The organism is Streptomyces sp. AA1529 (assembly GCF_000280905.1).
Taxonomy (GTDB): domain Bacteria; phylum Actinomycetota; class Actinomycetes; order Streptomycetales; family Streptomycetaceae; genus Streptomyces.
In genome coordinates this window covers 1-107732 of record NZ_ALAP01000074.1, presented here as the reverse complement: position 1 = coordinate 107732, position 107732 = coordinate 1, and the positions used below count along the sequence as shown (strand labels likewise).

General features: G+C 71.3%; 145 protein-coding genes, 1 pseudogene and 2 riboswitches (1 of these 148 running past the window's edge). Of the genes and pseudogenes, 118 read left to right on the top strand and 28 right to left on the bottom strand.

Annotated elements, in window-relative coordinates; translation table 11 throughout:
- The 8 genes from A949_RS0121475 to A949_RS0121440 all read left to right on the top strand — a co-directional run.
- A protein-coding gene (locus A949_RS0121475) for a DUF881 domain-containing protein (RefSeq protein WP_078534838.1) crosses the window boundary here: on the top strand, positions 1-180 show its end. The gene continues 720 nt to the left of window position 1, outside the view; 180 of the gene's 900 nt are visible here — the last part of the coding sequence; its start codon lies beyond the left edge, outside the window; the stop codon is at positions 178-180.
- A complete protein-coding gene (locus A949_RS0121470) occupies positions 177-509 on the top strand; it encodes a small basic family protein (RefSeq protein ID WP_019358093.1) in 333 nt (110 codons plus the stop codon). Before A949_RS0121475 ends, A949_RS0121470 begins: the two co-directional genes overlap by 4 nt.
- 5 nt (positions 510-514) lie before the next feature.
- The gene (locus tag A949_RS0121465) at positions 515-1405 is read left to right on the top strand and encodes a DUF881 domain-containing protein (protein ID WP_019358092.1); all 891 of its coding nucleotides are present in this window, start codon (positions 515-517) and stop codon (positions 1403-1405) included.
- A 123-nt stretch (positions 1406-1528) separates the two neighbouring features.
- A complete protein-coding gene (locus A949_RS39775; protein ID WP_078534836.1) occupies positions 1529-2359 on the top strand; it encodes an FHA domain-containing protein in 831 nt (276 codons plus the stop codon).
- A gap of 18 nt (positions 2360-2377) precedes the next feature.
- Positions 2378-3139: a transcriptional regulator FtsR gene (gene ftsR / locus A949_RS0121455; RefSeq protein ID WP_019358090.1), complete on the top strand. Its 762-nt coding sequence runs from the start codon at positions 2378-2380 to the stop codon at positions 3137-3139.
- A 74-nt stretch (positions 3140-3213) separates the two neighbouring features.
- Positions 3214-3687, top strand: coding sequence for a bifunctional nuclease family protein (locus tag A949_RS0121450; RefSeq protein WP_026004895.1), 474 nt, complete (start codon positions 3214-3216; stop codon positions 3685-3687).
- Between the two features lie 253 nt (positions 3688-3940).
- Positions 3941-4585, top strand: a complete 645-nt coding sequence (locus A949_RS0121445; protein WP_019358088.1) for a MerR family transcriptional regulator — start codon at positions 3941-3943, stop codon at positions 4583-4585.
- 80 nt (positions 4586-4665) lie between these two features.
- Positions 4666-6204, top strand: coding sequence for a DNA polymerase IV (locus A949_RS0121440; protein ID WP_019358087.1), 1539 nt, complete (start codon positions 4666-4668; stop codon positions 6202-6204).
- Here the strand turns inward: A949_RS0121440 and A949_RS0121435 are convergent.
- Positions 6120-6497: a PRC-barrel domain-containing protein gene (locus tag A949_RS0121435; protein ID WP_019358086.1), complete on the bottom strand. Its 378-nt coding sequence runs from the start codon at positions 6495-6497 to the stop codon at positions 6120-6122. The two genes, A949_RS0121440 and A949_RS0121435, sit on opposite strands and share 85 nt — an antisense overlap.
- A gap of 135 nt (positions 6498-6632) precedes the next feature.
- Positions 6633-6730: riboswitch (glycine riboswitch) on the top strand.
- A 184-nt stretch (positions 6731-6914) separates the two neighbouring features.
- On the opposite strand from A949_RS0121435, the gene gcvP reads away from it, so the two are divergent.
- Complete coding sequence (gcvP, locus tag A949_RS0121430) at positions 6915-9821, top strand: aminomethyl-transferring glycine dehydrogenase (RefSeq protein ID WP_019358085.1); 2907 nt, start codon at positions 6915-6917, stop codon at positions 9819-9821.
- Positions 9822-10022: 201 nt separating this feature from the next.
- Here the strand turns inward: gcvP and A949_RS0121425 are convergent, their stop codons facing one another.
- Entirely contained in the window at positions 10023-10229 is a 207-nt protein-coding gene (locus A949_RS0121425; RefSeq protein ID WP_026004894.1) for a DUF5999 family protein, read from the bottom strand.
- Positions 10230-10525: 296 nt separating this feature from the next.
- Positions 10526-11206 (bottom strand): hypothetical protein, encoded by a 681-nt coding sequence (locus tag A949_RS0121420; protein ID WP_019358083.1) that lies wholly within the window; start codon positions 11204-11206, stop codon positions 10526-10528.
- A 500-nt stretch (positions 11207-11706) separates the two neighbouring features.
- On the opposite strand from A949_RS0121420, the gene A949_RS0121415 reads away from it, so the two are divergent.
- Positions 11707-13203: a glutamate--cysteine ligase gene (locus A949_RS0121415; protein ID WP_019358082.1), complete on the top strand. Its 1497-nt coding sequence runs from the start codon at positions 11707-11709 to the stop codon at positions 13201-13203.
- A gap of 389 nt (positions 13204-13592) precedes the next feature.
- A complete protein-coding gene (locus A949_RS0121410) occupies positions 13593-14396 on the top strand; it encodes a CPBP family intramembrane glutamic endopeptidase (RefSeq protein ID WP_019358081.1) in 804 nt (267 codons plus the stop codon).
- Positions 14397-14433: 37 nt separating this feature from the next.
- Here the strand turns inward: A949_RS0121410 and A949_RS0121405 are convergent, their stop codons facing one another.
- Both A949_RS0121405 and A949_RS0121400 read right to left on the bottom strand, forming a co-directional pair.
- Positions 14434-15276 carry a PhzF family phenazine biosynthesis protein gene (locus A949_RS0121405; RefSeq protein ID WP_019358080.1) on the bottom strand — a complete coding sequence of 281 codons (843 nt, stop codon included), beginning with the start codon at positions 15274-15276 and terminating at the stop codon, positions 14434-14436.
- Positions 15277-15432: 156 nt separating this feature from the next.
- Positions 15433-16296 (bottom strand): endo alpha-1,4 polygalactosaminidase, encoded by an 864-nt coding sequence (locus A949_RS0121400; protein ID WP_019358079.1) that lies wholly within the window; start codon positions 16294-16296, stop codon positions 15433-15435.
- Between the two features lie 201 nt (positions 16297-16497).
- On the opposite strand from A949_RS0121400, the gene A949_RS0121395 reads away from it, so the two are divergent.
- The 3 genes from A949_RS0121395 (at position 16498) to A949_RS0121380 (ending at position 19069) form a co-directional block, all read left to right on the top strand.
- On the top strand, positions 16498-17151 hold the full coding sequence (locus A949_RS0121395; RefSeq protein WP_019358078.1) for a PadR family transcriptional regulator: 654 nt from the start codon (positions 16498-16500) through the stop codon (positions 17149-17151).
- A 164-nt stretch (positions 17152-17315) separates the two neighbouring features.
- Positions 17316-17852, top strand: a complete 537-nt coding sequence (locus tag A949_RS0121385; protein ID WP_019358077.1) for a Clp protease N-terminal domain-containing protein — start codon at positions 17316-17318, stop codon at positions 17850-17852.
- Between the two features lie 200 nt (positions 17853-18052).
- Positions 18053-19069, top strand: a complete 1017-nt coding sequence (locus tag A949_RS0121380; RefSeq protein ID WP_019358076.1) for an EamA family transporter — start codon at positions 18053-18055, stop codon at positions 19067-19069.
- On the opposite strand, the gene A949_RS0121375 is transcribed toward A949_RS0121380, so the two are convergent.
- Positions 19056-19778: a pyridoxamine 5'-phosphate oxidase family protein gene (locus A949_RS0121375; protein ID WP_019358075.1), complete on the bottom strand. Its 723-nt coding sequence runs from the start codon at positions 19776-19778 to the stop codon at positions 19056-19058. The genes A949_RS0121380 and A949_RS0121375 overlap by 14 nt on opposite strands.
- A gap of 54 nt (positions 19779-19832) precedes the next feature.
- Between A949_RS0121375 and A949_RS0121370 the strand changes: the two genes are divergently transcribed.
- The gene (locus A949_RS0121370; RefSeq protein ID WP_078565491.1) at positions 19833-21164 is read left to right on the top strand and encodes an aminotransferase class I/II-fold pyridoxal phosphate-dependent enzyme; all 1332 of its coding nucleotides are present in this window, start codon (positions 19833-19835) and stop codon (positions 21162-21164) included.
- Positions 21165-21282: 118 nt separating this feature from the next.
- Here A949_RS0121370 and A949_RS0121365 read toward each other — a convergent pair whose 3' ends face one another.
- From A949_RS0121365 to A949_RS34155, 3 genes are all read right to left on the bottom strand, one after another.
- On the bottom strand, positions 21283-21621 hold the full coding sequence (locus tag A949_RS0121365; protein WP_019358073.1) for an SCO4225 family membrane protein: 339 nt from the start codon (positions 21619-21621) through the stop codon (positions 21283-21285).
- 162 nt (positions 21622-21783) lie between these two features.
- Positions 21784-24108 carry a 5-methyltetrahydropteroyltriglutamate--homocysteine S-methyltransferase gene (gene metE, locus A949_RS0121360; protein WP_019358072.1) on the bottom strand — a complete coding sequence of 775 codons (2325 nt, stop codon included), beginning with the start codon at positions 24106-24108 and terminating at the stop codon, positions 21784-21786.
- A 159-nt stretch (positions 24109-24267) separates the two neighbouring features.
- Positions 24268-24488: riboswitch (cobalamin riboswitch) on the bottom strand.
- 139 nt (positions 24489-24627) lie between these two features.
- Positions 24628-26031 (bottom strand): MFS transporter, encoded by a 1404-nt coding sequence (locus A949_RS34155; protein ID WP_019358071.1) that lies wholly within the window; start codon positions 26029-26031, stop codon positions 24628-24630.
- A gap of 196 nt (positions 26032-26227) precedes the next feature.
- Here A949_RS34155 and A949_RS0121350 point away from each other — a divergent pair, with 196 nt between their 5' ends.
- The 10 genes from A949_RS0121350 to A949_RS34150 all read left to right on the top strand — a co-directional run bounded on the left by A949_RS0121350 (position 26228) and on the right by A949_RS34150 (position 34569).
- Entirely contained in the window at positions 26228-27142 is a 915-nt protein-coding gene (locus A949_RS0121350) for a LysR family transcriptional regulator (protein ID WP_019358070.1), read from the top strand.
- Positions 27143-27500: 358 nt separating this feature from the next.
- Complete coding sequence (locus A949_RS0121345; protein ID WP_019358069.1) at positions 27501-27758, top strand: DUF5133 domain-containing protein; 258 nt, start codon at positions 27501-27503, stop codon at positions 27756-27758.
- 191 nt (positions 27759-27949) lie between these two features.
- On the top strand, positions 27950-28276 hold the full coding sequence (locus A949_RS0121340; RefSeq protein ID WP_019358068.1) for a hypothetical protein: 327 nt from the start codon (positions 27950-27952) through the stop codon (positions 28274-28276).
- Between the two features lie 86 nt (positions 28277-28362).
- Entirely contained in the window at positions 28363-29181 is an 819-nt protein-coding gene (locus A949_RS0121335; RefSeq protein ID WP_019358067.1) for a HipA family kinase, read from the top strand.
- 5 nt (positions 29182-29186) lie between these two features.
- Positions 29187-29591: a DUF3037 domain-containing protein gene (locus A949_RS0121330; protein WP_026004890.1), complete on the top strand. Its 405-nt coding sequence runs from the start codon at positions 29187-29189 to the stop codon at positions 29589-29591.
- Between the two features lie 135 nt (positions 29592-29726).
- The gene (gene fabG, locus A949_RS0121325) at positions 29727-30488 is read left to right on the top strand and encodes a 3-oxoacyl-ACP reductase FabG (RefSeq protein ID WP_019358065.1); all 762 of its coding nucleotides are present in this window, start codon (positions 29727-29729) and stop codon (positions 30486-30488) included.
- A gap of 22 nt (positions 30489-30510) precedes the next feature.
- The gene (locus tag A949_RS0121320) at positions 30511-31284 is read left to right on the top strand and encodes an SDR family oxidoreductase (protein ID WP_019358064.1); all 774 of its coding nucleotides are present in this window, start codon (positions 30511-30513) and stop codon (positions 31282-31284) included.
- 245 nt (positions 31285-31529) lie between these two features.
- Complete coding sequence (locus tag A949_RS0121315; RefSeq protein WP_019358063.1) at positions 31530-33116, top strand: ABC transporter substrate-binding protein; 1587 nt, start codon at positions 31530-31532, stop codon at positions 33114-33116.
- Between the two features lie 140 nt (positions 33117-33256).
- A complete protein-coding gene (locus A949_RS0121310; protein ID WP_019358062.1) occupies positions 33257-33925 on the top strand; it encodes a uracil-DNA glycosylase in 669 nt (222 codons plus the stop codon).
- 92 nt (positions 33926-34017) lie between these two features.
- Positions 34018-34569, top strand: coding sequence for a hypothetical protein (locus A949_RS34150; RefSeq protein ID WP_019358061.1), 552 nt, complete (start codon positions 34018-34020; stop codon positions 34567-34569).
- Between the two features lie 115 nt (positions 34570-34684).
- Here the strand turns inward: A949_RS34150 and A949_RS0121300 are convergent, their stop codons facing one another.
- From A949_RS0121300 to A949_RS34145, 3 genes are all read right to left on the bottom strand, one after another.
- Positions 34685-35212 carry a hypothetical protein gene (locus A949_RS0121300; RefSeq protein ID WP_019358060.1) on the bottom strand — a complete coding sequence of 176 codons (528 nt, stop codon included), beginning with the start codon at positions 35210-35212 and terminating at the stop codon, positions 34685-34687.
- Between the two features lie 72 nt (positions 35213-35284).
- Positions 35285-35890 (bottom strand): DinB family protein, encoded by a 606-nt coding sequence (locus A949_RS0121295; RefSeq protein WP_019358059.1) that lies wholly within the window; start codon positions 35888-35890, stop codon positions 35285-35287.
- Between the two features lie 91 nt (positions 35891-35981).
- Complete coding sequence (locus A949_RS34145) at positions 35982-36257, bottom strand: hypothetical protein (protein ID WP_019358058.1); 276 nt, start codon at positions 36255-36257, stop codon at positions 35982-35984.
- 416 nt (positions 36258-36673) lie between these two features.
- On the opposite strand from A949_RS34145, the gene A949_RS38570 reads away from it, so the two are divergent.
- On the top strand, positions 36674-37579 hold the full coding sequence (locus tag A949_RS38570; RefSeq protein WP_019358057.1) for a Gfo/Idh/MocA family protein: 906 nt from the start codon (positions 36674-36676) through the stop codon (positions 37577-37579).
- On the opposite strand, the gene lnt is transcribed toward A949_RS38570, so the two are convergent.
- The 4 genes from lnt to A949_RS0121265 form a co-directional block, all read right to left on the bottom strand.
- Positions 37551-39083: an apolipoprotein N-acyltransferase gene (lnt, locus tag A949_RS0121280; RefSeq protein WP_019358056.1), complete on the bottom strand. Its 1533-nt coding sequence runs from the start codon at positions 39081-39083 to the stop codon at positions 37551-37553. The two genes, A949_RS38570 and lnt, sit on opposite strands and share 29 nt — an antisense overlap.
- 96 nt (positions 39084-39179) lie before the next feature.
- Positions 39180-40247 (bottom strand): DMT family transporter, encoded by a 1068-nt coding sequence (locus tag A949_RS34140; RefSeq protein ID WP_019358055.1) that lies wholly within the window; start codon positions 40245-40247, stop codon positions 39180-39182.
- Positions 40248-40592: 345 nt separating this feature from the next.
- Complete coding sequence (locus A949_RS0121270) at positions 40593-40865, bottom strand: hypothetical protein (protein ID WP_019358054.1); 273 nt, start codon at positions 40863-40865, stop codon at positions 40593-40595.
- Positions 40866-41005: 140 nt separating this feature from the next.
- The gene (locus A949_RS0121265) at positions 41006-41245 is read right to left on the bottom strand and encodes a chaplin (RefSeq protein WP_019358053.1); all 240 of its coding nucleotides are present in this window, start codon (positions 41243-41245) and stop codon (positions 41006-41008) included.
- 149 nt (positions 41246-41394) lie between these two features.
- Between A949_RS0121265 and A949_RS0121260 the strand changes: the two genes are divergently transcribed.
- Positions 41395-41655, top strand: coding sequence for a DUF6011 domain-containing protein (locus tag A949_RS0121260; RefSeq protein ID WP_019358052.1), 261 nt, complete (start codon positions 41395-41397; stop codon positions 41653-41655).
- An 84-nt stretch (positions 41656-41739) separates the two neighbouring features.
- Positions 41740-42060, top strand: a complete 321-nt coding sequence (locus tag A949_RS34135; protein ID WP_051019577.1) for a DUF6343 family protein — start codon at positions 41740-41742, stop codon at positions 42058-42060.
- 90 nt (positions 42061-42150) lie between these two features.
- Here the strand turns inward: A949_RS34135 and A949_RS36710 are convergent.
- From A949_RS36710 to A949_RS0121235, 3 genes and pseudogenes are all read right to left on the bottom strand, one after another.
- Positions 42151-42291: pseudogene (locus tag A949_RS36710) on the bottom strand (undecaprenyl-diphosphatase); the annotation flags it as partial.
- A complete protein-coding gene (locus tag A949_RS0121245) occupies positions 42288-43661 on the bottom strand; it encodes an integrase (RefSeq protein WP_051019576.1) in 1374 nt (457 codons plus the stop codon). The pseudogene A949_RS36710 and the gene A949_RS0121245, both read right to left, overlap by 4 nt.
- A gap of 414 nt (positions 43662-44075) precedes the next feature.
- On the bottom strand, positions 44076-44495 hold the full coding sequence (locus A949_RS0121235) for a helix-turn-helix domain-containing protein (RefSeq protein WP_019358047.1): 420 nt from the start codon (positions 44493-44495) through the stop codon (positions 44076-44078).
- Positions 44496-44650: 155 nt separating this feature from the next.
- On the opposite strand from A949_RS0121235, the gene A949_RS0121230 reads away from it, so the two are divergent.
- The 34 genes from A949_RS0121230 to A949_RS0121055 all read left to right on the top strand — a co-directional run bounded on the left by A949_RS0121230 (position 44651) and on the right by A949_RS0121055 (position 62561).
- Positions 44651-44902, top strand: a complete 252-nt coding sequence (locus A949_RS0121230; protein WP_026004885.1) for a helix-turn-helix domain-containing protein — start codon at positions 44651-44653, stop codon at positions 44900-44902.
- Between the two features lie 2 nt (positions 44903-44904).
- Positions 44905-45225, top strand: coding sequence for a hypothetical protein (locus A949_RS0121225; protein ID WP_037707124.1), 321 nt, complete (start codon positions 44905-44907; stop codon positions 45223-45225).
- Positions 45226-45318: 93 nt separating this feature from the next.
- Entirely contained in the window at positions 45319-45684 is a 366-nt protein-coding gene (locus tag A949_RS0121220) for a hypothetical protein (protein WP_158687618.1), read from the top strand.
- A complete protein-coding gene (locus tag A949_RS0121215) occupies positions 45681-46766 on the top strand; it encodes a hypothetical protein (protein ID WP_019358043.1) in 1086 nt (361 codons plus the stop codon). The genes A949_RS0121220 and A949_RS0121215 overlap by 4 nt, the downstream gene beginning before the upstream one ends.
- Positions 46763-47047: a hypothetical protein gene (locus A949_RS0121210; protein ID WP_019358042.1), complete on the top strand. Its 285-nt coding sequence runs from the start codon at positions 46763-46765 to the stop codon at positions 47045-47047. Before A949_RS0121215 ends, A949_RS0121210 begins: the two co-directional genes overlap by 4 nt.
- Positions 47044-47259: a hypothetical protein gene (locus A949_RS0121205; RefSeq protein ID WP_019358041.1), complete on the top strand. Its 216-nt coding sequence runs from the start codon at positions 47044-47046 to the stop codon at positions 47257-47259. The genes A949_RS0121210 and A949_RS0121205 overlap by 4 nt, the downstream gene beginning before the upstream one ends.
- Positions 47259-47555 carry a hypothetical protein gene (locus tag A949_RS0121200; protein WP_019358040.1) on the top strand — a complete coding sequence of 99 codons (297 nt, stop codon included), beginning with the start codon at positions 47259-47261 and terminating at the stop codon, positions 47553-47555. The genes A949_RS0121205 and A949_RS0121200 overlap by 1 nt, the downstream gene beginning before the upstream one ends.
- Positions 47552-48307, top strand: a complete 756-nt coding sequence (locus A949_RS0121195; protein ID WP_019358039.1) for a 3'-5' exonuclease — start codon at positions 47552-47554, stop codon at positions 48305-48307. The genes A949_RS0121200 and A949_RS0121195 overlap by 4 nt, the downstream gene beginning before the upstream one ends.
- Complete coding sequence (locus tag A949_RS34130; protein WP_019358038.1) at positions 48304-48732, top strand: hypothetical protein; 429 nt, start codon at positions 48304-48306, stop codon at positions 48730-48732. Before A949_RS0121195 ends, A949_RS34130 begins: the two co-directional genes overlap by 4 nt.
- On the top strand, positions 48729-48947 hold the full coding sequence (locus A949_RS0121180) for a hypothetical protein (RefSeq protein ID WP_019358037.1): 219 nt from the start codon (positions 48729-48731) through the stop codon (positions 48945-48947). Before A949_RS34130 ends, A949_RS0121180 begins: the two co-directional genes overlap by 4 nt.
- Entirely contained in the window at positions 48944-49222 is a 279-nt protein-coding gene (locus A949_RS0121175) for a phiSA1p31-related protein (RefSeq protein WP_019358036.1), read from the top strand. The genes A949_RS0121180 and A949_RS0121175 overlap by 4 nt, the downstream gene beginning before the upstream one ends.
- Positions 49219-49446: a hypothetical protein gene (locus A949_RS0121170; protein ID WP_019358035.1), complete on the top strand. Its 228-nt coding sequence runs from the start codon at positions 49219-49221 to the stop codon at positions 49444-49446. Before A949_RS0121175 ends, A949_RS0121170 begins: the two co-directional genes overlap by 4 nt.
- A 2-nt stretch (positions 49447-49448) precedes the next feature.
- On the top strand, positions 49449-50186 hold the full coding sequence (locus tag A949_RS0121165) for a hypothetical protein (RefSeq protein WP_019358034.1): 738 nt from the start codon (positions 49449-49451) through the stop codon (positions 50184-50186).
- Positions 50186-50350, top strand: a complete 165-nt coding sequence (locus tag A949_RS38240) for a hypothetical protein (protein ID WP_019358033.1) — start codon at positions 50186-50188, stop codon at positions 50348-50350. Before A949_RS0121165 ends, A949_RS38240 begins: the two co-directional genes overlap by 1 nt.
- 111 nt (positions 50351-50461) lie before the next feature.
- Positions 50462-51400: a YqaJ viral recombinase family nuclease gene (locus A949_RS0121155; protein ID WP_019358032.1), complete on the top strand. Its 939-nt coding sequence runs from the start codon at positions 50462-50464 to the stop codon at positions 51398-51400.
- Positions 51397-52230, top strand: a complete 834-nt coding sequence (locus tag A949_RS0121150; protein WP_019358031.1) for a recombinase RecT — start codon at positions 51397-51399, stop codon at positions 52228-52230. Before A949_RS0121155 ends, A949_RS0121150 begins: the two co-directional genes overlap by 4 nt.
- 61 nt (positions 52231-52291) lie before the next feature.
- Complete coding sequence (locus A949_RS0121145) at positions 52292-52687, top strand: hypothetical protein (protein ID WP_019358030.1); 396 nt, start codon at positions 52292-52294, stop codon at positions 52685-52687.
- 71 nt (positions 52688-52758) lie between these two features.
- Positions 52759-53040, top strand: coding sequence for a hypothetical protein (locus tag A949_RS0121140; protein ID WP_019358029.1), 282 nt, complete (start codon positions 52759-52761; stop codon positions 53038-53040).
- Positions 53037-53408, top strand: a complete 372-nt coding sequence (locus A949_RS0121135) for a hypothetical protein (RefSeq protein WP_019358028.1) — start codon at positions 53037-53039, stop codon at positions 53406-53408. Before A949_RS0121140 ends, A949_RS0121135 begins: the two co-directional genes overlap by 4 nt.
- 70 nt (positions 53409-53478) lie before the next feature.
- Positions 53479-54330 carry a hypothetical protein gene (locus A949_RS35675; RefSeq protein WP_019358027.1) on the top strand — a complete coding sequence of 284 codons (852 nt, stop codon included), beginning with the start codon at positions 53479-53481 and terminating at the stop codon, positions 54328-54330.
- Complete coding sequence (locus A949_RS0121125; protein ID WP_019358026.1) at positions 54327-54590, top strand: WhiB family transcriptional regulator; 264 nt, start codon at positions 54327-54329, stop codon at positions 54588-54590. Before A949_RS35675 ends, A949_RS0121125 begins: the two co-directional genes overlap by 4 nt.
- A gap of 487 nt (positions 54591-55077) precedes the next feature.
- Complete coding sequence (locus A949_RS38235) at positions 55078-55503, top strand: hypothetical protein (protein WP_158687617.1); 426 nt, start codon at positions 55078-55080, stop codon at positions 55501-55503.
- Entirely contained in the window at positions 55503-56213 is a 711-nt protein-coding gene (locus tag A949_RS0121110) for an ATP-binding protein (RefSeq protein WP_019358023.1), read from the top strand. Before A949_RS38235 ends, A949_RS0121110 begins: the two co-directional genes overlap by 1 nt.
- Positions 56210-57571 carry a replicative DNA helicase gene (locus A949_RS0121105; RefSeq protein WP_019358022.1) on the top strand — a complete coding sequence of 454 codons (1362 nt, stop codon included), beginning with the start codon at positions 56210-56212 and terminating at the stop codon, positions 57569-57571. Before A949_RS0121110 ends, A949_RS0121105 begins: the two co-directional genes overlap by 4 nt.
- Before the next feature lie 199 nt (positions 57572-57770).
- Positions 57771-58364 carry a helix-turn-helix transcriptional regulator gene (locus A949_RS0121100; protein ID WP_019358021.1) on the top strand — a complete coding sequence of 198 codons (594 nt, stop codon included), beginning with the start codon at positions 57771-57773 and terminating at the stop codon, positions 58362-58364.
- Positions 58361-58732: an FDXHR family putative zinc-binding protein gene (locus A949_RS34120; RefSeq protein ID WP_019358020.1), complete on the top strand. Its 372-nt coding sequence runs from the start codon at positions 58361-58363 to the stop codon at positions 58730-58732. Before A949_RS0121100 ends, A949_RS34120 begins: the two co-directional genes overlap by 4 nt.
- The gene (locus A949_RS0121090) at positions 58729-59100 is read left to right on the top strand and encodes a hypothetical protein (protein WP_158687616.1); all 372 of its coding nucleotides are present in this window, start codon (positions 58729-58731) and stop codon (positions 59098-59100) included. The genes A949_RS34120 and A949_RS0121090 overlap by 4 nt, the downstream gene beginning before the upstream one ends.
- A complete protein-coding gene (locus tag A949_RS35670) occupies positions 59097-59849 on the top strand; it encodes a transcriptional regulator (protein WP_019358018.1) in 753 nt (250 codons plus the stop codon). Before A949_RS0121090 ends, A949_RS35670 begins: the two co-directional genes overlap by 4 nt.
- Positions 59846-60619, top strand: coding sequence for a hypothetical protein (locus A949_RS0121080; protein WP_019358017.1), 774 nt, complete (start codon positions 59846-59848; stop codon positions 60617-60619). The genes A949_RS35670 and A949_RS0121080 overlap by 4 nt, the downstream gene beginning before the upstream one ends.
- Entirely contained in the window at positions 60616-60942 is a 327-nt protein-coding gene (locus A949_RS0121075; protein ID WP_019358016.1) for a hypothetical protein, read from the top strand. The genes A949_RS0121080 and A949_RS0121075 overlap by 4 nt, the downstream gene beginning before the upstream one ends.
- Positions 60939-61136, top strand: a complete 198-nt coding sequence (locus tag A949_RS37290; protein WP_019358015.1) for a hypothetical protein — start codon at positions 60939-60941, stop codon at positions 61134-61136. The genes A949_RS0121075 and A949_RS37290 overlap by 4 nt, the downstream gene beginning before the upstream one ends.
- Positions 61133-61543 (top strand): hypothetical protein, encoded by a 411-nt coding sequence (locus A949_RS0121065; protein WP_019358014.1) that lies wholly within the window; start codon positions 61133-61135, stop codon positions 61541-61543. The genes A949_RS37290 and A949_RS0121065 overlap by 4 nt, the downstream gene beginning before the upstream one ends.
- 203 nt (positions 61544-61746) lie before the next feature.
- Positions 61747-62370 (top strand): hypothetical protein, encoded by a 624-nt coding sequence (locus tag A949_RS0121060; RefSeq protein WP_019358013.1) that lies wholly within the window; start codon positions 61747-61749, stop codon positions 62368-62370.
- Positions 62367-62561, top strand: a complete 195-nt coding sequence (locus A949_RS0121055) for a hypothetical protein (RefSeq protein WP_019358012.1) — start codon at positions 62367-62369, stop codon at positions 62559-62561. The genes A949_RS0121060 and A949_RS0121055 overlap by 4 nt, the downstream gene beginning before the upstream one ends.
- A 69-nt stretch (positions 62562-62630) precedes the next feature.
- On the opposite strand, the gene A949_RS0121050 is transcribed toward A949_RS0121055, so the two are convergent.
- A complete protein-coding gene (locus A949_RS0121050) occupies positions 62631-62927 on the bottom strand; it encodes a hypothetical protein (RefSeq protein ID WP_019358011.1) in 297 nt (98 codons plus the stop codon).
- Between the two features lie 316 nt (positions 62928-63243).
- Between A949_RS0121050 and A949_RS0121045 the strand changes: the two genes are divergently transcribed.
- The 48 genes from A949_RS0121045 (at position 63244) to A949_RS0120805 (ending at position 98562) form a co-directional block, all read left to right on the top strand.
- Positions 63244-63993 carry a GntR family transcriptional regulator gene (locus tag A949_RS0121045; RefSeq protein ID WP_019358010.1) on the top strand — a complete coding sequence of 250 codons (750 nt, stop codon included), beginning with the start codon at positions 63244-63246 and terminating at the stop codon, positions 63991-63993.
- A gap of 151 nt (positions 63994-64144) precedes the next feature.
- Positions 64145-64372, top strand: a complete 228-nt coding sequence (locus tag A949_RS0121040; protein ID WP_019358009.1) for an excisionase family DNA-binding protein — start codon at positions 64145-64147, stop codon at positions 64370-64372.
- Positions 64373-64558: 186 nt separating this feature from the next.
- Positions 64559-64792 (top strand): hypothetical protein, encoded by a 234-nt coding sequence (locus A949_RS0121035; protein ID WP_158687615.1) that lies wholly within the window; start codon positions 64559-64561, stop codon positions 64790-64792.
- Entirely contained in the window at positions 64789-65034 is a 246-nt protein-coding gene (locus tag A949_RS0121030; protein WP_026004883.1) for a hypothetical protein, read from the top strand. Before A949_RS0121035 ends, A949_RS0121030 begins: the two co-directional genes overlap by 4 nt.
- A complete protein-coding gene (locus tag A949_RS0121025; protein WP_019358006.1) occupies positions 65034-65486 on the top strand; it encodes a Pycsar system effector family protein in 453 nt (150 codons plus the stop codon). Before A949_RS0121030 ends, A949_RS0121025 begins: the two co-directional genes overlap by 1 nt.
- Before the next feature lie 96 nt (positions 65487-65582).
- A complete protein-coding gene (locus tag A949_RS38230) occupies positions 65583-65747 on the top strand; it encodes a hypothetical protein (RefSeq protein WP_019358005.1) in 165 nt (54 codons plus the stop codon).
- A 92-nt stretch (positions 65748-65839) separates the two neighbouring features.
- Positions 65840-66058, top strand: a complete 219-nt coding sequence (locus A949_RS0121015; protein WP_019358004.1) for a hypothetical protein — start codon at positions 65840-65842, stop codon at positions 66056-66058.
- 18 nt (positions 66059-66076) lie between these two features.
- Entirely contained in the window at positions 66077-67369 is a 1293-nt protein-coding gene (locus A949_RS0121010; RefSeq protein ID WP_019358003.1) for an MFS transporter, read from the top strand.
- Between the two features lie 14 nt (positions 67370-67383).
- Positions 67384-69453, top strand: coding sequence for a hypothetical protein (locus A949_RS0121005; protein WP_019358002.1), 2070 nt, complete (start codon positions 67384-67386; stop codon positions 69451-69453).
- A 219-nt stretch (positions 69454-69672) separates the two neighbouring features.
- Entirely contained in the window at positions 69673-70233 is a 561-nt protein-coding gene (locus A949_RS35665) for a DUF6919 domain-containing protein (protein ID WP_158687614.1), read from the top strand.
- Positions 70230-70709: a DUF6197 family protein gene (locus tag A949_RS34105; protein WP_019358000.1), complete on the top strand. Its 480-nt coding sequence runs from the start codon at positions 70230-70232 to the stop codon at positions 70707-70709. Before A949_RS35665 ends, A949_RS34105 begins: the two co-directional genes overlap by 4 nt.
- A 34-nt stretch (positions 70710-70743) precedes the next feature.
- Positions 70744-70989, top strand: coding sequence for a hypothetical protein (locus A949_RS0120990; RefSeq protein ID WP_019357999.1), 246 nt, complete (start codon positions 70744-70746; stop codon positions 70987-70989).
- The gene (locus A949_RS0120985; protein ID WP_019357998.1) at positions 70986-71414 is read left to right on the top strand and encodes an NUDIX hydrolase; all 429 of its coding nucleotides are present in this window, start codon (positions 70986-70988) and stop codon (positions 71412-71414) included. The genes A949_RS0120990 and A949_RS0120985 overlap by 4 nt, the downstream gene beginning before the upstream one ends.
- Before the next feature lie 12 nt (positions 71415-71426).
- Complete coding sequence (locus A949_RS0120980) at positions 71427-71738, top strand: DUF7739 domain-containing protein (protein WP_019357997.1); 312 nt, start codon at positions 71427-71429, stop codon at positions 71736-71738.
- A gap of 22 nt (positions 71739-71760) precedes the next feature.
- Positions 71761-72150 carry a hypothetical protein gene (locus A949_RS0120975; RefSeq protein ID WP_019357996.1) on the top strand — a complete coding sequence of 130 codons (390 nt, stop codon included), beginning with the start codon at positions 71761-71763 and terminating at the stop codon, positions 72148-72150.
- 75 nt (positions 72151-72225) lie between these two features.
- Positions 72226-72480: a hypothetical protein gene (locus A949_RS0120970; RefSeq protein ID WP_019357995.1), complete on the top strand. Its 255-nt coding sequence runs from the start codon at positions 72226-72228 to the stop codon at positions 72478-72480.
- Positions 72481-72533: 53 nt separating this feature from the next.
- Positions 72534-72815, top strand: a complete 282-nt coding sequence (locus tag A949_RS35660; RefSeq protein WP_019357994.1) for a hypothetical protein — start codon at positions 72534-72536, stop codon at positions 72813-72815.
- Positions 72816-72981: 166 nt separating this feature from the next.
- Positions 72982-73557, top strand: a complete 576-nt coding sequence (locus A949_RS0120960; RefSeq protein WP_019357993.1) for a hypothetical protein — start codon at positions 72982-72984, stop codon at positions 73555-73557.
- Positions 73558-73719: 162 nt separating this feature from the next.
- Positions 73720-73944 (top strand): helix-turn-helix domain-containing protein, encoded by a 225-nt coding sequence (locus tag A949_RS0120955; protein ID WP_106428865.1) that lies wholly within the window; start codon positions 73720-73722, stop codon positions 73942-73944.
- A gap of 287 nt (positions 73945-74231) precedes the next feature.
- Positions 74232-74423, top strand: coding sequence for a hypothetical protein (locus A949_RS0120950; protein ID WP_019357991.1), 192 nt, complete (start codon positions 74232-74234; stop codon positions 74421-74423).
- A complete protein-coding gene (locus A949_RS34095) occupies positions 74423-74674 on the top strand; it encodes a hypothetical protein (protein ID WP_019357990.1) in 252 nt (83 codons plus the stop codon). The genes A949_RS0120950 and A949_RS34095 overlap by 1 nt, the downstream gene beginning before the upstream one ends.
- On the top strand, positions 74661-75203 hold the full coding sequence (locus tag A949_RS0120940) for a class I SAM-dependent methyltransferase (RefSeq protein ID WP_019357989.1): 543 nt from the start codon (positions 74661-74663) through the stop codon (positions 75201-75203). The genes A949_RS34095 and A949_RS0120940 overlap by 14 nt, the downstream gene beginning before the upstream one ends.
- Positions 75196-75438 (top strand): hypothetical protein, encoded by a 243-nt coding sequence (locus tag A949_RS0120935; RefSeq protein WP_019357988.1) that lies wholly within the window; start codon positions 75196-75198, stop codon positions 75436-75438. The genes A949_RS0120940 and A949_RS0120935 overlap by 8 nt, the downstream gene beginning before the upstream one ends.
- A complete protein-coding gene (locus tag A949_RS36705; protein WP_026004881.1) occupies positions 75435-75728 on the top strand; it encodes an HNH endonuclease in 294 nt (97 codons plus the stop codon). Before A949_RS0120935 ends, A949_RS36705 begins: the two co-directional genes overlap by 4 nt.
- Positions 75729-75732: 4 nt before the next feature.
- Complete coding sequence (locus tag A949_RS0120925; protein WP_019357987.1) at positions 75733-75924, top strand: hypothetical protein; 192 nt, start codon at positions 75733-75735, stop codon at positions 75922-75924.
- 600 nt (positions 75925-76524) lie between these two features.
- Positions 76525-77064 (top strand): phage terminase small subunit, encoded by a 540-nt coding sequence (locus A949_RS0120915; protein WP_019357985.1) that lies wholly within the window; start codon positions 76525-76527, stop codon positions 77062-77064.
- Positions 77065-77231: 167 nt separating this feature from the next.
- Positions 77232-79034: a hypothetical protein gene (locus A949_RS0120910; protein WP_019357984.1), complete on the top strand. Its 1803-nt coding sequence runs from the start codon at positions 77232-77234 to the stop codon at positions 79032-79034.
- Positions 79035-79047: 13 nt separating this feature from the next.
- Positions 79048-80502, top strand: a complete 1455-nt coding sequence (locus A949_RS0120905) for a phage portal protein (protein ID WP_019357983.1) — start codon at positions 79048-79050, stop codon at positions 80500-80502.
- On the top strand, positions 80480-81247 hold the full coding sequence (locus tag A949_RS0120900; protein WP_026004878.1) for a VG15 protein: 768 nt from the start codon (positions 80480-80482) through the stop codon (positions 81245-81247). Before A949_RS0120905 ends, A949_RS0120900 begins: the two co-directional genes overlap by 23 nt.
- Before the next feature lie 60 nt (positions 81248-81307).
- Positions 81308-81916, top strand: a complete 609-nt coding sequence (locus A949_RS0120895) for a hypothetical protein (RefSeq protein WP_019357981.1) — start codon at positions 81308-81310, stop codon at positions 81914-81916.
- Between the two features lie 15 nt (positions 81917-81931).
- Entirely contained in the window at positions 81932-82894 is a 963-nt protein-coding gene (locus tag A949_RS0120890; protein ID WP_019357980.1) for a phage major capsid protein, read from the top strand.
- A 2-nt stretch (positions 82895-82896) separates the two neighbouring features.
- Complete coding sequence (locus tag A949_RS0120885; RefSeq protein ID WP_019357979.1) at positions 82897-83886, top strand: glycosyltransferase family 4 protein; 990 nt, start codon at positions 82897-82899, stop codon at positions 83884-83886.
- A 12-nt stretch (positions 83887-83898) separates the two neighbouring features.
- A complete protein-coding gene (locus A949_RS0120880) occupies positions 83899-84315 on the top strand; it encodes a hypothetical protein (RefSeq protein ID WP_019357978.1) in 417 nt (138 codons plus the stop codon).
- 110 nt (positions 84316-84425) lie between these two features.
- Positions 84426-84677: a hypothetical protein gene (locus A949_RS0120875; protein ID WP_237735874.1), complete on the top strand. Its 252-nt coding sequence runs from the start codon at positions 84426-84428 to the stop codon at positions 84675-84677.
- Positions 84678-84686: 9 nt separating this feature from the next.
- Complete coding sequence (locus tag A949_RS0120870; RefSeq protein ID WP_019357976.1) at positions 84687-85016, top strand: HK97 gp10 family phage protein; 330 nt, start codon at positions 84687-84689, stop codon at positions 85014-85016.
- Entirely contained in the window at positions 85016-85417 is a 402-nt protein-coding gene (locus A949_RS0120865) for a hypothetical protein (RefSeq protein WP_019357975.1), read from the top strand. Before A949_RS0120870 ends, A949_RS0120865 begins: the two co-directional genes overlap by 1 nt.
- 57 nt (positions 85418-85474) lie before the next feature.
- Positions 85475-86080, top strand: coding sequence for a phage tail tube protein (locus A949_RS0120860; protein WP_237735873.1), 606 nt, complete (start codon positions 85475-85477; stop codon positions 86078-86080).
- A gap of 93 nt (positions 86081-86173) precedes the next feature.
- On the top strand, positions 86174-86533 hold the full coding sequence (locus tag A949_RS0120855) for a hypothetical protein (protein WP_019357973.1): 360 nt from the start codon (positions 86174-86176) through the stop codon (positions 86531-86533).
- Positions 86534-86643: 110 nt separating this feature from the next.
- Positions 86644-86940 (top strand): hypothetical protein, encoded by a 297-nt coding sequence (locus A949_RS0120850; protein ID WP_019357972.1) that lies wholly within the window; start codon positions 86644-86646, stop codon positions 86938-86940.
- A 25-nt stretch (positions 86941-86965) separates the two neighbouring features.
- Positions 86966-91939: a hypothetical protein gene (locus A949_RS0120845; RefSeq protein WP_019357971.1), complete on the top strand. Its 4974-nt coding sequence runs from the start codon at positions 86966-86968 to the stop codon at positions 91937-91939.
- Between the two features lies 1 nt (position 91940).
- Positions 91941-94181, top strand: coding sequence for a hypothetical protein (locus tag A949_RS0120840; RefSeq protein WP_019357970.1), 2241 nt, complete (start codon positions 91941-91943; stop codon positions 94179-94181).
- 1 nt (position 94182) lies between these two features.
- Positions 94183-95280 carry a DUF5047 domain-containing protein gene (locus tag A949_RS0120835; RefSeq protein ID WP_019357969.1) on the top strand — a complete coding sequence of 366 codons (1098 nt, stop codon included), beginning with the start codon at positions 94183-94185 and terminating at the stop codon, positions 95278-95280.
- Positions 95277-95876, top strand: a complete 600-nt coding sequence (locus tag A949_RS34085; RefSeq protein ID WP_019357968.1) for a hypothetical protein — start codon at positions 95277-95279, stop codon at positions 95874-95876. The genes A949_RS0120835 and A949_RS34085 overlap by 4 nt, the downstream gene beginning before the upstream one ends.
- A gap of 8 nt (positions 95877-95884) precedes the next feature.
- Entirely contained in the window at positions 95885-96496 is a 612-nt protein-coding gene (locus A949_RS0120825; RefSeq protein ID WP_019357967.1) for a hypothetical protein, read from the top strand.
- 83 nt (positions 96497-96579) lie between these two features.
- On the top strand, positions 96580-97455 hold the full coding sequence (locus A949_RS34080; RefSeq protein ID WP_019357966.1) for a hypothetical protein: 876 nt from the start codon (positions 96580-96582) through the stop codon (positions 97453-97455).
- 53 nt (positions 97456-97508) lie between these two features.
- Entirely contained in the window at positions 97509-97760 is a 252-nt protein-coding gene (locus A949_RS0120815; RefSeq protein ID WP_019357965.1) for a hypothetical protein, read from the top strand.
- Positions 97760-98203 carry a hypothetical protein gene (locus tag A949_RS0120810; protein ID WP_019357964.1) on the top strand — a complete coding sequence of 148 codons (444 nt, stop codon included), beginning with the start codon at positions 97760-97762 and terminating at the stop codon, positions 98201-98203. The genes A949_RS0120815 and A949_RS0120810 overlap by 1 nt, the downstream gene beginning before the upstream one ends.
- Positions 98200-98562, top strand: coding sequence for a hypothetical protein (locus A949_RS0120805; protein ID WP_019357963.1), 363 nt, complete (start codon positions 98200-98202; stop codon positions 98560-98562). The genes A949_RS0120810 and A949_RS0120805 overlap by 4 nt, the downstream gene beginning before the upstream one ends.
- Before the next feature lie 281 nt (positions 98563-98843).
- On the opposite strand, the gene A949_RS0120800 is transcribed toward A949_RS0120805, so the two are convergent.
- Positions 98844-99065, bottom strand: a complete 222-nt coding sequence (locus tag A949_RS0120800) for a hypothetical protein (RefSeq protein WP_019357962.1) — start codon at positions 99063-99065, stop codon at positions 98844-98846.
- Positions 99066-99067: 2 nt separating this feature from the next.
- Positions 99068-99463, bottom strand: a complete 396-nt coding sequence (locus A949_RS0120795) for a hypothetical protein (RefSeq protein WP_019357961.1) — start codon at positions 99461-99463, stop codon at positions 99068-99070.
- A 287-nt stretch (positions 99464-99750) separates the two neighbouring features.
- On the opposite strand from A949_RS0120795, the gene A949_RS0120790 reads away from it, so the two are divergent.
- The 4 genes from A949_RS0120790 (at position 99751) to A949_RS0120775 (ending at position 101782) form a co-directional block, all read left to right on the top strand.
- Positions 99751-100038, top strand: a complete 288-nt coding sequence (locus tag A949_RS0120790) for a hypothetical protein (RefSeq protein WP_158687613.1) — start codon at positions 99751-99753, stop codon at positions 100036-100038.
- Positions 100035-101183: a tyrosine-type recombinase/integrase gene (locus A949_RS0120785; RefSeq protein ID WP_019357959.1), complete on the top strand. Its 1149-nt coding sequence runs from the start codon at positions 100035-100037 to the stop codon at positions 101181-101183. The genes A949_RS0120790 and A949_RS0120785 overlap by 4 nt, the downstream gene beginning before the upstream one ends.
- Before the next feature lie 66 nt (positions 101184-101249).
- Positions 101250-101474: a hypothetical protein gene (locus A949_RS36695; protein WP_078565489.1), complete on the top strand. Its 225-nt coding sequence runs from the start codon at positions 101250-101252 to the stop codon at positions 101472-101474.
- Between the two features lie 44 nt (positions 101475-101518).
- A complete protein-coding gene (locus tag A949_RS0120775; protein WP_019357957.1) occupies positions 101519-101782 on the top strand; it encodes a hypothetical protein in 264 nt (87 codons plus the stop codon).
- Between the two features lie 59 nt (positions 101783-101841).
- On the opposite strand, the gene A949_RS0120770 is transcribed toward A949_RS0120775, so the two are convergent.
- Positions 101842-102054 (bottom strand): hypothetical protein, encoded by a 213-nt coding sequence (locus A949_RS0120770; protein ID WP_026004876.1) that lies wholly within the window; start codon positions 102052-102054, stop codon positions 101842-101844.
- Positions 102055-102214: 160 nt separating this feature from the next.
- On the opposite strand from A949_RS0120770, the gene A949_RS0120765 reads away from it, so the two are divergent.
- Together A949_RS0120765 and A949_RS35655 are read left to right on the top strand one after the other, a co-directional pair.
- Positions 102215-102439: a hypothetical protein gene (locus tag A949_RS0120765; protein WP_019357955.1), complete on the top strand. Its 225-nt coding sequence runs from the start codon at positions 102215-102217 to the stop codon at positions 102437-102439.
- Positions 102436-102873, top strand: a complete 438-nt coding sequence (locus tag A949_RS35655; RefSeq protein ID WP_019357954.1) for a DUF6221 family protein — start codon at positions 102436-102438, stop codon at positions 102871-102873. Before A949_RS0120765 ends, A949_RS35655 begins: the two co-directional genes overlap by 4 nt.
- Here A949_RS35655 and A949_RS0120755 read toward each other — a convergent pair.
- From A949_RS0120755 to A949_RS0120735, 5 genes are all read right to left on the bottom strand, one after another.
- On the bottom strand, positions 102870-103115 hold the full coding sequence (locus A949_RS0120755) for a hypothetical protein (protein ID WP_037707115.1): 246 nt from the start codon (positions 103113-103115) through the stop codon (positions 102870-102872). The two genes, A949_RS35655 and A949_RS0120755, sit on opposite strands and share 4 nt — an antisense overlap.
- A gap of 20 nt (positions 103116-103135) precedes the next feature.
- Positions 103136-103312: a hypothetical protein gene (locus A949_RS38565; protein ID WP_192817159.1), complete on the bottom strand. Its 177-nt coding sequence runs from the start codon at positions 103310-103312 to the stop codon at positions 103136-103138.
- A gap of 9 nt (positions 103313-103321) precedes the next feature.
- Positions 103322-103603 carry a winged helix-turn-helix domain-containing protein gene (locus tag A949_RS0120745; RefSeq protein ID WP_026004875.1) on the bottom strand — a complete coding sequence of 94 codons (282 nt, stop codon included), beginning with the start codon at positions 103601-103603 and terminating at the stop codon, positions 103322-103324.
- Between the two features lie 418 nt (positions 103604-104021).
- Positions 104022-104894: an undecaprenyl-diphosphate phosphatase gene (locus tag A949_RS0120740; RefSeq protein ID WP_019357950.1), complete on the bottom strand. Its 873-nt coding sequence runs from the start codon at positions 104892-104894 to the stop codon at positions 104022-104024.
- 33 nt (positions 104895-104927) lie between these two features.
- Positions 104928-105716, bottom strand: a complete 789-nt coding sequence (locus tag A949_RS0120735) for a TVP38/TMEM64 family protein (RefSeq protein ID WP_019357949.1) — start codon at positions 105714-105716, stop codon at positions 104928-104930.
- A 400-nt stretch (positions 105717-106116) separates the two neighbouring features.
- Between A949_RS0120735 and A949_RS0120730 the strand changes: the two genes are divergently transcribed.
- The gene (locus A949_RS0120730) at positions 106117-106851 is read left to right on the top strand and encodes a GTP-binding protein (protein ID WP_019357948.1); all 735 of its coding nucleotides are present in this window, start codon (positions 106117-106119) and stop codon (positions 106849-106851) included.
- Between the two features lie 28 nt (positions 106852-106879).
- Positions 106880-107732: spermidine synthase (locus A949_RS0120725; RefSeq protein WP_019357947.1), on the top strand; the 853-nt coding region annotated here is incomplete at its 3' end.

The window sequence follows — 107732 nt, the reverse complement described above, 5'->3', positions numbered from 1 at the left end:
AAGCAGCTGTCCCGGACCTTCCAGGACAGCGTCGACGGCCAGTACCTCTACGTCCTGCACAAGGACTACGGTGCCAGGACCAGCATTTCCGTCCAGGACGAGGTGCGGCTGCCGGCCGCGCCGAGTCTGATTCTGAGAACCGCGAAACCTGTGCGGACAGGGAAGGGCAGCACATCGTGATCGCCGTACTGGGCCTCGTCGTGGGAGTCGTGGCCGGACTCGTCGTCCGGCCCGTGGTGCCGCTGGCGGTCGAACCGTATCTGCCCATCGCCGTCGTCGCCGCGCTCGATGCGGTCTTCGGCGGGCTGCGCGCCATGCTGGACGGCATCTTCGACGACAAGGTCTTCGTGGTCTCATTCCTCTCGAACGTGGTGGTGGCCGCGTTGATCGTCTTCCTCGGGGACAAGCTCGGGGTCGGCGCGCAGCTCTCCACCGGTGTGGTTGTCGTCCTGGGTATCCGGATCTTCTCCAACGCGGCCGCCATCCGTCGGCACGTGTTCCGGGCGTGAGGCCGATGAGCGACGAGAACCGGCCCGAGGGCGGCCTCCCTCCGAAGCGCGAGCTTCCCCCCGAGCGTGCCGTGCCTCCCGGGCAGGAGCCGCCTCGCCAGGAGACCTCCGGTCAGGAGCCGCCCGCCGCGGGAGCGGCGACGGCCGCTGAAAAGGGGGACGGCGGCGGCACGAAGCTGACGGGTCGGCAACGCCTCGCCCAGGCCGTGTGGCCCCCGCGGGTGACGCGTGCCCAATTGATCGTCGCGCTGCTGCTGTTCGTCCTCGGTCTCGGCCTGGCCATCCAGGTCCGCTCGACCAGTGAGAACAGCGCGCTGCGCGGTGCGCGCCGGGAGGACCTCGTCCGCATCCTCGACGAGCTCGACAACCGCACCAAGCGGCTGGAGGAGGAGAAGCGGAAGCTGGACGGGCAGCGTACGGAGCTGGAGACCTCCTCGGACCAGGCCGAGGAGGCGCGGAAGCAGACCCGCGAGAAGGAAGCCCAACTCGGGGTGCTGGCCGGCACCGTGGCGGCCCAGGGGCCCGGTATCCAGATGAAGATCAGCGACCGTACGGGTGCCGCGGACGCGGATACGCTGCTGGACGCGGTCCAGGAGCTGAGGGCCGCCGGCGCCGAGGCCATGGAGATCAACGGGGTGCGCGTGGTGGCCAGCACGCATTTCACCGACAGCGGCGGCAAAGTCAGTGTGGACGGGCATAAGATCGAGCAGCCTTACCGTTTCGAGGTCATCGGCAAGCCCGCCGACCTGGAACCGGCGTTGAACATCCCCGGAGGGGTCGTGCAGACGCTGAAGAACAAGCAGGCCACGGTGGAGGTGACCCGCTCGGGGAAGATCACCGTGGACGCCTTGCGGCAGGTGAAGCGGCCTGACTACGCTCGGTCGTCATCGCAGTGAGATGGTGATAGGAGTTTCGGGGGGTCGGCGGGCAAGTTGAGCACCGCGTGGTGGAAACTGTCTGCGGGTCACGGACGTTGTTCGGGCGTCGAGTGTGACAAATGAGAGCATCGAGGGTCTGTCCTGCCCCACGGGCGGGTCTGTTTCGTGCGAGGGGAATCGCCCGTGAGTTTTTTTGCGAAGTTGTTCGGCAAGGGTCGCCGGGGCGGTGACTCGGGTACCGCACGGCACCGTGCCCCCCAGGGGCCGGACGCGGGGATGCCGGAGGACGGCACCGAGCGTCCGCTGTTCCGGGACGAGGTGGCCGGGGCCGGTGGAGGTAATTCGGGTGGTCACGGCCCGGTTTCTGTTGACCCCGGTACTCAGGCCCGCATAGGTTCCCAGGCACCGCCTACCTCGGAATCGGGTGGAGGTCCTGCCTTGCCGGTCTGTAACAGGTGTGGTGCCCGCGTCGCCGAAGCGAGCCGGTTCTGCTCCAACTGCGGTGCTCCGCTGCGTGGCGGAGCGCCGGCGGAGGGTGCGTCGGAGACGACGTCGACGATCTCCATCTCCGGGCTGGAGGCGTACGACTCGGAGTCCACCGGCCAGCACGCCTCCCCGGTGCTGCCGCCCGAGGCGCAGTCCGCCGTGGACGCGCTGCCCGTGGGCTCGGCCCTGCTGATCGTGCGGCGGGGTCCGAACTCGGGCAGCAGGTTCCTGCTCGACGGGGACCTGACGACCGCCGGCCGCCATCCGGAGAGCGACATCTTCCTGGACGACGTGACCGTCTCGCGGCGGCACGTGGAGTTCCGGCGCGGCTCCGACGGCGTCTTCACCGTCGCCGACGTCGGCAGCCTGAACGGCACCTATGTCAACCGGGAGCGGATGGAGACGGCCGTGCCGCTCGGAAACGGGGACGAGGTCCAGATCGGAAAGTACCGGCTGGTCTTCTACGCGAGCCAGCACACCGTCTGATTCCCGGCAGGGAGGCTCATGCAGCACAAGCCGTCCGGCGGTGCCCGTCCGGGCACCGCCACCGGCCCCCGGAGCGGTCCGATGAGCATCGGCGCCGTGCTGAAGGAGCTCCGCGCTGAGTTTCCCGAGCTCACCGTGGCCGGGATCCGGTTTCTGGAGGCGGAGGGGCTGGTGGAGCCGGCCCGCTCGCCGTCGGGTGGCCGCCGGTTCCGGGAGGCGGATGTGGCGCGGCTGGGCCGGGTGCTGCGGCTGCAGCGCGACCACTGCCTGTCGCTGCGCGCGATCAAGGAGCACCTGGGGGCGCCCGGGCGGGACTCCGCCGCTCCCGCACCGTCGGTGGCCGCTCCGCGCGGCGCCGAGGCCGGGAGGGCGTCCGAGCCCGGCCCGGCACCCGTGGCCTCCGCTGTCCGTACCGGGCGCCGGGAACTGCTCGGGTCCGCGGGCGTGCGGGAGGAGGAGCTGGCCGAGTGGGAGGAGTACGGCCTGCTCGGACCGGCCGCGGACGGCACCTATCGGCTTGCCGATGTGGCCGTGGCCCGACTGGTGGCCCGGCTCGGACGGCACGGGGTGGAGGCGCGGCACCTGCGGTCCGTCAAGGCGGCCGCCGACCGGCAGCTCGCCCTGGCCGAGCAGCGCGTCGCGCCGCTGCGGCGCCATCCGGACCAGCGGACCAGGTCGGGAGCCGAGAGCACGGCCGAGGAACTGGCCGATCTCTCCGTGCGGCTCTACGGGGCCTTCATGGCCTCCGGAACGCACCCGGACCGCACGCGGTGTGACTGAATCAGCACACGGATGCCGGTGCCGGACGGCTGCCCGACTACCCAAACAGGCGCGGCACGGCCTAGGGTTGCTGTGTGAATGAGCTCGACGTAGTGGGTGTCCGGGTGGAAATGCCCACCAACCAACCGATCGTGCTCCTGCGAGAAGTGGGAGGCGACCGCTACCTCCCCATCTGGATCGGTCCTGGGGAGGCGACCGCGATCGCCTTCGCGCAGCAGGGCATGACCCCCGCACGCCCACTCACCCATGACCTGTTCAAGGACGTCCTGGAAGCAGTGGGTCAGGAGCTGACCGCGGTCCGCATCGTGGATCTGCGGGAAGGCGTGTTCTACGCGGAGCTGGTCTTCGCCAGTGGAGTGGAGGTCAGTGCCCGTCCGTCCGACGCCATAGCGCTCGCCCTGCGCACCGGAACGCCGATCTACGGCAGCGACGGTGTGCTGGACGACGCGGGGATCGCGATCCCGGACGAGCAGGAGGACGAGGTGGAGAAGTTCCGCGAGTTCCTCGACCAGATCTCCCCGGAGGACTTCGGCACCAGCAGCCAGTGACGTTCCGCCGACGATAAGCCGCGGTCGGCGCTTCCGGCCGGTGGCGGGGGAGAGGTGCGCGCCGTGCCGCGCCGGTGGGACTCACCGGGCATCCGGCCAGTCCTGCCCCGCCTTCGGGCACGCGAAACCACTCTCCCGGGCACTATCACTCGCCGTGCCGAGTGTGGCGATCATTGACGCACTCGGAGTGACTGCCTACCTTCATGTGGGCAGGTTCCGGGGGTGACCCGGGATGTGAAGGACGGAGGTCGGCGTGACAAGCACCGGCGGCGAAGGTACGGCGGCTGGCGACTCGTCCCTACTCGGCGGCCCGATTCCGGCCTCCGGCCAGGAGGCGCCCCCGGGGCGGCCGGGCCCCGCTCCCTCCCCGGCAGGTGCCGTCGGCCCGGTCGGTGACGCTCCCCCGGAGCAGGTCGGCTACCGCGGTCCCACCGCCTGCTCGGCGGCCGGGATCACCTACCGGCAACTCGACTACTGGGCCCGGACCGGACTGGTCGAGCCCAGCATCCGCCCCGCCTACGGCTCGGGCAGCCAGCGGCTCTACAGCTTCCGGGACATCGTCGTCCTCAAGATCGTCAAACGGCTGCTGGACACCGGTGTCTCGCTGCAGAACATCCGCGCGGCCGTCCGGCACCTGCGTTCCGGAGGCCGTACCGATCTGGCGCGAATGACGCTGATGAGTGACGGGGCCACGGTCTACGAGTGCTCCTCGCCCGACGAGGTGGTCGATCTTCTGCAGGGCGGCCAGGGCGTCTTCGGGATCGCTGTCGGCGTCGTCTGGAAGGACGTCGAGGGCGCGCTCTCCCGGCTGCACGGGGAGCGTGTCGACACCGGTGAGACGCTCGTGCGGGACCACCCCGAGGACGAGCTCGCCCGGCGCCGCAACCGCGCCGGCTAGCGCGCCCGCGCCCGGGCGGCGCGGCCGCCGGGCACGCCGCGGCCGGGGAGTGTCAGTGGCGTACGGCAGCATCGGGGGGTGTGAGGACCCAGCCGACCATCCTGCATCTGGACATGGATGCCTTCTTCGCCGCGGTGGAGCAGGCATCCAAGCCCAGCCTGCGCGGGAAGCCGGTCGTGGTCGGCGGTCTCGGGCCCCGCGGGGTGGTCTCCACCGCGTCCTACGAGGCCCGGCGCTTCGGGGTGCACTCCGCGATGCCCACGGCGCAGGCGCGGCGGCTGGCGCCGAACGCGGCGTATCTGGGCGCCAGGTTCGGGCTCTACCGCGCCGTCAGCGACGTGGTGATGGAATTGCTGCACGGCCTCTCGCCCCTGGTGGAGCCGCTGAGCCTCGACGAGGCGTTCGTGGACCTGGAGGCCGGTCAGGCCCTGGAAGGGACACAGGGCGGCGCTGAAGGGGCGCGGGAGGTCGGTGAGCGGCTGCGGCGGGACATCGCGACGGCGACGGGGCTGACCGGCTCGGTGGGGCTCGCGGGGTCCAAGATGCTCGCGAAGATCGCCTCGGAGCAGGCGAAGCCCGACGGCCTGGTGCTCATCCCGGTCGGCACCGAGCGCGGGATGCTGGCTCCGCTGTCCGTGCGGACCCTGCCCGGGGTCGGGCCGGCCACCGCGGAGGTGCTGCGCAGGGCGGGGATCGGCACCGTGGGCGAGATCGCGGAGGCCGGCGAGGACGAACTGCTGCGGCTGCTCGGAAGGGCGCACGGCATCTCGGTCCACGCGATGGCGCACGGGGTCGACGACCGTCCGGTGGTGGCCGAGCGGGACGCCAAATCGGTCTCCGTGGAGGACACCTACGACGTCGACCTCACCGACCGCACCCGGGTCCGGCTGGAGGTGGAGCGGCTGGCCGGGCGCTGTGTGACGCGCCTGCGCGCGGCGGGGCGGTCCGGGCGCACGGTCGTCATCAAGGTGCGCAGCTACGACTTCTCCACCCTCACCAGATCCGAGACGCTCCGCGGCCCCACCGACGACGCCGGCGTCGTGCGCGAGGCGGCGCTGCGGCTGCTGGACGGGGTGGACACCACGGCCGGTGTGCGGCTGCTCGGCGTGGGTGTCAGCGGGCTGGCCGACTTCACCCAGGAGGACTTGTTCGCGCAGGCCCAGGCCGCTCAGGGGCGCGCGGCCGCCCATGAGACCGGTACGGAGCCCGGGGCGGACGGTCCGGGTCCGGGGCAGCCGGGGCCGGATGCCGGGGAGCGGCCAGGGGCGGGCCAGGCGGCCGGAGAGGCGGCCGCCGTCGAGGAGCCGGGCGCGGCGGTGCCCGCCGACCGGCGCTGGATCCCCGGCCGGGATGTGCGCCATGCCGTCCACGGGCGGGGCTGGGTGCAGGGCAGCGGTGTCGGGAAGGTCACCGTCCGGTTCGAGGAGCCGGACTCGGCACCGGGCCGGGTGCGCACCTTCTCGGTCGACGATCCGCAACTGGAGAGCGCCGAACCGGTCATGCTGGGTGCGGGTGTCGCGGGCCCCGCTACGGATCAGTCCCCGGCGCCGGCTATCCGCCCGAAATCCCGGTCCGCGGGCGGCGGCGCCTCGCCGCCGACGGGCACGTCGAGCCCGTAGTGGCGGTAGAGCTCCAGTTCCTGCTGCGGGGAGAGGTGGCGGCCGACGCCGAAGTCGGGGGCGCTCTTGATCAGAGCCCGCTCGAACGGGACCCGCAGTCCCCTCTCGTCCAGGTCGGAGGGCTCCAGCGGGACGAAGGCGTCCCGGCTGAAGAGGCCCGTGCGCAGTGCGGCCCACTCCGGGTCGCCCGTGGCGTCGTCGAGGTACACCTCGTCCACGGTGCCGATCTTGGCTCCTGCACGGTCGAACGCCTTGCGGCCGATCAGGCTTCGCGGATCTGTTCCGGTCTGCACGGGGCTCCTCCACCAGGGTCGCGACGCGCTGTTTCTGCGCGTACTCACCACGAAACGGCACTTTTCGACTATTGGCCACTCGGGCGCACGCCGGGTTACCACGCAAGGGGGCGCTGATACTCTCGAGGTGGCTGTCGACCCCGTGCGGGAGAGTCCTCCGGTGCAGTTTCCGGAGGCGCCGAAGGAGCAACTCCTCCCCGGAATCTCTCAGGCTCACGTACCGTGCGGACGAGGTCACTCTGGAAAGCAGGGCGGGCCCGGACCAGCACACCGAAGCCCTCCCTCACCGACGGTGTAAGCCGAGCGTCCGGCACGTGGCTCGGTGAAACTCTCAGGTCAGATGACAGAGGGGGAGGCCGTCCGGGCACCCGTGAAAGGTGCCCCTCGCAGGTCGCACAGACCAGGAGGCCCCCGCAGATGACTTCCCCTCGCACCCCGCTCTCGGCGCTGGAGAGCGGCATCCCCTTCGAGAGTCGCCACATCGGACCCGACGCCGGTGCCCAGGCCAAGATGCTCGCCCAGGTCGGCTACGGATCGCTCGACGAGCTGACCGGCGCGGCCGTGCCCGAGGTGATCCGCAGCACCGAGCGGCTGAAGCTCCCCGACGCGCGGAGCGAGGCCGACGTGCTGGCCGAGCTGCACACCCTCGCGCGGCGCAACCAGGTCCTGCACTCCATGATCGGCCTGGGCTACTACGGCACCTTCACCCCGCCGGTGATCCTGCGCAACGTCATGGAGAACCCCGCCTGGTACACGGCCTACACCCCCTACCAGCCGGAGATCTCGCAGGGCCGGCTGGAGGCGCTGCTCAACTTCCAGACGGTCGTCTCCGACCTGACCGGGCTGCCCACCGCGGGCTCCTCGCTGCTGGACGAGCCCACGGCCGCCGCCGAGGCGATGGCCCTCTCGCGCCGGGTCGGCAAGGCCGGAAAGCGGGGCGGCGGCGTGTTCCTGGTCGATGCCGACTGCCTGCCGCAGACCGTGGCGGTGCTGCGTACCCGCGCCGAGCCGACCGGTGTGGAGATCGTGGTCGCCGACCTGGACGAGGGCATCCCCGAGGAGCTCACCGGGCGGGGGATCTTCGGGGTGCTGCTCCAGTACCCGGGCGCCTCCGGAGCGATACGCGACCAGCGCCGCACCGTCGAGCAGGCGCACGCACTCGGCGCGGTGGTCACCGTCGCCGCCGACCTGCTGGCGCTGACGCTGCTGACCTCCCCCGGCGAGCTGGGCGCGGACATCGCCGTCGGCTCCAGCCAGCGGTTCGGAGTGCCGATGGGCTTCGGCGGGCCGCACGCGGGCTACATGTCCGTCCGCGAGCAGTTCGCCCGCAGCCTGCCCGGGCGGCTGGTCGGGGTCTCCAAGGACGTGGACGGAGCGCAGGCCTACCGCCTCGCCCTGCAGACCCGTGAACAGCACATCCGGCGGGAGAAGGCCACCAGCAACATCTGCACCGCGCAGGTGCTGCTGGCGGTGATGGCGGGAATGTACGCCGCGTACCACGGTCCGGACGGGCTGGCGGCGATCGCCCGCCGCACCCACCGGTACGCGGCGCTGCTCGCGGCCGGGCTGCGGGACGGCGGGGTCGAGATCGTCCACGACAGCTTCTTCGACACCGTCACCGCGCGCGTCCCGGGCCAGGCGGCCCGGGTCACCGAGCGGGCCCGCGAGGCGGGGGTCAACCTGCGCCTGGTGGACGCCGACCACGTCGGCGTGGCCTGCGACGAGACCACGGGCCGGGAGCAGCTCGCCACCGTGTGGCAGGCGTTCGGTGTCGCGGCCGCGCAGGCCGACCTCGACGAGCTGGACGCGGTCACCGGCGACGCGTTGCCGGCCGGGCTGCTGCGCACCGACGAGTACCTGACCCATCCGGCCTTCCACGAGCACCGCTCCGAGACCGCCATGCTGCGCTACCTGCGCCGGCTGGCCGACCGGGACTACGCGCTGGACCGCGGCATGATCCCGCTGGGCTCCTGCACGATGAAGCTCAACGCCACCACGGAGATGGAGCCGGTCACCTGGCCGGAGTTCGGCGCACTGCACCCCTTCGCGCCCGCCGAGCAGGCCGAGGGGTATCTGACGCTGATCCGCGAGCTGGAGGAGCGGCTGGCCGAGGTCACCGGCTACGACAAGGTCTCCCTCCAGCCCAACGCGGGCTCGCAGGGCGAACTGGCCGGGCTGCTGGCGGTCCGCGCCTACCACCGTGCCAACGGCGAGCCCGGGCGCACCGTCTGCCTCATTCCCTCCTCGGCGCACGGCACCAACGCGGCCAGCGCGGTGATGGCGGGGATGACGGTCGTGGTCGTCAAGACCAGCGACAACGGCGACGTGGACGTGGCCGACCTGCACGCCAAGATCGAGCAGCACGGCGACGAGCTGGCCGTTCTGATGGTCACCTACCCGTCCACGCACGGCGTGTTCGAGGAGCACATCACCGAGGTCTGCGCAGCCGTGCACGACGCGGGCGGTCAGGTGTACGTGGACGGCGCCAACCTGAACGCGCTGCTGGGGCTGGCGAAGCCGGGGCGCTTCGGCGCCGACGTCTCGCACCTGAACCTGCACAAGACGTTCTGCATCCCGCACGGCGGGGGCGGCCCCGGCGTCGGCCCGATCGGGGTGCGCGCGCACCTGGCCCCGTACCTGCCCAATCACCCGCTGCAGCCCGCCGCGGGGCCCGCGACGGGGATCGGCCCGGTCTCCGGGGCGCCGTGGGGATCGGCCGGCATCCTGCCCATCTCCTGGGCGTACGTCCGGCTGATGGGGGCCGAGGGGCTGCGCAGGGCCACCCAGGTGGCGGTGCTGAGCGCCAACTACATCGCCAAGCGGCTGGAGCCGCACTATCCGGTGCTCTACGCGGGCCCGCACGGACTGGTGGCGCACGAGTGCATCATCGACGTGCGTCCGCTGACCAAGCAGACCGGTGTCAGCATCGACGATGTCGCCAAGCGGCTGATCGACTACGGGTTCCACGCGCCGACGATGTCCTTCCCCGTCGCCGGGACGCTGATGATCGAGCCGACGGAGAGCGAGGACCTCAACGAGGTCGACCGGTTCTGCGAGGCGATGATCGCCATTCGTGCGGAGATCGAGAAGGTCGGTACGGGGGAGTGGGACGCGGAGGACAACCCGCTGCGCAACGCCCCGCACACGGCCGCGATGCTGGGCCGCGAGTGGCAGCAGGGGTATGGCCGCGAGGAGGCGGTCTTCCCCGCCGGTGTGCACGCGGGTGACAAGTACTGGCCGCCGGTGCGCCGGATCGACGGCGCGTACGGCGACCGCAACCTGGTCTGCTCCTGCCCGCCGATCGCGGAGTACGACGCCGGGTAGCGATGGTTGGCCGCGGGCGCGGCCTCCTGGGCCGGGGGCGTGCGCCGGCCTGGTTCGCGGAACGACGGATTCAGGGCCGGTACGGCGGATGCCGTGCCGGCCCTGCGTCGTGCGGTGTTGTGGGAATCGCGGTGCGCTGTGCGGCCGTCGGCGGCGCGCCGTGACGTCCGGTGCGGCCCTGTGGGACGTGCCGGCCGGGTGTCAGGCGGCGGTGGTGACGTGGCGCGTGCCGAGCGGCTTGTGCGGAGCGATGATCCGGCCGTCCGGCAGCAGCTCTCCCGTGTCCTCGAAGAGGAGCACTCCGTTGCAGAGCAGGCTCCAGCCCTGCTCCGGGTGGTGGACCACGGCTTGCGCGGCCTCCCTGTCGGCTGAGTCCGCTGTCGGGCACGGTGGCTGGTGCTGGCACATTGTCGGTGTCGTCTTCCGTCGTGTTGTGGCGTCTGTCCTGCGGTTCCTGTTGTGCATGACCGATCCCCCGTCACCCCGTACGTGCGTACGTTCCGGTCCGTCTCCCAGTGTTCCGCTGCCGACGCGGATTCGCAGGGATTTCGCGTCAGCTCGTACCCAACCGCACAGACGCGTCACCCGGGTAGGCGGTTGCGCCCAACTGCACCGTCATTTCGGGGGGTTCGGGCTCCCGCGAAGACTAGCCCATTCGGAGGGGCGCCCAGCGGCACCGGCGGTTCCCGCAGGCGGACGCCGTCTCACGCGGGCGTACGCAGCAGCGGTGCCGTGCCGGGGTCGGCTCCGCGCGCGGGAGCCGCTGCCGACCCGAGTCTGCGGGTCAGCGCGGGCAGCAGCGTGTCCACGCGGTGCGCGGTGTGCGGGGCGATACCCGGCGGCGCCGGAGCCAGGGGGATCAGCAGATCGGCCGGGTCGGGGACGCCGTCGTGCGGGTCGCCGCCGATGTCGGCGTGCAGCCACAGGGTCAGCATGTAGAGCTCCGGCACCGACAGCAGGCGCGGCTGGTAGGGCGTCGGCAGTACCTCGGCCTGGCGCAGCGCGCGGACCGTCGAGAGGACGTAGGGGCCCTGCCGGAACTGGCCGAAGGTCCAGCCGTCCGCGGTCGGCACGGCTTCGGCGGTGCCGACGAACGCGGAGCCGTGGCCGCTCTCGCCGTCGGTGCCTCCGTCGGCCAGCAGGAAACGCCAGCCGGTCAGCCGGGTGCGCGGGGCCACCGCTGCCGATGCGTCGGCCCGTCCGGTGCCGTCCGGCGCGACGCGCACCATCTCGTAGGCGGGAAGGGGGAGTTCGGGGCGCAGCGGGCCCTGCGCCGTGCGCAGGGCGAGCGGGGCCCGGGAGCCCCGTACCGCGCTCGGGGAGCCGAGGGCGGTCAGGACACTGCGCAGGGCGGGGGCGGGGGCCGAGAGTGCGTGCAGCGGCATGGCGGGTCGCCTCTCTTGGGAGACACATGGTGCTGGCAGGAGCGCGACGGCGGTGTCGGCGCGGAGATGGCCGCAGGCGCGGCTGGGAGGGGTCGACCGGGGCGGCCGGGATCGCCAAGTCTCTGCCTCGTTCGCGCAGTTTATACGAGATGTGTTCGAGTGGTGTTTCCGCTAACGTGTCCTGCTGTTTCCCGTAAGACTGCAACAGGACGCATCGGCGGACTTTTCACCTGCGCCGACCCCGGCGCTGCGCGGTTGACCTCGGATTCCGGGCAAAACGCGGTCGGCCTGATGTCGTCGGTGATTATGACGAGAGCTGTGCCGCGGGTGCTGGACACCGCCGTATGCCGAGGGAATGTGCCGCCGGGCCTCGGTCAGCGTAGCGGCAGTTCCCCGCCGCGTCAGCCCTGCCAGGCGTTATCCGCGGCGCGGCAGGGCATCATCGGTGCACGCTCGGCCGGGACCTCCGGCAGCGTCCACCAGCAGGGAGGAAGCCTCCGATGGGAGAGAAGGTCGTCGCCGACAGGTTCGACCTGTCCGATCGACGGCGGTACCGGGAGAAGCTGCACACGTGCCTGCGGGGACTGTGGCAGCTACTGGAGGAGAAGCGGTTCGACCGCCCCAGGAATCTCATGGGGCTGGAGATCGAACTCAATCTCGCGGATGTCCAGGGGCAGCCCCTCATGGTGAATGCCGAGGTACTCCAGCGGATCGCGAGCTCGGATTTCCAGACAGAACTGGGGCAGTTCAATCTCGAAGTGAACATCGTGCCGCATGCGCTCTCCGGAAGAGTTCTCGATCAGCTCGCCGAGGAACTCCGCACCGGGCTGGCATACGCGGACCGGCAGGCCCGGGAAGTGGATGCCCGGATCGTCATGATCGGCACCCTGCCGACCCTCACGGCGCGCGACCTGACGCTGGCCAACCTCACCGAGGACGACCGCTACCGGCTGCTGAACGACCAGATCATGGCCGCGCGCGGCGAGGAGGTGGCGCTCGACATCGAGGGGGTCGAGCATCTGGTGAGCACCTCGGAGTCGATAGCGCCGGAGTCCGCCTGCACCTCCGTGCAACTCCACCTCCAGGTGACGCCCGGACGGTTCGCGGACGTGTGGAACGCGGCGCAGGCCGTCAGCGCCGCCCAGGTCGCCATGGGGGCGAACTCGCCCTTCCTGTTCGGGCACGAACTGCTGCGCGAGTCCCGGGTGCCGCTCTTCGTCCAGGCGACGGACACCCGCCCGCCCGAACTGATCTCCCAGGGCGTCCGCCCGCGCACCTGGTTCGGGGAGCGCTGGATCTCCTCCGCGTACGACCTGTTCGAGGAGAACCTGCGCTACTTCCCCGCCCTGCTGCCCATCTGCGACGAGGAGGACCCCACAGGCGTGCTCGCATCCGGCGGGGTGCCGGCCCTGTCCGAGCTGACGCTGCACAACGGGACGATCTACCGCTGGAACCGGCCCGTCTACGGAGTCGTGGACGGCGCCCCGCACCTGCGGGTGGAGAACCGGGTGCTGCCCGCCGGACCGACGGTGACCGATGTGCTGGCCAACACCGCGTTCTACTACGGGCTGGTGCGCGCGCTGGCCGACGAGCCACGACCGGTCTGGAACCGGTTGCCGTTCGAGTACGCCGAGCGGAACTTCGACGCGGCGTGCCGGTACGGAATCGAGGCCGAGCTGTGGTGGCCGCGCTCGGGCCGGGGCACCGGACTGCGCCGGCAGCCCGCCGTCCGGCTGGTGCGCGAGGAGTTGCTGCCCCTGGCCGCCGCGGGGCTCGACGCGTGGGGCGTGGAGCCGGCCGACCGCGACCGCTGCCTCTCGGTCATCGAGGAGCGCTGCCGGCTGCGCGTCAACGGGGCGTCCTGGCAGGCGGCCGCCTACCACCGCGCACTGGAGTCCGGCCTGGACCGGGAGAAGGCGCTGGCCGCGATGGCCCGCGGCTACTGCGACCGGGCCGCGTCCGGAGCGGCCGTGCACACCTGGGACAACGGGCCGTAGCCCGGCTGCCGCGCCCGGCACCCCGCCCCACCGGGCCCGCGCCGCACCCGGCGCGGGCCCGGCCGTGTCGTCGGTACCGGTGCGCCGGGACCCCGCAGGCCGACCCCGCCACCGCCGTCGGGCAAGCTGTGACGTGGCAGCGCACCGGAGTACGCCCGGCAGGTGCCCTGCGGCAACGGCGGAGGGGTGGCACCGCCCCCGGGGGCCCGTCCCTCCGGCCGCTGCGCGTGTCGCTCCACCGCTGCCGTGCCCCGGCGCGGCCCGCCGGACGGTGCGACGCGGCCCGACGGCCGACGGTGCGGTCGCGGCGCGCCGGGGCGGTGGCGGAGCCGCCGGTGGTGCGACAGGAGGGACAAGGATGGATCCGGCGTCGGCAACGGGAGGTTCGCGTGCGCGCACAGGTGCCTGAGGAACCGCGGCCCGCCCCCGCGGGCGGGCTGCCGCGGCAGGTGCTGGGCACCGAACTGCTGCTCGTCCTGGCGCTCTCCCTGGGAGCCAGCGCCGTCTCTTCGCTGATCAGCTTCGTCGGCGCGCTGACGCGGCCGGGCGGGCTGGCCGACCAGGCCGCCCGGCTCAACTCCTCGCAGGCGCCCGGACGGCCCTGGCTCGACCTGGCCTGGCAGCTCTTCGGGATCGCCACCGCGCTGGTGCCGGTCGCCCTGGTCGCCCACCTCCTGGCGCGGGAGGGCGCCGGCGGGCTGCGGGTGCTCGGCCTCGACCGCCGCAGGCCCCTCTTCGACCTGAGCCGGGGCGCCGCCCTGGCCGCGGGCATCGGCGGCTGCGGGATCGGGCTCTACCTGCTGGCCCAGGCCGGGGGGTTCAACCTCACCGTGGAGCCGGAGTCGCTGCCGGACGTGTGGTGGAAGTATCCGGTGCTGGTCGCCTCCGCGGTGCAGAACTCGGTGCTGGAAGAGGTCGTCGTCGTCGGATACCTGCTGCGCCGGCTCGACCAGCTCGGCTGGTCGCCGCTCGCCGCGCTCGGCACGAGCGCGGTGCTGCGCGGCTCCTACCACCTCTACCAGGGCATCGGAGGATTCTTCGGCAACCTGGCGATGGGCGTCGTCTTCGCCTTCCTCTACCGGCGGTGGGGCCGCGTGGGGCCGCTGGTGGCGGCCCACGCGCTGATCGACATCGTGGCCTTCGTCGGCTACGCGCTGCTCGCGGGGCGGGTGGACTGGCTGCCCACGCCCTGAAGCCGCGCTCGGCGGGCCGCGCGACGCCGCCGGCCGGTCACTGCAGTCCGGTGAGCAGCTCCGCGTCCAGCACGGTGACCGCCCGCCCGGTCAGCAGGGTGCGCTCGCCGCGCAGCGTGGTGCGCACTTCGCCGGTGCGCCGCGAGACCTGAAGGCCGGTCAGGGCGGCGCGGCCGAGCCGCTGCGACCACAGCGGGGCGAGCGCGGTGTGCGCGCTGCCGGTGACGGGGTCCTCCGGGATGCCGTGCACGGGCGCGAAGACCCGTGAGACGAAGTCGTGTTCCCGCGCCCCGGTCCCGGAGCCGTTCGGTGCCGCCGCTGCCGTCACCACCACGGTCGGGGCGGGGAGCGCGGCGACCGCTGCCGGGTCGGGTGCCAGGTCGCGCACCGTGCGCTCGTCGGCGAACTCCAGGACCAGCTTCTGCAGCGGACCGGTGTCCCAGGCGGCCAGGGGTTCGGCGCCGAAGACCTCCCGGGCGCTCTCCGGGACCGGGACGGGGACCGGAGCGGCGGTCGGAAAGTCCAGGGTGAGGCTGCCGTCCGCGTCGCGGGAGGCGCCCAGGACGCCGCTGCGGGTCCGGAAGCGCACCCGCCCGTCCTCGTCCAGCAGGCCGTCGCCGCCCAGCACATGGGCGGCGGCGAGGGTGGCGTGGCCGCACATGTCGACCTCGGTCGTCGGTGTGAACCAGCGCAGCGCCCAGTCGGCGTCTGCGGTGTCGGTCAGCGGGTGCAGATAGGCGGTCTCGGACAGGTTCAGTTCGGCGGCGAGGGCCTGGAGGCGGGAGTCGTCCGGGAAAGCGGCCGCCTCCAGGAGTACGACGGCGGCGGGATTCCCGGTGAAGGGGCGGTCGGCGAAGGCGTCGACGGTGCGCAGTCTCATGCCCGCGGACGGTACGGGGCGGAGGCGGGCGGATGCAGGGCCAATGCGCGGCGGGTGGACCGGGAGCGCCGGTGCGGACCGCGGAAGGCGGCCGACCGGGCGGCGCGGTGCGGGGCGTGCGGCTCCGGGCCCGGGACCGCCGGGAACACCTGCGGATCAGCACCGCTCGTAGCGGTGCCCGTCCTCGCCCGCGGGGCGGACGTCCAGGTCCCGCCGTACGACCGACAGCCGCTCGCCCCAGGCGCGGCAGGCCGCTGCCAGCCCTTCGGCGGTGTACTCGACGTCCAGCACCCGGTCGTCGTACGCCTCCGCGTAGCGGCCGCACTCGCCGTACTGCCCGCACTCCTCCGTCACCGCGAAGTCGAAGCCCATCGCGGTGCGCCGCGGCAGCAGTTCCTGTGCGTTCTTCTGCCCGGCCGCCAGTCCGCTCCGGTGCGCACGCCGGGTCAGGAGCGCGGCGAACGCCACGTTGTCGGCCCGGCTGAGCCGGTCGCCGGAGCGCTCGTAGGAGTCGAGGTTGTCCACCTCGACCGCCTGGAATCCCTTTTCGGCGCAGCCGTCGATCCAGCCTCCGACGAGGTTCGCGAGTTCGTCGCGGTGCGCGGCGGTGGAGGTGTCCAGCAGTGCTTCGTTCCAGTCGGTGTCCAGCACCGGTTTGCCGCTCGCGGTCCGCAGCACCAGGTCGGGATGGTGTCGCTGCCACCAGTCCAGCGCATCGGGTTGGGCCTGGAAGCCGTTGACGTAGCAGACGTTGTAGTGCCCCGGTGCGGGGTCGTGCGCACGGTCCCGGGAGAGCACGCGCACGCCGTCGGGCGGCGGGTAGGCGCCCCCGATCTGGTAGTCGAAGCCCGCGTGCGCGGGCGGCGGCGCCGGGTGTGCGGCGGTGGCACTGCGGCCGGGGTCCGGGGCGCCGTCGTCGCCTTGGCCCGCTCCGCAGCCGCTCAGAGCGGCCCACAGCAGCAGGGCGGTGGCGAGCGCCGGGATCCGGACGCGACTCGCCGGGGCGGCGGTGGTGTGCATGCGGGGGGACTCCTGACCGGACGCGGGAAGCGCCTGCCGCCCCCTTGCGCCCAGCTTACGGAGTGTGCCCGGGGGCGCGGGCCGCCGGTCCGCCCGCACGGCGCGGAGTCTGCCTGCAGTGAAAAGCTTGTCATGCGATCGGTTCCGATATATCGTCGAAGTATCGCGAAAGATCGAAGATGTGATGTGGAGGAATCGACGATGTATCCCTACGAAATGCAGCAGGACGAGACTCCCCGTCGGTACGGACCCGGGCCCGGCCGCGGCACCGAGGGGCCCGGTGCCGGGCCCTGCGGTCCGCACGGGCGCGGGCGCGGACGCGGGCCGGGGCACGGGCGGGCCGCCTTCGGCCCGTTCGGGCCGCCCTTCGGCGGTGGGCCCTTCGGTGGCCGCGGCCGTGGCGGCCCCCGGGGCCGGGCACGGCGCGGTGACGTCCGGGCCTCGATCCTGGCGCTGCTCAAGGACCGTCCGATGCACGGCTACGAGATGATCCGGGAGATCGCCGAACGCAGCGGCGGCGGCTGGAAGCCCAGCCCCGGTTCCGTCTACCCGACGCTGCAGCTGCTGGAGGACGAGGGGCTGATCGCCAGTGAGAGCGAGGGTGGCAAGAAGCTCTTCGCGCTCACCGAGGCGGGCACCGCCGAGGCGGAGAGTGGCGCCGAGGCCCCCTGGGAGGAAGCGGGGCGCGGCGCCGACTGGGAGGCCCTGCAGGAGGTGCGCACCGCGGCCGGAGGGCTCGCGGCCGCCTTCCAGCAGGTGTGGGCGACCGGGACGGAGGGGCAGCGGCAGAAGGCGCTCCGCGTGGTCAACGATGCGAGGAAGAGCCTGTATCTGATCCTGGCCGAGGAGGACTGAACCCCGGCCCGCGGCCCGCGGCGCCTCCGGACCCCCGAGGGGGACCGGGGGTGCCGTCTCCTTCCCAGGGAGGAGGTGGCGGCAGCCGTGCACACCCGCAGGCGGACGGGCATATGCCACGGCACGCTGACGATCCGCGCGGGTGCGTGTGATGTGGTGGTTCGGTGCACAGTCCTACACCGCCCAGCGCCTCGGCCGAAGCGGGGATCGACACCCTGGTCGACCCGCCGGTCGGTGACGCGCTGGCTGAAGTGATCGCCACGGCCCGCCGGCGTGCGGCGCGGGACGGGGACCGGCAGATCGACACGGCGCACCTGCTGCACAGTCTGCTGGAGTCCGACAGCGGCACCTGGGAACTGCTGGACGGCGGCGGCGCACAGCTCGGCAGGCTGCTCGGCTATCTCGTCCAGCGCAGCATCGGCTACGGCCTGCGCTGGCAGAGCGCCGTGGAGGACTCCGGGGCCGTGCCGGCCGTCTCCGACCAGCCCGGCGGGGTGCCCGGCTGGTCGCCCAGCGCGCAGGCCGCGCTCGAACTCGCCGCGCGCCGTGCCCGGCGGCTCGGGAACCCGCGGACCGAGGCCGTCGACCTGTTCGCGGGCGTGGTGGCCGACCCGGAGTGCCGGGGTGCGGAGGTGCTGCGGCGCGCGGGTGTCGACCTCGTGCGGCTCGTCGACCGGACCGGCGTCGCCGCGGACGTCTGAGTCGCCTGCTGCCTGCTGCCTGCTGCCTGCTGCCTGCTGCCTGCTGCCCGCCGCCTGCTGCCCGCCGTCTGCCGCCCGTCGGTTCCGGTCCGCCCGCCGGCGCCGGGCCTGCGGACCGCTCGGCGAGGTGTCCTGCCCGGCCGGGCCTTGTCAGGGGCATCCGGGGTGACACTCCTGTCGGAGCTTGAGATGATGCGCCGATGCGCACCCACTCCTCCACGGCCGCTCCCCGGGCCCCCGCCTCGGGCCTCGCCCTGGCCCTGGCCTCCGCCTTCGCGTTCGGCAGCTCGGGGGTCGCGGCGAAACCGCTCATCGAAGCCGGGATGGAACCGCTTCACGTCACCTGGCTGCGGGCGGCCGGTGGTGCGCTCGTGCTGCTGCCGCTGGCCTGGCGGCACCGGGCACTGGTGCGCGAACGTCCCTGGCTGCTGCTGGGGTTCGGGCTGCTCGCCGTCGCGGGTGTGCAGGCGTGTTACTTCACCGCGCTCTCCCGCATCCCGGTCGGTGTCGCACTGCTGATCGAGTACCTGGCCCCGGCGCTGGTGCTGCTGTGGGTGCGGTTCGTGCAGCGCCGCGCGGTGACCCGGGCCGCCGCCGTCGGCATGGTGCTGGCCGTCGGCGGACTGAGCTGCGTCGTCGAGGTGTGGGCGGGGCTGCGGCTGGACGGGCTCGGCCTGCTGCTCGCCCTGGGTGCCGCCTGCTGCCAGGTGGGCTACTTCGTGCTCTCGGACCACGGCAGCACCGCCGAGGGCGACGCCGCCGCCCGGCCGCCCGCCGACCCGGCGGGTGTCATCGCCTACGGACTGCTGATCGGCGCCCTGGCGTTGACCGCCGTCGCCCGGCCCTGGCACACCGACTGGAGTGTGCTGGCGGACAGCGCTCCGCTGCACGGCACCGCGGTGCACGGACTGGCGCTGCTGGCCTGGATCGTGCTGGTGGCCACCGCCACCGCCTATCTGACCGGGGTGGTCTCGGTGCGGCGGCTCTCGCCACCCGTGGCCGGCGTGGTCGCCTGCCTGGAGGCGGTCGTCGCGACGGTGCTCGCCTGGGTGCTGCTCGGGGAGCATCTGAGTGCCGTGCAGTTGGCCGGGGGTGCCCTCGTGCTGCTGGGTGCCCTCGTCGCCCAGCGCTCCACCCCCGAGCCGCGGGCCGCCGCACCACCGGTCGCCGGGTCCGGCGGCCCCGCGGACGCGGCGCTGGACGTCAGCGTGCGGTGAGGTAGCCGGGGACGGGGATGTCCGGAGCCAGGTCGTCGGCCGGTATCGGAGCGCCGTGGACGGGGGAGACGGGCACCACGCCGCTCCAGTGCGGCAGGGCGAGGTCCTCGGGCTCGTCGCCCGGGCCGCCGCTGCGGGACTTGACCGACACCTCGGCCAGGTCCACGCGGACGACGGCGGTCGCGGCGAGTTCCTTGGCGTTGGCGCGGCGCGAGTCCGCCGCCCGGCCGGGGACGGCGCTCTCCACGATCGCGTCCAGCGCCAGCAGCCGCTCCTCGTGGTCGGTCACCGGATACGCGAGCCCGTGCGCCACCACGGAGCGGTAGTTCACCGAGTGGTGGAAGGCGGCCCTGGCCAGCACCAGTCCGTCCAGGTGCGTGACGGTCACGCACACCGGTACCCCCGCGTCCGCCTGTCCGGCCTCCCGCAGCGGGCGGGACCCCGTGGAGCCGTGCACGTACAGCCGTTCCCCCACGCGTGCGTACAGCGTGGGCAGCACGACGGGTGCGCCGTCGCGGACGAAGCCGAGGTGGCACAGGCAGCCCGCGTCCAGGACGGCGTGCACCGTCTCCCGGTCGTAGCTCATCCGCTCGCGGGCCCGGGTGCCGGTGGTGCGCGGGGTCGGGGGATACGTCCTGGGGCCGGCCTCCGGGTCGGTCTTCGGCTCCGCTGTCGGTTCGGCTGTCGGTTCGGACGGTGAGCCGGTCACGGCATTCTCCTCGCTCTTCTCATTCCCCTATTGCACTAGTGCATAATAGAGTTTGTGCTAGGAGACTATCGGATCACGGGCCGGGGCGCAGCAGAGATCGCGGACAGCGTGGAGCGCGGCGTCGGCCGCGGCGCACTCGCGCCCGGCGACCCGCTGCCGCCCCTGCGGGAACTGGCCACCGCGCTCGGCGTGAACCCCAACACCGTGGCCGCCGCCTACCGCACCCTGCGCGACCGCGGCGTCATCGAGACCGCAGGGCGGCGCGGCAGCCGGGTACGGCAGCGCCCCGCCACCGCACCCCGGGAGTCCGTTCGGGTCGAGCCGCCGCCCGGCGGCGTCGACCTCTCCACCGGCAACCCCGACCCCGCGCTGCTTCCCCCGCTCACCGCTGCCTTCACCGCTTCCGCCGACCGCGCGGCGCGCGCTCCCGTGCTCTACGGAGCTCCCGACACCGACCCCGGATTCGCCTCCCTGGCCCGGGCGGCGCTGGACGCCGACGGTGTGCCCGCAGGGCCGCTTGCCGTCACCTCCGGATCCCTGGACGCCATCGAACGCGTACTGACGGCACATCTGCGCCCCGGTGACGCGGTCGCCGTCGAGGACCCGGGCTGGGGCAGCCTGCTCGACCTCGTGCCCGCACTGGGGCTGCGCCCGGTACCCGTCCCCGTCGACGACTCCGGGCCGCTCCCCGCCGACCTGGACCGCGCCCTGCAACAGGGCGCGCGGGCGGTGCTGGTCACCGACCGCGCCCAGAACCCGACGGGCGCCGCCGTCCCGGCCGCACGCGCCGCCGAACTGCGCGCCGTACTGGCCGCCCGCCCCGAAACACTGCTCATCGAGGACGACCACGGCCACGGCATCGTCGACCTGCCGTTGCATCCGCTCGCGGGCACCACGCATCGCTGGGCCCTGGTGCGTTCCACCGCCAAGGCATACGGCCCCGATCTGCGGCTCGCGGTGCTCACCGGCGACCCGCTCACCGTCGACCGGGTCCGCGGCCGCCAGCGGCTCGGCCCCGGCTGGGTCAGCCAACTGCTCCAGCGGGCCGTCGCACACCTGTGGGAGACCGGGGCGACCCGCCCCGAGCAGGTGGCCGGCTCCTACGGCGCGCGGCGCACCGCGCTCATCGGCGCGCTCGCCGCCCGGGGCGTCGCCGCGCACGGACGCAGCGGCATGAACGTGTGGGTGCCGGTGCCGGACGAAACCGGTCCGGTGGCCCGGCTGCTCCAGGCGGGCTGGGCGGCGGCGCCGGGCGCCCGGTTCCGGCTCGCGTCGCCGCCCGGGCTGCGGCTGACCGTCTCACCGCTGTCCCCGGCCGACGTCGAACGCGTCGCCGCCGATGTCGCCGCCGCGCTGCGCCCGGCCGGTGGAGGGCGCTTCGACTGACGCGGCGCACCCGCCGGCGCGCCGGGAGAGCCGAGCACCCCGGCCCGCCCGGCCGCGGACGGTCCCGGGCCGTGCCGGGGCCGGCCGGGTGCCGGGTCGCGGACCGGCACCGCCCCGGTCAGGTCCGGGGGTCGGAACGCGGCGCGGAACCGGACCGTCCCGTCAGAGCGCGTACCCACCAGCCGATGAGCACGGCGTTCACCAGGGCGCACCCCAGCAGGAGCGGGACGAACCCCCACGGTCCGTCGGGCAGCGGGAGCGCCAGGACGACCAGGCTGAGCGGCAGGGTCGCGAACGTGGGGACCACCCCGGCCATGGACTCGCCGCTCTCGTCCCATGCCGTGACCGCGACGGCCCACCCGATCAGGCCCACGCACAGCGCGAGGTAGAGGAGCGCCGGCACGCTGGTGAGAGCCCGGCGGACGGTGCGGAGGACGGAGCGCTGCTCGGCGGTCATGGGGGGAACTCCTCGTCGGTGGTGCGCGCCGGTGCCCTGCGGAGCCGCTCTTCGCCGCGGCCCCGGGACCATCCTGCCCCGCTTCGCGCCGCGCCGGGACAGGTACGGGCCCGCGGGCCGGAGCGGCGGCGCAACCCGGCCGCTCCGGCCCGCGGACCGGGATCAGGACGTACTGTCCGGCAGCTCCGCACGGATGGTTCGTGCGGCGGTGACCAGGTTCTCCAGGGAGGCCCTGGTCTCCGGCCAGCCGCGGGTCTTGAGGCCGCAGTCGGGGTTGACCCACAGCCGCTCGGGCGGGATGGCTTCGAGGCCCTTGCGGAGCAGGGCCGTGGCCTCTTCGGCACCGGGCACCCGGGGGGAGTGGATGTCGTAGACGCCGGGGCCGGCTTCGCGGGGGTAGCCGTGTCCGGCCAGTTCGTGGGCGACCTGCATGTGGGAGCGGGCGGCCTCCAGGCTGATGACGTCGGCGTCCAGATCGTCGATCGCCTGCACGATGTCGCCGAACTCGGCGTAGCACATGTGGGTATGGATCTGGGTGTCGGGCCGTACTCCGGCGGTGGTGAGGCGGAACGCCTCGGTCGCCCAGGCCAGGTAGGCCTCGCGGTCGGCGGCGCGCAGCGGGAGGGTCTCGCGCAGTGCGGGTTCGTCGACCTGGATGACCGAGGTGCCGGCGGCCTCCAGGTCGCCCACTTCGTCGCGCAGCGCGAGGGCGACCTGGCGTGCCGTGTCCCCGAGGGGCTGGTCGTCGCGGACGAAGGACCAGGCGAGCATGGTGACCGGGCCGGTGAGCATGCCCTTGACGGGGCGTTCGGTCAGTGACCGGGCGTACCGGGCCCAGCGCACCGTCATCGGCTCGGGGCGGGAGAGGTCGCCGGCCAGGATCGGAGGGCGGACGTAGCGGGTGCCGTAGGACTGCACCCAGCCGTGCCGGGTGGCCAGGTAGCCGGTGAGCTGTTCGGCGAAGTACTGCACCATGTCGTTGCGTTCGGGTTCGCCGTGCACCAGCACGTCGATGCCGGCCTTTTCCTGGAAGGCCAGGACGTCGCGGATCTCGGTCCTGATCCGCTCCTCGTAGGCGTCCGGGTCGATGCGCCCGGCGCGCAGATCGGCGCGGGCGGTGCGCAGTTCGGTCGTCTGGGGGAAGGAGCCGATGGTGGTGGTCGGCAGCAGCGGCAGGCGCAGCTGCGCGCGCTGCGCCGAGGTGCGCTCGGCGTAGGACGGGGAGCGGTGGGTCTCGGCCTCCGTGACGGCCGCGGCCCGGGCCCGCACCGCCGGGTCGTGGGTGAGTGCGGAGCCGGTGCGGGAGGCCAGGGCGGCGCGGTTGGCGGCCAGTTCGGCGCCGATGGCGTCGGTGCCCTGCGCCAGGCCCTTGGCGAGGGTGGCGATCTCGGCCGTCTTCTGCCGGGCGAAGCTGAGCCAGCGCAGCACCTCTGGGTCGATGTCGCCCTCGGCCTGCGCGTCCAGCGGCACGTGCAGCAGCGAGCAGGAGGCCGACACGTCCACCCGGCCGGCGAGACCGAGGAGGGTGCCCAGGGTGGTCAGGGACTTCTCCAGGTCGTCGATCCAGATGTTGCGGCCGTTGACGACGCCGGCCACCAGCCGCTTGCCGGGCAGGCCGCCGACGGCGGCCAGCGCGTCGAGGTTGGCCGCGGCCGCCCCGGTGAAGTCCACGGCGAGGCCGTCGACCGGTGCCTTGGCCAGTACGGGCAGGGCGTCGCCGAGCCGGTCGAAGTAGGAGGCGACCAGCAGTTTCGGCCGGTCCGTGAGTCCGCCGAGCGCGCGGTGTGCCCGCTCGGCGGCGGCCAGCTCCTGCGGGGTACGGTCCTGGACCAGCGCGGGCTCGTCCAGCTGGACCCATGCGGCGCCCGCGGCGCGGAGGTCGGCGAGGAGTTCGGCATAGACCGGCAGGAGCCGCTCCAGCAGGCTCAGCGGCTCGAAGTCCGCGGCGACACCCGGGGCGGGCTTGGCCAGCAGCAGGTAGGTGACCGGACCGACCAGCACGGGCCGGGCCGCCAGCCCCAGCGCCAGGGCTTCCTTCAGCTCGGTGACCTGCTTGGTGGCGTCGGCCGCGAATACGGTGTCCGGACCGAGTTCGGGGACCAGGTAGTGGTAGTTGGTGTCGAACCACTTGGTCATCTCCAGCGGTGCCACGTCCTGGGTGCCGCGGGCCATCGCGAAGTAGCCGGCCAGCGTGTCCGCCGCCACGGCGGCGCGATGCCGTTCGGGGACCGCGCCGACCATGACGCTGGAGTCCAGCATGTGGTCGTAGTACGAGAAGTCGCCGGTGGGCACTTCGTGGATGCCGGTCTCGGCGAGCTGCCGCCAGTTGGCCGCGCGCAGGTCCTTCGCGGTCTGCTGGAGGCCGGCGGCGGTGACGCGGCCCTTCCAGTAGCCCTCGACGGCCTTCTTCAGCTCCCGGTTCGGGCCCTGGCGGGGGTAGCCGTGGACGGTGGCCCCTGCTGCCGCGGCTGCGGACGTGGCTGTCACGGAGATCTCCTTCGCGAGATGTCTCGTCGGGATCCCGGCGAGCACGAGGAGCGAAGGTGACGGAACACCGGTGCGGAGGCGGAAGTGCGGCCTGCGTCCGTCCACCGGATATGTACGCCGACCCGCCCTCGAGGTCACCGGAATGTCCGCACACACATGGGCGCGTGCGGGCAACGGGCAGGTCTTCGGACTCGCGGGCACGCCTGCCGGTCTCCCGGCGGGGCTCCTACTGGCCGTCGCTTCCCGGACCGTCGGGGTCCAGTGCGTGTGACGGCGGTCGTTCCCGCTCACCGCTGCGGGGCAGTCCCGGACTTCCACCGGGTTCCCTCTTACGACATCCCGCCTGGCGGGCGGGACGAACCAGCTGCACCGCCAGCCTAGGCACAGATCCCCCCGCCTGGGTAGTGCGCCCCGCGAGCCCTCGGCGCTTCCGCGTCCGGTCCAGGGCACCGGCACTCCGGATGTGGTCGTGCCCTCCCGACGCCGTTACCGGCCCGGCCCGTGTCGCCCTCGTGCGGTTCAGCGGTTCCGCCGCGTCCCGGAGGGGTGTTCCTGCGCGGGCGGCCGATGCGGGCCAGGAGGGACCGGCGGTCGGCCCGGGGGACGGACGGCCGCCGGGCCGACGGAGGAACGGGACGACGGGCGTGAGCGGCGGCCTCGGTGCCGGGCCGGTGCAGACGTCCCCGTCCCACGCGCCGGACGGCCGCCCGGGAAGACCCGGCGAGGGACGTGCGCGGCGGGGTGCGTCGCCTGCCCGTCCCGTCGCACCGGGACGGGCAGGCGGCAGGTGGCGAACAGCGCGACCGCACCGAGGGCGGCACCGGCCCAACTCAGCACGGTCACCGCCGCGGTGAGCGGCATGTGTGTGGACATCAGCCCCACGGCGACGGCCGGGGTCCCGGACCCCGTGTAGAAGAGGAGGTACAGCGCGGCCGCGATCCCGGCACGCTGTCCGGGAGGTGTCCGCGCGTCCACCGCGCGGGCGGCCCCGCTGACGGCCAGCCCGTGTCCGGACCCGGCGAGCAGCGCCGAGACGAGCGTCGCGGGGAGCGACGCGGCACCGCCGGCGGCGAGGAGCAGCAGGCTCGCGATCAGTGCGGCGAGACCGACGAGCCGTGCCGAGCGTGCCGAGCCGCGCGCGCCGGCGCACTGCGTCAGCACCGAGCACACCAGGACTGCCGCCACCACACCTCCCGCCAGGGCCGGGCCCGCTCCGCGCGATGTACGCGCGAGCAGTGCCGGGAGGAGCGCGAGGTAGATGCCGACGACGGCCCAGGCGAGGAACCCGGCCAGCCCCGCGACGACGAACAACGGCCGGAGCGCGGAGGGCAGCTGCGGACGGGCCGGGCGCCACCGTCGGCGGGCTCCCTCGCAGGCCCCCGGCTCGGGCTCGGGTACGTTCCGGCGCATCAGGTGCCAGACCCAGGCCAGCAGCACCAGGTGCAGCAGGTAGGGGGTGACCAGGGGGGCCGGCGCGTACTGGGCGAGTACCCCCGAGACGGCCGGGCCCGCGGCGGTGCCTGCCGCGAAGGCCAGTCCGGCCAGCAGAGGCCCGCCGACCCGGGCCGCGGGGTGTCGGTGCCGGGTCATGAGGGCCTGGGCGGCGCCGGTCGCGGCCCCCAGCGCCAGCGCCTGGCTCACGCGTCCGGCGAAGAGCCAGGCGGGGCCGGGGGCGAGGAGGAAGCATCCGGAGCCGACGGCGGCCAGCAGCACGCTCGACCGCAGCACGGGCCGGGGGCCCACGACATCGGCGGCCGGGCCGCACAGCAGCAGCGTCGGTCCACTCACCAGCGCGAACGTTGCGAAGAGCAGCGTCATGACCAGGTCGTCGTAGCCGAAGAGGCGCTGGTAGTGCGGGTAGAGCGGGCCGGGCAGATAGGCGCCCGCGGTCAGCACCGCCACCAGGAGCCCGGTGGTCCGCACCGTTCGCCGGTCATCTCTGCCCTCCGGCAGCCGTCGCCCTCGGAGGGACCGTGCGGCGGGCGGGGAGCCGGGGTCCGGATCCGGGCGGGCGCTCCTGCCCCGGGAAAGAAGCTGATCAGTCACGCGAGCCAGTGTGCAGGCCGGGAAACACAAGGGGAATCAAACGAATTCGCGCCCGATCGTGCAAACTCTTCGCATGATTGATTCCCGGCTCCGGATCCTGCAGATGGTCGCCGAGCACGGCACGGTGACCGCCGCCGCCCAGGCCCTGCATTACACGCCCTCAGCGGTCTCGTACCAGCTGCGTCAGCTCGCCGCTGCGGTGGGCACGGAGCTCGTGGTGCAGCAGGGCCGCGGCATCCGTCTGACGAACACCGCCCGCGTCCTGCTGCGCCACGCGGAGCGCCTGCAGGAGCAGTGGGAACTCGCCCGCGCCGAACTGGCCGCAGTCGGTACCGAGCCCACCGGCCCGGTCACACTGTGCGGCTTCTCCACCGCCGCCAGCAGTCTGCTGCCGCCCGCCGCCGCCGGACTGCGCGATGCCCACCCGCACATGAGGGTGCGCATCGTCGAGGCGGAACCGGACCGCTGTTTCGACCTGTTGCTCGCGGAAGAGGCCGATCTGGCCTTGCTCGTCGTCACGGCGGACTCGCCGCCCATGACGGACCAGCGCTTCGACCAGTGGCCGCTGCTGGAGGATCCGCTGGACCTGGTCGTCCCCCACGACCACCCCCTGACGCAGCGCCGGAGGGTCACGCTGGCCGATGCCGCCAGGGAGCAGTGGATCGTGGGCAGCCCGGGTACGACCTACCACCAGCTCGTGCTCGCGGCCTGTATGAGTGCGGGCTTCACACCCGACATCGCCCACTACGCGGACGAGTGGGACACCGGAACGGCGTTGGTCGCGCACGGGTTCGGCGTGATCCTGGTGCCGCGCCTGGCGCGGCTGCGCGAGGATTCGCCCGTCGCCCGGATCCAACTGCGCGGGGAACCGGCCCCGGCGCGCCGCATCATGGCCGTCACCCGCCTCGGTGCCCGGGGGAACCCCGTCCTCGCACAGGCCGTCGAGACCATCACGGCGGTCGCCGCCGAACTCCTCCCGCAGTACTGAGCAGGCCGGGCACGGGACGAGCCGGGGGAAGGGGCGTTCCTCTTCCGGCCACAGAACAGCGGGGCCGGCGGCGCCCCGACTCCTCCCACCGCTGCGCCCGGTCCCGTGCGGCGAGGCGGTGCGGAGCCGAGTGCCTGCTCCGTTCGTCCCGCGGACGCCCCGCACCGGGCGTCGCCACCGCGGCGCGGAACTACTGGTGTGGCAGCGGGGACTCGGGGTACCCGGGGCCGCCGAACGCCTGCCGCAACGGCACGGCAACGGCCATGGCGCGTGCGTCCGGCCACCGCGGACTCCGTGGACGCGGATTCCGGACCCGGTGCCCGGGCCCGGCCCGCCCGCAACCCGAAAGGAATTCCCAGTGCTGCACCCGGCGGAGAAGACGCTCCGACTCCTCCTCGCCCGCTACGCCGACGCCCGCGCACAGCACGAGACCGCTCCCACTCCGGCGACCCGCGAAGCGGTGGAGGACCTGGCGTACACCCTGTGCGTGACCACGGACACCCGGTCCCTCACCGAGGCCCTCTCCGCAGCCGACCGCATGCTGGAGCGCCACGTCACGCAGCGGAAGCACGGCACCCGGCGGGGGCGCGCACACGGGGCCACGGCCGCGGTCTGAATCCGGGAATCCGGTCACGCCGGCCGGGCGTGGCCGCGGCTGCGCCACCGTCCCGCCACGGGCCCGCGGCAGCCGGGCACGGCGCGGGACGCGGCCCCGGAAGCGCGCGACGCCGCCCCGTGCTGCGGGACGCCGGATCTGTCGGGAGACTCGGAAGAGGAACCGTCTCCCGCCCGGAGGTAGCGCAACCCATGTCAGCTTCCCAGGACAAGCCCCTGCCCCTGCCGGACTTCGACCAGCTTCCCGCGGGCGCGGTCGAGCACCGCATCCGGCCGCTGTCCGGCGAGGACGTGCAGCGGCTTCTCGATCACGAGCGGGCCCACGCGAACCGGACACAGGTCGTGCACTTCCTCACCGCGCGGCTCGACGAACTGGCAGCCGGGGCCGAGCCCACCGGAGGAGATCCGCAGGGCGAGCGTCCCGAGCGGTCCGACGGGGCCTCCGGGCGCTCACCGGCCGCACCGGACACCGCAGCCGAGCCCACGGAACCCCTCCGGCACGGGCGGCACCGCTTCTGACCGGCGCGAGGCGGCCCCGGGCCGGCGGTACGCCCCGGCGGCCCGCTGCCGGTCTCAAGGCCGGCACGGCCGTATAGCCTGGCGAAATGCTCCCCGAAGTCACAGCCACGCGCTACGTCACGCCCCTGAGAGAGGGCGGATCGCTCCCCGGGCTCGTCGAGGCCGATGATCTGGGCACCTATGTCATGAAGTTCGTCGGCGCCGGTCAGGGCCGCAAGACGCTGGTGGCCGAAGTGCTGTGCGGCCGGCTCGCGCTGCGGCTCGGGCTGCGGGTGCCCGACCTGGTGCGGGCGTGGCTGGACCCGGTGATCGGACTGTCCGAACCCGACGAGGAGGTGCAGGCGCTGCTCAAGGGGAGCGGCGGCCTCAACCTGGGGATGGACTTCCTGCCCGGCTCGCTGGGCTTCGATCCGCTGGCCTACCAGGTGAGTTCCGAGGAAGCCGGACGGGTGGTGTGGTTCGACGCGCTGGTGGGCAATGTCGACCGCTCCTGGCGCAACCCCAACATGCTGGTGTGGCACGGTGATCTGTGGCTGATCGACCATGGCGCGACGCTGGTCTTCCACCACAACTGGCCCACCGCGCGGGCGGCCGCCGAGCGCCCCTACGACGCCTCCGACCACGCGCTGGCGCCCTTCGCCCCGCGTACCGAGGAGGCCGCGGCCGAACTGGCCCCCCGCGTCACCGAGGAACTGCTCTCCGAGTGCGCAGCCGAGATCCCCGACGAGTGGCTCGCGGACGAGCCGGGCTTCGCCGACCCGGACGCGGTGCGCGCCGCGTACACCGAGGTCCTGGCCTCCCGCGCCCGTACGATCCAGGAGCGGATCACGCTCGGTGAGCCGAGCAAGGACGGACCCTCGCAAGCGCCTGGGTGGCTCACCGGGAAGGGTGGCGGTGCCGAGTGAAGCGGATGTCTGCGGAGCCGGCCGCGCGCGGCGATCTCGATGTGTTCGAGTACGCGCTGCTGCGTGTCGTTCCCCACATCGAGCGCGGTGAGCTGATCAACGCGGGGGTGCTGGTCTACTGCCGCGCGCGCTCCTACCTGGGCGCCCGCACCCATCTGGACGAGGACCGGCTGTTCGCCCTCGACCCGTGTGCCGATGTCCGCGGGGTCCGTGCGGCGCTGCACGCCGTGGAGTGCGTGTGCGGCGGCGGTGCCCGGGCCGGGCAGGCGGCCGGGGACGACGCGGGGCGGCGCTTCCGCTGGCTGGTGGCACCGCGCAGCACGGTCGTCCAGCCCGGTCCGGTGCACACGGGGCTGACGGCCGACCCGGAAGCCGAGAGCGAGCGTCTGCTGGATCTGCTGGTGCGCTGAGCCGGGTACGGGGGCTGCATCCGGGTGCCGCTCCCGCACCGGGCGCCGTTGACAGGGCCTGGCGTGCCTCATAGCGTCACGACTGCCAGAGGTACTAAGCGGTTGCTCACCCATTCCGGCCGAGGAGACACCAGCATGTCCAGCACCGAGCAGCGAGTCGCGATCGTGACGGGCGCCGCCCGAGGGATCGGCGCGGCCACGGCCGTCCGCCTCGCGGAGGAGGGCCACGCCGTCGCCGTCCTCGACCTCGACGAGGCCGCCTGCGCCGCGACCGTCGAGCAGATCACCCGGCAGGGCGGCAAGGCGCTCGCCGTCGGCTGCGACGTCTCGGACTCCGGACAGGTCGAGGCCGCGGTCACCCGCGTCACCGAGGAGCTCGGGGCGCCCGTGGTCCTGGTGAACAACGCCGGGGTGCTGCGCGACAACCTGCTGTTCAAGATGAGCGACAACGACTGGGACACGGTCTTGAACGTGCATCTGCGCGGCGCCTTCCTGATGTCCCGCGCCTGCCAGAAGTCCATGGTGGACGCCGGATTCGGGCGCATCGTCAACCTCTCCTCGTCCTCCGCGCTGGGCAACCGCGGCCAGGTCAACTACGCCGCTGCCAAGGCCGGTATGCAGGGCTTCACCAAGACCCTCGCCAAGGAACTGGGCAAGTTCGGCATCACGGCCAACGCGGTGGCCCCCGGATTCATCGCGACCGACATGACCGCCGCCACCGCCGAGCGCGTGGGCATGGGCTTCGAGGACTTCAAGACCGCCGCGGCCGGCCAGATCCCGGTCCAGCGCGTGGGGGAGCCGGCCGACATCGCCAACGCGGTGGCCTTCTTCGTCGACGAGAAGGCCGGCTTCGTCTCCGGCCAGGTGCTGTACGTCGCCGGCGGACCCCTCAACTGACGGCCGGCGAGGAGTGGATCGCATGACGGAGCAGAACACGGGCGGGCAGCCCGAAAGCGGGAAGGTCGCCCTGGTCACGGGTGGCAGCCGGGGCATCGGCTACGGAGTCGCCGAGGCGCTCGTGGCACGCGGCGACCGGGTGTGCATCACCGGGCGGAACGCGGACGCGCTCGAGGAGGCGGTCGAGCGGCTCGGCCCCGACCGGGCCATGGGAATCGCGGGCAAGGCGCACGATCCGGAACACCAGGCGGCGGCCGTCGACGGTGTGATGGAGGCGTACGGGCGCGTCGACCACCTGGTCAACAACGCGGGCACCAATCCGGTGTTCGGGCCGATGGCCGAGCTGGACCCGGGCGTGGCACGCAAGGTGTTCGAGACCAACGTGATCTCGGCGCTCGGCTTCGCGCAGCGCACCTGGGCCGCATGGCAGCGGGAGCACGGCGGCACGATCGTCAATGTCGCCTCGATCGCGGGCCTCTCGGCCTCGCCGTTCATCGGCGCGTACGGGATGAGCAAGGCCGCCATGATCAACCTGACCCAGCAGCTCGCGCACGAGTTCGCGCCGGGGGTCCGGGTCAACGCGGTGGCGCCGGCCGTGGTCAAGACGAAGTTCGCCGCCACGCTCTACGAGGGGCGTGAGGAGGAGGCGGCCGCCCGCTATCCGATGGGCAGGCTCGGCGCCCCCTCGGACGTGGCAGGCGCCGCGGCGTTCCTCACCTCCGCGGAGGCGGGCTGGATCACCGGGCAGACGCTGACCGTGGACGGCGGTCTCTTCCTCAACGCGGGTGTCGAATAGCACAATAGGCGCGCCCGTGCGGACGTCGGACAGGTGCAGCGGTTTCGCGCACCAAGCGGCCTATGGCTCTTATGTCCGGGTGTCGGACTCCAAGTCCCGGCACCCGGACAGCTCGTTCTGCTCCGTGACGGCTGTGGCTGGGGTAATGTCCAAACCCTTTCCCGTAGTCGGGTGACGTCGGAGCGTGGACGCACCCCGTGGGCACCGCACCAGAGGTAAGGCACCGCCGACTGAGGAGCGCGCACGTGTTCGACCGGAATGGGCTGCTGAAAGTCGCAGCGACCATACTCTCCCTCGTACTCCTGGCAGGGTGCAGCGCCCTCTCCGGGGGCGACGGGGGCGAGGAGCACAAGATCGTGGTCGGCACCACAAGCGCCCCCAGTTCGTTGGACCCGGCTGCTGCCTGGGACGGCTCCTGGGAGCTGTACCGCAATGTCTTCCAGACCCTGATGACCATCCCGAACACCGGGACCTCGCCGGAACCCGAGGCCGCGCAGGACTGCGGGTTCACCGACTCGGCCAGCCGGATCTACCGCTGCGAGCTGCGCAAAGGGCTGAAGTTCTCCAGCGGCCGCAAGCTGGACGCCCAGGCGGTGAAGCACACCTTCGACCGCATCACCTCGATCGAGTCGCCGAAGGGTCCGGCCGCGCTGCTGGCCAATCTGGAGCAGGTCGAGATGAAGAGCAGCCGGGTGGTGGTCTTCCGGCTCAGGAAGTCCGACGCGACCTTCCCCTTCATCCTCTCCACCCCCGCCACCTCCCTCGTCGACCCCGACGACTACCCCCGCGCGAGCCTGCGGCCGGGCAACGAGGTGACGGGCTCGGGGCCCTACGAGCTCAAGAGCTACGAGTCCGGAAAGCGGGCCGTGCTCGTCCGCAACGACGATTACAAGGGCACCGCCAAGATCCGGAACGACGCGGTCACCATCCGCTACTACAAGCGGTCCACCAAGATGGTCGGCGACCTCAGGCACGGCCGAATAGACCTGACCTACCGCGGTCTGACGCCCGATCAGGTGCTGCAGTTCCAGGAGGCCGCCACCACGGGCGACACCTCCTTCGACCTGAGCGAGATCACCGGCTCCGAGGTGCATTTCCTGGTCTTCAACCCGAAGGACGAGCAGGCCGCCAAGCCCGCGGTACGCCGCGCCGTCGCCCAGCTGGTCGACCGCAAGAAGCTGGTGCGCGAGGTCTACGACCGGACCGCGAACCCGCTCTACTCGATGGTCCCGACGGGCATCACCGGGCACACCAACGCCTATCTCGACCGCTACGGGGAGCCCGACCGCGGCAAGGCGCGCGCCATACTCCGGGACGCGGGCATCACCGACAAGGTGCGGCTCACCCTCTGGTACGCCGAGGACCGGTACGGCGACTCGACCAGCCGGGAGTTCGCCGAACTCAAGGAGCAGCTGGAGGACTCCGGTCTGTTCGACATCACGCTGCGGTCGCGCTCCTGGGAGAACTTCCAGGACGGATACCTCAAGGGGCAGTACCCGGTCTTCGGCCGCGGCTGGTCCGCCGACTTCCCGGACGCGGACAACTACATCACCCCCTTCGTGGGAGAGAAGAACGCGATGGGCACCCCCTACGAGAACCGGAAGCTGACCGAGGAGCTGCTGCCGTACTCCCGTCGGCAGAGCGACCGCGGCGCGGCCGGCCAGTCGTTCGCCAAGGTGCAGCGGGAGATGGCCGAGGACGTGCGGCTGCTGCCGCTGTGGCAGGGCAAGGTCTACATCGCCGCCGAGAAGGATGTCGCGGGGGTCGAGTGGGCCATCGACGCCTCGGTCATCATGCGCGTCTGGGAGCTGTACAAGAAGTCGAGCTGGTAGCCGCGAGGGTGCCGCCCGGGCCCGTCCCGCGGCGTTCCGGGGCCGTCCTGCGCTGTCAGTGCGAGACGGTACCTTCGGTGCGGTCAGTGAGCACGACGGAAGTGCACCACCCGCAGCGGAGGTAACAGCGCGTGAAGGAAATGCTGCCCCGGTCCTGGCAGGGCGTCCTCGGCGAGGAGACCGAGAAGCCCTACTTCAAGGAGCTGGCGGAGTTCGTCGAGGGGGAGCGGGAGCGGGGACCGGTCTACCCGCCCCGCGAGGAGGTGTTCGCCGCCCTCGACGCGACCCCGTACGAGCAGGTGAAGGTGCTCGTCCTCGGCCAGGATCCGTACCACGGCGCGGGCCAGGGGCACGGTCTGTGCTTCTCGGTCCGTCCGGGCGTCCGCACCCCGCCCTCGCTGCGCAACATCTACAAGGAGATGCAGGACGAGCTGGGCCACCCCGTGCCCGACAACGGCTATCTGATGCCGTGGGCCGAGCAGGGCGTGCTGCTGCTCAACGCGGTGCTGACCGTGCGTGAGGGCGAGGCCAACTCGCACAAGGGCAAGGGCTGGGAGAAGTTCACCGACGCGGTCATCCGCGCCGTCGCGGACCGGCCCGACCCGGCGGTGTTCGTGCTGTGGGGCAACTACGCGAAGAAGAAGCTGCCGCTCATCGACACCGAGCGGCACGCGGTGGTGCAGGGCGCCCACCCCTCACCGCTGTCGGCGAAGCGCTTCTTCGGATCCCGGCCCTTCACCCGGATCGACGAGGCCGTCGCGGCCCACGGCCACACGCCCGTCAACTGGCGCATCCCCGGTCTGAGCTGAGCCACGCGGGGCTCAGCCCGGGGTGAGCGCCATCGCCGGAGGCGGCCGTTAGCGTCGTGTCCTCAGCACTCGGCGAACGGGAGGAGCCCCTCGTGGCGGAGCCCCAGCAGGACGTGCCCCAGGGCGCGGACCACGCGACGATGGTCAGGATCGGCCAGGCGGTCATGCTGCACCGCGGTGGCGACCGGGAGGAGGCCCGGAACCGCTTCGCCGCGCTGTGGACGGAAACCGACATGGACGCCGACCTGTTCCACCGGTGCACGATCGCGCACTACATGGCCGACACCCAGGACGACCCCGTCGACGAGCTCGCCTGGGACCTGCGCGCCCTCGCGGCGGCCGACGCGCTGGAGCAGGACGGTGCCGGTCGGGCCGAGCACCGGTCGGCGGTCCGCTCGCTGTATCCCTCCCTGTACCTCGACCTGGCCGCCGATCACGTCAAGCTGGGCGACGAGGAGGCGGCCCGGAGCGAGCTGGAGCAGGCCCGGCGCAGGCTGGAGGCGCTCCCGGCGGACGCGTACCGGCAGGGCCTCCTGGCCGCCGTCGAACGCCTGGAGAAGCGGATCGCCGACGGCGCCGCCTCACCGGGCGGGCGCCCGGGCGACGCCGACGGCCCGGACACCGGCACGGACCCGCAGCCATAGCGCGCCTGCGGCGGCGGCCTCCCCGGCGGGGCGCCGCCTGCCCCCTTCCTCCGGGCGGGCCTCCGCGAGGCCGGGGGCGACCCCCGGTACGGGGAGTGGCGTGCGGGGGCCGGGGTCACCTCCCGTACTGGGAGCGGCAGATGCGTGCCTGCGCGCTGTCCGCGTCCCAGCGGCCGTAGGACTCGCCCAGCTCGCAGACGGCACTGTCCGGACGCGCCGGGTGGTTGCCGCGCCGGTGCCGCCCGCGTGCCCCGGAGCCGTCGTGGCCGTGGCCCGTCCCGCCACCGATGACCGGTGCCGGGTCCCGGCCCGGGGCGCCGGGCCGCTGCCGGGGATGTGCCGGAGGCCGGCCCGGGGTCCCTGCCGTGCCCGTCGGATGCGCGTCCTCGCGGCCGGGTGTGCCGCTTCGCGGGGGCTGCGCGCCGGGGGAGGGGGCCGGGCCGGGACCCCGGCGCGGCAGCTGGGACAGCGCCTCCTTCGCCGGGGGCCGCACCAGGCGGCGGGTCGGTACGGCCCCGCCGCGGGGCGGATGGGAGTGCTGGGCTGCGGGCTTACCGCCGGGCTCACCGGGGCCGCCCTGGACGGTGACGCACCCGGTGGTGGTCGAGAGCGCCACTCCCAGGAGGGCCATGGCTTTCGTCATTCGTGACACTCCGGCAACTCTTCCCACCCGGGTCGCCGTGCGGAAGCCCCCTCAGGAGTGATCGGGGAGCGTTCAGAAGCCGGTTCTGCCGTCGATGCGCTCCCGCAGCAGATCGGCGTGGCCGTTGTGCCGCGCGTACTCGCCGATCACGTGCAGATGGATCCACCGCAGGGAGTTGGTCCAGGCTGGCCGCCACGGGCTGGTTCCCGTGTCGTCGAGGGAGCGCGCGGCCGCGGACCTGCGGGCCCGGTCGACCTCCTGCCGCCAGACGGCCAGTGTCCGCGCCCCGCTCTCGGCGTCCGCCACCGAGAAGTCGCCGTCCGGTGCGTCCTTCGAGGAGTAGAGCGGTTCGGAGTCGGCCTCACCGAACACGGTCCGGAACCAATGCCGCTCCACCTTGGTCAGATGTCGGACCAGCCCCAGCAGCGTCAGCCCGGAGGGCGGGGCGGAGGCGGTCCTGAGCTGCTCGTCGCCGAGCCCGGCGCACTTGGCGGCGAGCGTGGCGCGCTGGAAGTCCAGCCACTGTTCGAGCAGTTGCCGCTCGGCTCCGTCGCCCTGCGGCAGCGGGAGCCCGCTCACCGCGCCGACCGGCGGTCCCTGGGGCTGCCCGGCACCGGCCGCCCGCTCCTGGGGCGCGGTCCGCAGTCCGGGGGCCGGCTGGTCCTCGTGTGTGGTCATGCGGTCATCCTGGTCGCCACCGGTGCGGGTGCGGTTCCGCCGCGCCGGTGACCGCGTGCGGTGTCAGCCGTGCGGTGTCAGCCGTGCGGTGTCAGCCGTGCGGTGCCGGCATCCCGGTGAGGATCTCCCGCACGCTCTCCCGCAGCTCTTCCTCGGTGGGGACGGTGCTGCTGAAGGTGCCCGCCGTGCAGCTGAAGAGGATCCCGTCGCACCAGGCCGGCAGGGAGAGGGCGTGCCGCTCGGGGGTTGGGGAGCCGGCCGCGGCGAGCAGCGCGCGCAGCGGCCCGGCGAAGTCGCTCAGCCCGGTCCTGTCGTGGTGCGCCCGCAGCTCCGGGCGGCGGTACGCGGGCTGCACCGCCTGGCGCATTCCCACCGAGCGCCCCGCAGAAGATGCCGAGCCGCACGAGGTCTGGGGGAGGGGCCGGACATGGGGTACGTAGCCGCTTCCGGACGGCAGGGTCTACAACCAGGCGCCGGAGGACGCCGCCGTCCTGGCCCGGTTCGCCGACCCGGCGGGCGACCCCGCCCGAGGCGCCGGCCCGCTTCACCCGGCACCGGCTGCCCCGCACGGCCGAGATTTGCGCCGTTCGGCGCGCGCGAGTCGGGCGACGACCCTGACCGGCGCCGTGAGCTGTCTGCTGCGCGACGCGGCACCCGTCACCCTCGACCACCTCGCCCCCGCCGCCGCGCTCCGCGCCTTCGCGGGGATCGCCGACCGGCGCCCACCGCCTCGCACGTATGCTGCCCAGTCACAGTCAGCAGCGCAGTAGCGAGGGAGAACCCGTGCGGATCGGCGTGATCGGACTCGGCGACATCGCCACAAAGGCGTACCTGCCGGTACTCATGGCCCAGCCGGGCCTGGAGCCGCATCTGGTCACCCGCACCCCGGCCACCCTGGCCGCCGTCGGGGACGCCTACCGGGTCCCGGCCGCACACCGCCACACCGGCCTGGACGGCCTGCTCGCCGCCCGGCCGGACGCCGCCTTCGTGCACGCCGCCACCAGCGCACACCCGGAGCTGGTCCGGCGGCTGCTGGAGGCCGGCGTGCCCACCTTCGTCGACAAGCCCCTCGCCTACGAGCTCGCCACCTCCCGCGCCCTGGTGGAGCTGGCCGAACGCCGCGGCACCGGCCTCGCGGTCGGCTTCAACCGGCGGCACGCCCCCGGGTACGCGCAGTGCCTGGAGCACCCGCGGGAGCTGATCCTCCTGCAGAAGCACCGGACGGGCCTGCCCGAGGACCCCCGCCACACGGTGCTCGACGACTTCGTCCACGTCGTCGACACCCTCCGCTTCCTGGTCCCCGGCGAACCGGACCGCATCGACGTGCGGGCCCGGGTCCGCGACGGGCTGCTGCACCACGTCGTGCTCCAGCTGGCGGGCGACGGCTTCGCCGCGCTCGGCGCCATGAACCGGCTCTCCGGCTCGGCCCAGGAGGTCCTGGAGGTGTCCGGTCAGGACGCCAAGCGCGAGGTCCGCGACCTGGCGGAGATCGTCGACCACAAGGGCCGGCCCAGCGTCCGCCGCCGCGGCGACTGGGTGCCCGTCGCCCGGCAGCGCGGCATCGAGCAGTGCGTGCTCGCCTTCCTCGGGGCCGTGCGGGACGGCAGGACCCCCGATGCGCGGGACGCGCTGCGCACCCACGAGCTGTGCGAACGCGTCGTCAACGACGCACTGGAGCAGTCGCGCTGAGCTGTGAGCGGCCCCGCGCCCCGCGCGCGCGTGCCGCGCGCGCTCCCTCCACCATGCCGTAGGCCGCCAGCGCGGTCGGCGCCAGTCGCAGCGTCCAGTCGCCGAAGCGGACATAGAGCGTCGTCCCCGAGGCCAACGGCACCTCGGTGAGCCGCGCCGCGCTGGTGCCGGTGCCCATCGGAGCCCCCAACCGCTCGCCTCCGGGGCCGTACAGCGCGCTCACCCCGGTGAGCGTCGCGTGCACCACGGGGCGCCCCGACTCGGCCGCCCGCAGCGCCCCCAGCGACGCGTGCTGCTGCGGCGCCCAACTGTGCTGGAAGGACGAGGTCGAGGACTGCGCCACCACCATCCGGGCGTGCTCGGCGGCCAGCTGCCTGCTCATGTCGGGGAAGGCCGTCTCGAAGCAGATCAGCGGGCCGAACCGCAGCCCGTGCGCCCGCATCACCACCGGTTCCTCGCCGCGCCTGCGGTCCTCGCCCGCCGCACGGCCCACCGACGTCGCCCAGCCGAGCACCGACCGGGCCGGAACGTACTCGCCGAAGGGCACCAGCCGCATCTTGTCGTAGCGCTGCCCGGTGAGCCCTTGTTCGTCCACCAGCACCGAACTCTTGTAGATGCCCGGGCGGTCGCTGCGCCGCGCGTCGACGTTCACCAGCAGCGGAGCCCCCGTCAGCCGGGAGAGCGCGGACAGTCTGCGCACCAGCCCGGGACGGGCGGAGAGGTCGTAGCCGACGCTGCTCTCCCCCCACACGATCAGGTCCGGATCGCGGCCGGCCAGTCGGCGGGTCAGCTCCTCGCCGCGCGCGAACCGCTCCTGCCGCGACTGCGTCTCCCCGATCTGCACGACGGCGATCCGGGTGCGGCCCGCCGGTTCGGGCCGCGGCGCCCACGCCCAGGCGGCCCCGCCGGCGGCCGCCACGGACATCAGGACGACCAGGGCGGCCGTCCGGGCACGCGGCAGCGCCGTCAGCGCGACCAGCGCGGTGTTCACGGCCACCACCAGGAAACTCACCAGCCACACGCCGCCCACGGAGGCCAGTCGCAGGGCGGGCCGCACCTCCCACTGGCTCGCGCCCAGCAGCCCCCACGGCCCGCCCAGGTACTCCCAGGACCTGACCAGTTCGGCCAGCAGCCAGCCCGACGGAACCAGCACCACGGCCGCCGCCAGCCGGCCGGCGCCGGGAGCGCCGCCCAGCAACCGGTGCACCAGCCAGCCCCAGGGCAGCCACAACAGCCCCAGCAGCGCGGCCAGCAGGACGATGAACACATGCAGGCTCGGCATCAGCCAGTGGTGCATCGCCAGCATGAACCCCGTGCCGCCCGACCATCCGGCGAGCGCGGCGGCGCGGCCCGACGGAGCGGCGCGCAACAGCAGCAGCCACGGCACCAGCGCCACGTACGCGATCCACCACAGCGCGGGCGCGGGGAACGCCAGCACCGGCAGCGCGCCCGCCACCGGCGGCAGCACCCGACGGGCCCAGCGGGACGCCGGCCACGGCGGCATGGGCGCCCTCCTTCGTCCGGTGATCAGATCACCCAGTGTGCGGGAGGGTGCGCGCGGTGGCGAGGGGCGTGCCGGGGCGGGCGCGGCGCGGCCGGTTCACCGTGCGGACAGGGACACCGCGCGGCCACCGGCCGGATGCGCCGGCGACGTACGGGGACCGGGCACCACGCTGAGCACCTCCGCCTCGGACGTCCGCAGCGCCGCGGACTCCGCTGCCGGACCGCGATCAGGCCCGTCGGCGCGATCCGGCGCCCCGGCCGCTCCCGGCCGGGCCGCGCGGCGGGACTGCCCCGGCTCCTCCGTGCGTGCCTGCCGCGCGCTGTCGGACGTCAGGACGACCAGCCCCCAGGTGGTCAGCGCGCCCGCGGCCAGCGCCAGCACCGTGCCCGTCGCGCCGTACCGGAAGCTCTCCTCCAGCAGCAGTATCCCGGCCGCCGCGGCGACCACCGGGTTGGCCACGGTGGCGGTCGCCAGCGGCGTCGCCAGTCCGCCGTCCCGGTAGGACGCCTGGGAACTCGCCAGCCCGGTGGCTGCCAGCACCACCGTCAGACCCGCGAGCGCCACGGAGACGGCGAGCGGGGCCGAGGCCCAGCCCTCGGCGAGCGACTTGACGAAGACCGAAGCGGCGCCGTACGCCACCCCGGCGGCCAGCGCCAGCGCCGTGCTCCGCAGGGCGCCGAGACGGCCGCCGGGGCGGCCGTGCACCGTACGCCGTACCGCCGCCGCCGCGCCCGCCAGCAACGCGACGAGGCCCAGGACGCAGCCCGCGAGGAGGAACTGGCCGCCGCGGTCGAGGGAACCCACGCCGGTGTCCCCGGTCAGCAGCAGGATGCCGGCCAGACCGGCCGAGACCAGCACGATGCCCCGCCATGCGGAGGGCGTCACCGGCCGCCGTCCCAGGAGCGCCGCCAGCGGCGCGGCGAGTACGAGCGTGAGCACGCCGAGCGGCTGCACGACGGTCAGCGGCCCCTGGGCGAGTGCCGCCACGTGCAGCAGGGCTCCCGCCCCCTGCAGGGCCGCTGCGGTCCACCACATCCCGGACCGCAGCAGCCTCCACCGGCTCGGCTCGGTCGAGCTGGCGATCTTCTCCTGCACGATCGCGGCCAGTGCGTAGCTCACCGCGGATACCAGCGAGAGCAGCACCGCCATGGTCAGCGCGCTCATATCCGCTCCGTGCAGCACCGGTCGGGCATCGCGTTCATGCCCTCCACGGTTCCGTATTCCTGACGGCCTGTCGTCACCTGCCGGCACCGTCTTGATGTACCACCAGGGGAGTACGGCACGGCCCCGTCTCCCCCTGTCAGGTGATGTCTCCCGGCGGACGCCGGTGCGCCGGAGGCGGTCCGTCCGGATTCGGGCGGCGCCCGTCGGGGGCCGCCCCGCCCCGCGGTGCACGGGCGGGTGCGGGCGGCCGGGCCGTTCGTGGCACCGGAGGGCCGCCCGCACCGCGGCGGTGCGCCCGGGGCGTCGCCGGCGCGGTGCCGTCGGCCGGGCGCGGAGGGCCGCCCGTCAGGGCTCCGCGGGGAACGGCCCCTCGCCCGAGACCTCGACCGGACCGAACCCGCTGCCGAGCACGGTCACCCGGCACACCCGGCCGTCCGCCAGCCGCAGCCTGGCCGTGTCGCCCTCCAGTTCGGTCCACAGCCGCTGGTCGCCCTCGGGCCTCATGGTGCCGGACCACTTGGTGCCGGGGCCGGTGGTCTCCGTGAACAGCGCTACGTCGACCGGCACCTCGGCGGCTCCGGTCAGCAAGGTCGCGGGACCACGGTAGAAGTTGTCCATGCCGCAAGTGTGGCAGTCCGGTTCCCCGACGGCACAACCGCTCGGCGGGCGGATCGCTCCCCGCGAACCGACGGAACCCCGCCTCCGCGGTGCGGGGGCGGGGTCCGTCGGCCGACGTGCTGATGCTGCGCTGGTGTGACCTAGAAGTGGTTCTTGCAGTAGTTCTGCGCCGCCGGACTCAGCAGCGGGACCAGGAGCGGGTTGCCGCAGACGTTGGCACCCACCTTCACGGGTACCTGGACATTGTCGCCGGAGAGGATGCCGGGCGACTTGCCGGTCACTCCCACCACCGGGTCGTCGCCGGCGACGGCGGTTCCGGTGGAGCCGAGCAGTGCGGTGGCGCTGAGGGCGCCGACCACGAGGGCCGTACGGATACGCATGTGCTCTCCCGTGCGAGGTGGCTGTTGTCTCCACGCCCACCGTGGGCGTGCACGCCGCCCCCCGCACTTCGGCCTGCTCCGCCCGGGTGGTGCGTTGGTACGGTGCGAGCCGGCGGGGAACCGCCGGACGAAGCGGAAGGGGGCCGCGGATGGCCGCGGAGGAGGAGCCGCACGGCGGGCCGCACGACGGCGGAGGAGAGCACGGCGAACGCGCCGAGGCGGTGGCGCTCCCCGGCACCCGCCCGGTCGGTGGACGACGGGTGCTGTGCCGGATGTGCGGGCAGCCGCTGCGCGACCGCGCCTCCCGGCTCTGGGGCCTGGGACCCGACTGCCGGCACAAGCTGTCCCTGCGTACCGCCCCCGAACCGCCCCGGAACGAGGTCGACCAGGACGTGCTGCCGGGGCTGTGACCGGCGGCTCCTGGCGCGTCTGCACCGGGATTCCGCGGCGCGACGGGAATCATGGGGGAGCACACCGGCGAAAGGCAGCTCCCCGTGTCCCAGCCACCGCATCCCGGGCCCGACCGGAACGACGACCGCCGCTCCCGGCGCTCCCGCTCCGGCACGGAACCGGTGACCGCGCGCAGCGATCTGTGGCTGCGCACCCTGCTCTCGTCCGTCGGAGTGCCGTTCTTCGCCGCGGCTGCCGCGCTGTTCGCCTGGTGGGCCGCGGCCTCGGACAGCCACAGCACCCCCAGCGACCGGGTGCTGACCGTGCTGGCGGCGCTGTGCGCCGCGTTGGCGCTGATCGCGGCTGTCGATCTGCTGGTGCTTCGGCGCAGGCGGGCCCAGGAGCGGCAGCGGCGCCGCCGCTGAGCCGACGGGCGTTCGGGGAGTCGACGAGCTGTCCGGTTCACTGCTGGGCGTCCGGGGTGCGAGCTGCGGGCGTCGGGTGTCGTCGGGTGCTCAGCCCACCGACTCGCCCGCGTGCGGGCTGAGGACACCCGCCGCCATCAGGGCGAAGAGGGCCGCTCCGAGCAGGATCCGGTAGATGACGAACGGCATGAAGCTGCGGGTGGAGATGAAGCGCATGAACCAGGTCATCAACCCAGGTCTTCAGATGCTTTGACCTGCATCTTCAGCCACTCCATGAGCGGCGGTGGGAGAGGAATGGGAGACGACTCCCACAGGCGTTCACCCTCCCGGGCGACGAACCGCATCCACCTGGCCTGCAGCGTCTCCATGATGGCCCGCTCCATGCCCGTTGTCACGTTCGCGTACAGGCCCTCCACGCCGGCCACCTCGTGGCCCATGCGCGTCTCCGTCGCGATCCGGCTGTGCCCGTCCTCGTCCAGCCACTCCTTGTGCCCGTGCCGCAGCAGGTACAGGCGCTTCCCCGCATAGCCCGTGGCCGGAAGCTCCGGCACCGGACGCCGGGAGCCGGCCGTCTGCTGCTGACCCAGCCGCACACGCTCGTACTTCTCGCGGCTCTCCCTGCCGTCCGCGATGGGCCGCCAGTAGTGGTAGGTGAAGTTCGCGTTGGCGAGCGACCCGCCACCGATACCGCGGAACACGGTCGGCGCCTCGTGCGAGGAGGCGAGCATCTCCAGCAGCTCCGCGAGGAACGCCGGCACCACCAGGTCCCGATGCGACTCGTACTTCGGCGGGAACAGCTTGATGGGCCCGGTGCCGTTCTCCCGCTGGTACTGCCACTCGACGCGCAGCGCCGGCATGGGCTCGTCCCCGCGGTAGCGCTGCAGCGACTCCTCGCGCCGCTCCCGGTCCGGGTCCGACGCCGGCCAGGCCGGGTGGCAGAACTCGCGGCGCAGGGCGTACAGCTCCCCGGGGCGCATCCCGGTGAACGGCATCGTGTACATGAAGACGTACCCGTCGAGGCCCCAGAAGGCCAGCGCGTTGAGTGCGAGACGGTGCACGTCCTCGATGCGCATCTCGCGCTTCTTCTCGCGCGGCTTCTTCTTGTACTTCCCGCGGCGGCTCTTGCGCTTCACGGGGGAGGCGGCCCGCAGCCCGTCGTCGACCGCGTCGTCCATCATCATCGAGAAGACGAGCAGGATCTCACCCGCATACCGGGTCCCGACGTTCGGCCGGGCCTTGAGTTCCTTCTCCCACAGCCGGTACTGGCTGGGTTTGATGTCGCCCACGGGGACGTCGCCCCAGCGGGGCTCGATGTACAGGCGGATGAACGATCGGACGTTGTGCAGGCGCAGGTGGCCGACGTCGAGGGTGTCGGGCCAGGTGCGGCAGTAGTCCCGCATGAGGATGGAGCCGTCGCGTCGGCTGATGTACCGGTCGTTGCGGACGTCGGCTTCCCGGTCGAGGCCGTAGTCGTATGCCTCGTCCTCGCCCCAGTCGGTGGACGACAGCGAGTCGTAGATCTTCTTGCCGGTGTCGGGGTCGACGCGGCCGGTGTCCCACCGCACTCGAACGCTGCGTCCTCGCCGCTCGATGTACGGCATCGCATGCTCCTCCGGTACGGCGGTGCGCGGCGGGCACCCCCTGTCCGCCGCGCGTTCCCGCTCGACGGTGCGCTAGGCCAGGTGGGCTACGGGGCATCCCTGGCAGAGCGCACAGTCACCTCCTTGACGCTTGACCAGGTCGCGCACGACGGCTCTGGCGTGAGCGTCGTGCGCGACTCGGGGCGTCGTTGCGCACACGATTGTGTCATCGATCTTCCCTCGGAACCCGTAGAACTCGTCGCCGAGGTCGAGCGTGACTGGCTCGTGGTGCAGCATGAGCTTCCCCCTTCCGGAGAAGTTGGAACCTCCCAAGTAGCGCCAATAGTCCCATGTTCAACAGCACTTGTTGGTGCGTCTGGTGCTGGTGTGACTGGTGGTTATGTAACAACTTGGCTCGCGGAAAGGGTTGTACGGCTAGCGCAGCTTTCCTTGCCGTTCGAGTTCCTCGAGGACCTGCTGCTTGAGCTTCCGGATCTCGGGGGCGGGGAGGTCGGTCGTGGCGACCGCCGCGTCTTGTACTGCCCGGCCGACCGCGTCTTTGAGGTCGTCGGGTTGCACGGGGGAGATGACGGAGCCGTCGGGGCCCGGCTCGATGGTCGTGGGGCTGCCGCCGCGCAGGATCTCCTGGCAGGAGCCGGCGGCCCAGCCGAGCGCTGGTTCGATCTTTCCGTAGGTGTTGTCGCGGACGGACTGTCCGGCTTCGACCTGGTTGTAGGTGTTGATGTTGAGGTCGGCGTCGCGGGCGACGTCGACCTTCGTCTTTCCCAGCTGCGTGCGGCGTAGGCGTACCTGCTCTGCCAGCCGCTGGCGGTGTTCCTTGGGTGTGGAGGGCATGCCCCGCATCTTCTCAGGAACGCACAGGAACCGCCAGGAACGCCTGTGATCGGCTGATTCCGGACCGTAGTGACTCTGTGAGAAGCAGTGAGAAACGATGAAGTTACTCGCTAGTTCTACTAGAAACCATTAGAAGAAGCGGCTACCTTCTCTTCATGGAACAACCCCCAGCCACCTTCGAGGTGAACGGGGCGGCAGTCCGCACCGAGCGAATGCGCCACGGGCTCGACCAGGCACAAGCGGCACATGCAGCAGGCATAACCGCCAGCTACCTGAGCCGCCTGGAGACCGGCACGCGCACCCGCATGAGGCCGGACACCTACGCCGCGCTCCGCACAGCCCTACGCGCCACCGACGACCAGCTCCTCGCACCACTCGACGAGGAGCCCACCGAAGAGAAGAGGTGACCATGTCTCCCCGCCCGACCCCCACGCCCCGCGGCCTTGAGACCTACTACAACGTCAAGCAGGCCACGGTCCGCCTCGGACTCGCCACCGCGGACGAGTCCGACTGGAGCGGCCAGAAGTGGCTTCGTGACGGAGCCAACCGGCCGGCCGACGGCAGCAAGGGCGACCCGTTCCCCTGCACCCGCATGGCCGGGCGGCTCCTGTTCTCCGAGTCGCAGCTCGTCCAGATCGCCGAGATGCACGCGAACGCTCCCGAGCGCCGCGGGCGGGGCCGCAAGACGCGCAAGCCGACCGCCAAGCAGCCGGCCACCGTCGCCGCCTGAGTGCGGCAAACGGCCCCAACCGCCGGGCTTCCACACACCGGCAGCAGGGGCCTACGCACCAACCCACACCACACCTTATGAAAGGGGAGGCACGTGTCTCCAGTATTCCGCACCACCCCCCGTGCCCCGGACATCGTCGCGCAGACACCGGTGATCACCGGAACCAAGCGGCTGACCGTGTCGACGATCCGCATCGCCCGCGACAACTACGAGACGGTCGTCTTCGACGACCACAGCGACAAGCGGCACGACGGCTGGTTCATCGGCGGCTTCGCCATCAACAAGTCCTCGAAGCGCGCCGAGAACCGCGACGACGCGATGGAGACCCACCGCGAGGCCCTGTACGCGAGCCGCACCGAGGAGCCGTTCCCGCCCCGCGGCGGCCACAGCGACCCGTGCGCCTACGCGTCTGGGATGAGCTCCCGCTGCACCTGCTCCACCGAGGGCGGTGCGCGATGACGAACCCCACCACACCGCTCTCCCCGGAGCGCGAGCGGGAGATCCGCAAGCGCGTCAAGGCTGCGACGCCCGGCCCGTGGGGGACCTACCAGCACGGCTCGATGGGCGAGGACGTGCTGATCGACATCGCCGCCGACCTGCACGACACCGGGCACGGCTACCGCTGCCGCCGCTACATCGGCCAGTTGGAGTCGGGCCGGATCGACAACGACCCGGCACACACGGAGTGGGACGCGGAGCAGGACAACAGGCAGTCGCACGACGACGCCGCGTTCATCGCCCAGGCACCCACCGACATCGCCGCTCTCCTCGCCGAGCTGGACCGGCTGCGGGGCCAGCGCCGGTTCTTGATGAGCGAGATCGGGGAGAAGGGCGCCTCGTCTGGTGTCGCTGACCGCGCCGTGCTGGCGTTCCTCGACAGCAGCGACGACGACAGCGGGGTGGACACCCCCAGCCGGCTGATGGTCCGCATCGCGCGGCTGGAGGAGCAGAACCGCCTCGTCAACCAGGAGGCCGAGGACCTGCGCAGCGAGATCGAGGATCTCGAGGACGCGAACACCCAGTGGGCGGAACGTGCCCACACCGCCGAGGCCACTGTCACCGAGCTGACGGCCGACCGTGCCGCGGCCACTGCCGAGGCCGAGTCCCTGCGTAGCCAGCTCGCCGCCGCCTACGGCATCACGGCCGCCGAGTGGATGCAGACCCAGCAGCAGCTCATCACCACGCTGACGGCCCGCGTCGCCGAACTGGAGAAGGCCGCCGGGGAGGGGCGCGCCGCGCTCGCCGACCTGGTGCGGGACCACGAGGACCCCGGGACAGCCGCCTACGGCGCCCTGCACCTCCTCAGCCAGGCCACGATCAGCGTCGAGAGCCAGCCCGACCAGGCCGCCGAGGCGCTTGCCCGGCATGACGCGAACGTTCTCGATTCGGCCGCCGACCAACTCGCCCTCATCGGGGACCGGCTCACGAGCGAGTACAGCAGCAGCGGCATCGCCACCGACGAGGGCCCGGCCGCCGTACTGGCGACTTGGAGCGCCGCTGAGGACAAGGTGCGCGAGCTGGCCGAGGGCGGTGCGCGATGACGATGCCGACCCCGTTCGAGCCGGACGCTTTCGACCGGATCACCGCCCGGTTGCCGCACCTGTCGGCGTGGCAGGCCGCCTGGAACCAGGCCGCCGACGAGCTGAACGACATGCCCCTCGTCGAGATCTACCCCGAGGACATCGGCCGGCTCGCGTTCGAGCTGCTGCCCGAGCACGAGCGCGACGAAGCGTTGGGCGCCCTCTCCTACTGCTGGTGGGCCGCCATGCAGAACGACCGCGAACAGCTCGCCGCGCACACCGACAAGGGGGAGCAGCCGTGACGTCGATTCCCGAGTTCCTTGCCCGCCTGTCGGGTGGCGACACGCCGCAGAACGCGGTGGACGACGCCCGGTGTCTGCTGCCGCCGATCGGCTGCGGCCAGCCCCTCACCGACGGCGACCTGCCCGACCAGGAGACGGCCCGCGAGTGGCAGATCACCGGCCTGTGCGGCGGCTGCCAGGACCGCATCCACACGGCGGGAGGTGGCCGGTGATGGCACTCACGATCCCCGCACCCGCGCCGGAGGGCCACGAGCAGTGCAGCGGCTTCATCCCGGACGCTCCCCGCGCCCCGGGCCTGTGCGCTGCCTGTGGCGACAGCCAGCGCTGGCACCAGGCCGCCGACGAGCAGTACGAGGCGGACTGCCAGACCCTGCGAGACGCGATGAAGGGCGCCACCTCCGACGCCGACCGCTCGGTGTACGCCCTCGACCTGTACCTCCTCGCCCACCCCGAGGCATGCCACACCGACGCCGACTACCCCGGCTGGACCCCCGGAGGAGCCGCATGACCGCCCTGGCCTTCACAGACACGGAGACGACGCACCTCGACCCGCAGTTCGGCGATGCGTGGGAGATCGCCGTCATCCGCCGCGACACCGACGGCACTGAGGTCGAGTACCTGTGGCAGGTGCGGGTGCCGCTCTACCACGCCGACCCCGAAGCCCTGGCCGTCGGCCGCTACCGGGAGCGGTTCGCTGTCTCCGCTGGCTGGGATGCCGCGGAGATGAACGAGGACGGCACCGTCCGCGCGCGGCTGACCATGCCGGAGCTGCTGCACGACGTGCAGGAAGCCATGTGGCAGGCGGTCGTCGTCGGCTCCAACCCGGGCTTCGACATCCGGTTCCTGACGAAGCTGCTCCAGGAGCACAACCGCAAGCTGCCGTGGCACTACCGGCCGGTCGACATCGCGACCCTCGCCGCGGGCTACGCGCAGGGGCTAGCCGCTTCCAGTCAGTACCCGGGCGAGGCTGTGACGGTTCCCTACTCCTCCCGCGGCCTGTCCCGCGCGGTGGGTGTCGAGCCCCCGGGCGAGGGTGTGGCGCACACCGCGCTCGGCGACGCGCGCTGGGCCCGGGACGTGTACGACGCGGTCGTGCTCCGCCGCACCGCCGCCGAGCGGGGTGAGACGGCGGGCGGAACGTGCGGGGCAAAGCTCACTCCCCGGAGCGGCACCCGGCCGTGCGTGCTCCCCGCCGGACACCCCGGACACCATCAGGACCAGCACACGAACACCTGGCCCAACTCGGGCGGCGCGTCATGAGCCTCGAACTCCGCACGTACCGGACCGCACGCACACCGAAGTGCTGCGACATGCACCTCTGCCACACCCGAATCCAGCCCGGAGACCGGTACCTCCGCACCTCGCTCCCGCCGCAGGTCGAGCCCAACTACAGCGACCACTGGTGGTCGATGAACGTCTGCACCGCATGCATGGCCGACGACGCCGAGCAGGGGGAGCACCGCACGACCGCCGACGAGTTCAACGCCCGGCACCCCGTCGGGACCCGCGTCGTCGCCTACCCCGGCGCCCGCCCGGAGGACGACGCCACCGCCACCCGCATCGACACGACGACCCGCAACCAGGCCACAGTCCTCGGCGGCCACACCGACGTCGTCTGGGTCCACGGCCACAGCGCCTGCATCGCCCTCACCCACATCGACGTCATCGACGGAGGTGCCGCATGACCGCCTGCCTCATCGGCAGTGTCGCCGTGCAGTTGGACGACGCCGCTTACACCGTCCACAAGCTCCCTGAGCACGACGTGACCGTGCTCCGAATCGGCTCCCTCGCCCTGCACATCGGGCCCGAAACGCCCGCCGCTGGCCTGCGAGCCCTGGCTGGCGAGCTGCTGCACCTCGCCGACAACCGCGACGCCGCCGAGCGGGGTGAGTCCCGATGACGTTCACGCACGACGGCACGACGTTCGACCTGTCCGTCCCGTATGCGGACGTGTTCGGCACCCACTGGACATGGACCGGCAAGCACACCCCGGCCGGCGAGCCGCTGATGCAGTCGATCCGCCGCCCCTACGGGCCCGGCCACCCCAGCCACACCCGGCCCTACGACAGCCAGCCCGTACCCATCACCGACGTGTACCACCACTACGGGCCGCTCATCCCCATCCACCCGACCCGCATCACCCCCCAAACCTGGACCGGGGAGGCCGCCGCGTGAACGGCACCGCCGCCGAGGTGTGCACCTACGCCATGGCCTTCGCCCTCGCCGCACTCCGCGAACTCGTCCGCCTCCAGCAGCAGATCGCCGACCTCCAAGACGCCCTCGACGGCGCCCGCGAAGCCGTCGAACTGGAGCAGACCGCACACCAGCACACGCGACTCCACGGCAGTCAGCCCAGGGCGATCCGGACCACCACCAACCACGAACTCCCCAAGGAGTAGCAGTGACCGACTACCCGAAGATCGCCGCCCGGTTCGCCCGGGACACGCAGCACCGCGAGATGACCGTCCTCCACGACGACGGCCTGTACCGGCACCTGCGGTTCGCTGCGAACAAGGACGGCGCCTGCTGGTTCGACCTGATCACCGCCCCCTACACGCTGATCTTCAAGGGTGGCGGCGACGCCTACGTCTTCACCATCGACGCCACCGAGGACATGTTCAACCTGTTCCGGCGCACCGCACGCCCCGGCGAGATCAACCCTGGCTACTGGTCCGAGAAGCTCCGCAGCAGCCGGGCCGCTGCCACCACCTACAGCGACGACCTGTTCGAGAAGCACGTCGCCGGCGAGCTGAAGGCCGCCGAACCCATCCACCCCGGCGTCACCCAGGCGTGGAAGGACCACGTCGAGTCCGAGTACAACACCGACTTCGAGGAGGAGGCCCGCCGAGCCCTCGACGAGTTCGAGTTCGGCGAGCAGTACAAGGCCCACTGCTCCGAGTGCGGAGAGCACCTGACCTCCGAGTCCCACACCGGCGCAGTCCTGTGGCTGTCACGGCACCGCCGCGAACGCGGTGCCAAGCACCTCGGCTCCGTCGAGGACCTCGCCTTCCACTTCACCGACACGTGGGAGTGGGACCTGCAGGACTTCGACTGGTGGTTCCTGTGGGCCTGCCACGGCATCCGGTGGGGCATCGACCAGTACGACGCCGCCCGCAAGCCTGCGGAAGCGGCCGCCTGATGGCTGGTTTCTGGATCCGCATCGCCCCTTCGGGCTGCGTCCACGGATCCGTCCACGAGGAGTCCGTCGGACAGCTCAACGACGACGCGCACAAGGAGTTCACCCCACGCGTCGCCGACCGGCGGCGAGAGGCCGCCGAAGGCTGGAAGCGCCCAGCCGCCTGATTCGTCCCGCGCCGGCGGATGACCAAGGGCTGTCGGCGCGGGCCACCAACCACACGCAGGGACACCGCGAACGCGGTGCCCCAGGACCAGCACACCCAGAAAGGAGGCGACATGCCCACCACCGAGCACCCCTACGCAGCCCCCGACGGCATCCTCATCGGACACCTCACCCCCGGCACCGCGGCATGGGAAGAAGCCCGCACCGGCCTCACCGTCACCGCCACCGAGATCGCCGCGATCCTCGGCCTGTCCCCGTGGCAGTCCCGCTTCAGCCTCTGGCACAAGAAAGCCGGCCTGCCCACCGCCCCGTTCGAGATGACGCCCGCCGTCGAGTGGGGCAACCGCCTCGAAGATCCCGTCGCCCAGAAGTGGGAGGACGAGCACCCCGGCCAGCTCGCGGCCCCCGCGGGCACGTGGCGGCACCGGGACCGCGAGTGGCAGCGCGCCACTCCCGACCGGCTCATCTACGCCCAGGCCGTCGACCCGTTCACCGTGCCTCACGAGGCCGCCGGACTCCTCGAGGTGAAGACCTCCCCGACCGGCGACGGCTGGGGCCCCTCCGGCTCGGACGAGTTCCCCATCTACTACCGCTGCCAGGTGCAGTGGCAGATGGACACCCTCGGCCTGCCGTGGACGAAGTTCGCCGTCCTCATCGGCGGCTGCGACTACCGCGAATACACCGTCGAGTTCGACGCCACCGACGCCCAGCTCATGCGGGACGCCGCCGAACGGTTCCTCGACGACGTCCGCAACGGGGTTCGCCCGGCCATCGACGACAGCACGGCCACCTACCAGACCGTCAAAGCGCAAGCCGAGGGCCGCGACGACATCGACGTCGAAATCCCCGCCGAACTCGCCGACCGCTACCTCGCCGCCGTCCGCGACGAGAAGACCGCCGAAGACACCAAGCGGCAGGCCGCCGCCGAAGTCCTCGACCGGATCGGCACCGGCTACCGCGCCATCCACGGCGACCGCCGCATCGCCTACCGCACCGTCCGCGACGGCCACACCCACTCCCTCACCCCCTACCAGCAGAAGGACGCCGCATGAACCAGATCAGCAACGCCGTCGCCAAACGGGACGACGGGCCCGCCGCACAGCTTCAGCAGTACCGGGACGAGTACGCCGCCCTCGTCCCCTCCCACATCAACCTCGACCAGTGGATCCGCCTCGCCGTCGGCGCAATCCGCGGCAACGAAGACCTCGAGGAGGCCGCCCGCAACGACGTCGGCGTGTTCCTCCGCGAGATGAAGACCGCCGCCCGCCTCGGCCTGGAACCCGGCACCGAGCAGTTCTACCTCACCCCCCGCAAGTCCAAGGCCCACCGCGGCCAGCCGATCATCAAGGGCATCGTCGGCTACCAGGGCATCGTCGAGCTCGTCTACCGGGCCGGCGCCGTGTCCTCCGTCATCGTCGAGACCGTCCGCCAGAGCGACACCTTCCGCTACACCCCCGGCCGCGACGAGCGCCCCATCCACGAGATCGACTGGTTCGCCGACGACCGCGGCCCCCTCGTCGGCGTGTACGCCTACGCCGTCATGAAGGACGGCGCCACCTCCAAGGTCGTCGTCCTCAACAAGCGGCAGGTCATGGAGGCCAAGGCCAAGTCCGACAGCCGCAACTCGCAGTACTCCCCGTGGCAGACCAACGAGGAAGCCATGTGGCTCAAGACCGCGGTACGACGCCTGGCGAAGTGGGTGCCGACCTCCGCCGAGTACATGCGCGAGCAGCTCCGCGCCGCGAAGGAAGTCGCCGCCGAGCCCGCCCCGGACGCCCCGCCCCTGCCGCCCGTACAGGCCGCCCCCCTCGACGACGTCGACCCCGACACCGGCGAAGTCCTCGAAGGCGAACTCCTCGACGACGACCAGCCCGCCCAGTAGTCCCGCTCGGGCCGCCCGCGGGCAGCGCGGGCGGCTTCACACCCGAAAGGAAGCCACAGCCATGAACAACGCCGACACCACCGTCCGTATCGACGCTCACATCACCCTCCCCCTCGACGACGGCACTGGGCTGCCCATGAAGCAGACCATCCACGCCTTCCCCACCAACATCCCCGGCCTGGTCGTCTTCCCCCTGATCCTCAGCCCGCTCGACACCGACCCGGACTGGTGGAACGTCACGCACGCCGCCAGCGGTAAGCGCCTCCCCACCACCTTCCGAAGCCGCGCCGCCGCTGAAGCCTTCGCGAACGCTGTGGGACCGCTCGCCGACTGGGAGCAGCCCCAGCCTCACGTCGTCGACAAGGGCGCCTTCAAGGCCCTCACCGCCAAGCACGGCGGCCTCACCGACGCCGAGTACCGCACGGCGGCCCAGTCCGAGCGGACCAGCACCAACTAACCGCCACACCGCTCGGGCCGCCCCGCCCGCCGCTAACAGGCGGGGCGGCCCCACCGAAAGGAAACCACGCCATGACACAGCAGGCAGTAGCCCCGCCGACAGAGGGCACGTGCGAACGCTGCAAGCAGACCCGGCCCCTGTTCGCCTACAAGCCCGAACACGACTGCATCGACGTCGCCGGACTGATGCGACTCGACGAAGCCGCCGACTGGATCGACCAGATCCGGGACACCGGCGACCGCTGGTGCGAAGCCCGCCTCGACCGCTTCAACCGCCAGATCAAGCTCTGCATCCGCTGCCACGACAAAGAGCGGGCCGACGAGGAGACCTACATCAAGGAGAACCAGCTGTGACCCGCCTGTCTCCGGCTGAGCGTCTGGCCGCCACGGACCGCGACACCACCCTCGCCGACATCACCAACCGCACCAGCGACTGGGACCGGTTCCTCGTCGAGCAGGCCATCTTCTGCCTTGGCCTCGCCAACGACGAGTTTTCGGCGAACTCGATGCGGGACCTCCTCCCCAAGCTCGCGCACGGCCACTTGGGCGCCGCCTTCAACGCCCTCCGCTCCAGCGGCGTGATCGAACACACCGGCCAGTACGTGCCGAGCACCTCACCCACCACCCACGGACACCCCGTGGCCGTCTGGCGGCTCTCCATCAAGGGCCACCTCATAGCGGCACAGCGCCGGCCCCGACAGCAGGGGAGCGCCGCCGCATGAACTTCCTCCACCCCGCCGGCCTCGCACTCGGCGCCGCCATCCGACACAACACCAGGAAGGAACACCAGCAGTGACCGCAACCCTCCCGCCCCACGGCTCACTGTCCCGGCACAAGCACTACGGATGCGACTGCAACCCCTGCCACTCCAACTACCGCGCCTACGAGAACCGTCGCAGCCGGCTCCGCGGCTACGGCACCTGGCAGCCCCTCGTCGACGTTCAGCCCGTCCGCGAACACCTCTCCACGCTGGTCGCCGCCGGCTACACCATCCGCAGCATCGGAGCCGCCTCAAACACCGACAGCGGCACCCTCCAGCGAGCCCTCTACGGCCCCAACAAAACCCTCCGCACCGACACCGCCAAGCGGCTCCTCGCCCTCAGCGCCAGCGACATGCAGCCCTCCGAACACCGCACCATCGACGCCACCGGAACCCGACGCCGCCTCCAAGCCCTCGTCGCCATCGGCTGGCCGTTCAGCCACATCGCCCGCCACATCGGAATGCACCAGCGCCCCCTCGCCGAACTCGCCCGAGCCCAGCACGTCACCCGCCGCACCGCCCAGCGGATCGAAACGGCATACCGGCAACTGTGCCGACTGGACCCGGCAGCCGACGGAGTACCCGGCAACCAGATCACCGCCGCCCGCCGTAAAGCCGCCCGCCTCGGCTGGTACGGCCCCCTCGCTTGGGACGACAACATCGACGCCCCCGCAGCGCAGCCCGACTGCGGAACCGACGCTCACCGGTTCACGGTCACCCAGCTCGCGGCTACCCGCTCCGCTGACATTCGCCACCTCGGCCGGTTCGGCATCGCCCACCGGGAGATCGCCGCACGGGTCGGCGTCACCGAGGCATACGTCCGCGCCCAGCTCGCCGGCTACCGCCTCCCCGGCCAGCCCCGCACCCGGCAGGAGGCGGCGTGAACGCCCGCGACTGGCAGGACAAGGCCGTCTGCCGCGAGGACCCCGACCTGTTCTTCCCGGTCGGCACCACCGGCCCATCACGGGACGACGCCGACCTCGCCAAATGGATCTGCCGCGAGCGCTGCTACGTCCGCGCCCAGTGCCTCGACCACGTCCTGCGCGCAGAAGCCGGATGGCCCATCGACCGGCGCCACGGCATCACAGCCGGCCTCAGCCCCCGCGAACGACTCCACCTCGACACCACACGCACCGCCGCATAGCAGCCGAACCGCCCGTCAGACCCGGAGGACGACACCCATGGGCTACCAGCTCCGCCGAGATTTGCGAGAGGCACTGGGACCGGACATCACCGGTCTCCAGCGTGCGGTCGCCCTGGAGATCGCCGACGACGCCAACGATTCGAGCCGCCGCAGCGCCGTACCACTGGAAGACCTCGCCCGGTGGGCGGGAGCCAAGGACACCAGCGTCGTGAGGAACGCGCTCAAGCGCCTCGCGACAGCCGGCTGGGAGTTCCGGGTGGCGATCGGCAAGGGGCGTGACGGGCGCATCTTGTACGCGGTTCCGGGGCAGCGAATGACGTTCCTCGTGCCCCCTTTCACCGCCACACGAGGGGGAGCCACCGCTACCCCTACCGACGCCAAGGGGGAGCCGGGGCTCACTCAAGGGGGAGCCACGGCTCACTCAGAAGGAGCCACCGCTACCCCTTCCACCCCCCAAGGGGGAGCCGGGGCTCATTCAGAAGGAGCCGTGGCTCACTCAGAAGGAGCCGTGGCTCCCCCCTCCTCCTCATACCCCTCATACCCCTCAAGCCAGCTAGCTAGCCAGCAGGCCCGGTCGCCGCGAAAGTCCGCCGAGATCCCCGACTTCGCCCGACCACTCATCGACCAGATCGCCACCGCCGACGTCCACGTCCGCTGGGGCCTCCGCGAAAACGAGTGGTTCCAAATCCACGCCCTCATCAAGAAGTGCGGGATCCCGGCCATGGCCTCCGCCGCCGTCAAAGCCGCCAAGCGAACCGACGTGGAATCCGCCCGCTACTTCCTCCCCGGCTGGCGCGAACTCCCCGAACAGCCCGCCCCCGGCACCGAGCGACCGCCACTCCGCGCCGTCTCAGGCGGCTACGAGCCCTGGCGCAACCCCACCAACCAAGACGACTACGACGAGGACCTGTAATGCAGATCGTTCCGCCCATCCACCCCGAACAGCACGCCCTCGAGAACCTGCTCGCAGCCCGCGGACTCACTGCCGACTGGCTCAACACCTCGAACGGCGACCCCTACAGCCAGCCCAACATCGCCCGCTACTCCATCATCGAAGCCTCGAAGATCGTCCCCTTCCACTACCGGGCCGCCCAGCCCAGCCTCCCCGCCGTCCGGAACTGGGTGGACACGCTCGCCAGCCAGGCCCTCACCGCCGCAGCCGAACGAGGCTCCCACGTCGCCTCAGTCCTCCGCGGCCCCTCACTGCTGCTCCTCGGCGTCACCGGCGTCGGAAAAACCCATGAAGCCTACGGCGCGCTCCGCGACCTCGCCATCACCGGCGTGCTCGCCAACTGGACCGTCACCACCGCCGCCGATCTGTACGCCGCCCTCCGCCCCCGCCACGGCGTCGACTCCGAAACCGAGTTCCGCCGCTACCGCGACTCCCGCGTCCTCCTCGTCGACGACCTCGGCGCGGCCAAGCCGTCCGAATTCACCGAGGACATCAACTTCCGGCTGATCAACCACCGCTACGAGCGGCACCTGCCAACCCTGGTCACCAGCAACGTGCGTCCCCGTGAACTCCGAGACCGGCTCGGCGACCGCGTCGCCTCCCGCCTCAACGAGATGTGCCAGCGGATCAGCATGAAGGGCGAGGACCGCCGCCGGGGTGAGGCTGCGTGACTACCGACACCGGCATGTGGGACGACGCCGCCACTGAGCAGGCCGCGGCCAGCGGACCGCCCAGCAACCCGGACGCCGAAGCCGGTGTTCTGTGCGCCGCCATGTACGACAACCGGCAGATCGACGGCCTCTCCGCCGTCCTCGAGCCGAAGCACTTCTACAAGCCGGCCCACGGCCTCATCTGGACCGCGATGCTCGGCCTGTACGGCTCCAGCAAGCCCGTCGACCCCATCACCGTCGCCCAGCAGCTACGCCGCGACGGCGACCTCCAGCGCGCAGGCGGAGCCGGCTACATCCAGCAACTCGCCACCTCCCCGGTCGGCGCCGCGCTCGTCAACCACCACGCCGAGATCGTCCTCGACTGCTACCAACTGCGGGCCGTCCTCGAAGTCAGCACCCGAGCCGCCGCCGCAGTCCACCGCCGCGAACAGCCTGCCGACGAGATCCGCGACCAGGCCATGACCGAGCTGCAGGCAGCCACCGTCGGCACCAGCGACATTCCGAAGCTGTCAGTCGCCGACCGGTGGCAGACCTTCATCGACGAACTCGAAGCCGGCCACGACCCCACCGCCCTCGACACCCCCTGGCGCGACCTCAACGAGGTCGTCGAGCTCAAGCCCGGCCAGCTCGTCGTAGTCGGAGGCGCCACCGGAGGCGGTAAGTCGCTGCTCGGCATGAACCTGGGCGCGCACGTCGCTCTCCACCGCGACCGGTCCGCCCTCGTCGCCTCCATGGAGATGGGTGGCTCTGAGCTTCTCGCCCGCCTCACCGCAGCCGAAGCCGGAGTGAGTCTCGACCGGCTCGTGCGACGCAAGCTCGACGACCACGACTGGACCAAAGTCGCCAAGGTCGCTGACCGTATGCAGCGCGCGCACCACTTCATCCTCGACGACGCGCCCGGCCTGACCATCTCCAAGATCCGGGCCCGGCTGCGGTGGATGGCCGCCCGCGACATGAAGCCCGGCATCGTAATCGCCGACTACCTGCAGCTCATGACTCCCGAAGGAGCGCAGGCTGGCAACAACCGGGCCCAGGACGTCGGTGGCATCTCCCGCGGGCTGAAGCTCCTCGCCGGCGAGTTCCAGATCCCAGTCGTCGCACTCGCCCAGTTCAACCGGAACGCCGTCGGCCGACAGCCAGTCGTGTCCGACTTCAAGGACTCGTCCAGCATCGAGCAGGACGCCAACGTGATCCTGCTCTTGCACCGGCCTCTCGCTGAGGACGGCACCGACACCGGGCCCCGCGCCGGGGAGATCGACCTCATCGTCGCGAAGAACCGCAACGGCGCCCAGGGCCGCATCATCCCCCTCACCTTTCAGGGCCACTTCGCCCGCCTCCGCTCCATGGGGAGGGCCTGATGACGGACCACAACCCGCACTACGCCGACTCGTGCCCGCGTTGTCTGGCCCGCGACAACCGGCCGACGACTGGTATCGCCGCCCGCGGGTCCCTCACCGCCGCCTACCGGTGCCAGGCCTGCCGCCACATATGGACCTGCACCTGGGCTGTAGTCCCCGGCCGCGTCCTCCCACCCCCGCCCGCCCTGGAGCGTGCCGCATGACCGGCCCGGTGCCGACGTCCCGCCGCGGCCCCAGCAAGCGCCCCCTGAGCGCCCACCAACTCGACGCCCTCCGACTCATCTCCCTCGGCAAAACCCAGAGCCACCTCGCCCGGGAGTTCGGCATCGACAGCAAGAGCATCGGCAAGCTGATGACCGAGGTGTTCCGCAAGCTCGGCGCAACGAACGCACCGAACGCGGTCCTCCTCGCCTGCCGGGCCGGGCTCCTCGCCGACGTCCTCGACAGCCCGCTGACCGGCCGGCAGCACGAAGCGCTGCTGTGGACCGCACGGGGCTGCACCGCGCAGGAGGCCGCCGACCGGATGGGCGTGTCCCTCGACACGGTCCGCTGGCTCCTGCGCACCGCACACCACCGGCTCGGCGCGCGCACCGCCACCCACGCCGTCGCCCTCGCCATGGCCCGCGGGCTCATCACCGCCGGAGACATCACCGAGCCGCCACACGGCCGTCAGAGCCCCGCAGGAGCCCGTGAGGCTCCCGAGCCCCACCCGAACCCCCAACGGCCGTCCAGCGGGCACACAGCCACCCGCACGGCCCCCGCAACCACCACACCCAAGGAGACAGCCGCATGAACCAGCACGCCCACAACGAGCCCACAGAGCCCGCGCCGTCGAACGGGACCCGCGAAAGCTCCCAGACGCTCCAGACCCAAAACGTTCCGGCAGGAAACGGCAACCCCGCCAACACCCCACCCCCGCCCAACGCCATCTGGCACGGCGAATGTGGACGCTGGTGGACCGGCAACGAACGCTCCCACGCCTCCTGCTGCCACGAAACGTTCTCCTCCCTGTCCGCGTTCGACGCCCACCGCCGCGGCGGACACTGCAACCCGCCCCACACCGTCGGCCTCATCGCCCGCCCCAAACCGTTCGGCCCCCTATGGGGCTGGCCCGCACCCGAAGGCGGCCACAACACCCTCTTCAACGGGGGAGCCGCATGAAACCGCCGATGTGGACCAGCACCAGCACCATCCCTCCCGGCGCAGCCGCACTGCAGGAACTCGCCGAGAAAGCCGTCGGCCCCGGCGACGCCGACGAGGTCGCCTACCGCCTGTACGACCAGATCCGCGGCGAGCAGGCCCGCGTGTCCGGACTGGAGGACACCCGCCGCGAGCTGTACGCCTGCCGCGCCATCCTCCGCACCATCCAACAGTTCACCAACGAACGACTCGACCGCGACGACGACACCGCGCGTCGCATCTACGCCACCATCGCCCGCTTCAACTACGGCGACATGTACCGGCCGGGCGGCAGCCTCGACCGCTACCTCATCCCAGCCGAACTCACCAACGAGGACGGTGCCGCGTGAGGGCCGCGGAGCAGCCGCTGCTGCACGGCTACAGCATGCGCGACCTCGACCGGCTCACCCGCTACACCATCGCCGCCGACCGCTGGCACCTGGCCGGCGCCGACGACCGGTACGCCGCCATACACCACGCCATCGTCGAACACCTCCTCACCGTGGGGGAGCGACCCACCCGCCGCGACCTCGTCAACCTCGGCCTACAAGCCTCCAACGCCCATGTCGCCGACGAAATGCACCACCACGGCTGGGACCGCCGCGACATGCAAGCCGGCCGCGGCGCACTCCCCAGCTTCCAACGCTTCTGGCAAACCCGCGGCCACCTCCCCTGGGACGAAACCCTCATCGAGCGGCATGCCCTCGCCCAGATCTGGCCCCACCTCACCGACGCACAGCAGCAGGCCATCGAAGCCCTCGCCACAACCGGCGACCACCAGGCCGCCGCCGATGCTCTCGACCTGCCCCTCCCCGCGTTCTCCGCCCGGCTCCGCCTCGCCCGCCGCGCCGTCCTCGGCCTGTGGCACGAACACGAAACACCCCGCCCCCTCCCGCGGGACAAGCGGGTCCGCACCAAGACCGGCGTCTGGAACGGCAGGCAGCTCCTCACCGAAGCCGACCTCGACCAGCTCCGCGACCGCCGAGCAGAGGGCGCCACCTACGCCCAGCTCGCTGTCGAGACCGGCTACAGCGCCGGCGCCCTCTGCAACCTCCTCCGCGGCAAACGCCGCCCCACCCGCGAAAGGACCGCAGCATGACCGACAACACCCCCGCCGTGAGGCCCACACGCCCACAGGGAAGCCCCACAGGCGGTCCGGCGACACCCAGCCCGGCCGACACCGAGAGCGAGCCGCAGGAGGGCGCACAGGACCGCGAGGCCATCGAGTCCGCCTACCTCCGTGCTGTGGTGTTGTCCGCTCTGGCCGGCTGCGGTGTGCAGGTGCCCGACGCGCGTGCGCAGGCCGCTGCGGAGACCGTGCTCGTGCACCTGGCCGACGCGCAGCAGCCCGGCGGCGGCGCAGTCCGCGTCACCACCGGCAGCAGCGAACGCCGCGAACGGTACGCGGCAGCGATGCACCGAAACCGCACAGGCTCCTTCGGGCCTTCGTGGCCGCGCGTCTCTCCTGATGTCCGGGCCATGTGGTTGCTGCGTGCTGACGCCGCCATGGCCGTGGCCGACGCCGAGCAGCACGCCGTGTACCGGCTGCTCGCCGAGTCCCGCACCCGCGAAGCCCGCCTGCGGGAGGAGTTGACCCACTGGCGGCGGGTGGCCGAGCAGCGAGCCCGAGTGATCGGCGGGGAACGAGCCGCCGACACCGAACTCCGCGGCGAGCGTGACCGGGCGCGCGAGGTGGCGGTCCGGCTGGAGAACCAGCTCGCCGCCATCCGCGGGCTGCACCAGCCGAAGCGGTTCACGACGAGCGACATCTGCGGCCACTGCTCCGGCTGGGGCGGTGACGGCACCTGGCCCGCCCACCTCATCGCCTGGCCCTGCGACACCGTGCGCGCCCTCGAGGAGCAGCCGTGACTCTCGCCGAACTCGCCACCGAATACGAGACCGAATCCCAGCGCGCCATCCGCACGGACACACGCGCCACCGCCCACAACACCGCGGAACTCTTCCGCCGGATGCTGTCCAACCGCGACGCCGCCAACCCCAACCGCATCACCATCCGCTACCGCACCCACCTCGACGTCGTCCTCCGCTGGTGCCGACAGCACGGCTACCGGGCCACCGCCGCAGTCGGCGGCTTCACCCTCCAACGCGGCCACGAACCAGTCCTCGTCGCCCAACCCGGCAACACCCTCACCTGGAACGGACACCACATCACCATCGAGGAGCAGCCGTGACGTGGCAGCGGCAGGAGATCACCACAGCCTGTGACTCCTGCCGCGCCTACTGGAACACCCTCCAAGACCTCGGCGCCGAATGGGACGCAGCCGGCCGCCCCATCGACCCCGACGGCTGGGGCCAGCAGATCGCCGCAGCCCTCGCCATGTACGGCGGACACCTCGCACACCACCTCGACAGGAGCCAGCCATGACCGAGCCCACCATCACCGACGCCATGGTGCGCGTCGCAGCCGACGCCATCGAGGACCAGTGCCTCACCCACCTCGGCCGTGACCTCGGCACCACCCACCGAGACGCCATCGTCCGAGCCGGACTCGAAGCCGCAGCGAGCGCCGCACCGGCCTGGCAGCCCCCGCCGCCCGGCAGCACCCGCGAACAGCTCCCCGACCACCTCCTCGCACTCATCGACGTTCCGCGGTACACCAGCACCGCATGTGAGACGGCCCGCGAGTGCGAGCGCGTAGTCGACGTCCACACCGAACACGCCGAGGAACTCCGGGCGGCGGCCGACCACCTCCACGACAGGTGCCGCATCAACCACAAGTTCACCGGTGTCCCCTGCGGCTGCCACTGCCACCAGACCATGGGGCAGTCGTGACCCGCGTGTACCGGTGGCTGACCACGCCAGTCACCGTGCCCCGCTGGGTATGCCTCGGGGCCCTCACCGCAGCCGCCTTGCAATGCGCCGCCTGGCTACTCCAAGGCGTGGCCTGGGCCCTCACCCACACCCACTAACCCCCCGGCCCGGCTGCGAACACGGCCGGGCCACCACCCCGCACCCCTGCACGACAGGAGCCACCCATGGACACCAGCACCTGCACCGTCTGCGGCCACGACCTGTGGGACAGCGAACGGGGTCATCAGGCGTGCGGCGCCTGCGTCCGCCGGCTCGACCGGCTGCTGCAGGACCTCGCCGGGCCCCGCGGCCTGTACGCCCAGCTCGCCACCGTCCTCACCCCCGGCACCATCGGCGACAACGCCCGCGTCTCCGGCAGCCGCACCGCCCCCCTCCCCATACGACTCGAGCCGCTCAGCCTGGCCAGCCGCGGGGGAGTCGTCACCATCCTCCAGACCTGGCTCGTCGACATCCACGAGCACCTCGGCTACCGGCACCCCCGCTGGCAAGGCGACCTCCAAGGCCAGCTCGACCAGGCCGTCAGCCGGCTCCGCATCCTCCTCCCCTGGGCAGCCGAGAACCACGAGGCGTTCCGCGAACTGCACGCCGAGGTCAAGCAGGCCGTAGGCCAGTGCCGCGCCCAAGTGTCCGGCGAACCCCCCGCCAAGCGCGTCACCGTCGTCTGCGCCCTGTGCGACGCCACCATGCGGATCACGCTCGACACCCCCGGCCAGCGCTGCCAGTGCGGCACCCAATACGGGTGGGCCGAACTGAGGCAGCTGCCGCTCGCTGAAAGGACAGCGGCATGACGCGGTTCACCGTCTGTAACGCCCGCACCGGCGACTGCCACACCCCAGTCGCCATCATCCGCACCCAGCCCGGACACAGCATCGCCCTCTGCCCCGACTGCCTCAACACCTGGCTCGACGCCGCCGACCAAGAACCCCGCCTCGAACCCACCCACCTCTGGTGGCTCACACCCCGCCACACCACCGAGTGAACCCGACCCCCGCCCACACGGAAGCCCCCGACCGCAACGGCGGCCGGGGGCTTCCTGTCGTGTGCGGGGTCAGACGGTCAGCGCCTCCTGCACCTCAGCCTGACCGTAACCCTCCCGATGCGCCAGCAGCGCCCGCACCCAACGCTCCCGCTCGACAGCCGGACGCCGCGGCGGCATCGCAAACAACAGCCGGCCCGGACGGTCCACGATCCCACCGAACAGGTTCGGGTCGTCGAGCGCGTCCAGCACCACGACCTCCCCGTTCACCGACGCCAGCAGATCCGGCAACGGCGCCGACGCGATCCGAGGGAGCGGGATCGGGGAGGAGTCGGGAGTGCCCGCAGGCAGACATGTCGATACACTCATGGTGGAACTACCTCTCTGCGATGAGCTGGTTTCCTTGATCAGCAGGCGGCTACCTGCTGGTTCTCAGCGGCCGGGACGTCGTGCAGCCACATGACGTGACCCCGGCCGCTGTCGTGTCTTCACCGGCCTTAGCCCGCGCGGTCATGGCCCCCCTGGGCAGTCGAGGTGATGTAGTTGTGCGCGCTGTTACGCCGCAACTACAGGAACCATAGCGCTCTAGAGCAATCGGGGCTACCCGTCGAAGGGTGCCCGCGCTGCCCTGTGCATGTACAGCAGGTAGCGTTGCTCTAGATGAATCCGTATTGAGGGAGGTCATGTGCCACGCAAGCCCGGCGCGCAGCACAAGTACCGCGAGATCGCCGACGACCTGCGTAGGCGGATCAAGTCGGGCGAGTTCGACGCGACCCGCAAGCTCTCCACCGAGAGGGAACTGAGCGAGCGCTACGGAGCCTCGCAGATGACCGTCCGGCAAGCCCTGGCAGTCCTCCGCGACGAAGGGCTCGTCGAGAGTCGCGTCGGGTCCGGCTGGCGCCTAACCGAGTGGCGGCCCATCGTCCGTAACGCGCTCAAGCGACTCTCTCCGGAGGAGTGGGGCGAAGCGCAATCGATGTGGGAAGTCGACATCGAAGATCGCGACCTCGTTGTTGCTGACGTCCAGATCGAGCAGCTGCCCGCCCCGGATGAGGTTGCGCGAGCCCTAGATGTCGAGGCGGGTGAACTGGTGTGGAAGCGGGGGCGCCGGTACCTCGTCGAGGGGGTGCCCGTCATGCGGGCGACCTCGTACATCCCCGACGAGTTCGCCCGTGGGACCCGCATCACACAGGTCGACACCGGTCCAGGTGGCATCTACGAGCGATTCCGAGATGCGGGGCACGGCCCTTTGTCGTTCCGCGAGCAGGTTCGGTGCCGGCTCGCCACCCCTGGTGAGGTCGATGACCTCGCGCTCGCGGCTGGTGCTCCAGTGATCGAACAGCACCGGTATGCCCGACGCCCCGACGGGGTCGTGGTCGAGGTCAACCGGATGATTCTGGACGCGTCTCGCTACCTGCTCCAGTACGACATCTAGTCCTGACCTGCTGAAACGTGGCCCCCGCCCGGATGGGCGGGGGCTTTCGTGTGTCTTGAACCGGCTCTAATTGCTCCAGTTCTATTGATTGCTACGTAGCGATCTGGTTCTCTAGTCACCACACCCCACGTCGACCCAAGGGGAGCACCCAGTGACGACTCAGACGGTCGCCCCTCGTGGCGACTACCTCTCGACCGGCGCGGCGGCCAAGCGAATCGGGATCACCCCGCAGCACGTGCGCCGGCTCATCGCCTCCGGCCACCTGCCCGCGATCAACGTCGCGGTGGGCACCAAGCGGCCCCGGTTCCGCATCGCCGAAGCGGCGATCACCACGTACCTGCACGGCGCGCAGGTCGGCGCCAAGCCCGACGCCGCCTGACACAACAAAGCGGCCCCGGCCGGAGGTAGCAGCTCCGACCAGGGCCTATCGAGTCCCCTAGGAGGACCCACCATGAACTCTACTTTCACCCCGCTGTCTTCGTCTCCTGCTCCTCTGTCCCTGCTGTCCGATGGTGATGCGGCCACGGTCTTCTCGTTCACTGCGGCGCGTCGGTCGCGTATGTCGGTGGCGGAGGCTGAGGTGGAGGCCGCCTACGTCGAGGCCCGGCAGGTCGCCGAGCGTCGCACCGAGCTGGAGGTGGCGTTCGATCGGGCGCGTGCCGAGGGCGACGAGTTCGCCGAGATGCGGGCGCTGCAGGCCGCGAAGGACTTCGACCTGGCGCACCCGTCGCGGGACCCCCTGTTCGAGCAGCTCCACGCCGCCCAGATGTACGGCCAGCCGGCGGGGGTGGCGGCGTGAGTGCTTGGCCGGCGGGGGTGGTGGCCCGCTATCTGACGGTGGGTGGGGCGGCGGTCGACCTGTTCGGCCCGGACCCGGTGAACAACTTCGGCGGCCCCTGCGGCGGCTGCGGGCAGCAGGTGACGAACCGTCGGTCGGACCCGGACAGCCCCGAGGCGGGTCTGGTGGATGCCCGCGGTGAGGCCCAGGCCCACGCCAAGCAGTGCCGTGCGGTGCCGCAACCCGAGGCGGGTGGTCGGTGATGGGCGCCCTCGCCGATGCGAAGGCTGAGGTGAAGGCGGAGATTGCCCGCACCGATTCCAAGGCGAGTCTGCTGCTGGCGTTCAACGGTGTGGCGCTGGCCGGCGTGTGGACGCTGGGCGCGCAGCCGTGGGTGCCGGTCGCGGCCCGGATCGTGGGGGCCGGTGCGCTGGGTGTGCTGCTGGCGTCGGTGACTCTGCTGCTGCTTGTGGTGCGTCCCCGCATCTCCCCGACGGCGGCCCGGGTCGGCTTCCCGCACTGGGCGACGTTGAGCCCCGAGCAGTTGACGGCCGAGCTGGCGGTCGACTGCACGGCCGCGCACACGGTGGCGCTGTCGCGGATCGTCGTGGCGAAGATGCGCGGCCTGCAGCGTGCGGTGAACCTCACGCTGGCGACCGGCGGCCCCCTGAGCGCGGCGGCGCTCATCACTCTCATCACAGCCGGGATGCGCTGACGGCTGCCCGATCCGCCCGGCATACCCCCAGTCGGGCGGTGAGGGGAGCCGGCCAGACCGGCCGGACCGCCACCACTCAATGCCTTGGAGGCACCCATGTTCGGACGCAAGCAGCAGATCACCGTCGAGTCGGACTTCGGCAAGCACTACTTCAAGTGCACCTGTGGGGCGCACTCGCGTCCCTGCCTGTCTCGGGACGAGGCGGAGGCCAAGGGCCAGTGGCACGCGAAGGAGCACAAGAACGTCACCGTGCGCCGCTGACCGGCTGTCCGCGGGTGCCCGGCTCCTCGCCGGGTCGGGCGCCCAAGGAGAACCGGCCCAGCACCCCCACCTCTGAGTTTTGGAAGGACGTCATGAACATCTCGATGTTGATCGCGGCGACGAGGGCGCGTCTCGCGCTTCTCATTGCGGGTCTGGCCTGGTTCGTCGGGCTGGACGCCCCCGCCCCGGTACGGCTCGCCATCGCCGGCCTCGTCGTCATGGCCCTCGTGTTCGACGGGGCCATCGACGAAGGCCGCATCCGCACCGAGGCAGCCAGCAAGCACCAGAACCGACCGCACTCAACTGTCTGACCGGAAGGAGGCTGACCGATGTCTACCGCTACCGAGCACGTCAACGGCTACGAGCGCCAGGCCGCCGATCCGGTGGAGCAGGCGAAGGCGGACGCGATCCGATCCAAGTCCTACGCCGAGTCCGAAGCCCTGCGTATCGAGGCCGAGGGCAAAGCCAAGGCCGCCGAGATCGTCGCCAAGGAGGAGGCGGAGAAGCAGCGCCTCGCCAACGAGCGGGCCCGGCTGAAGCTGGAGAAGGACCAGGCCGCCCACGACCGGCACATGGCCGAGCAGCAGCGGAAGGCCGCTGAGGAGCGGGTCGCGAAGGACAAGGCCGAGCGGCAGGAAGCCGAGGAGGCGCAGCAGGAGGCTGACCGTGCCGCGGAGCAGCAGCGCAGCGAGAGGTACTGGAAGTGGGGGGCCCGCGGTATCTACGCCGTCGGCCTGATCATCGCGGCGCCGGTGCAGTTCCTGCACTTCTGGGACCCCGAGCGTCCGTTCCTCATCGCCGCGCCCGGCCTGCTGGAGGGTTTCGCTCTGGTCCTCGCGTGCGGCGCCGCATGGGCGGTCGCCCACAAGCGCGACGTGGCCCCGTACCGGGTGGGCATCATGCTCGGTGCGCTGATCGCCGCTGCCATCAACCTGTATGGCGGCATGGCCGACGCGCGGATCGGTTTCAACGCGGGCCTGATCGGCGCCATCGCCTCGCTTGGTGGGCCGATCGTGCTGATGGCCTACGAGCACGGCATCGCGCAGAAGGCGGACGGCATTCCCTCGTTCCGGGAGCGGCGCGCGACGGAGAAGGCGGAGAAGGCCGCAGCGAAGGATCGGGAGCGGGCGAAGGCCGAGAAGCGCGCCGCCGAGGAGAAGTCTGCGGCGGAGCGGCTCGACCAGAAGCGGCGTGCAGAGGTCGAGCAGGAACGCCGCGACAACGACCGTCAGCGTCGGCACCCGGACGTGTGGGAGGTAGCGGAGTCGCTGCGTTCGGCCCGCGGTGAGGCGGTCGTCACCGAAGCCATCTGGAGCGAGGCGTGGTACGTCGTCACCGGCTCGAAGAGGGTCGGCTACACCACCGAGATCGAGGCGACGGCGCGTGCTGCGCAGGCCCGTATGAAGACGGTCACGGAGATGCCGATAGAGGGCGAGTTCTCCCTGATCACTTCCCAAAAGGCTGCCCGCTCGAAGAAGGCTCCTGACGCGCCCGACGGGCGCCGCTTCAACGGCGGCACACCGCCTCGCCGCACCCCTGGCGACACCCAGCCGTACAGCGCTGGGGCGAAGAAGCAGGCGGCCATCGAGCAGACCCAGCCCGCCGCCGCCGACGGTAAGTGAGAGGACCCGACGAGATGAGTATCGACACCACTGTGCGGGTCCCCGCCGACGCCGCCGAGGCAGCCACCGGCCGGCCTCCGCTGGCCCTCGTGAAGGACACCCCGGCCCCGTTCGAGGGGACCGTCGTCGAGCACCAGGGGCAGTCGGTGCGGCCGGCGTGGATCGAGTCGGGTGCGGCGCTCGCCGCCCGCGCCCGGCAGCACGCCACAGACAACCGCCTGTACGTCGGGTGGACGGTGCGCGGCTACCGGCAGCTCGGCCGACGGTGGCTGGACTCCCGCCGCGACGACTACCCGCAGATGATCGCCTCCGCCAAGGCTGAGCTGAAGGCCGCTGCGGGGGATGTGTCGGCTGAGGACTCGGCCCGGCGCAGCCTCACCGAGCGCCGCGCCGCATACCGGCTCCACAAGCGCTGGCACTGGATCAAGACCGGCGGCTGGGGGACCGCGGGTGGCGCCAGCTTCACCACGGCCGTTGTCGTGGGCGGCGGCTGGATCGACCTGCTCCTCGCCGGCGGCGCCATGGCGGTCGGTGCCTGGCACGGACGGCCCGGCACCGGCGACAGCATCCCGTTCGCCGACACCACCGGCGGAATCATCGAGATCGACGGCAGCGACGACGACCCGTTCCCCATCGCCGACGCCCACACCCGCGACCAGGCCGCCGAGGCGGTACGCCGGGCCCTCGTGTCGGAGGGTATTGCCGTCGCCGCGGTGGAAGCCGGCCGCCACTACTCGTGGGGCTGGGAGGTCACGGTCCGCCTCAAGAAGGGCAAGCCGTCCGACCTGATCAGCAAGGCGCCCGAGTTGGAGACGCCGCTGGACCTGCCGACCGACGGGCTGTTGTGCCAGCCCATGCGGAAGCGGCGCGCCCAGGTGGTGCTCCGACTCGTCGAGGGCGACCCGTTCGAGGAGATGCCTGCCCTGCCCGAGCGGAAGCCGAACAGCGTGCAGATGCGGGACCGGTCGCTGGTGGCCAGGCGGATGGACGGGCAGGACACCCGGCTGTCGTTCCTGGGTCAGCACTTCATCACCATCGCCTCGTCGGGTGGTGGGAAGTCGGTGACGCTGCGGACGATCGGTGACGTGCTGACCGCCTGCGAGGACGTTGTCGTCATCGACCTCGACCCGGGCGGCAACGGCCTGGAGCCGCTCGCTGAGGCTGTCGGGGTGCGGGTGGTCGGCGCGGACAGTATGCACATCATCGAGGCCGTGCTGGAGAAGGTCCTGAAGATTGCGAAGGCGCGGGCGACGCTGCTGGGGAAGCTCGGCATGGGCGACAACTGGGTGCCCTCGCCCCGCTATCCGGCGATCGTCACGCTCCTCGACGAGTATCCGCAGCTGTCGCAGCGGGCCAAGGCGCTCGTGGTGGCGATCCTGCGGGTGGGCCGTAAGGCGCGCGTGCAGATCGGCCTGGCTGCGCAGGAGGCCACGAAGGATGCGATCGGCGCCGCTATCGCCGACTCCATCGCATTGAAGATCGTCGGCCCGTCGAGGCATCAGGACATCGTGCAGGTCTTCGGCACCGGCGCCGGTGCGAACGGGTGGCGGCCCGACCGGCTCCACCCCGCCCAGGGGGAGGACCCGGCCGACGCGGGCAAGGTGTACATCATGGGCGGCGGCTCCACCGACCCGCTGATCCACAAGTTCATCGCCATGGGTCCGCAGGAGGGCAAGAGGCGTGCCGCGGAGCGGGCGGCTGCCGGTCGCCCGTGGATCGACGCGGAGTCCCTGGATGCCGCGGGTGTCTCGTTCGACGACCTCGACGAGGTGCGTCCGGTGGAGCGGCTGCCGGAGCCGATCGAGCTGGCCCGGGCCGCGTTCACCGCCGCGGAGGACCCGCCGCGGATGACGTCCGCCGACCTGTTCGACTACGTGGCCGCCGCGGCTCCGGAGCGGTGGGCGCCGGAGGACGACGAGGACATCGAGCCGGCCCGCAACCGGTACCTGAAGGCGCTGCGTGACGCTGCCGCCGCGGTGGCGCCGGGGGTCGACATGAAGGCCCGCCAGTGGAGCGGTGGCCGCGGCTACTACCTGGAGACGATCACAGCTCTGGCGGGTGAGGAAGCCCCCGAACCGGGCTGATCCGCACGACTGCGGGGGCGTGACGCTGCAGGTCACGGCCGTGACGCCCCCCGTGATGAGGGCGTGACGGGCCCGGTCTGCCCGTGACGCATCACGCCCCCGTCACGCCCACCATCACGGCCCTGACCTGCACCATCACGCCCCATCACGGGCAGTATCACGCCCCGCAATGCCCGAAAGATACACATATGCACCATCGACTGAACAGGAGACCCGATCATGGGAATGTCCCGCGCGGACCGCCGCACATGGGCCGACGCCCGCACCCTCAACGACCTCGGCCAGCTGATGGCCCGCTGGCTCGAAGGCGACCTCAAATCATGGCCCGGCTACGCAGCCGGCTACGGGCCCGACGAGGAAACCCGCCCCCTCATCCGCGCCCTCGCTGCCGCCAACCGGGCCGGGTTCCTCACCACCTGCTCGCAGCCCGGAACGGACGGCACCGGCTACGACGGCGCCCACTGGCGGCAGCGCGCCGCCGTCGACGGCTTCGTCGCCGACCCGGACATGCTGCAGCGCGTGAGGCGCGCCGCCCAGCGGCACGGCCTCCGCGCCACCACCGGCGGCCAGTGGACCTGCGCCACCGACCGCAACGGCGAACCGATCACCGTGTTCGGTCAGCGCGTCGACGACCGGGTCCTGCGCAGCACCTGGCACGGCATCCACCGCACCGCCTACCGGGCCGTCGCCGACGCCCAGCCGGTCGCCGTCGTCCACCCGGTGTGGGGGCCGTCCGGCACCGGGCCGCTGCAGAAGTTCCTCGCCGAGGTGGCCCGATGACCGCCGCCGCGCTCGCCCCCGCAGCCGTCTCGGTGGGGGAGCCCGGTCTGGAGGCGCGGCTCGCCGCTGTCGACGCTGCGATGACCGTCCGTCTCGACGAGGCCGCCCTCGCCCACGCGGTGAACACCGCCCACCTGCCCGGGCCCGAGGTCGAGATCCCGCACCTGCCCGTCGCCACCCAGCCGGCCGCCGAGCAGACCCCCGTCGCCGCGCTCCTGCACCGGGCCAGGGCCCGCATCCTCCGCGACGGCTGGTGCCGCGAAGCTGCCCGCACCAGCGGCGGCATGTGCCTGGCCGAAGCCATCCGCGCCGAAGCCCGCAGCCACCGCGACGAAGGCGAAGCCCGGCTGCTGCTCCGCCGGGCCCTCGGAGGCGGCGACCCCATCCCCGAACAGAACCGGCGCCTCGCCAACACCGCACACGCCGCGGCCGTCCTCGGCGCCGCAGCAGACCTCGCCACACAACGCGGGCTGTAACCACAGCCCGACCACCCAACCGAAGGAGAACCCGATGCCCGACTACAGCAACCCGAACACCCCGCTCACCGCCAGCAAGTACTCGTGGTCCATCACCGTCACCAGCGGACCCGTCAGCTACGGCCCCAACGCGGCGAAGGACTGCTCCGGCAACTACACCACCCAGCCCGGCGCCACCGTGGGATCCCTCCTCGCAGGGCTCAAGAACTGGTACGCGAGCGAGTACCGAGTCCCCGCCAGCGACGTCGCCATCATCCGCTACTCGCTGCGGGAGAAGTGATCGCCGTGGACGAGACGATCCGCTACACCGCTGATGTGGTGGTCACCACGACCGACGGCCGCGTCCTCCTCATCGAGCGCGGCTGGGCCCCCTACGAGGGCGCGTGGGCGCTGCCCGGCGGGCATGTCGACCGGGGTGAGACCAGCCGTGAGGCTGCCGCCCGGGAGCTGTTCGAGGAGACCGGCGTGCTTGCGGCGCCGGACGAGCTGGAGCAGATCGGTGTGTTCGACACTCCGGGCCGTGACCCGCGCGGCCGGTACGTCACCGTCGCCTACCACCTCACCGTCGTCTCCGGCACGCCCGCCCAGGCAGGCGACGACGCCCGCGACGCCCGCTGGTGGCCGCTGAACGCGCTGCCCCCGCTGGCCTTCGACCACGCCGACATCTTGACCGCCGCCGTGGACCACACCGAGACCATCCACTGAAGGAGAACCCGCATGGGTTGGAACATCTCCCACCGCCCCGACAGCGACGACATGTGCCGCTCGGCCAGCAGCATCCACAACCTCGGCCAGCACATCGCGCACGTACTGCCCGGCCGCGACTGGCGCCGCATCAAGGCCCTCTTCGCCCGGCGGTCCGGTGACCCGTTCACCGTCTCTACCCGCGACGCCGGCGACATGGCGCGCATCCTCACCGCCGCCGCCCAGCACCCCAAGATGCCCGCCGACTGGGCCCGCGACGCCCAGCAGCTCGCCGACTCCGCCCGCAACGCCGCCAACACCCGCAGCGCCTGGACCTGGCGCTAACCCACCACCGAAGGAGCACAGCATGGGAATCTTCTCCGCCATCGACCAGCAGATCGCCCAGCACAAGGCAGGCAAGGACGGCCGGAAGTTCGCGAAGGCCGTCGTGATCGGCAAGACCTACTACTGCATCGTCCCCAACAAGATGGTCACCGGCGAGTGGGGCGACCTCGTCCACGAGTACACCTTCACCCGCATGTCGTCGACCATCACCGGCCGGCCCATGCCCATGTGCGGCACCATGTCCGCCGAACGCGCCTGGAACCTGTACGGCCCGTTCTACACGCACATCCCCAAGGGTCTGCAGACCCTCGCCCAGTACAACAACAGCTCCGTATGCACCGACGACGACGTCGCCAAGAAGACCCAGCAGGAGTTCCTCAAGGAACTGGGCAAGGCCCTCGTCCGCGTCTGACCCCGCCCGCCCGCGGGTGTACGAACTCCCCCCGCGGCGTGTGGGCCAAGACCAACAACCACTGAAGGAGGAGCTATGACCGCTTGGATTCCGCCCGGCTGGACGCCGCGGAAGTACGTGCACGATCTGCTGGTGGTCGCCTTCCCGGACGCCTACGCGTTCGAGGGCACCGAGGAGGACGACGTCGAGGCGTACCTCAAGGCGGAGGACGGCATCGCCAAGCTCCAGCGGTACGTCGCCGACCACCCCGACGCCGACATCCCCGACTACATGCGGGAGCGGCTGCGGATCTCCGCCACCGGCGTCGACCCCAGGCCCCAAGCCGCCTGACCAACCGCCTGTCGCCCGGCAGGCGCACCATGAACCCAACCGAGGAGGATCTGATGGGGTACGCGCGATACGAGATCTACCGGAACGGCGAGAAGATCGACGCCGGATACGACGTCGAAGCCATGTGCGAGGAGCCCGGCTGCGAGGAGGCGATCGACCGCGGCCTGGCCCACCTGTGCGGCAGCACCCCGGGCGGCGACGAGTACGGCTGCGGCGGCTACTACTGCGGTCAGCACCTGTACGTCGGGCCCGTGGCAGGCGTCGAGGGACTGTGCAAGCGGTGCGACCAGCACTGGGAGGCGGAGCACCCCGACCGCGAGGAGGCGACCGTCTGATCCGGCCCGCCCCTCCCGGGCGTATCGGGAGGGGCGGTGTCGCCCACTGTAGGCCCCCGCCACGGTGGGGGCCGTTGGGGCACGGAACGGTCACACCCGCCGCATACGGCTCCCGACGGCGTCAGGCCGTCGATACGATCCGCTTCTCAACCACAAGGGGGGAATCGTGAAGATCCGCATATACGCGACCGTGGCCGCTATCGCTCTGCTGCCCCTCACCGCCTGCAGCAACAACGACGGGGGCGGACACGCCGACGTCGAGCCGAAGAAGACCGCCGCCGACAAGCCGGCCGACGACGCCGACAAGCAGAAAGCCGCAGCGTCGAAGACCGAAATGCAGGTCGGTGACACCTTCCGCTACCACGACGGCATCAAAGCCACCGTCACCAGCATCGAGCAGGTCACCAAGTTCTCCGAGTACGACAGCAAGCCCTCGCCCGACGAGATCGCGTTCCGCATCAACATCAAGTTCGACAACGGGTCCAAGCAGCCCGTCGACCTCGACGACTTCTCCATCATCGCCGAAGGCGCCACCAAGGGCGGCGAGGCTGCGGTCACCACCTGGGACGCCGGCTCAGCCGAAATCACCGGACGGCTCGCCGCCGGCCAGACCGCCGCGAAGACCGAAGACGGTGTGCTGGAGAAGAAGTACGGCACCAGCATGCTCGTCACCCTCCAACGCACCACCGACGACGGGACCGTCGCCACCGACGACCCCCACTGGACCGGGTCGATCCAGTAGCCAGCCACCCCCCTTGTGGCCCCGCCAAACCCCCAGTGCGGCGGGGCCACACCTATGAACTTGACAGAGAGTGATACCGAAGGGAAGATCTGCTCAGATAGACATACTGCGCTCTGAGGGCCTCCCGTACCGGGTGGCCCTTTCGCATTTCTGGGGGTGGCCGTGCCTGCTCTCGTCACCGCATCCGACGCCGCCCACTACACCGGCCGGCCCGTCGGCACCATCTGGCGGTGGGCTTCCGAAGGCCGTATCAGCCGCTACGGGACGGGCCGCGGAACCCGCTACGACGTCATGGAGATGACGCCGCGGACTGTCGACGAGTTCACCGGCGACGTCACACCCGGCGAACCCCCGCCCCTGCCCGCCAGCGCCCCGCGCGCTGCGTAGACCGGGTGCTCCAGCCCCCAGCTGTTGAGCCCCATGGTGGCCGCCCCGCCGAGGGCACGGGGCGGCCACCAACCAACCACCAGTAGTCCAGCGGCCTAAGACGCCGTGTACCGCGGGGTTCGAGTCCCCAGAGGCTGCGTGCACGCACCTCAAACCCGCCACGGCGGGAACGGCCCCGGCGCGGTAACCCCGGTTCGAATCCGGGCGGTGGACAACCACATGCCCCTGCTGCCCGCCGTCGGGAGGGTGCGGGCAGCAGGACCCTCCCAACACAAGGAGCCCGCGCCATGCCCAGCTACACGATCAACTACCTCACCGGCGACACAGAGACGATCCAGGCCGACCGCGTCGAAGAAGAGGGACCGCAGTACACCGCCTACCTCGGTGCCGACGGAGACGGCAGCGTGATCGTCAGTCACATCCCGGCCGCCAACGTCCGCAGCATCCACCACCAGGATGCCAAGGCGGTGAACGGCTGATGGCCCGTCTCCAGATCCTCGAACTGCCCGAAGGCCCCGACGACACCCGGCCGCCATTCGCGCTCGTAGTCGACCAGACGGTGCCCGAGCGGGTCGTGCTCGCTCCCGGCACGGGCAAGGTGCTGGACCGCTGGGAGGAGTTCGCCGGCCGGATGGGCGCACGCGCTGTGATCGTGACGCCTGAGACCGTCGACATCCCCGCGAACGACCACACGGCCTACAGGCAGGAGGTGCGCGATGCCGACGAGTGACACCGAGGGCAAGGACTGGTCCCTGACCCGGTTCGAGCGGCACCTGCCCGACACCGTGTGCGACGTCGGCCCCGGCGAGGGCACCTACGCGAGACTGTTCCGCCCCGTGCACAAGGGCGTGTGGTGGACCGCAGTCGAGATCCACAAGCCCTTCGTGGCCAAGTACAAGCTGAAGTCGACGAAGACCCGCACCATGTACGACGAGATCCACATCGAAGACGTGCGCGACTCGGCGGGCCATCTGTTCCATCGGGACCTCGTCATCCTCGGCGACGTCCTCGAACACATGCCACGCGAGGATGCCGTCGCACTGCTGGAGCGCGTCGAGGCCGCTGGCGCGTGGCACATCCTCGTCTCGGTCCCGATCGTCGACTCGCCGCAGGGTGAGGTCGACGGCAACCCCTACGAGGCCCACCTTCACCAGTGGGATGCCGACGACATGGACCACGTCCTCGCCCAGCTCGGCGGCGGCGTCGAGACCATGCGCGGCGACACGCTCGGCTGTTGGTGGTGGTCCCGCCGTGGCTGAGCAGCCCGTCGGGCAGATGCTCGACGCGATCGGGCTCACCGCCGACATCGACGACGGCGACATGACCATGGACGCCATCGTCATCCTCAAAGTCATCAAAGCCGACGGCAGCGTCCACCTGGTGAAGGGCCGCTCCGACGCGCTCGACTGGGTCACCGCACTCGGCATGGTCACCGCCGCACAAGCCGTCGAAAACAGCGGCTACGACCTCGCCGACGAGGACGACGAACCATGAGCGGCGGGTGGCAGGGCTCGGATCGTGTGAGCCGGCTGCCCCGAGGATGGAAGAAGATCCGCGCCGAAGTCCTCGCCCGGGACGTGATCTGCGTCCTCTGCGGAGTACGGCCCAGCTCCCACTGCGACCACATCAAGCCCAAGACCGACGACCACCAGCCCTCACAGCTACAGGGCGTGTGCGCCGAATGCCACGGCCTCAAGTCCAGCGCCGAGGGCAACGCCGCCCAAGCCGCCAACCCGCGGCCCGGCAGACGGCGCCCACCCGAGCAGCACCCAGGGCTGAGGTGACCACGTGCCCGCGTTCCTGATCCGCTATCCGAAGGGGCAGGGCGAGGACATCCTCGCCGAGGACGACCACCTCACCCTCACCATCGACCACGGCTGGGCCGTACTCGCCGACCCACACGGCACCTGCATCGCCGTACCCGCACACAGCGGAGCCACCATCACCCGCATCGACCAGGACCAGCAGCCCGAGGAGTGATCCACGTGGCCAGCAAGGGACGAGGACGCAGCAGCAGGGGCAACGCCGAACAGCTCAGGCGCTACTGGTCCACGGGCCCAGGCGCAGCCAAGATCAGATGGGGAACACCAGGAGACTGGAAGCGGTGCAACAGGCAGCTCTCCAAGTACATGGGAGCAAGGGCCAAGGGCTACTGCCAGCGGCTGCACAAGCGCAACACAGGCGTGTACACGGGTAGCAGGCTCAACCCAGGTAGGCGCAGGGGCAGGCGGTAGGCGGCGGGTGCACGGCGCCCAGTGGGCATGGCACTGGCAGGCGTGAGGCCATGCATGCGAGGCATGTGATCACGTGTCGAGCATGAGCAACTGTTCGAGTTGATGTTCGTCGAGTGATCGAAGTCGGTGAGCTGCGAACGGCTCGTCGGGCTGGGCTCGGTGGTCGAGCGTGATCGTCGCGGGCAGTGGGTGATCAGTCGGAGTGATCGCGAACGATGATCCGTGATCTCCGGGAAGATCGTCCGGCTCAAGATCACCCGGGGGGATGATCTTCCCCCCATGATCACGGCCATCGGGGCCGTATAGCACCTGACCCTCTGTACGGGTTCCCTAAGCCCCCGCCCTCTTGATCGTCCACCGTGACTCGGTCGCCCTGGAGGCGGCCACCCGCGGTGCTTCATCCGCCCACCCGCTCGCCCTGGAGGCGGGCCAGACCCTGGAGGTCGCCATGGGCACGCACGGTCCTATCCCCAAGCGCTCGGAGGAGCGGCGGCGGCGGAACAAGGACGAGGGCCCCGAGTTGGCCAAGGCACCGTCGGGGGCGCCGGTGGATCTGCCGGAGCTTCCGGAGCCGGATGAGCTGTGGCATCCGATCGCGCGGGACTGGTACCTGTCGCTGCGGGAGTCGGGGCAGGCGGTGTTCTATCAGCCGTCGGACTGGGCGATGGCCCGGTATGCGGCGGAGCTGATGTCGCGGGGCTTGTCGTCGGACCGGCCGCCGAATGGGCAGTTCGTGTCGGCGCTGGACAGCGTGATGGCTCGGCTGTTGACGACGGAGGGGGACCGTCGGCGGGCTCGGATCGAACTGGAGCGCCAGCCTGCGCAGCAGCAGGCGCCGGCGGGCGTGACAGCGATCGCCGACTACCGTGCTGCGATCGGGGGCTGACGTGCTGAGGTTCCTGGTGTGTGCGGGCAGCATGGAAGAGATGCTGTGCTGGGCTCGGCGGTACGAGATTCCGCAGGGTCAGTTCTCGTTCGCGGATGGCCGCCGGTCGCATGGCATCAGGGATGTCGTCGTGGTGCGGTTGCCTGGTTTCGAGCGGAGTCCTGCTCGTGATCAGGTCGAGGCGCTGGTTGCGCACCTTTCGCGTCGCGGGTTTGTGCTCGGGCAACTCGATGGCTGCGGAGTCTGAGCGGGTCCCCGAGGTCGTCACTCCGTTCACGATCGGGCCGACGTGGAAGCGTGGTCCGGACGGTCGGTTCCTCCTTCCCGAGTACACGCTGGGCTGGCATGCGCTCGCCTGGACGGCGACGTATCTGCAGCACCATGTGGGGGCGCCGTGGCGGTACACCTCGGAGCAGGCCCGTCTGACGCTGTGGTGGTACGCGCTGGACCCGGTGACGAACCGTTTCCTGTGGCGGGACGGTGTCCTGCAGCGCCTGAAGGGCTGGGGCAAGGACCCGGTGAAGGCGACGTGGGCGGGGTTCGAGTTCGTCGGCCCGTGCCGGCCGTCGGGGCGGGTAGCGGACGAGGGCGACGAGTGGGGGATTCCGCCGGGCCAGCCGATCGGGGTGCAGCATCCTGCGGCATGGGTGCAGATCGCCGCGGTGTCGCAGGACCAGACGCGGAACACGATGACGCTGTTCCCGAGCTTGTTCACGAAGCGGGCGCTGGAGGAGTACCGCATCGACCTCGGCAAGGAGATCATCTATGCCGACAAGGGGCGGGCCCGGATCGAGGCGGTGACGAGTTCGCCGCGGGCGCTGGAGGGCGGTCGTCCGACGTTCACGTCGATGGGCGAGACGCATCACTGGGTGGAGTCCAACGGCGGCCATGAGATGGCGGCGGTCATCGAGCGGAACGCGACGAAGTCGGCGGATGGTCAGGCGCGGACGTTGGCGGACACGAACGCCTACGAGCCGGGCGAGGACAGCGTCGCGGAGCGGACGCGGGAGGCGTTCGAGTCGTCGCAGTCGGGTCGGGCGCTGGACACCGGCCTGTTCTACGACTCGTTGGAGGCGCCAGCTGAGGCGCTGCTGACGGAGGAGTGGATCGTCCCGACGCTGAAGGCGGTGCGGGGGGATTCAACGTGGCTGGACATCGACCGGCTCAAGGCGTCGATCCTCGATACCCGAAACCCGCCCAGCCGGTCGCGTCGGTTCTGGTTCAACCAGATCGTCGCCGCGGAGGACGCGTTCCTGGCTCGGTACGAGTGGGACGCGAACCCGCACGAGGGGATGGACCTTGCGCCGCGGGACGAGATCGCCCTGTTCTTCGACGGCTCCAAGTCTGATGACGCGACGGGCCTCGTCGGCTGCCGCTTGTCGGATGGGTTCGTGAAGACGCTCGGGGTGTGGCAGAAGCCGCCGAACTGGCCGGGCGATGCGCCCTATCGGGTGCCGCGGGAGCAGGTCGACGGTGTGGTGGACCAGGTGTTCGCAGAATTCCGGCCGGTGGCGTTCTTCGGTGACCCGGGCTCAGGCTTTGACGAGTCGGACGGTGAACGGTACTGGGACGGCTACATCGACGCATGGGCGCAGCGGTACGGCCGCCGGCTCAAGCTGAAGGCCGTCTCAGGTGGCGCGAACCGACACGCTGTCATGTGGGACATGCGGGACCGGCGCCGCCAGCAGACGTTCACGGAGGCCGTGGACCGGTTCTACCGGGACGTGCTGGAGCGGCAGGTGCCTCATGACGGGCACAGGGTGCTGCGGCAGCACATCGCGAATGCCCGGCGCCGGACGAACGCCTGGGGCTACTCGATCGGTAAGGAGCATCGCGAGTCGGCGCGGAAAGTCGACTTGGCAGTGTGTGCGATCGGCGCCCGGATGCTGCGGCGGATGGTGCTGAACAGCGAGCAGTTCGGGAAACGGAAGGGCGCGCCCGGTAAGGGCCGGGTCGTCGTGTTGAGGTGAAGGGCGGTGACCTGTGGCCGCCACGATCCCTGAGCTGCCCCTGCTGAGCCTGTCGGATGACGAGTCGGCGTTGGTGACGGCGCTGCGCACGGACCTGATGCAGCACCGGTTTCGGCTGGAGCTGTTGGACGCGTACTTCAACGGCGAGCAGCTCGTGCGGGATCTCGGGATCTCGATTCCGCCGCAGCTTCAGGGTCTGCATACGGTGATTGGCTGGCCCCGGATCGGTGTGGAGGCGCTGGAGCAGCGGCTGGAGCTTGAAGCCTTCCGGTGGGCTGATGGCTCGGATGCGGAGGATCTGCGGGAGGTCGCCGAGGCGAACGACTTGTTCGACGAGTCGTCGCTGGCGCATCTGGACGCGCTGACCTACGGCCGGGAGTACATCGCGGTCGGCTCGGGGGATTGCGGTACGGACGACTGCCCGCCGCTGATCACTGCCGAGTCGCCGCTGGATATGACGCTGTTCTGGGATGCGCGGGCCCGGGTGGCGACCTCGGCGCTGCGGGAGTCGCAGGAGGGCTCGTATTTCGGGCTGGCGCCGGATGACCGGCTGGTGACCTTGTATCTGCCGGATCAGACGATCCATGCGGTCGAGGCGGATAGTGGCGGCTGGGAGGTCCTCGACCGGGACTTGCACAACCTGGGTGTGGTGCCGGTGATCCGGATGGCGAACCGGCAGCGGACTGCGGACCGGGTGGGCAAGTCGGAGATCACACCCGAGGTCATGTCGATCACGGATGCGGCGTGTCGCCGGCTGATGGGCATGGAGGTCGCCTCGGAGTTCTATGGGGCGCCGCAGCGGTACATCCTCGGTGCCTCCGAGTCGGCGTTCCAGGACGCGGAGGGCAACACCAAGAGCGCCTGGGAGACGTACATCGGCCGGGTGCTGGCGTTGGAGCGGGACGAGGACGGCCAGGTCCCGACGGTGGGCCAGTTCGCGGCGCATGATCCCCAGACCTACACGAAGATCATCGACCTGTATGCGCGGATCATGGCGACGCAGCTCGGGCTGCCGCCGCACTACCTCGGCTACACCACGGACAACCCCGCGAGTGCGGACGCCATCCGTAGCAGCGAGGCGCAGCTCGTGAAGCGTGCCGAGCGCCGGTGCCGCCGGTTCGGCGGGGCGTGGTCGGATGTGATGCGGCTGGCGCTGTGGGTGCGTGACGGTGAGCCGCCGGAGCGGTCGCGGCGGATCGAGTGCGTGTGGCGGGATCCGGCGACGCCGACGGTGGCGCAGCAGACGGACGCTGCGGTGAAGCTCGTCCAGGCGGGCATCCTCCCGGCGGACGGTGAGGTCGTGCTGGAGATGGCGGGCCTGTCGGAGGATCAGCGGCAGCGTGTGGCGGCGGAGCGGCGCCGTTCGCAGGGCCGCCAGGTGCTGGACCGGCTGAGTCAGCTCGGCGCGGAAGACCAGCCGGATGCGGAGCCAGAGGGGTCTGACGGTGGCGACGACGGTCTCGGATGATGGTGACCGTGTAGGCCGCTGGCGTCGGGCGCAGCGCGGCCTGACGCGGCTGCTCGGGCGGGACGTGCGGAAGCTGCGGCGACTGATTGTGCCGGCCCGTCTGGAGTCGTCGGTGCCGGACTGGGTCGAGGCTGTGCGGGCTGTGGTCGACGACTATGCGGACGCGTCGGTGTCGCTGGCCTCAGACTTCTATGAGGCGGAGCGTGTGGCGGCTCGGGTGACGGGCCGGTTCACGGTGCCGCTGATCGGTCCGCCTCCGGTGGAGAAGACGGAGGCCAGTTTGCGGTGGGCCACGAAGGACCTGTGGCCGCGGACCGAGGAGGAGGCGACGCCGGCGCAGCTTGAGCCGCTGGATGTGCGGCTGGAGCAGGCTGGGAAGAAGGCGGAGGCGGTCGCCCAGAAGCTCGTGGCCGATCAGGGCCGGGAGGCTGTGCGGGAGGCGGTGCGCAGGGACCGGCAGGCGACTGGCTGGGCGCGTACCGCGGCGCTCGGAGCGTGCGCGTTCTGCAAGATGCTCGCGGTCCGTGGCGCGGTGTACGAGCGGGATACGGCGAACTTCCGGGCCCATGACGGCTGCCATTGCGGCGTGGTCCCGATCTTCCGAGGGCAGTCGTTCGAGCTGTCCGACAAGGCCAAGGAGTGGGAGCGGCTGTACCAGGAGTACGCCGCGCCTTTCTCCGGAGACCAGTTGGCTCGCTTCCGGCGGGCGCTGGCTGAGCACGGGCATCTGCCTGCTGCTCACTGACCCACCCCTGTGGCTGCCCTGGTGGTGGCCCTTTCTCAGCCCCAGGAGGGCGACTCAGCCATGCCCGAAACCGAAGAGACCCCTGCCCAGGAGAGCACCGAGGGCGCGGAGCAGGTGCCGCAGGAGAGCGCCGAGCAGCCCCCGGAGGGCGGCACGACGGACCCGTGGCACGACCCGGACAAGGCGCGTCGGGAGATCGAGAAGCTCCGCAAGGAGGCCGCGAAGTACCGGACCACCGCCAAGGAGCTGGAACCGCTCGCGCAGAAGGCGCGGGAGGCCGAGGAGGCGCAGAAGTCCGAGACGGAGCGACTCGCCGGCCAGTTGAAGGCGGCCGAGGAGCGCGTCTCGGCGGTGCAGCAGCGTGCGGTGCGCAGCGAGGTGAAGGCGCTGGCGGCGGCCGATTTCGCCGATCCAGAGGACGCGCACGCGTTCCTGGACCTGGGTGCCTATGTGGGTGAGTCCGGCGACATCGACACGGATGCGATCAACGGTGACCTGAAGGACCTGCTGAAGCGGAAGCCGCACCTCGCCAAGCCGGCGGACACCAGTCCGCGGCGGCCTGCTCCGGACCGGTCTCAGGGCTCGTCGGGCAACGGCAATCGAACCCCATCTGACCCGTCGGCGGTGTTCGCCGACTTCATGAAGCAGGGCCTCGCACGGGGCCACTGAGAAAGGTAGCCCCCGATGGCAACCACCGATTCGATCAAGCTGTCTTCGGTCGACCCGGTCTTCCTTCCGGAGACCCTGGTCGCCCCGATCTTCGAGAAGTCCGTCGAAGGCAGTGCCGTGATGAGCCTGGCGCGACGGGTGCCGCTGTCCATGACGGCGAACACGGCGGTCCCGGTGCCGCTGGACGTGCCGACCGCCGACTGGGTCGCCGAGGGCGGCAAGAAGCCCCTCAGCTCGGGCGGCGTCGAGGTCAAGCAGATGTCCGGGAAGAAGATCGCCACGCTGATCCCGGTGTCCATGGAGGTCGCCCAGTCCAACGCGGCGGGTCTGTGGACGCAGCTTCAGCGGGACCTTCCGACGGCGTTCGCCCGAGCCTTCGACATGGCCACGCTCCACGGCAAGAACATGGCCGGCAGCACCGGCCCGTTCGCGGACTACCTGGCCATGACCAGCAAGAGCGTGTCGCTGGGCACCACGGCGCAGAATATGGGCGGCATCTGGGGCGACTTCGTCGAGGGCCTGGACCAGATCATCGACGACGACTGGGACTACACCGGCACCGTCGCCGACAACCGGCTGAAGCCCAAGCTCCTGGCGGCCACCAGCACGACCGGTGAGCCGCTGTTCGTGCAGACCCGGCAGCCGGGCGCCGGCACCGGGGCGGCCCTGCAGGGCGAGCTGATCGGCGAGCCGCTCGCCTACTCGCGGTCTGTCAGCGGCAAGCTGCGCCGTCAGTCCACCAGCACCGACTCCGGCCTCCGGGCTGTGGGTGGCGACTGGTCGCAGGCGGCGTTCGGCGTGGGCATGGAGATCTCCGTCAAGCTCAGCCGGGAGGCGACGTACATCGACGAGGACGGCGGTGTGCACTCGGCGTTCCAGGAGAACCTGGTGCTGCTGCTGGCGGAGGCGTACTACGGCTTCGTCCTGGGCGATGCCGAGGCGTTCGTCAAGTTCACCGGCACCCCCAGCGGGACCTGAACGTGAGGCTCGTCGCCCGCGTGCACGCGGCACCGCCGGAGCACAACGCGGGCGCCGAGCACATGCTCATCAGCATGCTGCGCCCGCTGGTGGAGCGCGGCCACGAGGTGGAGGTGTGGCTGTCCCGGTACGGGAAGGCCCATGAGGTCTACGAGTATCGGGGCATCCGCATCGTGCCGCTGGAGGCCCGCTTGGACTTCGCTTCGGCGGTGCGCAGGGCGGATGTGCTGGTGTCGCATCTGGAGTGCGTGCCATCGACGGCGTCTCTGGCCCGCGGCTACGGCAAGCCGATGGTGGTGATCTGCCACAACACGCACAGGACGACGTTCCGGGATGCGGCGGCGGGGCAGACGGCGCTGGCGGTGTACAACAGCCGCTGGATGGAGGCCGAGGCGGAGCTGTTCTTCGCCGAGTATCCGAAGTCGATCCGGCCGTCGGAGTCCATCATCGTGCGGCCTCCGGTGTTCGCCGCCGAGTACAAGGCGAAGCCGGGCGGGGCGGTGACGCTCATCAACTGCTGTGAAGCCAAGGGCGGCAGCGTGCTGAAGCGGCTGGCGGAGCGGATGCCGAAGCAGCAGTTCCTCGCGGTCCGCGGCGCCTACGGCGAGCAGGTCGACTACGACGGCCTCGACAACGTCGAAGTCGTGCCGCAGGTGCCGGGGGAGGACATGGCGCAGCAGGTGTATGCCCGCACGCGGGTGCTGCTGATGCCGTCCTCGTATGAGTCGTGGGGCCGGGCCGGCTGTGAGGCGCTCGCTTCCGGGATTCCGGTGGTGGCGCATCCGACGCCGGGGCTGTGCGAGTCGCTGGGCGAGGCCGGGATTTTCGTCGACCGCAACGACCCGGATGGCTACGAGGCGGTACTGCGGCGGCTGCTGGGCGATCCGGCCGAGTACCGGCTGGCGGCGAAGCGGGCCCGTGCCCGGTCCCGGGAGCTGGATCCGGCGGCCGAGCTGGCGGACTGGTGCGACACCGTCGAGGCCCTCGCCTGAGAGGAGACCCTGATGGCGTACACGGTGCCGTCTGCGGAGGATCTGGCCCTGTATCTGGGTCTCGACGAGATTCAGGGGGCTCGGGCGGATCTGCTGCTGCAGCAGGCCACGAACTTGTGTCTGTCGGTGGTGACGCCGCTGCCGGACGGTGCGAAGGCTGTGGTGTTGTCGGCTTCAGCCCGCGCGTATGTGAACCCGCAGCAGGTGTCCTACGAGACGATCGGTCCGATGTCGGTGCAGCGCCCGCAGGGGTCCGGCGGCCTGTACCTGACGAAGGCCGACAAGTCCGCCTTGAAGTCGATGGCGGGCCGGGGTGGGGCGTTCACGGTCGATCCGACGCCGGACACCGCGGACCCGTCGCCGACGTATCCGATCGACGACTCCTACGGGCCGGGCCTGGAGTACGAGCCTGGCTGGGGCTGGGTCTGATGCCCGCCCCGTACCCGTATGGGGAGACGGTGGTGCGTCTGCGGCGCGGGGAGTCGCCGGGCCGGGATCCGCGGGGTCAGCCGATTCCGGGGCCGCTGGTGGAGACAACCATGCCGGGCTGTGTGGTGACGCCGCGGGCGGAGACGCCTGCGGTGGGTGGCCCGGAGCAGACGGGCCGGGACACAGTCATCGTCGGCTACACGGTCTACACGCCGCCCGGGAGCGATGTGCTGACGACGGACCAGTTCCGTATCCGCGGGGAGGTGTGCGAGGTGACCGGGCAGCCGGGCGACTGGGGCCGCAACCCGTTCACCGGCACCGCGGGGCCGGTGCAGTTCGCTGCCGACCGGGTCACTGGCTAGGAGGTGCGCATGGCTGCGAAGTTCAAGATGTCCCGTAAGGGTGTCGGGGAGCTGCTGCGTAGCCGCATGGTGGAGGTGGAGATGCTGCGCCGCGCCGACGTCATCAAGGACGCGGCGGCCGGCATCTCGCCGGTGGGTACGGCGGCGTGGGATCCGCATCCGGGCCTGTACAAGGCGTCGTGGCATTCGACGAGTACGCGCCGCGGCGGACGCCGCAAGGACCGTGCGGTGGCCACCGTGTGGAACTCGGCGCCGTATGCCCGGTGGGTGGAGTACGGCACCGAACGAGTTCACGCCCATCATGTGCTGCTGCGGGCGGCGCAGGCGGGTGGCCGGTGATGGCGGCGGTCGGGTCGGTGGATGTCGAGCTGGAGCTGATCGGCTGGCTGCAGGAGCGCCTCGGCGACGGCGTCGTGGTGCGCGACGAACTCGACAACAGCCTCCTGGACGAGTTGCCGGCGGTGCAGGTGCAGCGGCTTCCGGCTGGTGGTGATGACGGGTTCCGGCTGGACCGGGCGCTCGTCGACGTCGACGTGTATGCCGCCACCCGCGGTGAGGCGATCGCCTTGTCTGCGACGATCCGCGGGGCGCTCCTCGGTGAGCTGCGGGGCAGCATGACCAGCAACGCCACGTGGGGGCGAATCTCCTCGGATCCGCCGCCCGCGATCCGCCCTTACGAGAACACGGCCCTGCGCAGGTGTGGGGCCACGTATCAGATGTTCGTTCACCCGGTCTCCTGACCGGCCAGGCCCGCGCCGGACCTGTAACCCAACCCCGCCCGTGTGCGGGGTTTTCGCATGTTGGGAGACCCCCTGATGGTCAACATCACTCGCGCTGCGGACTTGTCAGCGATCGGTGCGAACGGAGGTGGATGGACGGCGCCTGTCGGAACCACCTCCCCTGGCGATCCGCTGATCCAACCGACGGGGCTGTGGCAGCCCATCGGCGGCATCTCGGAGGACGGCCTGACGCAGGGCTTCGACGAGGACTCGGAGGAGTACACCCCCTGGGGCTACACGTCGCCGTGGCGCACGACCATCACCAAGTCCGTCCGCACGTTCGGCCTGACGGCGTGGGAGACCAGCCGGACAACGGTCAAGTCCATCCAGTACCGGATCGCCGAGGCGGATCTGGCGCCCGACGAGGACGGGCTGACGACCTACGCGGAGACCGCGTCGCCGCTGCCGGACCGCCGCGCCTGGTGGTTCATCGTCATCGACGGCAACGTCATGCAGGGGTTCTACGTGCCCGAGGGCGAGGTGTCGGAGCGCTCGGACGTGAACCACAAGCAGGACGAGACGGCCGGCTACGAGTGGACGATCACCGCCTATCCCGACACGGAGGGCAACACCGTCTACCACGCGGACCGTCTGCCTGCGACGCCCGAGTACACCGGGTCCTGACGGGCCCCATGACTGGTGGCGGGCCGCCCTCTGGCGCGGGCCCGGCCCGCCACCTTCCCTTTGGCCCGCGCCCGGAAGAGAGAGGCCCGCGCTATGCCCACGACGAAGAAGGAACTCGACGAAGCCGCCCGCGCGCAGGAGGCGGAGGCCGAGCAGGAGAACGACCCCTACGTGCCGGTGCCCCTCGCCGGCTATGACGGCGTCACCAAGGACGTCCGGGCTCTCCCGGCCGGCCGCTGGCGCGCGAGTGCGTTCCGCGCCCTGAACTCTGGCGACATGGACGCGTTCATGGCGCTCGTCCTCCACGAGGACGACGTCGAGGTGTACGAGGAACTCGACCCGGACATGGACGCGATCGGCCGGTTCGCGGAGGCCGCGGCCCGTGCCGGGGGTGAGGACCTGGGGAAATCCGGTGGGCCGTCTCGGTCTGGCAGGAGCACCCGGAGGCGGTAAGAGCTGATCTCATCGACCGGCACTACGACATCACCGACGTGTTGGCCGGCCGTCGGACGTGGGCGTGGCTGCGGGTGCTGATTCAGCATCTGCCGCCGGAGTCGCACACGATGACCGCCATCCGCAACTCGTTGTCTGACGTCGAGCTGGATGAGCAGGCGGACCTGGGCGAGCCGGAGAAGGGCCGCTGGTCGCAGGCCGAGCAGTTGCTGGCGCTGTTGGCGGACCGGGTGGCGCAGCTCCAGTACACGCTGATCTGCGTCAACACGGAGAAGAAGAGCCAGCGGCCGGATCAGCCCGAGCCGATCCGACGCCCGGGGGCCAAGCCCCGCAAGAAGAAGACGGCGCCCATGTCGGACGCTGCTGCCGAGCGGTTGTTCCAGCTCATCAACGGAGGCGCCGCATAGCGCCGCTGCGAGAGGGGGTCCTCTCGTGGCGATCAGCGTTGGCTCTGTCGAAGTCGATGTCATCCCCAACACGCGGGGGATCTACAACCACCTCAAGTCGGCTCTGGTGCCTGCCGCGGCAAAGGCCGGAGAGGACGCGGGCAAGGCGGCCGGCCGCAGCTTCGGGCCGGCGATGCAGTCCGAGGTGGGGCAGGTCGGCCTGCAGATCGGGCAGCAGATCGGCGCGCAGATCGCCGCCCGCATCACCGCCGAGATCCGCGGTGCGCTGCGGGACGGTGTCACCCAGGGCGGGCGGACTGCCCGCCCGGCGGCGGCGAAGCAGGGCGAGCAGGCGGGCGGGGCGTTCGCGAGGAGCGCCCGCGCCCGCATCGAGGCCGCGTTCCGGTCGCTGCCCGACGTCACCGTCGGCGCTGACACGTCCGAGGCGGACTCCGACCTGCAGGCCCTGCGCGCCCGCATGGAGACGCTGGCAGGCAAGAGGATCGGTGTCGATATCGACACGGGCGAGGCCCGCACCGAAATCACAGAGCTGGAGGACCAACTGCGGCGGCTGGGTGCCGCCCACCCCAACCCGACTGTGCGGGCCGACACGGCCGCGGCGCGGGCGCAGCTCGCCGAGGTGCGTGCAGAGCTGGACCGGATCTCGGCGGACCGCACCACGATCCGCCTGGAGACGGACGGCACGTTCGGGCAGCGGATTCGTGCCGCGGTGCAGCAGGCAGAGTCGTCCCTCCCCAACATCAACATCGGGGCGGACACCACCCCCGCACAGGGCGAGATCGCCAGCCTGCGGGCCCAGCTGACGGCGCTGCGGGACGTGCGGGTCGGCATCGATATCGACGCGGCCACCGCCCAGGCGAAAATCACCGAACTGCAGGGCCGGCTGGAGCGGCTTTCCGCCTCGGACGCGGACGTGGCGGTGCGGGTGGACGCGGCTGCTGCCGCGACGCAGCTCGCCGCCGTGCAGGCCATGGTGAACCGTCTCGACGGTCAGACGGCGCGGGTGCGGGTGGACACGTCCGCCGCGGTGCGGGCCCTCATTCAACTGTCGATCGCGGTGGGTGGCGTCGCTGTCCTGCCCGCGGTGCCTGCCCTGGCGGCGGGCCTCGGCGCGGTCACCGCGGCGGCCACCGTCGCGGCGGCCGGTGTGGGTGCTCTGGCCGCGGTCGCGGTCCCCGCGGTGAAGGACATTGCCGGTGCGCTGCAGGCGCAGAAGGCGGCGCAGGAGGCGGCGTCGCGGGCGACCGCGTCCGGCGGTCAGGCGTCTGCGCAGGCGGCCCGGCATGCCCTGACGCAGGCGAGCGCCCAGCAAGCGCTGGCTGCGGCGGAGCGGAACGGTGCCCGGCAGATCGCGCAGGCTCAGCGGCAGGTGCGTCAGGCCCGGCAGGCTGCCGCGGCTGCGGCGGCGACCGCGGCGCAGCGGCAGGAGGCGGCTGCCCGTGCGGTGCAGAACGCGGAGCGGGCATTGTCGTCGGCTCAGCGGGATGCCAGGCAGGCACAGCAGGATCTGACGGATGCGCGCCGAGAGGCCGCCCGCGAACTGGAGGACCTGAACGCCCGGCTCGCTGGGGCACAGCTCTCGCAGCGGGATGCCGCCCTGTCCGTGCGGGAGGCGCAACTGGCCCTGGCTCGCACCAGGAAGGACGCTGGCGCCAGCGACATCGACCGTGCCCGCGCGCAGCTCGCCTACGACCAGGCGGTGCAACGGCTCAGGGACCAGACGGTCGAGACGAAGCGGCTGAAGGCGGAGACCGCGGCGGCGAACAAGGCGGGTGTCGCCGGGTCGGACACGGTGCGGTCGGCTCAGCAGCGGTTGGCGTCGGCGCAGCAGCAGGTGGCCGACCGGTCGCGTGCGGTGCGGGACGCGCAGGTGGAGGCGGCCCGCGCGCAGACGCAGGCGGCGCGGGATGTGGCTGCCGCGCAGGAGCGGGTGGGTGAGGCCACCCGGAATGTGGCGGTGGCGCAGCAGTCGGCTGCGGATGCGGTGTCGAGTGCGCAGCGGCAGATCCGGTCGGCGGAGTTGTCGGCGGCGGGTGGCGCGGATCAGGCTGCTGCGGCGCAGGCGAAGTATCGGGCGGCGTTGGCGAAGATGACGCCGGCGACGCGGGGAACGTTCAACGCGTTCGTGTCGCTGCGGAAGGCGTTCACCGCCTGGTCGCGGAGCCTGCAGCCCGCCGTGATGCCGATCTTCACGCGGGCCCTGAACGGGATGAAGAACAGCCTGCCGGGCCTGACGCCGCTGGTGCTGGCGGCGGCCCGCGGCATCAAGACACTCCAGGACCGGGTGTCGGTCGGCTTCAAGAGCCCGTGGTGGAAGAGCTTCAAGACGGACGTGCAGGGCAGTGTCGAGCCTGCAGTCGTCAGCCTCGGCGTCAGCTTTGGCCGGATCTTCAAGGGCATGGCCGGGATCGTCCAAGCCTTTCTGCCGCACATGGATTCCATCTCCGAGCGGATGGAGTCGATCACCGGCCGGTTCGCGAACTGGGGCACCGGCCTGAAGGGCTCGCCTGAGTTCGAGCGGTTCCTGGACTACGCGGCGAAGTTCGGTCCGAAATTGGCCTCGACCTTGGGTGACCTGGGGCGGGCGTTCCTCGACGTGTCGCAGGCGCTGATCCCTCTGCAGGGCCCGGTCCTCGATGTGCTGGGCGCGCTGGCCCGGGGTATCGCGTCGATCGCAACGACCCTGCCGTGGCTGATCCAGCTCATGTACGCGGCGTTGATCGTGACCCGACTGTGGACGATCGGCCTGATCATCTTCAACGCGGTGATGAATGCCAACCCCATCACACTGATCATCATTGGGATCATCGCGCTCGTCGCGATCGTCATCTACGCCTACAAGCACTGGGGCTGGTTCCGGACCGCGGTGCAGGCGGCGTGGGAGGGCATCAAGACCGCGGCCCTGTGGGCGTGGAACGTGGTACTGAAGCCGGTGTTCAACGCTCTGGTCGTCGCGATCCGCTGGGTCGCGAAGATCGCCGTGTGGCTGTGGCACAACGTGCTGAGCCCGGTGTTCCACGGGATCGCCGTGGTGGTCACCTGGTGGTGGCAGAACATCGTGCGCCGCTACTTCGGGCTGGTGCGGGGTGCGTTCCGCCTGGTGGCGAAGGTCGCAACGTGGCTGTGGCGGAACGTGCTGTCGCCGGTGTTCCGCGGCATCGGGAAGGTCATCTCCTGGTGGTGGCAGAACGTCGTCAAGCGCTACTTCGGCTTCGTGAAGTCGGCGATCCGCACGATGGCGGGCGTCTTCAAGTGGCTGTGGAAGAACATCATCAAGCCTGTCTGGTCGGGCATCCGGACGGCGATCCGCGTCGCCTGGGAGAAGGGCATCCGGCCGGCGTTCAACGCCATCAAGTCCGCCGTCGGGAAGGTGGCGGACAGCTTCCGGAAGGCGAAGGACGCGCTGGGCAAATCCTGGGCGAAGATCAAGAGCCTGACGAAGAAGCCCATCAAATGGGTGATCGACTTCGTGTACAACAGGGGGATCCGCGGCCTGTGGAACACGGCCGCGAAGGTCCTGCCGATCAAGAAGCTGCCGGTGTTCAAGTTCGCCACCGGCGGCGCTGTCCACGGCCCGGGTACGGCGACGTCCGACAGCATCCCCGCACGGCTGTCCCGCGGCGAGCACGTGTGGACCGCGAAGGAAGTGCAGGGAGCTGGCGGGCACGGTGCCGTCGAGGGGCTTCGGGCTGCGGCCCGCGGGGGAGCGGGCCAGAGCGGTCCGGCTCCCGCGGCCGGAGGTGTGCCCGGGTTCGCTTTCGGTGGCGCGGTCGACTGGTTCAAGGGGGCAGGCGAGCGGCTCGCCGGGGGTGCGCGTGCGGTCGCCGGGTCGGTCTCCAAGGGCCTGGGCAAGCTGAAGGACGCGGCCCTGGGCGGCGTGTACAAGGCCGCGTCGGCGGCGGCGAAGCCGATCCGGTCGCTGATCAACAAGGTGCCGGGAGGCACCAAGGGCTGGGGCAGCTTGGCCAAGGCCGTTCCTACCGGGCTCCTCAACGAGGCGCTGTCCGCCATCAAGGGGTCGGAGACCTCGGAGCTGGGCGGCCAAGGTGTTGCCCGCGCGTTGAAGTGGGCGCGCTCGCAGGCCGGGAAGCCGTACCAGTGGGGCGGCGCGGGCAACCCGAGCTGGGACTGCTCCGGGTTCATGTCCGGCATCCAGAAGGTCATCCAGGGCAAGAGCCCGAAGGGGCGGCTCTGGTCGACGTTCTCGTTCCAGGGGAAGCACGCCCCCGCGGGCTGGAAATACCACGCCAAGAGCCCCTTCCAGGTCGGCATCACGAACAAGGGCAAGGGCCACACGGCCGGCACGCTGGCGGGCACCCACGTGGAGTCCCGCGGCGGTGACGGCGTCGTCGTCGGTTCCCGCGCCCGCGGCTACAACAGTCCGCTGTTCGGGAGCAACTGGTACGGCTTTCTGCCGGCTCGGGGCGGTGGCAGCGTCAAGGGCTCTGCGGGCGCCAAGTCGGCGGCCCGGCAGATGCTCGGCGAGTACGGCTGGTCGCAGAAGCAGTGGCCACCGCTCGACAAGCTGTGGACCAAGGAGTCCGGCTGGCGCTGGAACGCCCGCAATCCCTCATCGGGGGCCTACGGCATTCCGCAGGCTCTCCCGGCGAGCAAGATGCGGTCGGCTGGGGCGGACTGGAAGACGAACGCGCTCACGCAGATCAAGTGGGGTCTGAAGTACATCAAGGGCCGCTACGGGAGCCCCTCGAAGGCGTGGGGTCATTCGGTGCGGACCAACTGGTACGACAGCGGCGGCTACCTCGAACCGGGCCTGAACCTGGCCTACAACGGCACCGGGCGGCCGGAGCCCGTACTGACGACGCAGCAGCTCGCAGCGCTGTCGGGTGCGGCTGTGCGCGGGTCGGACGGCGGCAGCCTCGGCGACCTCCAGGTGCAGGTGTTCGTCGGCGATCGGGAGATCACGGATATCGCGCGGGCTGAGGTGCGGCGTGGCAATGGCGAGTTGTTGACGGCGCTGGGTGCGCGGGCGGGGAGGTGACATGGCGATCCCGGGGAATCTCCTCAGTGCGACGACGGAGATGGTGGATCCGAACACGTCCGGCTGGGCGGCGAAGGCGAACTGTTCGCTGTCGCTGGCGTCGGGTGGGCGGAATGGTGACGGCTGCCTGAAGCTGACCAGCGTCGCGGCGGGGGAGATGCAGGCGCGCACGTTCTCGAGCGTGCCGGTGGAGTCGGGGAGTTTGTATTGGACGTTCGCGGACGCGTCGTCGTCGGCTCAGCCGGAGCGGATCGGTATCCGCTGGCTGGACGCGGCGGGTGCCGAGGTGTCGGTGACGTGGTCGTTGACGACGGCGTCGGCCTCGGCGTCGTGGCATCGGGTGTCGGTGGCCGGGGTCGCCCCGTCGGGCGCCGTGCGGGCGCAGGTGCTGCTGTCGTCGACCGTTGCTGGGGCGGGGGTGGTGCACTACTGGGAGAACGTGTACCTCGGCCTGCCGATCCGCTACCCCGGCAACCTGCTCAGCTTCAATGCGGAGGCGGGCGGGGAGGTCGACGCATCAGCGTGGGCGGCAGAGTCGAACGCGACTGTCACCCGGATCGCGCCGGCGGCGAGCTGGTCGTCGACGTTCTACAACGCGGGCGGCGAGCAGATCGCGGTGACCGCCACAGCGGCGGGTGATGCGAGCGGCGAGTGCGTGGAACGGCCGCCGGTCACCGTGGGAACGGAGTATGTGGCGTTCGCCTACCTGGGGCCCGCCACCACCGGGTCGGCGACGTGGGTGGAGCTGCGGTTCTACGACGAGACGGACACGGTGCTGGCGTCGCACCGGTCGACGCTGGCGCCGCCGGGTACGGGCATGTACCGGCAGCTCACCTCCGGGGTAGCCCCGGTGGGCGCGGTCGCCGCGAGCCTGGCGGTCGGTATCACCGGAGCCGGCGCCGGGGAGGTGCTGCGGACTGAGGGTGCGTTCCTCTGCGCGGTGGGCGCGGTACCGAACCCCGCGATCCGCACCGGCAACCTCCTCACCTGGGCGGACTGGGACTTCGAGGAGGGCGTCGGATCGTGGACCGTGGCCTCCGGGCCGGCCACCATCGCGCGCAGCAGCCCGTGGGGTGCGGAGCACGTTTTCGACTACTACGCGCTCACCGTGTCGTCGGCTACGGCGGCGGCCAGTGTCCTGCGCTCCGGGATCTATCCGGGTGTGACGGCGGGTGACAACTGGCGGGCCGAGACCTGGTTCAAGGTGGGCGCGGGTGGGTGGCAGATCGCTATCGCTGTCCGCTGGTACGACGCGACCGACACGTACCTGTCCAGCAGTGCGCCGATCACTTTCGATGCGCCGACGCCCGGCTGGTGGCTCCTCATCGACGATGCTGTCGCCCCGGCCGGCGCCACCCAGGGCCAGGTGGAGGTCACACTCACCGCGACGTCGGGCAGCAGCGTCATGCAGCTCGACCGGCCCGCCCTGTGGCAGACCCTGCCGCGGGAAGAGGTGGCTGCTTTCGACGAGCAGGCGATGGTGCAGCTCGTCCTGCGGGAGCTGACCGTCGGCCAGCTGATGACGGTGTGGCGGGTCACGCCCGACGGCGGCCGGACCCTGGTGCGCGGCCCGGAGGGGCTGTACGACGGCTATTCGATCCCGGCGGATTCGCTGGTCATCGAGGACTATGAGGCGCCGCTGGGTGTGCCGGTGTACTACTCGGTCGAGACGATGAACCCCGATGGCTCCAGCCACGGGCACAAGATCACAGATGCGGTGACGCTCGACCCGGGCGACCCGAACTACGCCTGGCTGAGCGACCCCGCGAGACCGGGTGTGGGTCTGCAGGTGGCGGTCAAGAGCGCGCCGGAGTGGCAGCAGGCGATCGAGCAGACCGTGTACCGGGTGCGGGGCCGGGCGACGCCGGTGGTGCTGTCGGACGTGCGGCAGTCCCGCGAGGGCAGCCTCGTGTGCTGGACGCGCACCGACCAGGAGCGGGACGCACTCCGCTTCCTCCTGTCGACCGGGAACGTTCTGTTGTGGCGGTGCGCGCCCGGCATGGGCGAACCCGACGTGTACGTGGCGGTGGGCGAGGTGCAGTACCCGCGGATCGTGACGTATGCCCGCGAGGAGTGGCGCGAGTGGACGCTGCCGCTGACCGAGGTGGACATGCCCACCGGCGGGCAGGTCGGCTCGGCGTCGTGGACCGTGTACGACGTGGTCCTCGAGTACGACAGCGGCTACGACGTCCTCGACCGCTACGAGACGGTTTTCGACCTCACTGTCGACAGGAGGTCGTGACGTGTATCCGCCTCCGTCCAGCCGGTTCCTGCCGACGCTGGTGGAGGCCCACACCCCCGTCACCGTCGTCCAGCTCCACCGCGCGGACGGCAGCGTTGTGGAACTGGAGCACACCGCCGGCAGTGTGACGGTGGACCGGTCGCAGGCTGTGCGCCGCACCGCCACCGTGTCCGGCGCCGACACCAGCCTCATCCCCAGAACCCCAAGCGAGCAGTTGGCCATCTACGGGTCGCGGCTGCGTATCGAGCGGGGCATCCGCTACGGCAACGGCCAGGTGGAGACGGTGCCCGTCTTCTACGGGCGCGTGGATGCCGTGGACGGCGACCCCGACTACGGGCCCGTCGACATCAAAGCCAGCGGCCTCGAGGCGGTGGTGGCGGACGACAAGTTCGTGGCGGCCTACTCCACGCGCGGCGGCGTCACCGCTGTCACCGCCATCCGGGGCCTCATCCAGGAGTCCATCCCCGGCGCCGTCGTCACCAGCTACGCCACCGATCAGGTCATCGGGGTGCGCACGTGGGATGCGGAGGGCGACCGGTGGGCGGCGGTGCAGGAGTGCGCCACCGCCATCGGAGCCGAGGTGTATGCGGACGCGGACGGGCAGTTCGTCATCGCCGAGCTGCCGGACATGCTGGTCGCGCCGATCTCGTGGCAGGTGGATGCGGGGGAGCGGGGTGCGCTCGTCTCGGCGTCCCGCGGATACAACCGGGACGGCATGTACAACTGGGTGACGGCTCGCGGGGAGAACACGGAGGAGGACACGCCGCCAGTCGAGGCGACGGCCGCCGACGAGGACCCGACGTCGCCCACCTACGTGTACGGCAGCTTCGGCAGGGTGCCCACGTTCTACTCGTCGGCGACGTTGACGACGACGACCCTCGCCCAGGCCGCAGCCAACAAGCTCCTGCGCGACTCGCTGAAGCCCAACGCCACCGCGGACCTGTCCAGCGTGCCGAACCCGTGCTTGGAGCCGGGCGACGTCCTCCGCGTCACCTACGCCAGCGGAGACCGCGACCTCCTACAGGTCGAGTCCTTCTCCCTCGACCTGGTGGGCGGGGACTTCACCGTGCAGTGCATCGGCGGACGGGAGGACTCGTGACCGGGATCAGCCCCCAGCAACTCGCCGCCGGTATCCGCGGCGCCGCCGTCGAAGCCGGCCAGACCGCGCCCGTGGTCCGCGGCGCCGACTGGCGACTCGCAACCGTCACCACCGTCAACAGCGACGGCACCGTCGACTGCGACGAGATCCGCGCCCGCCGACTGCCCAGCTACCCGGCCCCGCAGGCGGGGGACGTCATCGTCGTCACCCGCTCCAGCTCCGGCAACTGGGCTGCGCTCGGCCGGCTGGAGAGCAGCGGCGCCGGCTGGACCAGCCTCACGCTCGCATCCGGCTACGTGTGGCCGGGCCACGGCTACAGCCCCGCCTACCTGGTGCAAGGCCGCCAGGTGACGTTCCGGGGCCGGGTCGGCCCGTCCTCCGGGACCATCGCCAACGGGGCGACCATCGCGACGATCCCTACCGCGATCCGCCCGCCGGCCGGTGTGGAGGCCGGGTTCGGGGTGGCCCGGGACTCCACCATCAACCCGGCCGTGGTCCGCGCGGAGATCACCGACGCGGGCATTCTGCGGATCTACGAGACGACGAGTCAGCCCTCCTGGATCGCGCTCGACGGCATCACCTACTGGACCATCTAGGAGGCCCCGTGCCCACCGACGACTACGGCCAGGGCGTGCCCTGGCTGGAGAACAGCGACAAGCCCGATTTGAGGGCCGGAACGAAGGGGCTGGCCGACGCCCTCACCCCGCGGTCGATGATGCGGTTCTCGACGGCTGCCGAACGCAACGCCACCATCCTCTCGCCGGTCGCGGGCATGGTCGCGTGGCTCGACACCGAGAAGCTGTTCACCGGCTACGACGGCGCCGCCTGGGTGGTCCTCGCCGCGGGCTCCTCGCAGTGGACGACGATCTCCCTGGCGTCCGGGTACGCGCACGACGGCAACAGCAACGGAACCGTGCAGTACCGGCTGGTCAACTTCTTCGGGGAGATCTCCCTGATGTTCCGGGGCGGGGTCGGCATCACCTACTCCAGCGGCAACCCGCCCAACAGCTCGCAGATCAACGCCACGGCGCTGCCCGTCAACGCCCGGCCGTCGACCAAGCGCACCATCACCTGCGCCTGCAGCGTGGTCGACACGACCCTGTCCAGCGTGAAGCTCGACATCAACCCGGAGGGCACGCTCGTCCTCATCGGGATCGGCTCCTCGTCGGAGAACCCGCCCTGGGTGTCGCTCAACGGCACGTTCTGCTCCCTCTGACCAGCCTTTTTGCGCGGTCGCGCAAGAAGTCGCCACTCTCTCAGCCCCGCCGCGTCGGGGCCTTTCTCATGTCTGGAGGCCCCATGGCCAAGACCGGTCCTCAGAAGTACCCGGGCGCATCGACCGCCTACTGGTACCAGTCCCGGTACGGCGGCAACTCGATGGAGACCAACGTCATCGTCTGGCACTCCACCGAGGGGACCAGCCTGCCCTCCTACGGGGGCGGCGGATCAGCGCCGAACCTCACCGCCAAGCCCGACTTCAAGAACAAGCGCATCGTCTGGTACCAGCACTTCGACTTCGACACCTCCGCCCGCGCCCTCGTCAACCGGGCCGGCGGGGTGGAGACCAACACCCTCAACGTGTGCCAGGTCGAGGTCGTCGGCACCTGCGACCCGGGCACCCACGCGAAGTGGACCAAGGCCGGGTACGCGCACCTGTACATGCCGGACCTGCCCAACTGGGCCATCCGCGACCTCGGCGAGTTCGCCGAGTGGGCGCACGACAAGCACGGCGTCCCCCTCAGCAGCGACGTGACGTTCAAGGCGTACCCCAGCAGCTACGGCGCCAACGGCGTCCGCATGAGCTACGCGAAGTGGAACAACTACCGCGGCCACTGCGGACACCAGCACGTGCCCGAGAACGCACACGGCGACCCGGGGAACTTCCCGATGGCTGCCATCCTCACCGCCGCCAAGGGCGGCTCCACCGACACCACCGAACGGGAGATCGAGAACATGGACAAGAAGGACGCCTACCACCTGTTCTGGACCGGCGACTACGCCCCCGCCCCGTCGACCAGCTCGACGAAGGAAACGAACCCGAACTGGATGCCGGTCAGCGTGCTGGTCGGCAACTACGAGCAGACGTCCCGGGCGCGCGACGACATCGCCGACCTCGCCAAGCAGGTCGCCGAGCTCACCAAGCAGGTCGCGGAGCTGGCGAAGAAGGTCAGCTAACCCGCAACCGGAACCCCGGATCACCATTTCTTCTCTGAGAAGGATTCTCCGCTATGAGCGATAGCCCCACCCTGCTGAAGACCGCCCGCACCTACGCCGTCGACCTGCTCGAGCGGGTCCTCGCCACGTTCGTCGTCGCCGCGGCCGGTGTCGCACTCGCCGCCGGCCCGGGCGACATGTTCTCCGCCAGCTTCTGGGAGACCGTCGCCGCGGCCGGGATCGCCGCCGCCGCATCCCTCGTCAAGGGACTCGTCGCCAAGCTGGTCGGCAACACGCAGTCGGCCAGCACCGCGCCGAGGGTCTGATGGTGTGCCGCGCGGCCCGACGACTCAAGCAGCACCTGGGCCGCCGCGGCGCGTTCCTCCTCATCCTCGGCGTCGGCAAGGTCTGCTGGGGCGCGGGGTTCATCGCCGCCACCCCTACCAGCAGCAGCGGCCTCGGAGTCCTGACCCGGCTGTGTTCGCTGAGCCACTGGGGCTGGCTGTGGGTCGCCGCCGGCTGCATCATGATCTGCTCGTCGCTCGTCCGTATCGGCCGAGACAAGTTCGGCTTCGTTGTTGCCCTCGTTCCCCCCACCGTGTGGGCACTCGCCTACGCCGTCGCCGCGATCCGCGGTGACTATCCCCGCGGCGCCTGGGTCGCGGTCTGGTATCTCACCTCCCATGTGGGGGTCATCCTGTGGGCCGCGTCGGTGCCCGAGCATTCGGTCCCCCGCCATCGCCGCGGCCGGAGAGGCACGGCGCCATGACAGTAGGGGAGTGGGCGGCACTGATCGCCGCCGCGGGCAGCGTGTTGGGGGGTGGGGGCTGGTTCGTGGCGCGGGCCACCGTCCGTGCTGCCGAAGCCACCGCACGCGCCAACGAGGCCGCGGCGAGGGCGCAGGCCGAGCCGGAGCAGCGGCGCGCCGACCTGGAGGCGTTCAAGACGATCCGCGATGACCTGCAGGCGGAGGTGCAGAGCCTGCGGCAGGAGACGACGCGGCTGCGGTCCATCGTCAGGGCGTTCGCCAGCTATGTGGGCGAGCTGACGATGCAGATGCGCACCGCGGGTGTGGACCCGGTGTCGCCGCCGGATCTGGTCGACGAGTACAACCGAACTGGAGTGTGACCATGCCGTTGCAGTCGCCGGGGCCGACGCCGGCTCCGGATCCGGGTGGCGCGGATCTCGGTAGCCAGGTGGATATGGGGTGGGTGGAGCCGCCGCCCGAACCGTCCCCGGAGCCGCCACCGCCGCCGAGTACGAACCCGTTCCTCGAACCCGCACCGCCGCCGCCGGACGAGGCGGCATGACAACGCCCCGCCGCCCATCACGGGCGGCGGGGCGCTTCGTCATGTGCGGCTACGATGCGGGTAGCCGCCCCGGTACTAGACCTACCGGGGCGGCACCCGTCAACGGCGGATGATGGTGAGGCAGTCGGGGCACCAGCGCTCGCCCGGCTTGTCGAGCTTCAGCGACACCTCGCGCTTCCCGCTCGACATGACGATGCCGTCTTCGTCGCTGCACGCGATCCCCTGGAACGTGGCGTCCGGGTCCGGGCCGACCGGCTTGTGCCAGACCAACTCCTTCGTGACACCACCGGGCCCCTTGATGCGCTCTGACACTGCAAGCATGGTCAGTCCTCCTTGGCGTTGACGATGGCGCTGATGCGGTCGAGCTTCTCCTGCGCCGACAGGGCGCCGAGGTTGCCCTCGGCGAGTCCGTCGAGGATGCGGCGCACGTTGACCCGCTCTGGGTACAGCACCGCGTCGAGGACGGCGGCGCGGGTGGAGCCGTCCCGCACGTACACCCACACCCCCTGTTCCTTGCGCGGCACGGTGTTGCAGCGCGAGTCGAGCGTCTCCCGGGGGAAGTAGCCGAGGTCGGTCTCGGCGAGTTCGTCGGCGATCTCGGTGAGGACGCCGGAACCGAGCTTCCGGTAGCCCAGCTCCTCGCGGAGCGCGCCGAGCGTGACGCGTGTGAGGCCGCCCTCGGCGGTGCACTGCTTGTGGATACCTGCAAGATCAGACATGCCCCCACCTTCGACAGGATGTGATGGAAGCCAGTGCATCACATGGCTATGGGCTACACAAGATGTATGGCGTGACCCGATGTGATGCAGGTTGAGTCGAACACCGCTGTGTGCACACTCGGTTGACGCCGCCTCACCCCCGATAACATGCAGTATCGCGGGCCCCGCTCCATCGGAGTGGGGCCCTTCGTCGTTGCGGAATGGCGCCTCAACTTTCCCCGCATGGCGGGCGTTACCAGCGGTAGCCCCGTATAATTTCCCTTATACGGGCCAACCTAGGAGGAGCAATGGCAGCACGATTCCGCATGGACGACTCGGACATCCGCTGGTGCGGCGTCGACGACGACACCCCACCCGGCCACTGCACTGCGATCGGGCTCGACGGCATGGGCAGCAAGTGGCTGTGGCTGTTCCGGGGCGACTCTCCGTCGGACGAAGCTTTCGTCGGGTCGGTTCAGATTCCTGACCGAGCAGGGAAAGTTCCTTGCGCCTACGGTCGCAACGGCGGCTACGCCGGACTCGCGGCCGACACCAAGGCGTCGCTCGCCAAGCTCGCCGCAAGGGCAACCGCGTGACCGACGAGCCCGAGGAGGTGGTTGACGCCGAGCTGGTGGACGACGGCCACCTCCCCGCCCCGCTGCCCGCCACCGCGCCCGCCCGGCCGGTGGTGGATCAGCACACCATCCTCGCCCCCGGCGACCCCCTCCCCACCGAAGCCGACCAACCCACCTACACCGAGCGGGATATCCGCGTCTCCGAGCGCACCGCCAAGCGGCTCGCCGAGAAGTCCAAGCCCCGCAACACTTCCCGCACCTACAAGAGCCAGCGCGACATGTTCGCCCGCTGGTGCGCCGACGAGGGGCGAGTCCACCGTCCCTGCACAACCGCCACGTTCGTCGAGTACGTCGCTCACCTCATCGACAGCGGACGATCCCCGAACGCCATCTCCGTCGCCATGTCCGCCATCCGCACCTGGATGCCCGACGACAAGAAACCCGGCACCCAAGAAGCACGCGGCATGCTCAACGAGTACAAGAAGGAATGGGCCCGCCGCGTCGGCGTGAAGAAAGCACCCGCCATCACCGACCAGATGCTCCGCGCCATGGTGCAGACGTGCGACGAACAGCACCCCATCGGCATCCGCGACCGAGCCGTACTCCTCCTCGGCCGCGGCGCACTCAACCGCCGCATCGAACTCGCCGACCTCACCATCGGCAACGTGACGGTAGAGACCGACGGCGTCGCCCTCTGGTTCACGGCTTCCAAAACCGACCAGGAAGCCAAAGGCGAGGAGACGTTCATCCCCGCCTGGGCCGACCCGCAACTCGACCCCGTCCGCGCCACCCGCACCTGGCTCGACGTCCTCCACCAGCTCGACGTCCACGACGGCGCGTTCATCCGAGCCCTCACCCGCGAAGGCCGACTCCAGTCCCGCACCACCGCGACCGAACGAGGCGACCACGTCACCGGCGACGCCATCAACGACTGGGTACGAGGGCGCGCACGGCAAGCCGGCATCACCGGCTGGGAAAAGATCACCGCCCACGGGCTACGACGCGGAGGCGCCCAGGCCATCGCCGACGCAGGGGGAGACCCCACAGCGCAAGGCCGATGGAAGGCAGGCAGCGCCGTGGTCAAGCGGGAGTACCTCGACCGGGCACAGTCCCGCGCCGAGAACCCGTGGCTCAAGCTCGCACGCCGCACCGAACCAGACAACTGACCATCCCGCCTACAGCCTCGCCGCGAAACTCGCCGCCAGACTCAACACCGAAGAGGAGAAGTGACCATGCCCGTGAAGAAGCCGTCGAAGCCATGGCTCGTGAAGTGTGTGACGCCTGGTGGGCCGGTCGAGACGAAGCACCGCTCGTGCCCGGAGGCATACCGAGCCGTGACCGCCGAGAAGGACCGCATCGCGAACGGTGACAGCCGCACCCAGCACATCACTGTCAACCAGTGGAACACCGAACTCGGCTACTGGGACCTGTATGAGCGCGTGTACCCCGAGCGCTGACACCGCCCGCGTGGTGCCCCCACACCGAAGAAGAGGAGAAGTGAATGAGCGAAGCTCCGCCGAGTGAGCGAGAGAAGGAACTGGCGTCTCTCGCGGTCAACGCGGCCAACGCGTTGCGCGACGAGAAGCGTCACTACGAGATCGCCTGCCAGGACAACGCCCGGCTGCGTGAGGAGCTGCGGAAGGCGAAGCGTGCTGTCGAGCGGGTGCAGCGCAGGCTCGACGCCTGGGAACAGAAGCTCCCGGAGAATGTGCGAAGAGACACGATCATCGAGGTGCTACGGGGTGACCTGGGCGAGGTTGCCTGATCCAGCGCACGAGACGGTGCCCCCGGTATCCGAACTACCGGGGGCACCGTCGTGTGACCCTACCCGCTGCCAGGCGCCCATTCGTAGGCTCCGCCGCCGCGCCATTCGATGAGCTGCGGGTCGTCGAGGCGCACATGCGACCGTTCCAGCCCGACGGTCTCCAGCATGTCCAACACGTCCATGACGTTGTGGGCGGTGCCGAGGATACGGCCGCGGGCCACCACCCGCCGGCCACCCTCACCATCCGGAGCATGCACCACCACCGGAGCCATACACCCACCCTGCGACACAGTGCCGGGGCCCGCATCCCGAGCCCCCGCCGCTTGTCACCCGGCCCTGTCACACTGGGTGCATCACATCCATCATGCTGGCTGCATGTGGACGGACGGCCCCGCTACAGCGCAGCGGGGCCGGACCCGTAGAGGAGGCCCCGTGACCTACCGCCCGTACCCCAGCCGGGGCCGCGCTCTGCACCAGATCGGCAGGCACGCCCGACCGCAGACGGTGGCGGCTCAGCAGCCGCTGATTACCGCCCAGGCCGCCGAGCAACTGGCGGCCCGGCTGCGGGCCGCGCTGCCTACTGCGCAGCAGTTCGTGGAGTCCTGGAACGCGCAGGTCCGCGAGAGCATCGCCCGGCGTGGGAGTGTGCGGCCGTGACCGGCGGCCTGGTGGCGTTCCTGCTGGCCCAGTTCGACGAAGAGGCTGAGGAAGCTCACGCGGCTGCGGAGAAGGCCGGCTCCGGGGACTGGCGATTCAAGGACGACGACGACTGCGTGTCCGCCGTCGACACCAACGAACGCGCCGCCACGGACGCACCGACCTACACGCGCGAGCACTGGATGCCACTCGTTACCGAAGCCAGCTCCTACATCGGCGACACAATAGACAACGAGATCGGCCGCTTCATCGCCCGCCACGATCCGGCCCGCGTCCTCGCCGACCTCGACGCCAAGCGGCGCATCCTGCGGTGGCACCTCGACGAAGAGTGCTGCTCCGTCTGCCTGGACGACGTCGAAGGATGCCCGCTGTTCCGCGCCCTCGCCTTGCCCTATGCGTCGCATCCCGACTACCGCGAGGAGTGGCGGCCCTAGCCTGCCTCGGCTGCCCGTGCGGCCTGCTTGAGGTCCTGCTCGGCCGTGTGCCAGCCGTGCTCTCCCGGCAACCCCGACTCTGCGAGGGCGGCGTTCTTCACCGCGGCAGCCTGCCGTACAGCCTCCCGCAGCGGCTCCGCCTCGACCCCCGAGTACGCGTGCAGCTCCGCGTCGGCGGCGAACACCGCCAGCTGCAGGCCGATCAGGTCAGCATGATTCTCGGGGTCGATCACAGAAGCCATACGGCGAGTCTACGGTCGTCTCACGCCGCTGCGGCCAGTTCCCGGCGGACAGCCTCCCGCCACACCGCACGCAGCCGATCCAACTCCGCCAGCGCCTCCGGGGGCCACACCACCCGGCCGGCCACATGGCGACGGATCGCCGCATTCGCCTCCGCAGCCGTGACACACCGGCCGCAGCACACCCCCGTCGTGGTCATGCCGCGAGTCTACGAGCCGGTGCTGCCAGCCGACCCCGGTGCGGGGGTCTGGATGTAGGTGCCCTTCCCCGGCAGCGTTATCGCCAGCCCGCGGTCGCGAAGCTCCTGGACGACGCGGCGGGCGGTGCCGTAGGCGATGCCGTACTCCTCGGCCAGGTCCCGTTCGGCGGGGAGGCGCGCGCCCGGGGGCAGCCTGCCGTCGTCGATGCGGCGCGCGATGTCGTCGGCTACCTGGACGTACACGTAGACCGGCAGGCCGGGGTCAACCCGCCCACCAAGATCATCTCCCATGGTGTCACACCGTAGAGACGCCCCGAGCTGCACAAACCTGTGGGTAGCCGCATGGTGCTGCATAGAGCTGTATGGAGCACGTAGCCTGAATCATCACCACGCACCCGCGTGGTGACCCGCGGCTCCCCCTGGCACCCCCCTTGCGGGGGAGTCGCGGTGAGCCGTGTTGCATGACTCACTCGAACGAGTGATCGATCTTTGTTGCCGACGCCCCTAACGTCGATGATCAGCAGGCGGTCGATCGTCGCGCGCCAGTCCTACCTCCCAAGTGGGCACGCCGACGCATCGGCCGCCTGCGCATGGGAGAGAGTGGGAGACGAATGGGAGACGATCAAGGGGAACGGGTTCGATCAGACTCTAGAAAACTCTAGAAGCCACCAAGTCCCCCGAGGTTCCCGGACCCCCGAAAACCCCCACCTCAGCCCACCGACTCGCCCGCGTGCGGGCTGAGGACACCCGCCGCCATCAGGGCGAAGAGGGCCGCTCCGAGCAGGATCCGGTAGATGACGAACGGCATGAAGCTGCGGGTGGAGATGAAGCGCATGAACCATGCGATGACGCCGTAGGCCACCACGAACGCCAGCGCGGTGGCGAAGAGGGTCGGTCCCCAGGAGACGTGGCCCTTCCCGATGTCCGCCAGTTCGAACAGTCCGGAGGCCAGGACGGCGGGTACGGCCAGCAGGAAGGAGTAGCGGGCCGCGGCCTCGCGGCGGTAGCCCATGAACAGTCCGCCGCTGATGGTGGCGCCGGACCGGGACACTCCGGGCACCAGTGCCAGCGCCTGTGCGCAGCCGTAGAGGAGTCCGTCGCGCACGCTGAGCTGTTCCAGGGACTTCCGCTCCCGTCGTGCCCGGTGGCGGCCCCCCTTGGTGTCGCGGGCCGCCATCCGGTCGGCGATGCCCAGCACGATGCCGAGGCCCACCAGGGTCGACGCGATCAGCCGCAGGTCGCGGAACGGGCCCTCGATCTGGTCCTTGAAGGTCAGTCCCAGCACTCCGATGGGAATGGAGCCGACGACGACCAGCCAGCCCGTCTTCGCGTTGTGGTCGCTGCGGGCCGCCGGGCTGTAGAGGGAGCGGAACCAGGCCGCCAGGATCCGGCCGATGTCCTTCCGGAAGAAGATCAGGACAGCGGTCTCGGTGCCGATCTGGGTGACGGCGGTGAAGGCCGCGCCGGGGTCCTGCCATCCCGCGAAGGCGGCGACCAGCCGCAGATGGGCACTGGAGGAGATGGGGAGGAACTCGGTCAGCCCCTGGACGAGTCCGAGGACGAAGGATTCAAACCAAGACATCTGCTGCGGAGCTCGTCCCTGGGGTAGTCGGGGTCACGGGTGGGGGACCGGTGCCGGAGCGGCGGCGGGGGCGCGGGCCTCGGGCGGGAGCGCGGATCCGGGAGCCGGGTCCCCGCCCGGAGCGGTGCCCCGCAACTGGGCGCGCTTGCGCCAGGCGATCACACCGCCCGCCAGCCCGGAGAGCGCGATGAAGGCGAACGAGGCCAGGAAGACCGGCGAGGTCGGAGTCGCGGCGCTGCTCCCGGCGATGACGTAGGCCGCGGTGTTGGGCACCGAGCCCAGCGCGGTCGCGCTCAGGAAGGCGAGCCAGCGCATCCGGGAGACGGCCGCACCGTAGTTCGAAGCCGCGAACGGTACGCCCGGCAGCAGTCGGATGATCAGCATGGAGCGGAAGCCGTGCCGGCTCAACTGCCGGTCGGCGGAGGACAGCCAGCGGCCCCGCAGCAGGGTGCGCAGGGCGTCCTGGCCGAGCATCCGGCCCAGCCCGAAGGCGATGCCCGCGCCGATCACCGTGCCGGCCGTCGCCGAGAAGGTTCCCGCCTCCGCGCCGAAGAGGACACCGGCCGCGACGTTGAGCACGGGGCGCGGGACGAAGGCCGCCGTGCACACCCCGTAGGCGGCGCCGAAGAGGGCGACGGCCGCGCCGCCGGCGATCTCGGGGGGCCAGCCCTGGGCGAGCAGGCGCTGGGGCTCGTACAGCAGCATCGTCGTCGCCGCCGCGCACAGCAGTGCGACGAGCAGGGCGAGGCGGGACCATGGCGAGAGCAGCGTCCGGGTGAGACGGCCGGGGAGTCCGTCTGGCTGCGTGGCGGGGACGGGCACGGTGGGAGCGTAACCGACGAATCGGTTCCCCCGCCGTGCGAAGCCGTGCGGAATGCCCGGAAGGCACCTTTCCGCAATGCTGTTCTCCGGGTGGCCATGTCCGCTTCCACCAGGGCCGGAACGGCGCAGCGCGGCGGCAGCCGAAATCCGTTCGACGGGCGGTGGTTGAACGGGCGATGATCTCGGGGTGCCCGGGCTGCCCCTTCTCTGTGCTCCGGCCGCGGCGGCGGCCGCCGCGCGGGCTGCCCTCCTGCCGACGGCGGGCGCGCACGCCCACTCCGTTCCGCCCGGCGGCCGTCCCCGCCGAAGCTGACCCTCCCGGACCGGCCGAGGACCCCACAGGGGAGGGTCGGCCGCTATCGGGGTCCCGACTCGTCCGTACCGGTCCAGGAGGGCACCCATGTCCGGCCCCGGCCACCCGCGCACCGCCCCGTTCCCCGTCCCCCACCTCACCATCGGCACGCTGGGCCATTCCGGGCACGGCAAGACCACACTGGCCGCCGCGCTGGCCGCCCGCCGGCCGGGGGCGGCACTCCGCAGTCCGGATCCGGGCCCGGATCCGGGGCCGGCGGCCACCGTTCGTACGGACGGACATCCGGTGGCACGAGGGCAGCGCTTCCGGCGCTTCCGCTACGCCACCGACACCCGGCACTACACCCTCCTGGACCCGGCCGTGCGCGCGGTGCCCGGCCCCCGTCCGACTCTCGGCAGCGGTCCGTACCCCGGCACCGGTCCGGCCGTCCGGGCGCGTGCGGGCGCCTCCGGGCCCCGCACCGGTCTGGACGGCGCGCTGCTCGTCGTCTCCGTACGCGAGGGCGTGCGTCCGGGAACCGTCGAGCAGCTCGCGCTCGCGCGCCGCGACGGGCTCGCCCATCTGGTCGTCGCCCTCACCATGGCCGAGACGGGCAGCGACGCACTGAGCGGACAGGTCGAGCACCAGGCGCGGGCGCTGCTGGCGGCGCACGGCTTCGCCGGGGAGAACGTCCCGGCCGTCCGGGTCTCCGCCCGCCGCGCGCTCGACGGCGATCCGCGCTGGACGGACTCGATCGAGGCGCTGCTGGACGCCGTCGACACCTATGTGCCGTTGCCGGAGCGCCCGCCCCCGCCCCGGCACCCCGGGACCGGGGTGCGCTGAGGCCGCGGGGGGCCCGCACAATGGAGCGGTGGAGACCGACGCCGACGGGGAGCAGATACCCCGCATCCGAACCGTCGCGGGCGGCACGGCCAAGCTGCTGCCGGACATCGACCGGGGCCGGGCCTGGCTGCTGACGCTGGACGGCGCCCCGCAGTCGTACGTCGACCTCGACGAACCCGGGCATCTGGAGTTCGAGTACGCGCGCCGGGTCGGCCATCTGCTGGATCTCGCCGCGCCGCCCGGAGCGCCGCTGGACGTGCTCCACCTCGGCGGGGGAGCGCTCACCCTGCCCCGCTACCTCGCCGTCACCCGTCCCGGCTCCCGGCAGCGGGTGGCCGAACCGGACGCGGAGCTGACCGCCTTCGTCACCGAGCACCTGCCGCTCCCGGACGCTGCCGACGTCGCGGTGGAGGCGGCCGACGGGCGGGCCGTGCTGGAGTCCTCGCCCTCGGCCGGTGCCGATGTCCTGGTCTCCGACGTGTACGGCGGTTCGCGGATGCCCGCGCACCTGACCACGCTGCCGTACGCGCGCGAGGCGGCGCGGGTGCTGCGGCCCGGCGGCCTGTATGTGGCCAATCTCGCCGACGCCGCGCCGTTCCGCTTCCTCGCCTCCCAACTGGCCACCTTCGCCGCGGTCTTCCCGCAGCTCGCGCTGGTCGCGGAGCCCGCGGTGCTGCGCGGCCGCCGGTTCGGCAACATCCTGCTGCTCGCCTCCCGTGCCGAGCAGCCGCTCGCGGAACTGGCCCGCCGCTGCTCGGCCGACCCGTTCCCGGCGCGGGTCGAGCACGGCCCGGCGCTGGAACGCTTCACGCGGGGTGTGCGCGCGGTCGAGGACGGCGACGCCGTGCCGTCCCCCGAACCGCCGGACGGCGCCTTCAGCC

Bases quoted from the DNA above. Each gene is read 5' to 3' on its own strand.
- A949_RS0121465 (WP_019358092.1), top strand. From the start codon at position 515: ATGAGCGACGAGAACCGGCCCGAGGGCGGCCTCCCTCCGAAGCGCGAG.
- ftsR (WP_019358090.1), top strand. From the start codon at position 2,378: ATGCAGCACAAGCCGTCCGGCGGTGCCCGTCCGGGCACCGCCACCGGC.
- gcvP (WP_019358085.1), top strand. From the start codon at position 6,915: ATGACTTCCCCTCGCACCCCGCTCTCGGCGCTGGAGAGCGGCATCCCC.
- A949_RS0121425 (WP_026004894.1), bottom strand. From the start codon at position 10,229: ATGTGCCAGCACCAGCCACCGTGCCCGACAGCGGACTCAGCCGACAGG.
- A949_RS0121420 (WP_019358083.1), bottom strand. From the start codon at position 11,206: ATGCCGCTGCACGCACTCTCGGCCCCCGCCCCCGCCCTGCGCAGTGTC.
- A949_RS0121415 (WP_019358082.1), top strand. From the start codon at position 11,707: ATGGGAGAGAAGGTCGTCGCCGACAGGTTCGACCTGTCCGATCGACGG.
- A949_RS0121405 (WP_019358080.1), bottom strand. From the start codon at position 15,276: ATGAGACTGCGCACCGTCGACGCCTTCGCCGACCGCCCCTTCACCGGG.
- A949_RS0121400 (WP_019358079.1), bottom strand. From the start codon at position 16,296: ATGCACACCACCGCCGCCCCGGCGAGTCGCGTCCGGATCCCGGCGCTC.
- A949_RS0121395 (WP_019358078.1), top strand. From the start codon at position 16,498: ATGTATCCCTACGAAATGCAGCAGGACGAGACTCCCCGTCGGTACGGA.
- A949_RS0121380 (WP_019358076.1), top strand. From the start codon at position 18,053: ATGCGCACCCACTCCTCCACGGCCGCTCCCCGGGCCCCCGCCTCGGGC.
- A949_RS0121365 (WP_019358073.1), bottom strand. From the start codon at position 21,621: ATGACCGCCGAGCAGCGCTCCGTCCTCCGCACCGTCCGCCGGGCTCTC.
- A949_RS0121350 (WP_019358070.1), top strand. From the start codon at position 26,228: ATGATTGATTCCCGGCTCCGGATCCTGCAGATGGTCGCCGAGCACGGC.
- A949_RS0121340 (WP_019358068.1), top strand. From the start codon at position 27,950: ATGTCAGCTTCCCAGGACAAGCCCCTGCCCCTGCCGGACTTCGACCAG.
- A949_RS0121335 (WP_019358067.1), top strand. From the start codon at position 28,363: ATGCTCCCCGAAGTCACAGCCACGCGCTACGTCACGCCCCTGAGAGAG.
- A949_RS0121330 (WP_026004890.1), top strand. From the start codon at position 29,187: ATGTCTGCGGAGCCGGCCGCGCGCGGCGATCTCGATGTGTTCGAGTAC.
- fabG (WP_019358065.1), top strand. From the start codon at position 29,727: ATGTCCAGCACCGAGCAGCGAGTCGCGATCGTGACGGGCGCCGCCCGA.
- A949_RS0121320 (WP_019358064.1), top strand. From the start codon at position 30,511: ATGACGGAGCAGAACACGGGCGGGCAGCCCGAAAGCGGGAAGGTCGCC.
- A949_RS0121310 (WP_019358062.1), top strand. From the start codon at position 33,257: ATGCTGCCCCGGTCCTGGCAGGGCGTCCTCGGCGAGGAGACCGAGAAG.
- A949_RS0121300 (WP_019358060.1), bottom strand. From the start codon at position 35,212: ATGACGAAAGCCATGGCCCTCCTGGGAGTGGCGCTCTCGACCACCACC.
- A949_RS0121295 (WP_019358059.1), bottom strand. From the start codon at position 35,890: ATGACCACACACGAGGACCAGCCGGCCCCCGGACTGCGGACCGCGCCC.
- A949_RS34145 (WP_019358058.1), bottom strand. From the start codon at position 36,257: ATGCGCCAGGCGGTGCAGCCCGCGTACCGCCGCCCGGAGCTGCGGGCG.
- lnt (WP_019358056.1), bottom strand. From the start codon at position 39,083: ATGCCGCCGTGGCCGGCGTCCCGCTGGGCCCGTCGGGTGCTGCCGCCG.
- A949_RS34140 (WP_019358055.1), bottom strand. From the start codon at position 40,247: ATGAGCGCGCTGACCATGGCGGTGCTGCTCTCGCTGGTATCCGCGGTG.
- A949_RS0121270 (WP_019358054.1), bottom strand. From the start codon at position 40,865: ATGGACAACTTCTACCGTGGTCCCGCGACCTTGCTGACCGGAGCCGCC.
- A949_RS0121265 (WP_019358053.1), bottom strand. From the start codon at position 41,245: ATGCGTATCCGTACGGCCCTCGTGGTCGGCGCCCTCAGCGCCACCGCA.
- A949_RS0121260 (WP_019358052.1), top strand. From the start codon at position 41,395: ATGGCCGCGGAGGAGGAGCCGCACGGCGGGCCGCACGACGGCGGAGGA.
- A949_RS0121245 (WP_051019576.1), bottom strand. From the start codon at position 43,661: ATGCCGTACATCGAGCGGCGAGGACGCAGCGTTCGAGTGCGGTGGGAC.
- A949_RS0121235 (WP_019358047.1), bottom strand. From the start codon at position 44,495: ATGCCCTCCACACCCAAGGAACACCGCCAGCGGCTGGCAGAGCAGGTA.
- A949_RS0121230 (WP_026004885.1), top strand. From the start codon at position 44,651: ATGGAACAACCCCCAGCCACCTTCGAGGTGAACGGGGCGGCAGTCCGC.
- A949_RS0121225 (WP_037707124.1), top strand. From the start codon at position 44,905: ATGTCTCCCCGCCCGACCCCCACGCCCCGCGGCCTTGAGACCTACTAC.
- A949_RS0121215 (WP_019358043.1), top strand. From the start codon at position 45,681: ATGACGAACCCCACCACACCGCTCTCCCCGGAGCGCGAGCGGGAGATC.
- A949_RS0121210 (WP_019358042.1), top strand. From the start codon at position 46,763: ATGACGATGCCGACCCCGTTCGAGCCGGACGCTTTCGACCGGATCACC.
- A949_RS0121200 (WP_019358040.1), top strand. From the start codon at position 47,259: ATGGCACTCACGATCCCCGCACCCGCGCCGGAGGGCCACGAGCAGTGC.
- A949_RS0121195 (WP_019358039.1), top strand. From the start codon at position 47,552: ATGACCGCCCTGGCCTTCACAGACACGGAGACGACGCACCTCGACCCG.
- A949_RS34130 (WP_019358038.1), top strand. From the start codon at position 48,304: ATGAGCCTCGAACTCCGCACGTACCGGACCGCACGCACACCGAAGTGC.
- A949_RS0121180 (WP_019358037.1), top strand. From the start codon at position 48,729: ATGACCGCCTGCCTCATCGGCAGTGTCGCCGTGCAGTTGGACGACGCC.
- A949_RS0121175 (WP_019358036.1), top strand. From the start codon at position 48,944: ATGACGTTCACGCACGACGGCACGACGTTCGACCTGTCCGTCCCGTAT.
- A949_RS38240 (WP_019358033.1), top strand. From the start codon at position 50,186: ATGGCTGGTTTCTGGATCCGCATCGCCCCTTCGGGCTGCGTCCACGGA.
- A949_RS0121155 (WP_019358032.1), top strand. From the start codon at position 50,462: ATGCCCACCACCGAGCACCCCTACGCAGCCCCCGACGGCATCCTCATC.
- A949_RS0121150 (WP_019358031.1), top strand. From the start codon at position 51,397: ATGAACCAGATCAGCAACGCCGTCGCCAAACGGGACGACGGGCCCGCC.
- A949_RS0121145 (WP_019358030.1), top strand. From the start codon at position 52,292: ATGAACAACGCCGACACCACCGTCCGTATCGACGCTCACATCACCCTC.
- A949_RS0121140 (WP_019358029.1), top strand. From the start codon at position 52,759: ATGACACAGCAGGCAGTAGCCCCGCCGACAGAGGGCACGTGCGAACGC.
- A949_RS0121110 (WP_019358023.1), top strand. From the start codon at position 55,503: ATGCAGATCGTTCCGCCCATCCACCCCGAACAGCACGCCCTCGAGAAC.
- A949_RS0121100 (WP_019358021.1), top strand. From the start codon at position 57,771: ATGACCGGCCCGGTGCCGACGTCCCGCCGCGGCCCCAGCAAGCGCCCC.
- A949_RS34120 (WP_019358020.1), top strand. From the start codon at position 58,361: ATGAACCAGCACGCCCACAACGAGCCCACAGAGCCCGCGCCGTCGAAC.
- A949_RS0121090 (WP_158687616.1), top strand. From the start codon at position 58,729: ATGAAACCGCCGATGTGGACCAGCACCAGCACCATCCCTCCCGGCGCA.
- A949_RS0121080 (WP_019358017.1), top strand. From the start codon at position 59,846: ATGACCGACAACACCCCCGCCGTGAGGCCCACACGCCCACAGGGAAGC.
- A949_RS0121065 (WP_019358014.1), top strand. From the start codon at position 61,133: ATGACCGAGCCCACCATCACCGACGCCATGGTGCGCGTCGCAGCCGAC.
- A949_RS0121060 (WP_019358013.1), top strand. From the start codon at position 61,747: ATGGACACCAGCACCTGCACCGTCTGCGGCCACGACCTGTGGGACAGC.
- A949_RS0121055 (WP_019358012.1), top strand. From the start codon at position 62,367: ATGACGCGGTTCACCGTCTGTAACGCCCGCACCGGCGACTGCCACACC.
- A949_RS0121050 (WP_019358011.1), bottom strand. From the start codon at position 62,927: ATGAGTGTATCGACATGTCTGCCTGCGGGCACTCCCGACTCCTCCCCG.
- A949_RS0121025 (WP_019358006.1), top strand. From the start codon at position 65,034: ATGGGCGCCCTCGCCGATGCGAAGGCTGAGGTGAAGGCGGAGATTGCC.
- A949_RS38230 (WP_019358005.1), top strand. From the start codon at position 65,583: ATGTTCGGACGCAAGCAGCAGATCACCGTCGAGTCGGACTTCGGCAAG.
- A949_RS0121015 (WP_019358004.1), top strand. From the start codon at position 65,840: ATGAACATCTCGATGTTGATCGCGGCGACGAGGGCGCGTCTCGCGCTT.
- A949_RS0121010 (WP_019358003.1), top strand. From the start codon at position 66,077: ATGTCTACCGCTACCGAGCACGTCAACGGCTACGAGCGCCAGGCCGCC.
- A949_RS0121005 (WP_019358002.1), top strand. From the start codon at position 67,384: ATGAGTATCGACACCACTGTGCGGGTCCCCGCCGACGCCGCCGAGGCA.
- A949_RS35665 (WP_158687614.1), top strand. From the start codon at position 69,673: ATGGGAATGTCCCGCGCGGACCGCCGCACATGGGCCGACGCCCGCACC.
- A949_RS34105 (WP_019358000.1), top strand. From the start codon at position 70,230: ATGACCGCCGCCGCGCTCGCCCCCGCAGCCGTCTCGGTGGGGGAGCCC.
- A949_RS0120990 (WP_019357999.1), top strand. From the start codon at position 70,744: ATGCCCGACTACAGCAACCCGAACACCCCGCTCACCGCCAGCAAGTAC.
- A949_RS0120980 (WP_019357997.1), top strand. From the start codon at position 71,427: ATGGGTTGGAACATCTCCCACCGCCCCGACAGCGACGACATGTGCCGC.
- A949_RS0120975 (WP_019357996.1), top strand. From the start codon at position 71,761: ATGGGAATCTTCTCCGCCATCGACCAGCAGATCGCCCAGCACAAGGCA.
- A949_RS0120970 (WP_019357995.1), top strand. From the start codon at position 72,226: ATGACCGCTTGGATTCCGCCCGGCTGGACGCCGCGGAAGTACGTGCAC.
- A949_RS35660 (WP_019357994.1), top strand. From the start codon at position 72,534: ATGGGGTACGCGCGATACGAGATCTACCGGAACGGCGAGAAGATCGAC.
- A949_RS0120950 (WP_019357991.1), top strand. From the start codon at position 74,232: ATGCCCAGCTACACGATCAACTACCTCACCGGCGACACAGAGACGATC.
- A949_RS34095 (WP_019357990.1), top strand. From the start codon at position 74,423: ATGGCCCGTCTCCAGATCCTCGAACTGCCCGAAGGCCCCGACGACACC.
- A949_RS0120940 (WP_019357989.1), top strand. From the start codon at position 74,661: ATGCCGACGAGTGACACCGAGGGCAAGGACTGGTCCCTGACCCGGTTC.
- A949_RS36705 (WP_026004881.1), top strand. From the start codon at position 75,435: ATGAGCGGCGGGTGGCAGGGCTCGGATCGTGTGAGCCGGCTGCCCCGA.
- A949_RS0120895 (WP_019357981.1), top strand. From the start codon at position 81,308: ATGCCCGAAACCGAAGAGACCCCTGCCCAGGAGAGCACCGAGGGCGCG.
- A949_RS0120890 (WP_019357980.1), top strand. From the start codon at position 81,932: ATGGCAACCACCGATTCGATCAAGCTGTCTTCGGTCGACCCGGTCTTC.
- A949_RS0120880 (WP_019357978.1), top strand. From the start codon at position 83,899: ATGGCGTACACGGTGCCGTCTGCGGAGGATCTGGCCCTGTATCTGGGT.
- A949_RS0120875 (WP_237735874.1), top strand. From the start codon at position 84,426: ATGCCGGGCTGTGTGGTGACGCCGCGGGCGGAGACGCCTGCGGTGGGT.
- A949_RS0120870 (WP_019357976.1), top strand. From the start codon at position 84,687: ATGGCTGCGAAGTTCAAGATGTCCCGTAAGGGTGTCGGGGAGCTGCTG.
- A949_RS0120865 (WP_019357975.1), top strand. From the start codon at position 85,016: ATGGCGGCGGTCGGGTCGGTGGATGTCGAGCTGGAGCTGATCGGCTGG.
- A949_RS0120860 (WP_237735873.1), top strand. From the start codon at position 85,475: ATGTTGGGAGACCCCCTGATGGTCAACATCACTCGCGCTGCGGACTTG.
- A949_RS0120855 (WP_019357973.1), top strand. From the start codon at position 86,174: ATGCCCACGACGAAGAAGGAACTCGACGAAGCCGCCCGCGCGCAGGAG.
- A949_RS0120850 (WP_019357972.1), top strand. From the start codon at position 86,644: ATGACCGCCATCCGCAACTCGTTGTCTGACGTCGAGCTGGATGAGCAG.
- A949_RS0120840 (WP_019357970.1), top strand. From the start codon at position 91,941: ATGGCGATCCCGGGGAATCTCCTCAGTGCGACGACGGAGATGGTGGAT.
- A949_RS34080 (WP_019357966.1), top strand. From the start codon at position 96,580: ATGGCCAAGACCGGTCCTCAGAAGTACCCGGGCGCATCGACCGCCTAC.
- A949_RS0120815 (WP_019357965.1), top strand. From the start codon at position 97,509: ATGAGCGATAGCCCCACCCTGCTGAAGACCGCCCGCACCTACGCCGTC.
- A949_RS0120810 (WP_019357964.1), top strand. From the start codon at position 97,760: ATGGTGTGCCGCGCGGCCCGACGACTCAAGCAGCACCTGGGCCGCCGC.
- A949_RS0120805 (WP_019357963.1), top strand. From the start codon at position 98,200: ATGACAGTAGGGGAGTGGGCGGCACTGATCGCCGCCGCGGGCAGCGTG.
- A949_RS0120800 (WP_019357962.1), bottom strand. From the start codon at position 99,065: ATGCTTGCAGTGTCAGAGCGCATCAAGGGGCCCGGTGGTGTCACGAAG.
- A949_RS0120795 (WP_019357961.1), bottom strand. From the start codon at position 99,463: ATGTCTGATCTTGCAGGTATCCACAAGCAGTGCACCGCCGAGGGCGGC.
- A949_RS0120790 (WP_158687613.1), top strand. From the start codon at position 99,751: ATGGCAGCACGATTCCGCATGGACGACTCGGACATCCGCTGGTGCGGC.
- A949_RS36695 (WP_078565489.1), top strand. From the start codon at position 101,250: ATGCCCGTGAAGAAGCCGTCGAAGCCATGGCTCGTGAAGTGTGTGACG.
- A949_RS0120775 (WP_019357957.1), top strand. From the start codon at position 101,519: ATGAGCGAAGCTCCGCCGAGTGAGCGAGAGAAGGAACTGGCGTCTCTC.
- A949_RS0120770 (WP_026004876.1), bottom strand. From the start codon at position 102,054: ATGGCTCCGGTGGTGGTGCATGCTCCGGATGGTGAGGGTGGCCGGCGG.
- A949_RS0120755 (WP_037707115.1), bottom strand. From the start codon at position 103,115: ATGGCTTCTGTGATCGACCCCGAGAATCATGCTGACCTGATCGGCCTG.
- A949_RS38565 (WP_192817159.1), bottom strand. From the start codon at position 103,312: ATGACCACGACGGGGGTGTGCTGCGGCCGGTGTGTCACGGCTGCGGAG.
- A949_RS0120745 (WP_026004875.1), bottom strand. From the start codon at position 103,603: ATGGGAGATGATCTTGGTGGGCGGGTTGACCCCGGCCTGCCGGTCTAC.
- A949_RS0120740 (WP_019357950.1), bottom strand. From the start codon at position 104,894: ATGTCTTGGTTTGAATCCTTCGTCCTCGGACTCGTCCAGGGGCTGACC.
- A949_RS0120730 (WP_019357948.1), top strand. From the start codon at position 106,117: ATGTCCGGCCCCGGCCACCCGCGCACCGCCCCGTTCCCCGTCCCCCAC.